The following is a 112,110-nucleotide window of genomic DNA, read 5'->3' on the forward strand; positions in this document are numbered from 1 at the left end:
GCGGCCTTCGCCCGCACGATCATCGGGTCGCCGAGCAGGGTGAGGTCGGCGACGTTGCGGCGCAGGAGGATGTCGGCGGCACGCAGGATCCGCTCCTCCTCCCCCTCCGGCAGCACGATGTGGCGGCGGTCGGCGATCGCGTCGTCGAGCACCTGGTGCTCGAACATCAGCGGCGTGACGACCGACGTGCGCGCCACCTCCAGCCCGCTCATCAGCTCCTCGCCGTCGACGTGGTCGGCGAACAGCGTCAGCGCGGTCGCGATCTTGCGCGGCGAGTCCTTGTCGAGCCGGCCGCGACGGTTGGTCAGCGCGGTCGAGGTGGCGTGCGTGCCGAGGTCGGTGGCCACGATCGGCAGCGCCACCTCGAGGCCGTCGAGCAGGCGGTCCACCTGCTCGGGCAGGTCCAGCCCGCCGTTGAGCACGATGCCCGAGATCTGCGGAAAGCTCGCGGACTGGTGGGCGGTGAGGACGCCCAGCACGATCTCGGGACGGTCACCCGGCGTCACCACGAGCGCACCGTCGAAGAGCCGGTCGAGGACGTTGGGGAGGGTCATGGCCGCGACGACGAGCCCGGGCACCTCGCGCGTCAGCTGGGCCTCGTCGCCCCGCACCAGGTGGCCGTCGCACGCCGCCATCAGGTCGGCGACGGAGGGCGCGCTGAGCAGGGGCTGCTCCGGCAGGGCGAAGGCCGGCACCCCGTCGCGGCGCAGCGCCGCGGCGGTGTGCTCGGTCGCCGAGGGCTCCACGCGGTTGGCGATGATCGCGAAGAGCGACGCGTGGTTGGCGGCGAGCTCCGCCTCGGCCATCGCGGCGGCCGTGCAGAGCTGGGCGACGTCGCGGCCGTTGCCGCTGAGGACCAGCAGGACCGGTGCTCCGAGGTTGGCGGCCACCCGGGCGTTGAAGGCGAACTCGGCCGGCGCCCCGACGTCGGTGTAGTCGCTGCCGACGATCACGACGGCGTCGCTCTTCTCGGCGACCTGGTGGTAGCGGGCGACGATGCGGTCCATCGCGGCGTCCGGGTCGGCGTGCACGTCGTCGTAGCTCACGCCCGCGCACTCGTCGTACGTCAGGTCGACGGCGTCGTGCGAGACGAGGAGGTCGAGCACGTAGTCGTGCTCGTCGTCCGTCGAGGCGTCCGTGCGGACCACGGGGCGGAACACCGCGACCCGCGCGACGCGCCGGGACAGCTGCTCGAGCACGCCGAGCGCCACGGCCGACTTGCCGGTGAACCCCTCGACCCCGGCGACGTACACGCTGCGTGCCATGGGCCGAGCGTAGCGACCTTGGTCCGGGTCCCCCTCGTCGGTAGCCGGTCGCCGTCAGGCGCGCCGACCGGGCAGCGACGAGGGCCGGTGCTCCGGCCCGGGCCCACCGTCGTCGCTCCAGCGATCGATCGAGTCGCCCTCGAGCATGGAGGCGGGCTCGGGCGGGGTCGCGGGAAGCAGGCTGTCGAGAGCCGCGAGCTGTCGGTAGCCGGCGTGGATCGCGTGCCGCGCGAAGAGTCGCGCCGCCCGGCTCGCACCGGAGACCATCTCGCCCCGTGCCCCGAGGATGGAGGCCTGGGCGCCGGCGACGAGGCGTACGACGAACGCGCGGTCCAGGGCGTCGCCCTCCAGGCCGTCGAGGGACTCCACCTCGGTCACCCGGCGGTCGGCGGTCTCGAGCCGGCCCCAGTCGTGCAGCACTGCCGAGATGGCGGAGCCTCGCACCGTCTGTTCCGCCAGCGCAGCACGGGCGAGGGCCCGCACGTCGGGACGCGAGCTCCGCGCTGCGGCCCCGCAGGCGGCGACGATCGGGCCGAGGGCCGTGAGGGCCTGCTCGAGGTAACGCAGGTCGGTGTCGTTGCCGTCGGGTCGTGCCGCCGCATCCGTTCCCGGGCGGCGTCCAGGTGACCAGACGATCATCACCGTCTCCTCGCCGACGCAGGTGCGGGGGCCCGGAACGACCTGGCCGGCACTGCCGTCAGGTCGCCACGATCGTGCGGACCCTCGACGGACGGGAGGGAGACGAGCTCCTCGAGCTCGCGGGCGACCTCCCACGGAGTCGGCACGTGTGGGGCCCGGAGGGCGTCCAGCAGGCCGTCGACCGAGTCGGCGACCGTGAAGTCGGCCGCCGCCCGCACCCGCGTCCCGCGGCCGACGGGCCCGAGACGACGAGCGGCGAGGATTCCTTGCGCCAGCGCCTCGGCGTCGTCGGGGCGCACCAGCAGCAGGGCGCCGCAGTCGGTCTCGGGCAGACCGCCGTCACGGGACGCGACCACCCGGCACCCGGCGTGCTGCGCCTCGATGGACAAGATCCCGAAGGTCTCGTGCCAGTACTGGGCGTTCGACGGCATCACGACCACGTCGTGCGCGGCGAGCAGATGGGCCATGTCGGCAGGGGTGCGCCGAGCCGGCACCAGGGTGACGCCGGGATGCGAGCGCACCAGGTGTTCGATGATCGCGCCCTGCGGCTTGTCGGCGCCGGCCGAGGTGACGGTGACCGTGACGGCACCGGGCTCGAACAGGTCGGTGTGCAGCATCGACAGCAGGGTGTAGATGCCCTTCTCCGGCGTCAGCCGGCCGGCGTACAGCACCCGGGTCACGTCGGGGTGGCCACCCGTCCGGGGCTCGTCGGCGAAGCCCGGCTCGGCGAAGGGGTAGACGACTCGGATGGTCTCGAGTGCGACGTCGAGGAAGTCGGCCCACAGCGCGGCCGCGTAGCGGCTGGTCGCGATGAGGGTGCGGTTCCGCGTGCCGTACGCCACGGACACCCGGTCGCGCTCGCGCAGCGGCGGCGGCACGTGGAGGATCTGGAAGGCGGGATGCATCGTTGCGACGGGCGGCGCCTCGCTGACGAAGACCAACGTGTCGTCGAGCAGGCCGAGGTCGTGGAGGGAGGCGACGCTGTGGAACGGTATGCCGTCGAACTCCTCGCGGCCGTCCGCCGTTCCCAGGCCCACCGTCACGACACGGGCGGCGACGGCGCGGCGGTTGAGCTCGCGCACCTGACCGGTCGTGAAGTTCTCCGACCCGCCCGTCCCGGAGGGCAGTCGCTCCCCGGGTGACCAGACGAACGAGATCATCGAGCACCCGGGCGGGAGGCGCGATCTTCGCTGCGATGGGAGGAACTGACCGTGCTGAGGTGCGAGGTCATCTCGCGACCGCCTGTCGTCGCTGCCTGCGTCAGTGCCCATGAGCCGCGGGAATCCCGCAGCCGGGCCTGCGCTCGCAGTCCACCGTCATCATACCGCTGCGACCCTGACGTCACCCCGTGCGCGGTTGCAGCACGGATCAGACGGCGCCGGCTGCGTCAGTGGGTGGGCACAGAGCCGCTGAGCCGCTCATGGCGTTCGGCGCTGGACGGGTTCAGCCCGACGATCTCGACGGTCGTGCCCCGGCGCTCGTACTTGGTGGTGATGGCATCGAGGGCGGCGACGGTGGAGGCGTCCCAGATGTGGGAGCCGGACAGGTCGATGACCACGCGGCCCGGGTCCTCGGCGTAGTCGAACTGCGTGTAGAGGTCGTTGCTCGAGGCGAAGAACAGCTCGCCGGTGACCCGGTAGACAGCCGTGGTGCCGCGCGCGTCCTCGACGAGCTCGCGGTGGGTCTCGGTCAGGTGCGCGACACGGCGCGCGAAGAGCGTCATCGCGACGAGGACCCCGACCACGACGCCGATCGCCAGGTTGTGGGTGAGGACGGTGACGAGCACGGTCGAGACCATCACGCTGGTCTCCGACTTCGGCATCCGCCGCAGCGTCCCGGGCCGGATCGAGTGCCAGTCGAAGGTGCCGACGGAGACCATGACCATCACCGCGACCAGCGCAGCCATCGGGATCAGCGCGACGACGTCGCCGAACCCGACGACCAGGATGAGCAGGAAGACACCGGCGAGGAAGGTCGAGATCCGCGTGCGAGCACCCGAGACCTTCACGTTGATCATGGTCTGGCCGATCATCGCGCAGCCGCCCATGCCACCGAAGAACCCGGTGATCACGTTGGCCGCGCCCTGCCCCAGCGCCTCGCGGGTCTTGTCGGAGCGGGTGTCGGTGATGTCGTCGACGAGCTTGGCGGTCAGCAGTGACTCGAGGATGCCGACCAGCGCCATGGCGAGCGCGTAGGGCGCGATCACCCGCAGGGTGTCGAGGTCCAGGGGTACGTCGGGCAGGAACCACGCCGGCAGGCTGTCCGGCAGCTCGCCCTCGTCACCGACGGTCGGGACGCCGACGGCGCCGACGACCGTGAACGCGGTCAGCGCCACGATCGCCACCAGCGGCGCGGGGATGACCCGGTTGACCCGCGGGAAGCCCACGATGACCGCGATCCCGACGGCGATCATCGGGTAGACCGCCCACGGCACGTCGACCATGTGGTCGAGCTGGGCCTCGAAGATCAAGATGGCGAGCGCGTTGACGAAGCCGACCATGACGGAGCGGGGGATGAACCGCATCAACCGTGCGACGCCGGCCGCGGCGAGCGCGACCTGGATCAGGCCGCCCAGGATGACGGTGGCGATCAGGTAGTCGTAGCCGTGGTCCCGCATCACCGGCGCGATCACCAGCGCGACGGCCCCGGTGGCTGCGGAGATCATCGCCGGGCGACCGCCGAGGAAGGAGATCGCGACCGCCATGGTGAAGGAGGCGAACAGGCCCACGCGCGGGTCGACGCCGGCGATGATCGAGAACGAGATCGCCTCGGGGATCAGGGCCAGCGCGACGACGAGGCCGGCCAGCACCTCGGTGCGCAGCAGTCTCGGCGAGCGCAGGGCGGCGCGCACCGACGGCTCGGGCGCGTGCGTCAGGGTGGTGCTCACGGGGGGCTCCGTTCGTGACAGCATCGATCAGCGGCCGACTGGGCGGGGCACGGCTGAACGGCTTGGATGGGGTGGGGAGGGCGCGCACCATCAGGGCGCATGCCGGGCTCGTCACCGGCTGACGTCTGCGCACCACCTTAACCTCACGTAGCGTGAGGGTTGAAATCCCACCGTCGCGAGAGAGCCGCCCGTGAGCACCGAGCCACCACCCGCCTCCACCCCCGACCAGAGCGTGGAGGTCATGCAGATCGGCGAGGTCGCCGCCCGCACCGAGCTGTCCTTGCGCAGCCTGCGGCACTGGGAGGACGTGGGACTGCTGCGGCCCTCGGGGCGCACGGACGGCGGCTTCCGGCTCTACACGGAGGCGGACGTGGAGAAGATCCTGGTGATCAGGCGGATGAAGCCGCTGGGCTTCACCCTCGAGCAGATGAGCGCTGCGATGCGCGACATCGAGACCATCCGCGACGCCGGGCCCGGCGAGGCCGAGGCCCGGTCGCGACTGGCGGTGATCCTGGCCGACGCCGAGGACCGGCGGGGCCGGCTGCAGGCACAGCTCGCCATGGCCGACGAGTTCCTCGACCAGCTCGGGCGCCAGCTGTCCTGAGCCCCGAGCCGGACCGCTGCGTCACGCCGAGCGGGGCGCGTACATGATCACGGCGACGCCAACCAGGCAGATCAGCGCTCCCGCGACGTCGTACCGGTCCGGGCGGAAGCCGTCGAGCGCCATCCCCCACGCCAGCGACCCGGCGACGAAGACACCGCCGTACGCCGCGAGGATGCGGCCGAAGTTCGCGTCCGGCTGCCACGTGGCCACGAAGCCGTAGAGGCCGAGCGCGATGACGCCGGCGCCGATCCAGAGCCAGCCGCGGTGCTCGCGCACGCCCTGCCACACCAGCCAGGCGCCGCCGATCTCGGCGACGGCCGCAGCGACGAACAGGGCGATCGACTTCAGCGTGTCCACGCAGCGATCCTGTCAGCCACGTGCTCCGCGCTCAGCGGGTACGTCGGCGGGGCGGGCCCCGATCGCCACGTCGACCGGCCCGTGGTCCACCTCCCGCGGGGCCCAGGCACGGGCCGCGGCACGCCGGCGGGCCCACACCGCGACGACGGAGGCGGCCAGCACGACGGCGCCGAAGGCGAGGCCTGCGAGGGCCAGCGTCGCCAGGGTCGCCGCCAGCCCGGCACCGGCGAGGCCCAGACCTGCCAGGAGCGGTGGCGCGCAGCAGACGGCGCAGGCCGCGGCCCCCGCACCGAGCAGGTGCCGGTCCTTGATCCCCTCGCTCATGCGCCGGCCCCCTCGGGTGCACTGCGGGTGGTGATCGAGAGGAAGGGCAGCGGGCAGCAGTCGCTCGTGGCGCACTGGTGGAGGTCGTCGCACCCCGCGTCCAGTGCCGCCCGCAGGTTGTCTCGGATCGCAGCGAGGTCCGCCATCCGCGCCTCCACCTCCTCCAGCTTCGCCTGCGCCCGGGCTTGCAGCCCGGAGTCCCGACGCCGCCGCCTGCGTCCCACCTCGATGAGCTCGGCGACCTCGTCGAGGGTGAACCCGAGCCGCTGGGCGGCCTTGATGATCCGGAGGGTCTGGACGGCTCGGTCGTCGTAGATCCGATGGCCGCCGGGGCTGCGGTCGGGCTGCTCGAGCAGCCCTCGCCGCTCGTAGTACCGCACGGTCTCCCGGTTGACGCCTGCGGCCTGCGCGACCTCGGTGATCCGCAGGCTCATGCCGACATCTCCTCGGCCACGCGCAGCGGACGCTCGGCGGTGGGCAGGGCGCAGGCATCAGTGGTGAGCAGGTCCATGCCCGCCACGGTAAACCCGTACCTGGGTACCGGTTGCAAGTCTGTGGGCAGACCGTGCCCGAGGCGCTCAGGCACCCACCCGCGGCCGGCGACGCGCCGGACGGCGGATCGGGGACCCGGGCCGGGACGCCAGGAGCGGGTCGAAGTCGTCGGTGACCGGCGTCAGCCGCGCCTCGTCCACGAAGACGGCACCGTCGCGCACCTCTCGGACGAGGTCGCGTCCGAGCACGGCGCCCGCGGTGCCCATGCCGCCCCAGATCGTGGCGTTGATGCCGAACATGTGCTCGGTGCTGCCTCCGGCGAGGAACAGGCCCGGGATGTGGGTCGTGACCCGCGGCCGGAACGGTCCCAGGTTCCTCACCAGCGGCGCGATGCCGTAGCAGGACCCGTCGGTGGTGAGGGTGAAGCGCTCCTGGGTGATCGGCGTGGACGCCTCGCAGAAGACCATCCGCTCGCGGATGTCCGGGATCATCAGCTCGGCGGTGTCGAGGACGCGCCGGGTCAGCTCCTCCTTGACCTGGAGGTAGCGCTCGTCCCGGCCGTAGCCGGCGCCGTCGACCTCGGCGGTCGCGACGTTCCAGAACGCGTGGTCCCTGGGTGCCCAGCTGACGAGCTCGAGGGTCGAGTAGCCGGGCGGTGCCGAGTGCGTGCCCTCGGGGTCCTTGGCGGTGGGGCAGCTGATGCCCACCGGCATCTGCTCCGGGCAGCGGCCCGCCGCCACCTCGCGGTAGTAGCCGTCGACGTCGTTCGTGGGCCACACCCAGGCCAGCGGAGGGGTGCCGCGCTCGCGGAGGTCCACGTCGAGGGCGACGTAGACCGCGAACATCGGCAGGGTCATCTCCAGGTCGGCGAGGCGGCGCCGCAGCCGTCGGGTGAGGTGCTCGTCGCCGACGAGGTCTGCCCAGGTCCGCTTGAAGTCGGCCGCCGACACGACCACCTCGGACCGGATCTCCTCACCGCCGCGGAGGCGGACCCCCACGGCCCGCCCGTCCTCGACCAGGATCTCCTCGACCCTCGCCTTGGTGCGCACCCGGCCGCCGTGCGTCTGGATGACGTCGGTGAGGTGGGCGCCGATGACCTGGCCGCCGCCGCGTGGGTAGTAGGCGCCGGCCTGGAGGTAGTGGTGGAGGAAGCCCGCGTGCATGGCGGTGGGAGTCCGGTGCGGGGGCCAGGTGTAGTCGCCGTTCTCCGCCAGGATCACTGCCTGCGCGTCGGCACTCAACCCGCAGGCGGCCATCAGCGTGGTGATCGGTCGCAGGCCCCAGCGCAGCAGCGCGAGGGGGCGCGCGAGCGGGCGCTCACCGGCGGCGATGGTGCGCATGATCCGCACGCACCGACGCAGGCCCGCCTCCTCCTCGGGGAAGGCCGCGACCAGACGCTCGAGATAGGTGTCCCACCCGGTGGGCGTCTGGAACGTCGTCCCGGGGACCATGATCTGGCAGTGGCCCTCGGGGCGCTGGCGCAGCCACTGGATCCGGTCGGTGAGAGCGAGCCCCGACAGCGCGGTCTGCATCCGACCGCCGGGTCCGCACTCGCCGACGTAGTGGGTGCCCACGTCGAACTCGAACTTGTTGCCGGCCCGACGGAACACCTGGGTGCTCCCCCCGACGACCTGGTTGGCCTCGAGCACCAGCACGCGTCTGCCGTTGGCCGCGAGGTACGCCGCGCACGTGAGGCCGCCGGGCCCGGCCCCGACGACGACGGCGTCCCAGGTCGCGTCGTCGGCCTCGGACGTCGGGGGCGCGGGCGTCGCGGTCTGCGTCATGGGCGGGTCGCTCTCGGTCGGACAGTTCTGGAGTGGGACTCCAGTCAAGCGTCCGCGGGGGTCCGTGCCAAGCCCGCCGCGCGCATCAGGACCGACCGGACGCCGGGAGCAGACCGTCCAGGAGGGCCAGCCCGGCCTCGATCACGGCCATCTCGACCCGCTCGGCCGACACCGCCAGGGCGTCGCGACGCAGGCCGAGCGCGGCGACCCCGTTCCACGCCCCGAAGAGGAAGTACGACATCAGCTCGGGGTCGACGGGTCGGATCGCCCCGGCCTCCACCGCCTCGCGGATGCTCTGCTCGAACTCGCGCCGCAGCTCGCTGAACCGCGAGACGACCGCGTCCTCGACGGGCGTGCGCGGACCGCGCTCCCCGGTGACGCTCAGGTACCTCACCACCACGGGGTGCTCGAGGAGCAGCCGCAGGTAGGCCGACCCGACACCGGCGAAGCGCTCCAGCGGCGGCGCGTCCGCGGCGTACGCGGCTCGCAGGGTCTGGCTGGCCACGGAGAGGACCCGCTCGGTGACCGCGGCCAGGAGCGCGTCCTTGGTCCCGAAGTGGACGTAGACGGATGCCGGCGAGATCCCGGCGCGGGCGGCGACGTCCTCGACCCTGATCTCCTCCGGCGCGCGCTGCGACGCCAGCAGCTCGGCCGCGTCGAGGACGAGGGTCCGGGTGCGCTCCTTGCGCCGCGAGCCGCGTGCCGCGGCGGGCGTGAGGACGGGCCCGGGCGCCTGGTCATCGTTCACGTCGTCAGCCTAGGCGGCACGCTCCGGTCAACCCGGCGCGTGCACGGACGCGAGGGAAAGGTCACGCGAGGGAGAGGAAGAGCTTCTCCATCTTCTTCACGTCCAGGTTGTCGACGTCCCCGTCGCCCTGGACCAGGCACTGCTGGAGGCCGCTGGCGACGATCGCGAACCCGGCCCGGTCCAAGGCCTTCGAGACGGCCGCGAGCTGCGTCACGACGTCCTCGCAGTCGCGGCCCTCCTCGAGCAGGCGCAGCACGCCGGCGAGCTGGCCCTGGGCGCGCTTGATGCGGTTGATGACCGGCTTCATCGAGGTGGGATCGAGCTCCATCACTTCTCCTGGCTGCTGGTGTCGTGCGACGTGAGTGCGGCGAGGGCGGCGGTCAGGCGCTGCTTGGCGTCGGCGGCCACCGAGGCGAGGGCCTCGCCCTCGGCGAGGCCCATCATGACGTCGGGGTCGAAGGCCTCGACGACGGTGGTGGCGTCGCCGGTCGAGCGCACGACGACGTTGCACGGCAGGACGGCGGCGATCGACGGGTCGACGCCGATCGCCTGGTGGGCCAGCTGCGGGCGACACGCACCGAGGATCACCTGGGGCGGCAGGTCGACGTCGAGCTTGGCCTTCATGGTGGCGGCGAGGTCGATCTCGGTGAGGATGCCGAATCCCTGGTCTGCCAAGGCGGCCCGCGTGGCCTCGACAGCCCGGTCGTAGGGAAGGTCGACCGTCGTGCTCAGCGTGTAGGTCATGCGCCCATCCTCTCGGACGTGGCGCCCGCGGCCGCCTCGGCGTCGCGCAGCGCGGCCTGGACGTCGAGGGAACGGAGCGATGAGATGAGCTCCTCGAGCGCGGCGGCCGGCAGCGCGCCGGGCTGGGAGAACACCAGGACGCCGTCCTTGAACGCCATCAGCGTGGGGATGGACGTGATGTGCGCCGCGGCTGCGAGCTGCTGCTCGGCCTCGGTGTCCACCTTGCCGAAGACGATGTCGGGGTGCGCGGCAGCTGCCGCGTCGTAGACGGGGGCGAACTGGCGGCACGGACCGCACCAGGACGCCCAGAAGTCCACGAGGACCATGTCGTGCTCGGTGACGGTCGTCTCGAAGTCTGCGGCGGTCAGGTCGTGAGTGGTCAAGGAACCTCTCCTCGTCGTGTGGGGGTGGTGACGTCGACCTCAACAACAATACCCCCTACCGTATGCCCGGAGCCCTCGTGAGCATCCTCACCTGGGCCTCTGTGGCGCCGCTTTTGCATACCCCCGGGGGTGTGTGTATCGTCGTGTCACGGATACCCCGCCGGGTATCCGGAAGCGCCAGAGAGGAACCGACATGTCCAGCCAGACGCCCGAGGTCGACGTCGACCGGCTCGCCGCCGCCATGGATGCCGGTGCCCAGCTCGTCGACGTCCGCGAGCGCGGCGAGTACGCCCAGGTCCACGTCCCCGGTGCCCGGCTGATCCCCATGGGACAGCTCGCCGCGCGCCTGGACGAGCTGGACAGGTCCGCGCCGGTCTACGTCATCTGTGCCACCGGAAACCGCTCGAAGGCCATGACCGACCTGCTGCGCGCGCAGGGCTTCGACGCCAGCTCCGTCGCCGGCGGCACGCAGGCATGGCTCTCGTCCGGCCGAGCGGCCGACTCCGGCCTCTGATCTCCGGCCCACCCACTCCGTCCCCACCGAACTCCCGTCGAAGGAGACATCGTGACCGACCACCGCACCGAGCTCACCATCGTTCCGATCGAGACCCCGTCGCTGGGTGACCGCAGCTATCTCGTCCACGACGGCGAGGTCGCCTTCGTCATCGACCCGCAGCGCGACATCGATCGCGTGCTGGACCTCCTCGAGGAGCACGGCGTGCGGCTGACCCACGTCTTCGAGACCCACATCCACAACGACTACCTCACCGGTGGCCTCGCGCTCGCGCAGCGCACCGGTGCCCAGTACCTCGTCAATGGCGAGGACGACGTGTCCTTCGTCCGCACCCCCGTGGCGGACGGACAGGTCGTCGAGGTGGGTGGACGTATGCGCGTCACTGCGCTGGCGACCCCCGGCCACACGTTCACCCACCTCTCCTACGCACTGACCGACGTGCCGACCGGCACGGACAGCGGCGAGCAGGTCGCGGTGTTCTCGGGCGGCTCGCTGCTCTACGGCGCCACCGGTCGCCCCGACCTCCTCGGTCCCGAGCACACTCACGACCTGGTCCGTCACCAGCACGCCTCCGCGCACAGGCTGGCCGAGCTGCTGCCCGACGACGCCGAGGTCTACCCGACCCATGGCTTCGGGTCCTTCTGCTCCGCCACCCAGTCGGATGCCACGTCGTCGACGATCGGGCAGGAGAAGAAGTCCAACCCGGTCCTCACCCAGGACGAGCAGACCTACATCGAGGAGCTCCTGGCCGGTCTCGGCCCGTGGCCGACGTACTACGCCCACATGGCACCGACCAACGCCGACGGGCCGTCCGAGCCCGACCTCTCACTGCCCTCGGTCGCCGACGCAGCCGAGCTGCGTCGCCGCATCGAGGCCGGCGAGTGGGTCGTCGACCTGCGCACCCGCACCGCGTTCGCCGCCGGCCACGCGCCGGGCACCCTCAACTTCGGCCTCGACGGCGGCTTCGCCACCTACCTCGGCTGGCTGATCACCTGGGGCACCCCGATAACCCTCCTCGGCGAGACCGCAGAGGACGTCGCCCAGGCGCAGCGCGAGCTGGTCCGCATCGGCATCGACCGCCCCGCCGCCCACGCCACCGGCGGCCCCGAGCAGTGGAGCGACGGCTCGCTGTCGTCGTTCCCCACCGCCACGTTCGCCGACCTCGCCCAGGTCCGCCACCACCGCGAGATCGTCATCCTCGACGTCCGCCGCGCCGACGAGCACGACCAGGCCCGCATCGACGGCGCCGTCAACATCCCCATCCACGAGCTCCCCCAGCGCCTGGCCGACGTCCCGGCCGGCGAGGTGTGGGTCCACTGCGCCGGCGGCTACCGCGCCTCGGTCGCCGCGTCCTTCCTCTCCGCCGCCGGCATCAAGCTCGTCGCCGTCGACGACAGCTTCGACAACGCCGAGAAGGTCGGGCTCCACCTCGTGGGACCCCAGGCGTGAGCCTCGCGCTCCTCGCCGCCGTCGTCGCCGGCGCGCTCATCGGGCTCAGCCTCGGAGCGCTCGGCGGCGGCGGCTCCATCCTCGCCGTCCCGGTGCTCCTCGCGCTCGGGCAGACCGCGTCCCAGGCCACGACCGGCTCCCTGGTCATCGTGGGCGTCACCTCCCTGGCAGGTGCCGTCACGGCCCACCGCGCCGGCAACGTCCTGCTCGCCCGTGGTGCCGCGTTCGGCGTGGTCGCCATCGGGGGCGCCGTCGTGGGTGCCCACGCGTCCGCGGCAGTGCCCGAGGCGGTGCTGCTGGGAGCCTTCGCCGTGCTCATGCTGGTCGTGGCCGCCCTGATGACGGCCCGGCAGCTGCGCAGCCGCCGCGGCGCCTCCGCGGGCTCGCACGTCGACCGGCCCCGGCTGGACGACCCCATCATCACCTTCAGCCCGACCTTCATGTGCCAGTGCCCCCGCGCGCTCAAGGTCCTCGTCACCGCCACCGCGGTCGGCCTGCTCACCGGGTTCCTCGGCGTCGGCGGCGGGTTCCTCGTCGTCCCCGCCCTGACCCTCGCCCTCGCGCTCCCCATGGGCTACGCCGCCGGCACCTCGCTGGTCGTCATCACCATCACCAGCACCGCCGCCCTCGCCACCCGCGCCGGCAACGGCATCGCACCCGACTGGTGGCTCGTCGCCGCCCTCACCGTGACCGCCGTCGCCGGATCCGTCGCCGGAGCCCGGCTCGCCGCACGCACCGACACCGCCAAGCTCTCTGCCGCCTTCACCGCCCTGGTGCTGCTGGTCGCCGCCTACACCGCCGCGACAGCAGTACCCGCCCTCATCTGACCCTCACCTGACCTCCTCCCCCCCGCACACCCCCCGACACAGAAACGAGTCCCGCTCATGACGTCGACGGCCACCCGCCGCCACGCCCAGCCCGCCCCGGACGACGCCGACCCCTACGGCATCGGCTACCGCCCCGGCCCCCTCGGCCGCCTCGGCCTGTGGGTCACCCACCACCGCAAGGCCACCGCCCTGGTCTGGCTGCTCCTCGTCATCGGCCTCGGCGCCTTCGCGCCCAAGGTCGAGGCCAACCTCTCCGGCGCCGGCTGGCAGGCCGACGGCTCCGAGTCCGTCGCCGTGCGCGAGCTCGCCACCGACAGCTTCGGCGGCAACGCCAGCTCCGCCATCCAGGTCGTCATCCACTCCACCGACGGCCCCGTCACCAAGGGCTCCGGCGCCGCCGTCATCGACGAGGTCACCACCATCCTCGAGGACGAGCCGCGCATCGCCGACGTCATCGCCCCCCAGCCCGGCGCCACCCTGAGCCAGGACGGCGAGACCGCCGTCATCCTCGCCGGCGCCGGAGCCGACCCCAACGAGATGGTCCGCGTCGCCGACGACCTCAAGGGCGAGCTCGAGGCCCTCTCCGGGAACGGCATCGAGGTCAACCCCACCGGCGCCTCCCTGCTGTGGTCGGACTTCAACGAAGCCAACCTCGACGCCATGCTCAAGTCCGAGATGATGTCATGGCCCGTCACCGTGGCCATCCTCGTCCTCGCCTTCGGCGCCCTCGTCGCCGCCGGCCTCCCGCTCATCCTCACCCTCGCCGGACTCGTCGCCTCCGCCGGCTCCCTGGTGCTCATCAACGAGCTCATCCCCGTCTCCATCTGGGCGATGAACTTCGCCATGATGTTCGCCCTCGCCCTCGGCATCGACTACGCGCTGTTCCTCGTCGTCCGCTTCCGCGCCGCCCGCATGGGCCACCACGAGACCCCACGCCAGGCCATCGCCGAGACCATGGACACCGCCGGCAAGGCCGTCCTGCTCTCCGGCGCCACCGTGCTCGTCTCCCTGACCGCCGTCATGCTCGTACCCTCACCCGCATTCCGGTCCATGGCCGGCGGCATCATGCTCGCCGTCGTCTTCGTCCTCGCCGCCACCCTCACCCTGCTGCCCCTCGTGCTGTTCAAGCTCGACGACCGCATCAACAAGGGAGCACTCAAGTGGGTCCACACCGGCGAGCACCGCTCCCCCAAGTTCGCCGCCTGGGGCGAGCGCCTGTGGAAGCGCCCCCTCGCGTTCGGCCTCGCCTCCCTGATCGTCCTCCTCGCCCTCGCCGCACCCGTCCTGGGCCTCAAGACCGCCATGCCGTCCATCCAGGTCCTCCCCGACGACGCCAGCGCCCGCGTCGGCTACAACCAGGTCAAGGACGCCTTCGGCGACGGCGCCCCCGGCACCCTGCAGATCATCGCCGACGCCTCCGACGCCGAGGCCACCACCGAGGTCCTCACCGACGACCCCGGCATCGCCGGCGCCATGCCCGCCCAGCCCGCCCAGCCCGCCACCGACGACACCGGAGCCGACACCGACCTGGTGCTCATCCAGGCCGTCCCGACCGTCGACCCCTCCGACCCCGAGCTCGCCGACACCGTCGACCGACTCCGCGCCGACCTCCCGGACTCCGCCATCGTCGGCGGCGCCGCCGTGGAGAACCTCGACCTCAAGACCCAGCTCGACGACTCCACCCCACTCGTCATCGGCGTCGTGCTCGGCCTCGGGTTCCTGCTCCTGCTCATCGCCCTGCAGGCCCCGCTCATCTCGCTCCTCGGCACCCTCGCCAGCCTGCTCTCCACGGCCGCCGCCTTCGGTGTCGCCCGCCTGGTCTTCCAAGACGGCATCGGCGCCGACCTGTTCGGCTTCGAGTCCCAAGGCTTCCTCGACGCGTGGGCACCGGTGTTCTTCTTCGCGATGATCTTCGCCATCGCCATGGACTACACCGTCTTCCTCCTCGCCTCCGCCAAGGAGCACTACGAGAAGTCCGGCGACCCCAAGGAAGCCATGGTCGGCTCCCTCGCCCACTCCGGACGCGTCATCTTCGCCGCCGGCGCCGTGATGGTCGCGGTGTTCTTCACCTTCGCGCTCTCCGGCCCCCTGCCGCCGAAGGAGATGGGCATCGTCCTCGGCGTCGCCGTCCTCCTCGACGCATTCCTCGTCCGCCTCGTCCTGCTGCCCGTGCTGCTCCGCCTCACCGGCAAGGCCGCCTGGTGGACCCCGCGATGGCTCACCCGGGTCCTGCCGAACATCACCTTCTCCCACGGCTGAGCGCCCAACTCCACCCCAACCCCGACAAGCACCCACACGAACCAGATCCTCCCCAAGACCCACAGAACGGAGTCACACCATGTGCCGACCGACCACCTGCAAGACCTGCAAGAAGACCACCTGGGCCGGCTGCGGCCAACACATCGGACAAGTCAAGGCCATGGTCCCCAGCAACCAGTGGTGCAACGGGCAGCACACCCCCGCCGAGGTCGCAGCCGCGAAGGCCGCCCGGTCGAGCCAGACCGGCAACGGCGGCTTCCTGTCACGGCTCCTCGGCCGCTGACCCCCTGACGGGGTGGGGGACGCACACCCCCGGCGTCCCCCACCCTCCCCCCGCACCGCCCACCTCGAACGGACCCCCTCCCGCATGAACCTCGACCGCGCCGTGCTCGCCCTCGCCGGCACCATGACCCTCATCAGCGCCCTGCTCGCCACCCTCGTCTCACCGTGGTGGCTCCTGCTCACCGCGTTCGCCGGCCTCAACCTCCTCCAGTCCGCCGTCACCGGCATCTGCCCGGCAGCGGCCGTCCTCCGCCGCTTCGGCATCACCTCGGGGTGCGCCTTCCGCTGACCGGCCGGGCGGTGCCGGCGCTGCGGGCCAGGAACCGCGCAAACCGACGACCTCGACGTACGCCCTACCGCCGGGCGAGCTCCGCCGCTGCTGCCCGGGCCGAGGGACCGACGCCCGCCAGCGTCGCGGATGCGGGGCCGGTCCAGTCGCCGTAGCCGACCAGGTGCAGGCGTGGCTCGGCCAGCGCCTGGGTCCCGGACGGTCCGCCGAGGGGGATGCGACCACCCGTGGTCAGCCCCAAGGGACGTAGGTGACGCAGGGCGGGGCGGAAGCCGGTGCACCAGATGATCGTGTCGCACTCCTGGGTGGTGCCGTCCGCCCAGGCGACGCCGTCGCTCGTGAGCCTGGTGAACATCGACTGGGCGTGCAGGACGCCGCGGTCGCGGGCGTCCCTGACGCTGGCGACCATGACGATGTCGCCCAGGCCGGCGACGCCGGCATGCTCACGCCCCTGCTCGAGCGCCTCGATGCGTGCGCGGGCGGTCGCGAACAGCACCCGCCCGTCCACGTCGTCGGGCAGGAACCGCGGCGGCCGGATGGTGACCCAGGTGGTCTCGGCGACCGTGGAGACCTCGGCGAGGATCTGTGCCGCCGAGTTTCCACCGCCCACGACGACGACGCGCTGACCGTCGAGCTCGTCCGGAGAGCGGTAGCTGGCCGCGTGCAGCTGCCGACCCGTGAACGTGCGCATCCCGGGATAGGTCGGCCAGAACGGCCGGTCCCAGGTCCCCGTCGCGGAGACGACAGCGCGGGCCGACAGGGCGAGCCCGGGCGCATCGACGACCAGCCGGCCGCCGCGTCGGTCGTCGGCTCGGCGCACGGACTCCACGCGGTGCGGTCGCACGACCCGCAGGTCGTAGCGGTACTCGTACGCGGCCAGGTACGCCACCACGTGGTCGCGGGGCGGGAAGCCGCGCGTGGCGTCGTCCCACGGCGGCATCATCCACCCGGGCAGCGACGAGAACCCGGCCGGGGAGAACAACCGCAACCCGTCCCACGTGCGCGGCCACGCCCCACCCGGCCGATCAGCTGCGTCAAGGACGACGAAGTCGCGGCCCGGCACCAGGCCGGCGCGCCGCAGGTAGAACCCGGTCGCCAAGCCGGCCTGTCCTCCGCCGATGACCACGACGTCGACCTCGGGCGTGGACCCGCTGCCTCTCGCGCGGGCCTCGGCCGCGATCCGGTCATGCTCGATCGGTTGCTCCTCCCACGTGCCTGGGTCGTCAGCATCCCACTCCCGCCTGCGAACGCTCCCGAGACCGGGTTCGCGACGCCTGCGACGCACGTGCCGTTCGGGTCAGGTGGGGAGGGACGGCGCGACCGGGCCGTGGACCCGGCGACCGGGCACGCAGCCGCAGGTCAGGGCCTGCATCCGTCTCATGCCATTGCGGGAGCCCCGCCGGCTGCGAGTGCCGTGACGTCCTCGGTGGTCATCGGCTGTCCGCCGATGCCCCAGTCACCGCTCGCCACCTCCTCGACGACGACCCAGGTGACCGCGCGCATGTTCTCTCCCTCGATCGACACCATTGCGTCGGTCAGGCGCCGGACGACCTCCTGCTTCTGCTCGGGGGTGAAGACGTTCTCGATGACCTTGACGTTGATGAAAGGCATGGTTGTCTCCAGTTCGTAGTGGGGCTCCTCCTGGCTCGGAGAAGACACCGACGGAACCCGCCGGCCGTGCAGCTCGGGCGTCCCGCCCTGCGCTTCCTCACTGACGCTAGGAGCCCGGCACATCAGCAGCAATACGAGAAGAGTCGTATTGCGGAAGGGCATCGGCGGGCCGCCGACCCGACCCTCGGTCGGCGGCCCGGAGCCCGAGGACATCACACTCGAGGACTTCGCCAGACCCATCGCGCAATGCGAGAGGCCCTCACAGTCAGACTGTGAGGGCCTCTCGAACTTTGTAGCGGGGGCAGGATTTGAACCTGCGACCTCTGGGTTATGAGCCCAGCGAGCTACCGAGCTGCTCCACCCCGCGTCGGTGAACAGAACATTACAGGGGTGGTCCGGGTGAACCCAAATCGGGGTCAGCCGGCGAGGCGTACGGCCTCCTCGATCAGCGCGCGTCCCTCCTCCACCAGCCGCGCCCACTTGACCGTGTTGCCGGCCTTCTGCGCGGCGTCGGCCTCGGTGAACTTCGCCTCCGCCTGCACCAGCAGCTGCCGGATCTGGGCCTGCGTGCCGCCGGGGGCGGGGGTCGTCGGGGTCTCGGTCGGCGTCTCCGACGGCGAGGCGCTGGGCGTCTCGGTCGGGGTGGGCGTCGTGGTGGGGGTGCTCGACGTGCCGTCGAGCGAGTCCTCGATCGCGTCGCGCAGCGTCTCGCCGATGCCGACGCGACCCTGGTAGGACACCAGCACGAACCGCAGGATCGGGTACGCCGACTCGTCGTCGCGCCGCGTGTAGAGCGGCTGGGCGTACATGAACGAGTCACCGATCGGCAACGTGAGCAGGTTGCCGAAGATCGGCTTCGCGTCACCCTGCGTGAAGCTCAGCAGCTCCTGGCGCACCTCCTCGTCCGTGCTGAGCGCCGCGGCGATCAGGCGTGGTCCGTCGGTGCGGGTGTCGGGCAGCTCGAGGACCGAGATCTTGCCGTAGTCGTCGCTCGTGGCATCGCTGTTGACGCTCATGAACGCGGCCAGGTTGTCCTTCTCGCGCGGCACGTAGACCGAGGTCAGCGACCACACGGGTTCACCGTTGGTCTCCGAGAACAGGCGGTACGGCGGCTGGAGCCGGCTCGCGGCCTGCGGGTCCTTCGGGACCTCCCAGCGGGTCGAGCCCTCGAACCAGTCGGCAGCCGAGGTCTCGTGGTAGCGCTGGAACTGGTAGCGCTGCGCCTTGAAGAGGTCCTCGGGGTAGCGCAGGTGGGACCGGAGCTCGTCGGGGATCTCGTCGCGCGCCTTGATCAGGCCGGGGAACACCTCGTCCCACACCTTGAGGATCGGGTCGGTGTCCTCCCAGGCGTAGAGGTTCACCGTGCCGTCGTAGGCGTCGACGGTGGCCTTGACCGAGTTGCGCATGTAGTTGATCTCGTCGGTCGGCAGCGTCTGGAAGCCGTTGTTCTGCTGCAGCGAGTCGTCGGTCATCGTCTCCAGCGACTCGCGCTGCGACAGCGGGAACTTGTCGGTGACGGTGTAGCCGTCGAGCACCCACTGGATCCGGCCGTCGACCACGACCGGGTAGGGGTCGGAGTCGACCGTCAGCCACGGCGCGACCTTCTCCACCATGGTGCGCGGGTTGCGGTCGTAGAGGACCTTGGAGTTCTCGTTGACACGGCTGGAGAGCAGGAAGTTGGGCTCGCTGAACTTCACCGCGTAGAGCAGCTTGTGGAACAGGTCGCCGACGGGGACGCCGCCCGTGCCGGTGTAGGTCGTCTCCTGGTTGGACTCGCTGCGCGCACCCTGGGGCAGGTCGAGCTCGACGTCGCCGCCGTTGCCGGTCTTGCCCACGATGCTGTACGACGGGCTCTTCTCGCCGTAGTAGACGCGGGTCTCGTAGCCGTCCGGGCTGAGCCGGGTCAGGGCGTCCTCGTTGGCCTCCTGGCCCTCCGCCCACTGGATGCTCAGCGACTGGCTCGAGTCGTCCTCGGGACGCTGGTTGGCGTACGCCGCGATGACGCCGTTGCCGTGCGTGTAGACCGTGTGGAGGTTCGACCAGTTGCGGTCGCCCTCCGCGATGCCGTTCTGGTCGAGCTCGCGGACACCGAGGACCACCGCGCGGTCGTTGCCGTCGATCTCGTAGCGGTCCACGTCGAGCACGTCGCTGACGGAGTAGTAGGCGCGGACCTGCTGCTGCTGCTCGAAGACGTCACTGACCACCTTGGGGTCGACCAGCGGCACGCTCGCCGTCATCCCGTCCAGCTCGTCGACCCGGCCGCCTCCGGTGATCGGGGTGCCGCTGACGGCACCGACATCGACCTGGTCGAGCGCGTAGGCCTTGCGCGTCGCGTCGATGTTCTCCTTGATGTAGGGGCCCTCGCGGTCGGGCACGTTGGGGTTCACCCGGATCGCCTGGACCAGCGTCGGCACGATCAGGCCGAGGATGATCGCCGACAATGCGAAGAGCGCGACGCCCACCGAGGGCAGCAGCCAGGTGCGGCGCCAGATGTTGGCGAGGAAGAGCACCGCGCACACGATCGCGATGCCGGCCAGGATCTCCTTGGCAGGCAGCACGGCCTTGTCGTCGGTGTAGCCCATGCCGGTGAAGATCGACCCGGAGTTGGTCACCAGGTCGAAGCGGTCGAGCCAGTAGTCGACGGCCTTGGCCAGCACGAACAACGCCAGGAACGCCGAGACCTGGATCTGGGCGGCGCTGGTCAGCCGCTCCCCCGGCCGGGCCGAGAGGCGGATGCCGCCGAAGAGGTAGTTCATCAGGATCGAGGCCAGCAGCCCGACGACCGCGAGCGCCATCACGAAGTCGACGACGTAGTGCCAGAACGGCAGGTCGAAGACGTAGAAGCCGACGTCCTTCTTGAAGTAGGGGTCGGTGCTGCCGAAGGACTGGCTGTGGCGCCACATCGAGTAGTTGCGCCACTGACCCGTGGCCGACGCGCCCGCGAACAGCCCCATCACCACGGCTGCGACGCCGATGACCCAGCCCATCCGGGGTGCCAGCAGCTGGCGGTAGCGGTCCATCCCGTCGTCGGGCATGCCGGGCATCCCCGGCCACAGCACCGGCCGGAACCGGTAGGCCATCGACATCGCCAGCGCCACCGTCGCGCCCATCAGGCCGGCGAAGACGAAGAACAGCCCCACGCGGGTGAGCAGGAGGGTGCTGAAGACCTCGCTGTAGCCGACCGAGCGGAACCACAGCCGCTCGGTCCAGAAGGACGCGAAGCCGCTGAGCAGCATGAACGCGAGGATCAGCACGATGGCGGTGATCACCAGCGCGCCGGGGCGCCGCGAGGTCGGCGCCGGTCGCGGCGGGGTCGGTCGGGGGTTGTCGAACGGAGTGCTCATGCCGGGTCCCTGCTCAGGTGTTCTCGGTCGGGGTGTCGTGCAGTGTCGCGTGAAGAAGCTCGAGGAGCCCGGGCACCAGCTCGGTGCCGTTGACCACCGACATCTCGTCGTCGTGGGCGCGGAGCCGGAGGGCGCAGTACGACGCCCCCGCGCGGGTCACGCCGGCCACCATCCGGACCTCCTGCCGGTCCGGGTGCTCGCGGGCGAACAGCTCGGCGGCCGCCGGGTCGTCGGGGATGTCGTCGTCGACGTCGGGGGGCAGCACCAGCCGCTCGATCACCGCGGCGCACCCGGCGACGGTCTCGGGCCAGGCGATCGAGTGGAGGGCGTCCTCCAGCTCCTGGCCGGGCGGCAGGCCGTCCTGCTCGATGGGGGTGAGCGACCCGTCGTCGCCCGGGCCGTCGATCGACATCATCGCGGCGAGCGCAGGCTCCTGCGCCACCAGCTCGGCGGTGTCGACGAGGGCGTACAACCGGGCCGGCTGGTCCCATCCGTCAGCAGCCACGTGCGCCTCGATCTCCAGCACGGCTGTCGCCAGCGCGGGGTCCTCGGGCAGGGCTTGGGTGGCGGTCGGGTCGTCGGTCATGACGCGGTGTCCTCGCAGGTCGGGAGCTCGGTGTCGTGGTCGGCGACCCAGTCGGCAAGTGTCTGGACCGCCTTGTGCATGGTCGTCGCCCTGGCCAGGCGCATGTCGCCGGTGTCGACGCCGCCGATCGCGTCGCAGTTGTCGGCGGGCACGAAGAACAGCTGCGCCCCGGCGTCGCGCGCGGCCGCGATCTTCTGCTGGATGCCGCCGATCGGCCCCACCTCCCCGGACGGGGTGATGGTGCCGGTGCCGGCGATCTCCTCGCCGCCGGTCATGGAGCCCGGCGTCAGCGTGTCGAAGATGGCCAGCGACATCATCAGGCCCGCGCTCGGGCCGCCGATGTTGTCGGAGATGTCGACGCTGACCCGGAACGGGAAGTCGAAGCCCACGCCCGGGGTGATGCCGATGCGCTTGTCGCCGTCGACCTCGCGCGGCGTCACCTCGACGGTCCGCTTCTCACCGTCACGGCGTACGACGAACGCGAGCGGCTTGCCCACCTCGGCCGCGTCGACCGCGTCGACGACGTCCTGCGCCTCCGTGATCGGCGTGCCGCCCACCTCGAGCAGCACGTCGCGCACCTCGAGCTTGCCGTCGGCGGGCAGCGAGGGGGTGACGTCCTGGACCTCGACGACCGGGTCGATCTTCTCGCCGAGCTCGGTGAGCGCGGCGGCCACGGCCGTGTCCTGGGAGGAGACCATGGCGACCGCGGACTCGCGGTCGCTGGACTCGTCGGTCTCGTCGGGGGCGTAGATCGAGGAGCGCGGCCAGACCGCGGCGTCGGGGTCGAAGTAGGCCCGCAGCAGCTCGGGCAACGAGACGTCGTCCTCGGGCTGGCTGACGTAGACCGTGGTCATCCGCAGCTCCCCGTCGTCGTAGTACGCCCGGTGGCCGGTGACCTTCACGGTCTCGGCACCGTCGGGTGCGGCGAGTATGTCGACGGTCGGGCCGGGGTAGTACGTGACGTAGGGCAGCGGCGCGAACGCAGCGGTCCCCCACAGCACGGCCAGCAGGCACAGCGCGAGCAGCCCCGCCCTGGTCCGCTGACTCATGGGCGCAACTCTCTCAAATGCCCACAACCGCGCGACCACCAGCCGACACCGGACGGCCTCTACGACGCGCGACGGTCGTCGCCGTGCCGCGCAGGGCCGGCGTTGCTCGGCCGCACCGCGATGCCCGTGCTGCGGTCGCGCGCCGGCGCCGCGGGCCGACGCGTGCCGGCCGGGAGCTCCTTGGCGAGCGCCTTGCCGAGCCGCTGGGCAGCCACGTCGCGGTCGACCTCGCGGCGTCCGTCGCGGCCGGCCCACCCCACCCACAGCATGGCCACGACCGTCACCACGGCGGCCGGCACGAGCCAGAGCAGGATCTCCACGCCCCGAGCCTAGGTGCGCAGCGGGCCTGCCGCCGGGACGCCCTACGGCGTGCCGACCCACTCCTCGGTCCGGTCGTCGAAGACCTGGTGCTTCCAGATCGGCACCTCGGCCTTGAGGGTGTCGATCAGGTCCCGCGAGGCCGCGAACGCGTCGCCGCGGTGCGCGGCCGTGGTCGCCACGACGACCGCGAGGTCGCCGATCCGCAGCTCGCCGACCCGGTGGACCGCGGCCACACCGCGTACGTCGTGGTCCTGCGCGACCCGGCGGCACACGTCCTCGAGCCGCGCGAGCGCCGTCGGGTGGGCGGAGTAGTCGAGCGCGGTCACGCCCTTGCCGCCGTCGTGGTCGCGCACCTGACCGATGAAGAGGGTCAACCCACCCGCACCCTCGTCGCCCAGGGCGTCGACGACCTCGGCCACGTCGAGCGGGGTGTCGCGGATGGCCACGAGTCGCACAGGGTCGGTCACGGGCCCGAGTCTAGGCCCGTACGCCCGTGCCGGGTCTGGGCCCGGTGGGTACCGTGGAGCCATGAGTGACACCCCCGGCGGCCCCGGTTCGTCTGGTCAGGGCCGCGACGACGACAACCCGTTCAAGGGCACGCCCTTCGAGCAGATCTTCTCGCAGATGGGCGGTTTCGGCGCCGGCGGCGGCATGCCCGACCTCAACGCGCTGATGGCGCAGATGCAGTCGCTGTTCGCTCCGCACGACGGCCCGGTCAACTGGGACACCGTCGTCGACATCGCGCGCAAGACCGCTGCCCAGGAGCCCGACCCGGCCGTGAGCCCGCTCCAGTCCGGCGCGGTCGCCGATGCCGTACGCCTCGCCGACCACTGGCTCGACACGACGACCGAGTTCCCGTCCGGCGTCTCCACCACCGCGGCCTGGTCGCGTGCGGAGTGGATCGTGGAGACCATCGACGTGTGGAAGGTGCTCGTCGAGCCGATCGCCGGCTCCGCCACCTCAGCCCTCGGACAGGCGATGCCCGAGGAGATGCGCCAGCTCGCCGGTCCCCTCATGGCGATGCTCGGCAAGGCGAGCGGCGCGATGGTGGCCTCCCAGGTGGGCGGCGGCCTCGGCGCTCTCGCCGGCGACGTGCTCAGCGCCTCCGACATCGGCCTGCCCCTCGGACCGATCGGCAAGGCGGCCCTGCTGCCGACCAACGTCGCGGCCTTCGCCGAGGAGCTGCCCGACGTGTCCACCGACGACGTGCTGCTCTACCTCGCGCTGCGCGAGGCCGCCCACCAGCGCCTGTTCGCGGGCGTGCCGTGGCTGCGTGACCACCTGATCAGTGCGGTGGCCGAGTACGGCGCGGGCATGGACTTCGACACCTCCGGCATGGAGGCCAAGCTCGCCGACATCGACATGACCAACCCGGCAGCCATGCAGGACGCGCTCGCGGGCGGGCTCTTCGACCCCGAGCCGTCCGCGGCCCAGAAGGCCGCGCTGGAGAAGCTCGAGGTCACCCTGGCGCTGGTCGAGGGCTGGGTCGACGAGGTCGTCAGCCAGGCCACGGCCGAGCGGATGCCGGCTGCCGCCAAGCTGCAGGAGACCGTACGCCGTCGCCGCGCCGCGGGCGGGCCGGCCGAGCAGACCTTCGCCACCCTCGTCGGACTCGAGCTGCGGCCCCGACGGCTGCGCGACGCCTCGACGCTGTGGGGCTCGCTGCGCACCCGTCAGGGCACCGAGGCCCGCGACGGCGTGTGGATGTCCCCCGCGCTGCTCCCCACCGCGGCCGACCTCGACGACCCGCTGGGCTTCCGCGAGGACTCGGTCGCCCCGGAGCAGCTCTCGGACGACGAGTTCGACGCCGGCCTGCGTGACCTGCTCGACGGCGGCGACGACGCGCGGCCCGCCGAGTGAGTGGTCTGCACGCCAGCGCCGTCGCGACCCTCACGATCTGGACCCCGCCGTCGCCCGAGCAGGCCGAGCACAAGGCTCGCTTCCTGGCCCACCTCGCGGCGCACGAGGACGGCCTGGCCAAGTCGTGCTTCCCCGAGCACCTCACGGCCGGCGCGATCGTGGTCTCCCCCGACGGTGACCGGGTGCTGCTCAACCACCACCGCAAGGCCGACGCGTGGCTGGCCTTCGGCGGTCACCTCGAGCCCGAGGACCACTCGCTGTCAGCGGGCGCGCGGCGCGAGCTGCTGGAGGAGTCCGGGCTGACCGACTTCCAGCTCGACCACGACCCGCTCTGCCTCGACGCGCACGCGGTGGAGTTCTGCTCCGAGCGCGGGACCGTCCAGCACCTCGACGTCCGGTTCCTGGCCGTCGCCGACCCTGCCGGCACCTACGTCGCCAGCGACGAGTCGATCGACGTGCGGTGGTGGCCGGTCGACGCCCTGCCCCCCACCTTCGACGACATGTACGCGCTCATCGACGCGGCGCTCGCCCGGGTGCGGGGCTAGACCTCGCCCTCGTCGCCGTCGACGTCTCCCCCGGGCGGGGGCTCGAGACGCGCCGCGGCCGAGTAGCCCTCGAGGTAGCCCTTGGCCTTGTCCGCGCGGGGATAGCGGTCGACCCAGGCCCAGAACGCCGGCGTGTGCCCGGCCTCGATCAGGTGGGCCAGCTCGTGCACGAGGACGTAGTCGACGACCCAGGCCGGCATCTGCTGCAGCCGGTCGCTCAGCCGGATGGTGCGGTCGCCGGGGGTGCACGAGCCCCAGCGGGCGTTCTGGTTGGTCACCCACCGCACGGACGACGGGACGGCCATCCCCCCGAGGTAGAGGTCGTTGAGCTTGCTGGCCCGTGCCACGAGGTCGTCGTCGGAGCGCACCTTGCGCCGCTCCTGCCGCTGGACCCGGGCCACCATGTCAGCCACCCAGGTCGCCTCGTCGCGCTTGCTCATCGTCGCCGGGATCAGCACCACGATCCGGTCACCGTCGCGGTAGGCCGAGACCGTGCGCCGGCGGCGGCGCGAACGGCGCACCTCCACCTCGGGCGCGGCCCCCGTGGACTGGCTCATGGCTCGAACCTAGCCGTCGCCACCCACGCCCGTACGTCGTACGCGCGGGGGCACGGGGCGGAGCAGCACGCTCAGAGCCGGGCGGACGCCCACGCGAGGAGCCGGTCGCGGGGCCAGGTGTTGACGATCCGGTCCGGATCGATGCCCGCCTCGGTGGCCCGGGCGGCGCCGTAGTCGAGCATGTCGAGCTGTCCCGGCGCGTGCGCGTCGGAGTCGATGGAGAACACGCAGCCCAGGTCGCGGGCGAGCTGGAGCAGCTTGGTCGGCGGGTCGCGCCGCTCGGGACGGGAGTTGATCTCCACCGCCACGCCCTCCTCGGCGCAGGCGGTGAACACGGCCTTCGCGTCGAACCGGCTCTGCGGGCGGACGCCGCGGTTGCCCGTCACGAGCCGTCCGGTGCAGTGCCCCAGGACGTTGGTGTGCGGGTTGCGCACCGCACCGACCATCCGTCGCGTCATCGGCTCGGGATCCATCTTGAGCTTGGAGTGCACCGACGCCACCCGGACGTCGAGCTGGCCCAGCATCTCGGGGGTCTGGTCCAGCGAGCCGTCGTCGAGGATGTCGACCTCGATGCCCTTGAGCAGCGTGAAGCGGCCGTCGAGGTGCTCGTTGACCGCGTCCACGACCCCGAGCTGGCGGGTGAGCCGTTCGGCGCTGAGTCCGTTGGCCACGCGCAGCCGGGGGCTGTGGTCGGTGAGCACGAGGTAGTCGTGCCCGAGCTCCATGGCCGTCATGGCCATCTCCTCGAGCGGCGACCCGCCGTCGGACCAGTCGGAGTGGGAGTGCAGGTCACCGCGCAGCCGGGCGCGCAGGTCCTCCCCACCGGTGGCCAGCGGTCCCGCGGTCTTCTCGAGGGCGACCAGCCGCTCGGGGACCACGCCGTGGCACGCGTCGGTGATCACCGCCGCGGTGCTCGGACCGATGCCCGGGAGCTCGGTGAGCGTGCCCGCCTCGGCACGCCGGCGTACGTCCTCCTCGGGCAGCGGCAGGATCGTGCGCGCGGCCTTGCGGAAGGCCTCGATCCGGCGGCTCTCCTCGCGCTGGCGCTCCATGAGGAACGCGATCCGGCGCAGCGTGGCCACCGGACCGCGGTCGGACTCGCCGTTCTGCGTCAACTTCTTCCCCTCCACAGGCCCGGGCCTGGCGAACGCGCAGGTCACCCGCACAGTACGGCGACCGCGCCGGGCGTGTCGCCCACAGGCCCCTCCCCTTCGACGGCCCCACCCTCCACCATCCCGGGGCCTCCGTGCACACGGCATCCACAGCCCTGTCCACAGGAGTGGACGTGGACCCGTTGACCGTGCGGCACCGGATCCCTAGCGTTGCGCCGCAGAAGGGCCCCGCGGCTCCTCGACGCCAGCTGGGGAAGGCAGACGTCGAAGGTCGCGGGGCCCTCCTTCCCTGGTGCTGCTCAGCGACCCCGGAACTGCGGCGCGCGCTTCTCCTTCGCAGCCGCGATCCCCTCCTGCAGGTCGGCGGTGGCGAGCGTCATCGGCTGGGCCAGCGCCTCCCACTGCAGTGCCGACTCGAAGTCGGCGTGGCCACCGTCGGCGAGCGCGATCTTGGTCAGCCGTGCCGCGATCGGAGCGGTCGCCGCCACCTCGGACGCGGTGGCGAGCACGTCGTCGAGGAAGGCGTCACCCTCCACGACGCGGGAGACCAGGCCGAGCCGCAACGCCTCGTCGGCCTCCACCACGCGACCGGTGAGCAGCAGGTCTCGGGCGTGGGCGGGTCCGACCACGTTGGGCAGCAGGTAGGTGCCCGCCATGCCCGCGTGCATCCCGAGCTTGTTGAACGGCAGGCCCAGCTTGGCGCCGGCCGCGGCGTAGCGGATGTCGCAGGCCAGGGCCAGGCACAGCCCGGCGCCGATCGCGTGCCCGTTGACCGCGGCGATGGTCGGCACCTCGAGGCGACGGATCGAGAGCCAGGCCCGGTAGAACGGCATCATCCGCGCGCGCAGGTGGTCGACGCTCGCGTCGGGCTCGCTGGCGATCCACGAGGTGTTGCCGCCCGAGCAGAACGCGCTGCCCGCGCCCGTCACCACCACGACCCGCACGGTGGGGTCGACGGCGAGCGCGTCGATCGCCCGGACCCACGACGAGGTCATCTCGTCGCTCATCGCGTTGCGCATGTCGGGGTTGTCGAGGGTCAGCAGGACGACGCCCTCGGAGGGGCGCTCGAGACGCAGGTGGGAGAGGTCGGACGGGGGCTCTGACAGGTGCTCGGACATGGCCTGAGGGTACTGATGCCGCTGAGCGTGGAATCAGGCGGTTTCACGCTCAGCGCGTGTGGTGCGTGAGCGTGGGCCACGCGTGGCGTAGTGTCGGCGACGGAGCACGGGCAGCCGCTCGAGCTCCCCGGCGGGCTTCCCCCACGAGCAACCCCGTCGCGACGACCAAGAGAAACAAGCAAGGAGGCCGTCATGGCGGAGACCTGGAGCGGTGAGTTCTACTGCGTCAAGTGCAAGGAGAAGCGCGAGGCGGAGGGCGAGATCAAGGTCAACGACAAGGGCACCAAGATGGCCAAGGGCGTGTGCCCGGTCTGCGGTACCAACCTGAACCGCATCCTCGGCAAGGCGTGACCCTTCACCCCTTGAGCTGACAGCGGCGGCGACACCTGCGGGTGGCGCCGCCGCTCTGCATTTCCGGCTGTGGAGGACGTCTCGGTCCGTGCCGGCCGGTGGCAGCGTGTGCGGCATGTACGACGTCCCGCTGCGCGCCCAGCTCGACTGCCCCGAGGAGTGGGCGGGGCCGGTGAGGGCCGCCCTCCTCGCGGCGGGCGTGTCCCCCGACGCCGGCGCTCCGGTCGGGATCGCCGTCGCGCCCGGGCGGCTGGTGTCGGCGACCGTCGACGACTGGACGGTCGCCTCGCTCCCCCACGTGCTCGTCGGAGTGCGCCCCCAGGCGGTCGAGGTGGGGCCGTGGGTGGCCCCGGGTGTCGGGCCGTGTGCCCGGTGCGTGGCCGCCGCCGTCCTCGACGACGGCAGCCGCAGCCCGGCGCCACCCCTCGTCCGTCCGCTGTTGGCGGTGGCAGCCGGGGTCGTGGCGCGCGAGCTCGGGGCCTGGGCACGCAGCGAGACGCCGAGCACGTGGCTCACCTCGTGGCGCCACGACCACGAGCCGCTGCCGCACCAGCGACGGTGGGAGCGCCACCCCTACTGCGGGTGCGCCTGGTTCGACACGGTGTGAGGCGGTGCCCCGCCGGTCACCACCACTCGCTGTCGAGCTTGCTCTCCATCGCGCGGAGGTGCTCGCGCGAGCAGGCGTCGCAGAACGCTCGGCGTCGCCCGTTCTCCACGGCGGTCGTCCAGGTGAGGGTCTCGCCCTCCGGGGCCTGGGTGCCGCAGAAGGCGCAGGTGACCAGCTCGACCATGTCACGAGCCTAGCCGGGACCGACGCAGGAGGTCACGGCGTGGCGAGGGAGATTGAGCAAGCCCGTCACCGAGCGTGCGAGGTGACGACGGCGCGTCGAAATCCAGACGAGCCTAGCCGGGACCGACGCAGGAGGTCACTGCGTGGTGAGGGAGACGGCGCGTCGAAATCGAGACGAGCCGGTACGACGTCACGGTGACGTCGTACCGGCTCGTGCGGTGCTCACCCGCGATCAGGGCGAGAGCGTTTCCGAGGAAACTTCGTCGTCAGATCGAGCGAGCGAGGGCGAGACGCGCCTGCTGCGCGGCCTGCTCGGCCTTGCGGCTCATGCGACGGGCCATGGTCAGGTGGTGACCACGCCGCAGTTCATGCGCCTCTCCCAGGCGCGCGGACATTTGCGCGCGTGCGAGTTCTTCATTCATGAGATTCATGTCGGTGCTTCCGTTTCGGTAGGTCTTCATTGAGGTGTATTTCCTGTGTTTCCTCGGAGGTGGTTGAGCGGTGGCGCCTGAGGCTGCCCCGTCCTTCTGGGAGCTGCCCGACCTAGGCGACCTGGAAGGTCTGGTCGGACTTGCGGGGCCGGCCTCGCGGCCGCTTGCGCGGGATCACCACGCCCTGGAGGAAGAGCTCGCCTCCCCAGACGCCCCACGGCTCACGCCGTTCGAGGGCTCCGTCGAGGCACAGCGCCTGCACGGGGCAGTCGGTGCAGAGGGCCTTGGCGTGCTCCACGTCCGCGGGGGACTCGGCAAACCACAGCTCTGCGTCGTTGACGCGGCAGGGCAGCAACTCCTCATCCACTCCGGCAGCTGCGTCGTGCAGGGCGCCGAGCGGGGCCTGGGGCTCCAGCTGGCGTGCGTCGGCAGCTCGATTGCGGTCGAGAACGCTGATGGTCATGTGTTCACCTCCTACTCGTTGACCTGATCGCGGGTTTGGGAAAACTCGGTGGGACAAACAGAAAGGCCGCGGATCCCTGGGTGGGTTCCGCGGCCTGGAGGCTGCCGGTGCGAGGTGATGACCTAGCTCGACGGACTCCAGGCGGGAGAACCCGGGAAATCGCCCTTGATGCGAACGATGGCGGCGTCGCCCTGGACGGCCACCACAGCAGCGCCGAAGGCGCGCAGGTGCGCGCAGGGGCGGCCGAGGGTGGACATGCCGAAGGACGGCGTCCAAGCCGTCATCGTCTTCGTGTAGTTCTCCATGGGGGCCACCTCCTTCAGGGCATCGGGCGCGGATCGTTGTCAGCGATCCCATGCGCGGGGTTGTTGTGAGAGGAACGCTAGACCCTGACCGTCGTCAGGGGCAAACGATTTAATGGGTATTACTCAGAATTTTCTTCGGACGTCGATCCGAGGGCTTCCTGGACGGGGGTCCCGGCCACCACGGCGAGCACCTGGTCGCCGTACTTGGTGAGCTTGCCGGGCCCCACGCCGCTGATCGCTCGCAGCCCCGCGCTGTCCTTCGGGACGTGCTCGGCGATGAGCTGGAGGGTGGCGTCGGTGAAGACCACGAAGGCCGGCACGCTGTCGGCCGAGGACCGGGCCAAGCGCCACTCCCGCAGCCGCTCGAACAGCGCCTCGTCGTAGGAGGCGGGGCAGTCCGCGCAGCGACCGGTCTTCTTCTCGTGCGCGGTGGACAGCGCCCGTCCGCACTCGCGGCAGTGCATCGCGGCGCGGTTGCGCCGGGTGCGCTCGCGCCGCTGCCCGGAGACGCCGGGCACGCCGTCGAGCAGGGGCGCCAGGAACGGCGAGCTCCCGCGCGTGGCGCGCCCGCCGGGCTCACGGGCGGTGGCCCACGAGACGGCGAGCTCGTCGCGGGCCCGCGTCATCGCGACGTAGAGCAGGCGCCGCTCCTCCTCGACCTCCGCGGGGGTCGACGCCTGGGCGATCGGCATCATCTTCTCGTGCATGCCGGCAACGAAGACGGCGTCCCACTCCAGGCCCTTGGCCGAGTGGATCGTGGAGACGGTGACCGCGTCGGCGACAGGGGCGTGCTGCTCACCGGCGCGCCGGTCGAGGTCGTCGACGAACGCGCCGAGGTCGGCGTCGGGACGCTCGCGGCCGAAGTCGGCGGCCAGGTCGACGAGGGCCTGCAGAGACTCCCAGCGGTTGCGGACCTCTCCCCTGCCCTCGGGCGGCTGCGTCGAGTGACCCATCTGGGAGAGCACCGCCAGCACGGCGTCGGCGACGGGACCGCCGGCACCGCCGCTGCGCGCGGCCCCCCGGACCAGGGTGATCGCCTGCCGGACCTCTCCCCGGTCGAAGAAGCGGGCGGCGCCGCGGATGACGTAGGGGATGCCGCGCGCGGCGAGCGCCTCCTCGAAGCGCTCGGACTGGGCGTTGATGCGGAGCAGCACGGCCATCCGGCTCGCCGGCGTGCCGGAGGCGCGGAGGCCTGCCACCCGGTCGGCCACCGCGTCGGCCTCCGCGACCTCGTCGGGCGACTCACGGAAGGTGATCGCCGGACCTGCCGGGCGCTGGGCGACGAGGTCGACGCCCTTGCTGGCCGTGCCCGCGAGCAACCTGTTGGCGGCGGCGACGACCTCGGGCGTGGAGCGGTAGTTGCGGACGAGCTCGACGCTGGTGGCGCCGGGGAACCGCTGGGTGAAGTCGCGGAGGTAGCGCGCGTCGGCACCGGCGAAGGAGTAGATCGTCTGCGACGGGTCGCCCACGACGCACAGCTCGTCACGGCCGCCGAGCCAGAGGTCGAGCAGGGCGTGCTGGAGGGGCGAGACGTCCTGGAACTCGTCGACGACGAACCACTTGTACTGCCGGCGGACCTGCGCGGCCACGGCCTCGTTGTCGGCGAGCAGGCCGGCTGCGAAGAGCAGCACGTCCTCCATGTCCATCCGGCCCTGGTTGCGCTTGACCTCCTCGTAGGAGTCGAAGGCCCGGGCGACCACGGCAGGGTCGAGGCCGGAGACGGCACGACCGCGGGAGGCGGCGACGGCGGCATAGGTGTCGGGGGCGACGTTGGAGACCTTGGCCCACTCGATCTCGCTCGCGAGGTCGCGCAGCGTCGCCTGGTCGACGCCGAGCCGCTGCCGGCGGGCGGCCAGCGCGAGCATCGCCAGCTTGGACTCGGTCAGCTCGGGCAGGTCGCGGTTGTGCACGCGGGGCCAGAAGAAGCGCAGCTGCCGCAGGGCCGCGGAGTGGAACGTGCGGGCCTGGACGCCGGGAGCGCCGAGCGCCCGCAGCCGCTCGCGCATCTCGCCCGCGGCGCGGGTGGTGAACGACAGGGCGAGCACCTCGGTCGGCGCATAGAGCCCCGTCGCGACGCCGTGCGCGATCCGGTGGGTGATCGCCCGGGTCTTGCCGGTGCCGGCACCGGCCAGGACCCGGACCGGGCCACGGAGCGCCTCGGCGACCTGTCGCTGCTCGGGATCGAGCGCTTCGAGCAACGTCGGCTCCTGCGGGACTTCGGGGGTGACTGGGCGGGCGAGCGCCACCCTAGACGCCGCTGCCGACAGCGGCCCCGGCCCGGTCGGCGTACCTGTGGAGAGGCCGGAGCGGGCGGCCGGTGTGAGGTCGGCGACCCCGGCGCCGGCGCGGGAATGCCCACGGGCGGGTCGTCGTTGTGCGGGACATGTCCGAGAGCAAGTTCACCATGTTCACCACGCCCTGGTGCGGTTACTGCCACCGCCTGAAGAGCCAGCTCGACCGCGAGGGCATCGCCTTCGACCTGGTCGACATCGAGCAGGTGCCGGACGCCGCGTTCACCGTCGAGCAGGCCAACGGCGGCAACCAGACGGTGCCGACGCTGCTGTTCGCCGACGGCAGCACGCTGACCAACCCCTCCGTGGCGCAGGTCAAGGACAGGCTCGCGGCCCTTTCATGAGGCTGGCCCGCGGCCGGACGCCGTCCGGGGATAACCTGACGTCGTGTCACTGCTGAACTCGATCGATCGAGACCACGTCCTGACCGCGCTGGACACGTGGGACGCAGCGGGCGGGGCCAACTACATGCTGGTCCGCGGTGGTGTGTCGACCCACGTGCTGCTCCACCACGGCAAGGAGTACGACGCCGCGGCGATCGCGGGCATCGCCCACGGCCTCGCCACCGGCCGCACGCTCGCCCCGCAGGACATCCCCGGCGGGGCGGCCGGCGCCAGCAAGGCCCTCGTGCGCCTGGGGTTCGACGTCCGCGACGACTCGCCGCCCAGCGAGCGCGTGCCGGGCACCCGTGCCCGCACCCCGCGCACGTCGTCGGGCTCGACGTCGTCCGGCTCGCGGTCGACGCGCAGCACGGGAACCCCGCGTCCGACCCGCGTCGCGGCCACGGACAAGCCGGTCAACCTCTGCCCCCGCTGCTACATCGCGCTGCCGGCCACCGGAATCTGCGACACCTGCGACTGACGGCGCGACCCGGCGGGCTCAGCCCCAGCCGGGTCCGTCGAGCGGGCGTCCGAACCAGCTCTCGATGAGCGAGGACGAGATCGAGACCCCGCGGGGCACGACCAGCTCGCCCGAGCGCGCGGCCTCCTCGAACTGCCGACGCGTCCACCAGCGCGCCTCCTCGATCTCCGCGCCGTCGACGTCGATCTCCGTGGTGAGCGCCCGCCCGGTGAAGCCGAGCATCAGGCTCGCCGGCAGCGGCCACGGCTGGCTGCCGAAGTAGGACACCTCGCCGACCGTCACGCCGACCTCCTCGTCCACCTCACGGCGTACGGCGTCCTCCAGGGTCTCCCCCGGCTCGCAGAAGCCCGCGAGCGTGGACCAGCGTCCGACGGGCCAGGCCCGGTTGCGGCCGAGCAGGATCGCCTCGTCGTCCCCCTCGCCGTGGGTGATCGCCATGATCACCGCCGGGTCCGTGCGCGGGAACTGCGGGCGGTCGCACTGCGTGCACCGCAGCTCGTGACCGGCGGCGCGGCTCTCGAGCGCCCCGCCGCACCGCGGGCAGTGGCGGGTGGCGTGGTGCCACTCGGCCAGCCCGATGGCGTGCATCAGCAACGGCGCCTGCTCGGCGGCGCCGTCGGCGAGCAGGCCGAGCACGTTGCGCAGCGGCACCCAGTCATCGGGGTCGCCGGGCGCGTCGTCCGGCGCCACGATCACCGCCAGGTGCACGACCTCGTCCCGGGAGCCGAGCAGCACGAGCCGGCCCTCCGGTGCCTCAGCGGGCGTCGTCCAGCGGATCTCCCCGTCGAGGGGACGCAGCCGGTTGCCTGCCACGACCAGGACACGCGTCGCGGGGTCGCGCTGCACCTCGGCGAGCCACGCGGCGTCGGTGCGCCGCAGGCCCATCCGGTTGTGGGCGTGCCGGGACAGGGCCACGTGCGGAAGGGTGCGGTCGTCGGTCACGCTGCCACGCTAGTCGGTGGCCCGACGACGGCCGGTCGGTAACCTCTGCCCCCGTGAGCACCCACATCGGCGCCCAGCCCGGCGACATCGCCCCGACCGTCCTCCTCCCCGGCGACCCATTGCGGGCCAGGTGGATCGCGGAGACCTTCCTCGACGACGCGCGCTGCTACAGCGAGGTGCGCGGGATGTACGGCTTCACCGGCACCTGGAACGGGCACCCGGTCTCCGTCCAGGGCTCCGGCATGGGACAGCCGTCGATGTCGATCTACGTCAACGAGCTCTTCACCGACTACGACGTGCAGTCGATCGTGCGCGTCGGCTCCTGCGGTGCGGTGACCGAGGACGTCGGGATCCGCGACGTCATCATCGCCTCGGGTGCCTGCACCGACTCCTCGATGAACCGGATCGCGTTCCACGGCATCGACTACGCACCCGTCGCCGACTTCGGCCTGCTCCGCGGCGCGGTCGAGGCCGCCGAGGCCCGCGAGGCGGGCTCGCCCTTCCACGTGGGCCTGATCTTCTCCAGCGACTCCTTCTACCCCGCCCGGCCCGAGCTGCTCGCCGAGATGGTGAAGTACGGCGTGCTGGGCGTGGAGATGGAGGCGAGCGCGCTCTACACGCTCGCCGCCAAGCACGGCCGCCGCGCGTTGGCGATCTGCACCGTCTCCGACCACATCGCCACCGGTGAGGAGACCACCTCGCAGGAGCGCGAGCAGACCTTCGGCGAGATGGTCGAGATCGCCCTCACCGCCGCCCTGCGCTGAGCCCTGCGCTGAGCCCTGCGCTGAGCCCTGCGCGAGTCAGGCGTCAGATCTCGAGGAGCCTCTCGAGGCCGGCGCGGTCGGGCAGGTCGTCGGGCGCGACCGTGCGCCCGGAGCGGACGTAGTGGAAGACCGCGCGCACCTGCTCCAGCGGAGCGCCCGTGAGCTCGGACCAGGCCACCCGGTAGAGGGCGAGCTGGAGCGGGTCGGAGGTCTCGTGGCGTCCGGTCTTCCAGTCGACGACGAGGTAGCCGCCCCCCGACTCAGCGGGCTCGGCGTAGACCGCGTCGATGCGCCCGCGGACCACCTGCCCGCCCAGCACCAGGGCGAAGGGCGCCTCCACGGCGTGCGGGACCCGGTCGGCGAAGGGGCCGTCCTCGAAGCGCTTCACGACGTCGCCGAGGTCGGCCTCGTCGTCGATGCCGGCATCCGCGCGGCCGGGCAGCTCGTCGGGCTCGATCAGCGCCTGCTGGCCGAAGCGCTCCTCGACCCAGGCGTGGAACGCCGTGCCGAAGCGGGCCGCCGGCGCCGGCGGGCGCGGCATCGGACGGGCCAGGTCGCGGGCGAAGCCCTCCGGGTCGTCGCGCAGGCGGGCCACGGACGTGGCGGACAGGCTGCTGGGCAGCGGCAGGTCGACCGAGGTGGCCCGCTCGGCCCGGGCCTCGGTGAGCAGCTGGACCAGGTCGTCGTCCCACTCCGCGACCCGCGCCGCCTCCACCATGTCGAGGCCCTCGTCGGGCGCCGTGCGGTCGACGGTGCGGACCAGCTCGGCGGCGGCCAGGCGCCGTCGCGCCTCCTCGCCGGGACCGGGCACCGGCCACGGTCGCGAGGGGTCGACGTCGTCGTTGGGGTTGGGGGTCTTGCCCTGCGGCCTCTCCAGCCAGCGCTCGACCGCCTGTCCCCACTCCTGGAGCTGGTCGCGCACGGTGCGTTGGTAGTCGGAGGGCCCGAAGGGCGTCGAGCGCTGGCCCCAGACGTAGGACGTCACGGCGAGGTGGTGGGCGGCGCGGGTGTAGGCGACGTAGCCCAGGCGCAGCTCCTCCTCCGCGTCGTGGGCACGGGTCGCCGCGCGGTAGGCGTCGAGGGCGGCCTTGTCGTGGCCGGCGAGCTGCGGCTGGTCGACGCGGTCGCCGCGCAGGGGCGCGGGCAGGACGGCCGGCGAGGACGTCCACAGGGTGCGCGAGCGGTTGCTGGGGAACCGGGTCTCCCCCACTCCCACGCAGAACACCGACGACCACTCCAGGCCCTTCGCGCGGTGGACGGTGAGCAGCTTGACCGAGTCGGCGGCGGTGGGCGTGGCGACGTCGAGCCCGTTGCCCTGGTCGTCCTCGGCGGTGAGGTAGGCCAGCAGCGCGGGCAGGGTGACGTCGCCGTCGACGCTCTGGAACTCCGCGACGGCCTTGACGAACAGGTCGAGGTTGTCGCGGCGCGCGGCGGCGGCCGGCGACGTGGCCGAGGCCAGCTCGACGTCGACGCCCGTGGTGTCGATGATCCGGCGGACCAGGTCGAGGAGCGGGTCGCCGACGTGGGTGCGGAGCCGGCGCAGCTCGGTGGCGAGGAGGGCGAACCGGTCGAGCGCCTCCGAGGAGTACGCCGCCTCACCCGGTGACTCGACGGCGTCGCTGAGCGCGGGCATCTCGGCCGCGTCGATGCCGTCGGCGATCTGGAGCAGCTGGTCGGCGATCGTCGCCGCCTCCGCCCGCGTGCGTACGCCGGCGACCTCCGCGGCACGCAGCGCGAGCAGCCGCAGGTCGCGGGGCCCGATCGCCCAGCGTGGCCCGGTGAGCAGGGTCAGCATCGAGGAGTTGGCGGTGACGTCGTGCAGCAGCGTGAGGGTGGCGACCACCTCGGCCACCTCGGGCAGCCGGATCAGGCCGGAGAGCCCGACGATCTCGACCGGGACGCCGGCAGCGGTGAGGGCGTCGTAGACCTCCTCGGCCTGCGCGTTGTCGCGGCTCAGCACGCCGATGTCGGACCAGTCGGTGCCGGCGGCGTGGACCGCGGTGACCTCCGCGGAGAGCCAGGCCAGCTCGTCGGCGGCCCGCTCGAAGACGTGGGTCTCGACGTGGCCGTCCGCGGCGATCTCGGCCGGACGCAGTCGCGCCACCTTGTCGCCGTAGGTCTCGAGCAGCGGCGCCGCCAGCAGGTTGGCGACGTCGAGGATCCTGCGGTCGGAGCGCCGGTTGACGGTGAGCGGCAGCCGGCCGGGCTCGCCGTCGGCGGCCGGGAAGGTCTCGGCGAAGTTGAGGATGTTGGACACCGAGGCCCCCCGCCAGCCGTAGATCGCCTGGTTGGGGTCGCCGACGGCCATCACCGGGTGGCCGAGCCCGTGGCCGGCGTCGGGACCGGAGAACAGGCGCGCCAGCATCGTCGCCTGGGCGACGGAGGTGTCCTGGTATTCATCCAGGAGGACGACCTTGAACCGCGACCGCTCGAGGACGCCGACCTCGGGCTGGTCCTCGACCAGGCGCGCGGCGAGCGCGATCTGGTCGCCGAAGTCCATCAGGCCCAGGTCGGCCTTGAGGCGGCGGTAGCCAGACACGAGCTGGAGCAGCTCGGCACGCCGGTCGATCGCGTGGATCGCCTTCGCCGGGGGCTCGAGGTAGGTCTTGCGGGCCTTGCCCGCCTGCTCCTCGTCGATGGCGCGTTGGAAGCCGCGCCGCGCCTCCGCGTCGACGCGGCGCACGTCGTCCTCGTCGACGAGGTGCTCGCTCATCGCGCCGTCGAGAGCGAGGAGGTTCTGGATGGCCGTGGCCGGGTGGTCGGTCAGCAGCTCGATGTGGCCGGTGAACCGGTCGATGACCCGCGCACCGAGCTGGTAGCGCGAGGCGTCGGAGACGACCCGGGTGTCGGGCTCGTGGCCGATCCGGAGGCCGTGGTCGGTCAGCAGGGTGGCGGCGTAGGCGTGGTAGGTGGCGACGGTGGGCTCGAGGACGTCCTCGCCCTCCACGACGACCGAGCGGTCGAGGAGCCCGGCGTTGCCCAGCGCCGAGGTGACCCGCTGGCGCAGCTCAGCGGCGGCCTTGGTGGTGAACGTCAGGCCGAGCACCTCCTCGGGGCGCACCTTGCCGGTCGCGACCAGCCAGACCACCCGCTGGGCCATGAGCGTGGTCTTGCCGCTGCCCGCGCCGGCGACGACGACGGTCGGGCGCAGCGGTGAGGTGATCGCGGCCCACTGCTCGTCGCTCGGGGCGTGGGTGGCACCCATGAGGGCGCGGAGGTCCTCGGGGGTCTCGAGGCGCACGGGCTCGCGGGGGTGCTCGCTCACTGGACGGTCACGCTCCCTGCGCCCCGGGCCGGGCAGATGGCCACGAACGCGCAGTCGCGGCAGTGCGGGCCCGCGGTCGCGGGGAAGGTCTCGGCGCGCACCAGCTCGGCCGCGCGGGCCAGGCCGGCACGTAGCACCGTGCGCTCGGGACCGTCCTCGCCGTGGGGCGGCTGCGCCTGCACCTTGGCGGTCGCGGAGTCGTCGTCGATGCCGAGCTGGACCAGCTCGGCGCCGCCGGAGACCACGGGCCGGCCCGCCTCCTCGTCGAGGGCGCCGGCGTCGACGGCGTACTGGTAGAGGGCGAGCTGGAGGTTGCCGGCCACAGCCGGTCCGGTCGGTGGGATGCGGGCGCTCTTGAAGTCGACCACCACGACCCGGCCGTCGTCGTCGATCTCGAGGCGGTCGGCATAGCCGGTGAGCGCCACCGGGCGGCCGTCGAGGTCGACGACGGAGCGGAAGCGGGTCTCCGCGCCCAGGACGGTGCGTGGGTTGGCGAGGTGCCACTGCACGAACCTCGCCACCGCCTTGCGGATCCGCGCCAGCTCGCGCTGCCGCGACCAGGGCGTGCGGAAGGCGAGACGGTCCCAGATCGCCTCGACCTCGGCCATCAGCGGCTCGACCTCGGGCGGGAGGTCGCCACGGACCACGCGCTCGGCGAGGGCGTGGAGCACCTGGCCGAGGTTGGCGGACTGGTGGACCGCCGAGACGCCACCCGCCTCGCGCTCGAAGAACCACTGGGCCGGACACAGCAAGATCGACTCGAGCATGCTCGCCGAGATCGGCACCGGCCCGTCGGGGTCGCGGATCGGGAGGACCGAGCGGGTCGCGCTGCGCGTGCCCCACCAGGTGGCGGGGTCCGCCGCCGGCACCAGCTGGCGCCCGTCGACCTCCTCGGCGGCCAGGGCGGCGAGCCGGCGCGCGGCCGCCTCGCGCAACGGCGTCGAGACGTCGGGGTCGGCGGCGGTGCGCCGCAGCTCGGCCACCAGTCCCCCGAGGGACAGCGGGCGCGGCGGGCGGCCGTCCTGGTGCTCGATCGTCACGCCGAGCTCCTCGAGGAAGCGCGAGGGCTGCTCGCCGTCGTCGTCGGGCGAGCGCACCGCGCACACCACCAGGCGACGTCGCGCGCGCGTGCAGGCGACGTAGAAGAGACGTCGCTCCTCCATCAGCAGCGCCCGGGACGAGACCGGCGGGACGAGGTCGGGCTGCCCGGAGGCGTCCACCCCGATGCGGTCGGCGCCCAGGAGCGTCGCCCGCCTGCGGAGGTCGGGCCAGCCCTCCTGCTGCACGTGGGCGACCACGACGAGGTCCCACTCCAGCCCCTTGGAGCGGTGGGCGGTGAGCAGCCGGACCGCGGAGCCGCGCACGCCCCGCTCGGCCAAGGTGTCGGCCGGCAGCTGCTGGGCGACGAGGCTGGCGAAGAAGGTGGCCACCCCGACGTGGTCGCGCTGATCGACGGCCCGGGCCGCCAGCTCGAAGAGGGCGACCACCGCGTCGAGGTCGCGGTGGGCGCGCCGGGCGGAGGCGCCGCCGGCGTCGACCTGGCGCCGGAGCCGGGTCGGCCACGAGGTGGTCGACCAGAGGTGCCAGAGCACGTCCTCGACGCCGGCACGGTCCGCCAGCATCGTGGCGCCGTCACGCAGGAGCGTGGCCAACGCGCGGGCACGCTCGACGTCGGGGCCCTCGAGGCCGTCGAGGAAGCCCGGGGAGACGACCGCGAGGCGCACCAGGTCGCGTGAGGTGCGGCGCGCTGCGGGGTCGGCCTGCTCCTTCTCGCGCTGGCGCAGGCGACGCACCAGGGCGCGCAGGTCGGAGGCGTCGAGGCCGCCGAGCGGCGACAGGAGCAGCGACTCGATCCGGCCTGCGTCGAGGAAGTCGGGAGAGTCGGGGTCGTCGTTGTCGAGGTTGACCACGGCCCGCAGCCCGTCGAGCAGCGGCGGGACCGCCGGGTCGCGGACCAGGGGCAGGTCGTCGGAGGCCACCTCGACCGGGACGCCGGCAGCGGCGAGCGCGCGTCGCAGCGGCGGGATGCTCGTGCGACCCGAGCGGACCAGGACGGCCATCCGGTCCCAGGCGATGCCGTCCTCGAGGTGCGCGCGACGCAGCAGGTCGGCGAGGCGCTCGGCCTCGGCGCGCTCGGTGTCGTAGGTGACGACCTCGACGCGGCCCGGGCCCTGAGGCCCGGGGACGGCCTCCGGCGCGAGGAACGCCTCGCGGGCACCGGCCTCGATGCTGCCGGTCAGGGTCAGGCGGGAGGCGACGCGGCCGGCGGCCAGCAGGATGCGTGGGCCGAAGCGCCGGGTGCGGCGCAGGACGACCACCGGGGCCGGAGCGCCGGTCGCGGCCGGGAAGCTGGCCGGGAAGTCGAGGATGCCGCGCACGTCGGCCCCGCGGAAGCCGTAGATCGACTGGTGCGGGTCGCCGACGACGGTGAGGTTGCGGCCGTCGCCGGCCAGCGCGCGGAGCAGGGCGACCTGGCCGGGGTCGGTGTCCTGGTATTCGTCCACGAAGACGTGGTCGTAACGGGCGCGCAGCTCGTCGCGGTGGGCCTCGGCCTCGATGACCGCGCGCCGGATCAGGTCGGCGTAGTCGGTGGCACCGAGGCTGTCGAGGACGGTGAGGTACTGCTCGAGGAACAGCCCGGCAGCGACCAGCTCGGGCAGGTCGTGCTCGATGCCCAGCCCCCGCAGGCCGGCGGGATCGAGCCCCTTCTCGCGAGCCCGCGAGAGCACCGCCTGCACCTCGCGGACGAACCCGCGGGTGCCGACCGCGCGCCGCAACGGCTCGGGCCACACCACCGACTCGGGGTTGTCGCGCAGCAGCTCCCGCAGCACCACGTCGGCCTCGGGGGCCGACAGCAGCCGGATGGCGCCCTCGTAGAGCTCGTGGGGTGCGTACTTGCGGACGAGTGCGTAGGCGAAGGAGTGGAAGGTCGAGCAGGCCGCGGCGGACGTCGTGCGCGCCACCCGCGCCGTCACGCGGTCGCGCAGCTGCTCGGCGGCCTTGCGGGAGAAGGTGAGCGCGAGGACCGAGTCGGGCGACGCGCCGCGGTGCTCGATGCGGTCGACGATGGCCTCGACGAGCGTCGTGGTCTTGCCGGTGCCGGGACCGGCCAGGACGAGCAGCGGACCGCCCTCGTGGTCGACCACGCGCTGCTGGTGCTCGTCGAGCTCGGGCACCGCGACCTCGCGGTCGGGGCGCACCAACCGGTAGCGCGTGGCCTCACTCATGGACACACCCCATCACGCGGGACCGACAATCGGGCGCCGGCCCCGCGGACGGGGTGTGGACAGAGCGGGCGGCCCCTCGGCGGGACCGTCCGAGGAGGTCAGGACAGGTCGACGATGGCGGCGACCGGGCCGCCGCCCTCGGGACCCTGGTGGGCCGCGGACACCGAGACGAAGACCGCCGGGTCGCCGGTCACGGCAGCGGTCACGCCGCCGACGGTGGCCTTGATCTGGCGGTGCCAGTGCACGTCGGAGTCGTCGAGCATGGCGTTGCGGCGGCCGCGGACCATGCCGTCCTGGCTGGCCTCGCACTTGAGGAACACGTTGACGAGCCGGCCGTCGAGGTCGCTCGTGCGCGGCCGCTCCGGCAGGTCGAGGCCGGCCGAGCGGATGGCCTCCCAGATGCCGTCGCTGTCGAGGGCGTCCTTCATCACCGAGTGGCCGATGCGGTACTTGCCGCCGACGCCGGTCGCGTTGCCGACCACCACGATCTGAGCCTGGTCGAGCTCGACGCCCGACGAGCACGAGGCCACCGAGGAGTAGAGCTCGCGGTTGTGCATCACGTCCGCGTCGGTCGGCATCTCGATCTCGCCGAGGGCGACGGCGATGCCGAGGCCGGTGGCGCCGTTGGAGAGGTCCATCGACTCGTGGGTGTGCTCGGTCCACACGGTCTTGCCGCGCGACTTGGCGTCACGGATGGTGTGGATCGTCAGCAGCGGGGTCTTGGTCTGCACGTAGTGCACGTCGGCGGGGTCGGTGATGCCCGCACGCTCCATGGCGACCTTCACGCCGGCGGCGACCTTCTCGATCATCGCGGTGTAGCCGATCTCCTCCGGCAGGAGCGGCTCGCTCATGGCGAAGCCGGCGGTGAGCCGCATCTCCTGGCGCGACGGGTCGTCCTCGGCGACGTCGGTGGTCGCGAAGATCGTCGCGTGGGGGCTGATCACGCCGTCGGTGCCGCCCGACCACACGATGGGGACGCCCTTGACCTGCTCGGGGTCGGCGCCCTTGGCGACCAGGGCCTCGCGGAAGGCGCGGTCGGCGATGATGCGCGTGTAGTCGTTGACACCGCCGTTGCCCTCGGTCTTGCCGATGATCGCGAAGACGCGGTCGGCCGCGATGACTCCCTCGTCGATCAGCTTGGTCAGCTCGGAGGCGTCGGCGACGGAGTGGATCGGGACCTTGCGGACTTCAATGGCGCTGGGCATGTCAGCACTTTCCTTTCGGGATGGGTTTCGAGGCTCGCTGCGCTCGCACCTCAACCACCGAGAGCGGTCGAGGACGAAGCGGGTACGACGACGGTGCCGGCGTCGCCGGCGACCGCTGCGGTGATCTGGTCGAGGCTGGTGATGACGCCCCGCTTGCCGGTGGTCTCGACGAAGCGGCAGACCGCGTCGACCTTGGGACCCATCGAGCCGGACGCGAAGTGGCCCTCGGCCGAGTAGGCCCGGAGCTCCTCGACGGTGAGGGTGCCGAGCGGCTCCGCCTCGGGCGTGCCCCACCGGACGACGGCGTTGGGCACGTCGGTGGCGATCACGAGCACGTCGGCGCCGGTGGTCCCGGCCAGCAGCGCGGCCCCGAGGTCCTTGTCGATGACGGCCTCGACGCCGGCGAGCGAGCCGTCCGGGCGGCGTACGTGCGGGATGCCCCCGCCGCCGTTGGCGACCACCACGAACCCGGCCTCGATGAGCGCGAGCACGGCGGGCGCGTCGAGGATCTCGCGCGGCTCGGGTGAGGCGACCACACGCCGCCAGCCCTTCTCGCCGCGGTCCTCCCACGTCTCGCCGTGGCCCATCAGGACCTTCGCCTCGGCCTCGGGCAGGTGGCGGCCGATCGGCTTGGTGGGGCGCGTGAAGCCCTCGTCGTCGGCGTCGACGAGGGTGCGGGTGACGAGCGCGGCGCTGCGGCGCTCGACGCCGCGGAGGGCGAGCTCGCGGTCGAGGGCGTCCATCAGCACGAAGCCCAGGGTCGCCTGCGTCTGCGCGCCGCACCAGTCGAGCGGGACCGGCGGCACGACGGCCGCGGCGAGCTCGTTCTTGACCAGGAGGTTGCCGACCTGCGGCCCGTTGCCGTGGGTGATCACGACCTCGTGGTCGTGCTCGAGCAGCCCGGCGACCGCGGCCATCGCGACCTCGGCCGCGGCGATCTGGTCCTCGGGACGGGCCCGGCCGTCGTCGTTCGTCATGGCGTTTCCGCCGAGTGCGAGCAGGACCCTCATGGACGCAACCGTAGTGATGCGCGACACGCGGCCCACCGGCAACAGTTGTCAGCAGCGCGTACGACGCTGGGCAGGTGTTGCCAAGGGACGCCTCAGGCGAGCGCGAAGTAGCGCAGGTAGACGTAGACCCACGCGACCAGCAGCGTCGCGACCGTCACCACGGCGCCGTACCTGGTGAAGCCCCAGAAGCTGATCGGCTCCCCCGCCTTCGCGGCGATGCCGAGGACCACCACGTTGGCCCCGGCCGCCACGGCGGTCGCGTTGCCACCGAGGTCGGCACCGAAGACGAACGCCCACCACAGCGGGCTGTCCGCACCGGTGGCGCCGGTGCCGGCCACCATCTCCTCGACGACCGGCACGGTGGCGGTCGTGTAGGGGATGTTGTCGACGAAGGCGCCCACGACGCCCGAGCCGAAGAGCAGGGCCGTCGCGCCGAGCAGCTCGCGGTCCCCCATCGCCTCGGCCGCCCACTCGCTGATCGCCCCGATGACACCGACCTGCACGAGCGCGCCGACGAGCACGAACAGGGCCATGAAGAACGCGAGGGTCCCCCACTCCACCTCCTCGAGGAACTCCTCGGGCTCGGTGCGGGAGACCAGCACGGTCGCGCCGGCACCCATCATCGCCACGACCGAGGGGTCGAGGTGCAGGACCGTGTGCAGGCTGAAGGCGACCATCACGAGGAACAGCACCACCAGCGAGCGGCGCAGCATCCGCACGTCGGTGATCGCGTCGGCGGGCCGCAGGTCGTCGAGGCCGTGCACGTCGCCCATCACCTGCATGTCCTCGCGGAACAGCCAGCGGGCCATCACCACGAAGAGCACGAGCAGGATCACGGTCAGCGGCAGCGAGTGGACGAGGAAGTCGTCGAAGCTCAGCCCGGCCCGGCTGCCGATGATGATGTTGGGAGGGTCGCCGATCAGGGTGGACATGCCGCCGATGTTGGAGGCGAGGATGAGCGAGATCAGGTAGGGCGCCGACGGCAGCGACAACCGGCGGCACACCGACAGGGTCACCGGGGCGACCAGGAGCACGCAGGTGACGTTGTCGAGGATCGGCGCGACGGCGGCGCCGACCAGCACCAGCAGCACGAGCAGCTTGTAGGGATGCCCGCCCGACTTCTTCGCCGCCCAGAGGGCCAGGAACTCGAAGAGCCCGGTCTGCTTGAGGACGCCGACGATGATCATCATCCCGAACAGCAGGAAGATGACGTTCCAGTCGATGCCGGTGCGCTCCTCGAAGAACGCGGTCTCCGCGTCGACGACGCCGAGGACGACCATGCCGGCGACCCCGCCGAGCGCGGCGGCCACGCGGTGCACCCGCTCGGTGGCGATGAGGGCATAGCTGACGATGAAGACGGCCAGCGCGGCCGAGGTGAGGATCACGGCGCCCCTGCCTTCGCACGACGCCGCACGCCGTACGCACGGGCGGAGCCGGACCACTCGTCCAGGTCCTCGGCCCAGCCGGCCAGGCGGCCGTAGCGGCTCACCGAGCGCAGCCGGTCCTCCACCTCGGCCACCTGCCCGCGCGCGGCGACGACGAGCACCTGGTCGCCGGTCCGCAGCACGCTGCGCGGCTCCGGCACGAGGACCTCGCTGCCGCGGGTGACGAGCGCGACCGCCGAGCCGCCGGGCAGCCGCAGCTCCCCGATCTCGACCCCGGACAGGCGCGAACCGGGCTCGACCTCGAAGCGGAGCAGCACCGCGTCGAGCCGGTCGAGGGTGGCGAAGCCGATCGACACCTTGTGCACGAAGCTGCCCTTCTCCTGCCACCGGGGCTGCCGGCCGCGGCCGACCGCCAGGCCGATCGCGAAGCCGATCGCCGACGCGAGGAGGGCCACCGACACGGCCACCTCGAGGACGTACGGCGGGTCGCTCATCGGGTGCCTCCGGTGAGCCGCGCCTCGACCTCGGTCACTGCGACGGCCGTGGCCACCGTCCCCGCCGGGAGCGCGCGGTTCACCTGCTCGGGCCACCGGTCCTGCAGCGCCTCCAGGTCGTCGACCAGGGTGCCCACCGCCAGCCGCCGGAGCGCGGTGCCGACCGTCTCCTCCGCGACGCGGACCACGTCGTCGGTCGGCACGAAGTCCTGCCCCGGCTGGACGCGCCGCACCTCCAGCGTCAGGTCGGCCAGTGCCACCACGTCGACCCCGTCGCGGGTGCGTGAGCGGACGACCAGCGGGAGGACCTGCGGCCCGGTGGGCAGCACCTCGAACTGCTCGAGGACCGGCCAGCGCGCGAGGAACCCGCTGCGCCGCGCGCGCACGACGCGGTCCTGCCGCACGACCAGCGCCAGCTCGCCGGGACCGACCCGGCGTACGCACGTGAAGGTCACGTACAGCAGTCCCGGGCCGACGATGACGAGCCAGACGACCCACGCGGCGCCCGTGGGGTCGACGGCGGTGTTCTCGTCCGGTGGGGGCATGCCGCCAGTCTTGGGACTGCGGACCGCGGAACCCATGGGGGCTGGACCCCATCTGGGAGGGTGACCGCATGCGCGTGCCCACCCACCTGCCGTTGTTCTGGACGGTCTGCCTGATCAACGGCGTGGTCTTCGTCGTCGGTGCGCTGGTGCTGGTGCTCTCCCCGGCGAGCGTGTCGGCCGACCCGGTGCCGTCGGAGATCGTGGTCATCGTCCTCGGGCTGACCGTGATGCTCCTGACCAACGCGCTGCTGATCCGGTGGGCCCTCGCTCCCCTGCAGCGGCTGATCACCCGGCTCGAGGGGATCGACGACCTCGCACCCACCCGGCTGCCCGAGGAGGGGTGGGGGCCGGTGCGCGGGATCGCGGAGGGCGTCAACGGGCTGATGGCCCGGCTCACCGAGGAGCGGCGTGCCGGTGACGCCCGCGCGCTCGCGGCCCAGGAGGCCGAACGGCACCGCATCGCCCAGGAGCTCCACGACGAGGTCGGGCAGAGCCTCACCGTCGTGCTCCTCGGGCTCAAGCAGCTCGAGCGGCTGGCGCCGGCCGAGCTGGTGCCAGAGCTCGGCGCGGTGCGGGAGAGCGCCCGCGCCGGCCTCGACGACGTACGCCGGGTGGCGCGGCGGCTGCGCCCCGGGGTGCTGGAGGACCTCGGGCTCGCCAGCGCGCTCGCCGCACTGGCCACGGACTTCGCCGACCACAGCGCGGCGTCGGTGCGGCGCACGTTCGCTCCCGGCCTGCCCGCGCTCAGCCCCGAGGCCGAGGTCGTCGTCTACCGGGTGGCGCAGGAGGCGCTGACCAACGCCGCCCGGCACGCCGACGCGCAGGCCGTCGAGCTGTCGCTGCAGAAGCTCGGCGACAGCGTCGTCCTGGAGGTCCGCGACGACGGGCGCGGCTTCGAGGGCCTCACCGACGGGTCGGGGCTGATGGGGATGCGCGAGCGGGCCGCGCTGGTCCGGGCCGAGCTGTCGGTGATCAGCCGGCCGCGGCACGGCACGACGGTGCGGCTCAAGGTCCCGGTGGGAGGCCCGGCGTGATCAGGATCCTGCTCGCCGACGACCACACCCTGGTGCGCCGCGGCGTTCGGCTGATCCTCGAGCAGGAGCCCGACCTCGCGGTCGTCGCCGAGGCTGCGGACGGCGCCGAGGCGGTGGAGCGGGTGCGCGACACCGAGGTCGACCTCGTCGTGCTCGACATCGCGATGCCGCGGATGACGGGCCTGCAGGCCGCCGCCGAGATCGCCCGGCGGCGGGAGCCGCCCAAGATCCTGATGCTCTCGATGCACGACAACGAGCAGTACTTCTTCGGTGCGCTCAAGGCCGGGGCGAGCGGCTACGTCCTGAAGTCGGTCGCCGACGAGGACCTCGTCGGCGCCTGCCGCGCGGCCATGCGCGGCGAGACCTTCCTCTACCCCGGCGCCGAGAGCACCCTGGTCCGCGACTACCTCGACCGGCTGCGCCGCGGCGAGCGCGTGCCCGCCTCCGTGCTCACCGCCCGCGAGGACCAGGTCATCAAGCTCATCGCCGAGGGCCGCTCGTCGCGCGAGATCGCCCGTGACCTGCACATCGCGCTCAAGACCGTCGAGGGCCACCGTGCCAACATCCTCGGCAAGCTCGGCATGCGCGACCGGGTCGAGCTGACGCGGTACGCCATCCGGGCGGGGCTCATCGAGCCCTGATCCGCGCCGGGGGCGCCCGGATCGCGCACGTGCGGCGCTTCTGGCCCTGCGGAACCGTTCCGGGGGGCCACTACCGCCGCACGTGCGAGCGGCGGTGTCAGGCAGGGTGGGGCTCGCCGCGCAGGACGCGGCTCATTGCGCCACCGGCTCCAGTGCCGAGGTCACCTCGACGACGTCCGCGCCGTACTCCTCGTCGACCCAGGCCTGGATGGAGCCGTCGTCGTGGACGACCGGCAGGTCGACACGGTTGCTGATCGTGCCGAACTGGGGCGTCAGGTTGCCTGGGAGGTCGCGCAGGTCCTCCACGACCTGCTTCAGCCTGGCCTCGGTGTTGGCGACCCGGGTGACGCAGAGCGGGCCGCCCCACACCTCGCGGAGGGCGGCCTCGGCGCGCTCCAGGTCGTCGGTGACACCGACGTTGAGGATCGTGTAGCGGGGGTCGTTCATGGCCATCTCGATCTCGAGCGAGGGCTCGCCGGAGTCCTCCCAGCCGGGCCATGCCGGGTTGATCGACTGGTCCCCCCAAGCGATGCCGTAGTCGGGCAGCGCCTCGGCGACCCGGTTCGCATCTCGCTGTGCCGACTCGGTCGTGATCGCGCGATCGACGACGGCCCAGCCGCCGGCAGGCTCGTCGCAGGGCGTGCTGAAGTCAGTGGTGTCGTCGGGCCAGTCATCCTCGGTCGCCGGGCGGGCCTCCGTCGCGGCGAGAGTCGTCCCGTCCCACGTGCCCTGCACGACGTACGAGCCCCACCGGGCGCCACCGGCGGACTCGGCCTCGGGGTGGTCGTCCCAGTCCCAAGCGCCAACCGCGGGACCGTCGCACTCCGGCGGCGTCGCCCACGCCGCACCGGCCAGGCACATCACCGGACCGTCGCCGTCGTCCAAGATCATCGTGACGGTCCGGACCGGGCCGTCCGCCGGCAACGCGGCTGTCGGCGAGGCAGCCGGGACGCCCGGTGCCCCCTGGCTGCTCGTCGCGTCACCGCAGCCCGTCAGCGCGGCGGCGAGCAGCAGCGCCAACACGATCCCCCGTCCCATGCCGGAAGCATCGGGTCGGCCACCGGGCCGCGCAAGCGCTGTTGCCCGATCGTGACGTGCGCCGCCCGGATCGCGCACGTGCGGCGCATCTGGCCCCTGCGTCGTCATTCCGAGGGTCACCACCGCCGCACGTGCGGAACGCCTCGGTCAGGACTGGGGCAGGTTCCACCAGGTGTCGAGGCGCGGCACGGCGGGCGTCGTACGCCCCTCGCGGAGCACGCGCGCGAGGCGCAGGAGGTACGCCGCGATGCCTGCGGTGCCCTGCATCCACCCGACGCCGGGAGGAAGCAGCGGGTCGTCGTTGCGGTGCTCGGTGAACCGCCAGCACGCCCGGTCGCGGTCCACCAGGGCGCGCTCGACGAGTGCGTCGCCGAGCACCTGCGCGAAGGCGAGGTCGTCCGCCACCCCGCGCCGCTGCCAGGCGTCGAGGACGACGTCACCGACCCCCGCCGTGCCGCAGCAGCGACCGTCGTTGTCCCAGAAGCCGGGGCGCAGGCGCCCGGGGATCCCGGACGTGCGGAGGCTGTGCAGGCACCGGCGCTGCCACTGGGCGGGGGTCTCCCCCGCAACCGCGTCGACGCCGGCGTGCTCGAGGGCCGTGAAGAGCAGGGAGGTGCCCGTCGGGCCGTGGCACCAGGTGTAGGTGACCTCGTCCATGTCGGGGTCGCGCGGGATGACGTGCGGCACGACGAAGCCGTCGTCGTGCGTGTCGCCGAGGGTGACGAGGTGCTCGGCGCCGCTGCGGGCGGCGTCGACCAGCTCCGGGCGGCCGAGCTCCGCGCCCGCGACGGCGAGCGCGGCGGCGATGCCGGCCAGTCCGTGGGACCAGTTGGGCATCTGCATGTCGCCCCGCTCGGCGCGCACCGCCTCCGTGAAGCGCGCCGGCACGAAGGGCCAGTTCGTGCCCGCCTCGGTGGGCTCGCCCTCGGCGAGCAACAGGTCGGCGGTGCGGTGGGCCAGCTCGGTGGCGTCCGGCACGCCGTGGCGGTGCGCCCACACCGCGCCGAGGAGGTTGCCCGCCGTGCCGAGGGTGGCGTCGTTGACCCGGGTGTGGGGCGGGAAGCGCGGCGGCTCCATCCACGGCTGCTCCCAGCCGTCGTCGCCGCGGAGCTCGGCCAGGCGGGCGATCGCCGCGTCCGAGCCGTCGGCACCGAGCGCGGAGAGCACGCCCAGGTGGCTGACCAGGCCGTCGAAGTACGAGTACCCCGTCTCTGCGGGCAGCCGCGAGCGGATCCGGGTCGCGATCGCGTCAGCCAGGCGCGACTCCTCCTCGGTCCATGCGCGGGCCTGCCGGACCTCGGCCAGCACGTGGGCGAGCCCGCCGATCCCGGAGTGCATGCCGTCGCGGTCCTCGGGCGGCCCGTCCTGGTGCGGCACGGACTCGGGGATCCACGGACCGGCGTCGTCCCACCGGACCTGGTCGAGGACCCAGCGCCAGGCGGCCTCACCCAGGTCGGCGTACTGCTCGGGAGTCGTCACCCGCCGATCATGGCACCGCGGCTATCGTGACCGCACACGACGCAGCGGGGGTTGCCATGGCCAGTCGACGACGGCTCGAGAAGTACGGCGAGCACTACGAACGCCCGAAGATCATCGACACGCAGGACGCGTTCCTGCTGCTGCCGGTGTTGCTGCTCCTGCTCGGCGTGGTCGCGCTGATCGCCTTCCTCGGCTAGCTCCGCCCGAGCAGCGCGTCGAGCACGCGGGTGCCGACGGGCAGGCCGTGGGCGTCGTAGTAGGCGAACATGGCCGTCAGCCAGGGATGGGTGCCGGGGTCAGGCACCCTGCGGACCTCCACGCCCGCCTCGGACGCCAGCTCCCGCACGGTCGCGACGCGCGTGGCGAGCTCGTACGTCGCGCCGACGTGGCCGGGCTCGGTGAGGACCACGGCGGCCGCGCGACCGAGGTCGGCGAGGTCGAGGAAGCCGAACGGCACGTCCGGGGAGTAGGGCAGGTCGAGTGCGCCGGTGAGGTCGAGGTTCTGCAGGTAGGCGCCGGGCTGCAGGACCGTCCAGTCGAGCCCGGAGCGGCGGACCAGGTCCTCGCTGACGGCCTTGCCCATGTGGTGCGGCATCGCGGGCGCGTAGGGCGAGGCGACCGAGTGGTGGACGACGCGGCGCACGCCCGCGACCGCCAGCGCGTCGAGAGCCGCGGCGACGTACGCCGGCTCGTCGGGGTGCAGGTTGGGCGCGATGACGTATGCCGCGTCGCAGCCGGACACCGCTGCCGCCAGGTCGGGCCAGTCGGCCCGGCCCAGCGGCAGCGTCCCCACGTTGAGGGTGGCGAGCGCGTCGCAGACGGCACGCCCGGTCTTGCCGTGCCCACCGATGACCGCGACGCGTGCCGTCATGGTCAGATCCGGTCGACCTCGGCGAAGGCGGCGCCGTCGGCGAGCGAGGAGAAGCCCGGTCCACGGTCGAAGAACGCGTCGTCCTCGCGGCTCCACGCGGCCCGCGACGAGCGCTCCGCGGAGGTCGCGGCCGCGTCGAAGCCGAGGTCGCCGGCGTCGGTCGAACCGGTGAGCACCACGCCGTAGTCGCTCAGCGCGGCCCCGGCCGACACCTTGCCCCACACCACGTCGCGGACGACGAGCTCGGGGTCGCGGGCCAGCGGGTCGCCCCAGCCGCCGCCACCCGTCGTACGGATCCGCACGACCTGGCCGGCCTTGACGACCTCGGCGTCGGCGAGGGCGTCGACCTCACGCTCGTCCGGGCCGCCCGGGTCGATCACGACCTGGAACGGCGAGCCGGCCTTGCCGCCGCGCACGCCCCAGCAGGCCAGGATCGAACGGTCGGCGATGGACATGAAGTGCGCGTCCTTGAGCATCCGGATGTGCTTCTCGTAGCCGAGCCCGCCGCGGTACTCCCCCGCGCCGCCGGAGTCCTGGGCCAGGCCGAGGCGCTCGACGATGAACGGGAAGCGGGACTCGGTGAACTCGGTCGGCAGGTTGCGCGAGTCGGGGACGACGTGGATGGTGTCCTCGCCGTCGGCGTAGTAGCGCCCGCCGGAGCCGCCGCCGAGCACCTCACGCATGAGGTAGTCGTTGCCGTCGAGGTCCTTGCCGTAGACGCCGGTGTAGCGGATCGTCTCCTGGTCGGCCGGCATCTTGCCGTCGACGGCCTTGGCCACCACGCCGGCGAGGACACCGAGCAGCCGCAGGATCACGAACGTGCGAGCGTTGGTCGGGCCCGGGTGGATCGGGGTGAGCAGCGTGCCCTTCTCCGGGAAGCGCATCTCGATCAGCGGCACGATGCCCTCGTTGACGTCGAGCTCGGCCATCCGCTCGGGGGTGTCGGCGAGGTTGCGCAGGATCGGGGCGAGCCACTTCTTGAGGAAGTTGCCGCCGACGTAGTCGCCGCAGTGGTTGATCGGGCCCTTGGCCTGCGCGCTGGTGCCGGTGAAGTCGATGATCAGGCGCGGACCGGCCGGGCGACCGTTCTCGGGGTCGGCCGGGGCGTCGCTGACCTTGGTCAGGGTGATCCGCTGCGTGTGCAGCTGCGGCTCGTCGACGCCGTCGTGCTCGGCGTAGTCCTCCCAGACGTAGGTGCCGTCCGGGATCTTGGACAGGATCTCGCGGCGGTAGGTCTCGGTCGTGGCGTCGAGGATCGCGTCGAACGACGCCTCGATCGCGTCGCGTCCGTAGCGCTCGAACAGCTCCCCGAGGCGACGCGCGCCCATCAGGCAGGCCGAGCACTCGGCGTCGAGGTCGGCCGCGAGGCTGTCGGGCATCCGCGAGTTGCGGGTCATGATCCGCAGCGCCGACTTGTTGGGCACGCCGGCGTCCCACAGCTTGATCGGGGGGACCGCCAGGCCCTCCTCGTAGACGGTGGTGGCGTTGCTGGGCATGGAGCCGGGGACCGCGCCGCCGATGTCGTCGTGGTGGCCGAAGGCCTGGACGAAGGCGACGACCTCGCCGTCGTGGAAGACCGGCACGGTGACGCACAGGTCGGGCAGGTGGCCGATGCCGCCCTCGGACTCGTAGACGTCGTTGTGGAAGAAGACGTCGCCCTCACGCATCTCCGCGATCGGGTAGTCGCGCACGATCGGGTGCACGAGCGCGCTGTAGGAGCGGCCGGTGAGCTTGCGCAGCTGGCGGTCGTGAATGCCGGCGCGGAAGTCGTGCGCGTCGCGGATCATCGGCGAGCGGCTGGTGCGACCGATGGCGGTCTCCACCTCCATCTCGACGCTGGCCAGCGTGCCCTGGACGATCTCGACCAGGATCGGGTCGACCGTCGTCCCCTCGGCCGTCAGGCGGCCGCCGTGCTCGTAGGCGGTCGGCAGGCCGGCCGGGTTGACGGGCTTGGCGGTGACGTACGCCGGGTCCACTGCGCGGGTGCTGAGGTCGGTCATCGGGCCGACTCCTTCCGGATCACGAGGTTGGCCCAGTCGTCGACCACGACCTCGAAGCCGGGATGGACGGGGATCGTCGAGCCGAACTCCTCGACGATGGCGGGGCCGCTGAAGCTGTCGCCGGCACCGAGGTCGGGGCGCCAGATGACGGGGGTGTCGACGTAGCCCTGCCCGGCGTCGAAGCAGACCGGGCGGCGGCCGCGGACGGCGTGTTGCGGCACAAGCTCCTCTTGCCGCAAGCGGCTGCGAGGCTGCACAAGCCCGCTCCGCCCCGACTCCGTCGGTGCGGAGGGTGCTCGTTTGATCTCGGGTCGGGTGATCGGGCCGATGCCGGTGACGCGGAGGTTGACCCACTCGACCTGCTGGTCGCTGTCGCCGCGGAAGTCGTAGCCGTAGAGCTGGCGGTGGTCGGCGTGGAAGGTCTCGGCGACCTGGGCGACGTAGGCCTCGTCCACGACGCCTTCCGGCGCGGCAACCCGCACCTCGAAGGCCTGGCCGACGTAGCGGACGTCGATGGTGCGCTGGAAGCGGTGCTCGGCCGCGGGGAAGCCCTCCTTCTCGAGCGCCTCGCGGGCCCGGTCGGTGAGGTCGTCGAGGACGGCCTGCACGGCCGCGTGGTCGAGCGCGGACTCCTTGGCGACGTGGGTCTGCACGTAGTCGTTCTTCACGTCGACGGTCAGCAGTCCGAAGGCGCTCACGTTGCCCGGGTTGGGAGGTACGACGACGCCCGCGAGGTCCAAGATGTCGACGAGCCGGCAGGCCAGCAGCGAGCCGGAGCCACCGAAGGTCGTCAGCATGAAGTCGCGCACGTCGAGACCGCGCTTGACGCTCACCTGGCGCAGCGCGTTGGCCTGGTTCCAGGCGGAGATCTCCAGGATCCCGGTCGCGCAGGTCTCGAAGTCGAGGCCGAGCTGCTCCGCGAGGTCGGCGATGCCGGTGCGGGCCGCGTCGACGTCGAGGGGGATCTCGCCGCCGAGCAGGTGGGGAGGGATCCGACCGAGCGTCACGTGGGCGTCGGTGATCGTCGGCTGCGTGCCGCCCTTGCCGTAGCAGAGCGGGCCGGGGTCGGCACCGGCCGAGTGCGGCCCGACCTTGAGCGTGCCCTCGGGCGAGAGCCAGGCGATGGAGCCACCACCGGCGCCGACGGTCACCACGTCGATCATCGGGATCTTGCTGGGGTAGGCGCCGACCGTGCCCTCGGTCGTGAGGGTCGGCTCCCCGTCGAGGACGACGGACACGTCGGTCGACGTGCCACCGCCGTCGCAGGTGAGGATCTTCGGGAAGCCGGCCACCTTGGCGATCAGCGCGGCACCGAGCGCGCCCGCCGCCGGACCGGACAGCACGGTCGTGATGGGCTGGTGGACGACCTCGTCGGCCGACAGCACGCCGCCGTTGGACTTCATCACGTAGAACGGGATCTCGTTGCCGGTGAAGTTGAGCAGGCGCTCGGAGATGTTGGTGACGTAGCGGCTGACGTTGGGCTTGACCGCCGCGTCGACCAGCGTGGTCATCGCGCGCTCGTACTCGCGGTACTCGCGCAGCACCTCGCTGGAGATCGACACCACCGCGTCGGGGTGCTCGCGGCGCAGGATCTCGCGCATCCGCAGCTCGTGGTCGTCGTTGGCGTAGGCGTGCAGGAAGCAGACACCGATCGTGGTGATGCCCTGGTCGCGGAACCAGCGAGCCGCAGCGACCGCGGCGTCCTCGTCGAAGGGCCGGATCTCGGTGCCGGTGAAGTCGAGGCGACCGCCCACGGTGCGGACCCGGTCGGCCGGCACGATGCGGTCGGGCTTGACCCAGAAGTAGGAGTTGCCGTAGCCGTCGGGCACGGACTGGCGCGCGATCTCGAGCATGAACTCGTAGCCCTCGGTGGTGATGAAGCCGAGCGCCTCGACCTTGCCCTCGAGGAGCTTGTTGGTCGCCACCGTGGTGCCGTGCGACACGGCGCTGATGTCGCTGCCCGTGGCCCCGACGATGTCGAGGATCTTCTCGATGCCGGCGATGAAGCCGTCGGCGGGGTTGCCCGGCGTGCTCGGGGTCTTGGTGGTGACCAGCTCCCCGGAGTCCTCGTCGAATGCCACCACGTCGGTGAACGTGCCACCGGTGTCGATGCCGATCCTGATCCGCCGCTGAGTGGAACCGGGCGTCGCGTCCTGCGTCATGGGGACGATTCAACTGGGGCGCCGTAGCGACCACCACGGCAGAGATTGCCGACGAACCGCTCGTTCTCCGGCAATCCTTGCCGTGGGTCGCGGGCGCGTCGCCACCGTTGCTGAGGGGCCGGTGCGGAGAAAGGTGAAGGGCCCTCGCCGGTATGAGCGGCAAGGGCCCTTCGGGCGATGTGCAGGTCGCCGAAGCGTCCAGCTCATCTGGTGACCGGTCGTGGTGATGCTCCCGGTCGATCACTCCCTCGGTCCGGCCCCAGCCACCGCATCACCCGGTGCCTGCGACGATCCCCGGCGAACCGGTTCCCGTCGTGCGGACCCTCCTTCCGGAGCCATCCCGCCTCCCCTTGCGGGGCTGCGTAGGGAGAGTTCTATGCCCGTCGTGGAGGGCTCCGCAAGGGGTTCGGCGACGCATTTCCCACATACTTCGGGTTCCGGCGTGTCGTCCCCAGCCGGACCCCCTTCATCCCCAGCGGTCAGGACTTCTCCACACCTTCCTGCACACCTCTCTGCACAGGCACGCGCACGTGCTCGTCATCGTCGAAGTCACCATGGAGGTCGCCGTGGAGGTCGCCGTGGAGGTCGCCGTCGAGGACCCGGGAGAGCACCTGGTCGAGGGTGAGCCGGGCGCCCTCGGCGCGCAGCTCCTCGAAGCGCTCGTCGCCGAGGCCCTCGCGCAGCGCGGCCACCACCCGGGCGTGCTCGGGGACGTCGCCGGGGTGGCGCCGCGCGCCGAGGACCCGCAGCGCCTCGTCGCCCGCGCCGACGAGGACCGCCCCGAGCTCGGAGCGCCCCAGCGCGTGCTCGGGTCCGGCGAGCTGGGAGATCGTCCAGGCCGCCATCAGCCGGCGGCCCTGCGACCAGCAGATGCGCAGGGCCTGGTGGGTGAGGCGGCGCGCCTCCTCGGGGTCGCCGCGGTGGTCGGCGAGGTAGCTGAGGTTGGACAGGAACACGCTGACGTACATCTCGTCGCCGAGGTCGCTGGAGATCTGCAGGCCCTCCTCGTAGGCCTCGCGGGCCAGCTCGTCACGACCGGCCACCCGGGTCAGCTCGCCGCGGATGTTGAGCACCTGGGCGACGAGCGCCGGGCTCCCGACGCCGCGACCGAGTGCCAGCGCCTCGTCGTTCATCCGCAGGGCGAGCTCGATGTGCCCCGCCTCGTCGATGTAGGTCGCCGAGGTGACCGCGAGCCCGTAGGCGACCAGCCGGGTCTCCCCCAGGCTGCGGAACAGCTCGGTCGCGCGCTCCCAGTGCACCCGCGCGTCGGGCCGGTGCGACGGGAACGCCATGAAGCCCGCGGCCAGGTGGATGCGCGCCGAGACGAGCGGCTCCAGCTCGTCCTCCACCGCGAGCATCTCGTCGATCCAGCGCAACCCCTCGGCGTGGTGCCCCTCGAGGAACCAGTAGGCGCCCAGCGCCGCGGTGATGCGCCCGGTCAGCGGCACGTCGCCCGCCCGCGCGGCCCAGGCGTGGGCAGCGCGGACCTCCTGGAGCATCTCGCTGATGTCGTCGAGCCAGCGGTCGGTCGCGTCGGTCCAGCGCCGCTCGTAGAGGTCGTCGAGGTAGCCGGAGAAGTACGCCGCGTGCGCCGCCCGCGCCGCCTCCCTGTCCCCGTCGGCCAGCCGGGCGGCGTGGTCGCGGACCAGCGCGAGCATCCCGAAGCGGGGCTCGTCGCGGTAGCCCGTCGTGCGCCGGACCAGGCTGTGGTCGACGAGCACGCTGAGCGGGTCGACCACGTCCCCGTCCGCCCAGACCGCCTCGACAGCCTCCAGCGGCACCGCGCCGTGGAACACCGAGAAGAGCGCGAACAGACGCTGCTCCGCCGGGCCCAGGAGCTGCAGGCTCCAGTCGATCGTCGCGGGGATGGTCTGCTGGCGGTCGGGCAGGTGCCGCCCGGCGCCGGCCGACGAACCGAGCCGGCTGGTCAGCCGCTCGCGCAGCAGCGAGGGCGACAGCGTGCGCAGGTGGCCGCCGGCGATCTCGATGGCGAGCGGGAGCCCGTCGACCGCCCGGCAGATGGCGGCGACGTCGTCGGCGTGCCGGGCCAGCTCGAAGTGGGGGTCGACCGCCGTCGCGACCTGGTCGAAGAGTGCCACCGCGTCGGAGAGGACGCCGGTGCCGCTGTCGCCGTCGAGGGCGAGCGGGTGCACCTCGTGGACGCGCTCCCCCGCCACCCGCAACCGGGCCCGGCTGGTGACCAGCACCCGGATGTCGGCCGACCACTGCAGCATCCGCGACACGAGGTCGGCGGCCTCGACGACGTGCTCGAAGTTGTCGAGCACCAGCAGCAGGGTCTGGCGTTGCAGCGCCTCCTCGAGCATCTGCACCACGTTGGCGTTGTCACCCGCGCGCACGCCGAGCTCGCTCACGGTCAGCTCTGCGACGAGGCCTGGATCGGCGATCTTGGTGAGGTCGACGTAGCAGGCCCGCTGCCCCGTCGCCTCGACCCATCCGTGCGACACCTCGGCCGCGAGCCGCGTCTTGCCGACGCCGCCGATGCCGAGCAGGGTCACCAGCCGGTGGTCCTCCAGCAGGGAGAGGACCGCGGCCACGTCGCGGTCGCGTCCCACGGTGGGGGTCGCGGGTCGGGGCACCCGGCTCGCGCCGGTGCCGTGGGCCAGGCTCGCCGGCTCGAGCGGTGGCATCGCCCGGGCCCGGACGTGCAGCGCCCGCGCCGCCGGTCCCGGCTCGGCACCGAGCTCGTCGCGCCACACGCGGGCCATGGCCTCGAGCCGCCGGAGCGCCTGGCTGCGGTTGCCGGCCTCGACGTGCTGCTGCACCAGTCGCAGGTGCGCCTCCTCGTCGAGCGGCTCGGCGGCGACCAGCTCGGCCCAGCGCCCGGCCGAGCGGAGCAGCTCGAGGTAGGCGACCCGCAGCCGCTCGCGCTCGGCGTCCGCCCACGGCTCGTAGAGGTCCTCGGGCAGCAGGTCCCCCCGGTAGAGGCCGATCGCCTCCTCCACCGAGGCGGGGTCCGCCGACACCCGGTCGAACCGCTCGACGTCCACGACGACGTCGGCCTCGGGCAGCAGGGCGACGACGTCGCCGGCCAGGACGACCGCCGAGGGCACCCCGACCGCCGTACGCGCGTAGTGCGCCGCCTTGTGCAGCCGCGGGGCGGCCTGCTCGAGCAGCAGATCGGGCCACAGCAGGTCGACCACCTGCTCGCGTGGCAGCTGCCGGCCCGGGCGGAGGGCGAGGAGCTTGACGAGCGTCGCCGCACTGCGGCGGGTCCAGGCGTGCGCGGCGACGGCGCGGCCGTCGACGACGACCGCGAATCCTCCGAGGAGGTTGATGTCGACGTGCACCGCACCCTCCCAGCCACGAGCGTTGCGACTCTACGCCCGGGCACGCCGCCGGCTCGACGCCATTTTCGGGGGATCGCCGCGCGTGGCCGCGGCCGGCGGGGTGCGCTCAGGGCGCCGCCCCGGCCGGTGCGAGCGCCTCGAGATGCTCGACCTCCTCGGCCATCGCGGCGCTCAGCCGGTGCAGCAGCGACCGGATGCCGGTGGCGTCCCAGTCGTAGGTCGCCACCCGCTCCGTCGTCGCGACCAGGTCGCGCGAGAGGCGGTCCCGGACCCGCTGGTAGTCCGCCAGGGCGACGTCGTCCGCGACGGCACCGCCGTGCGCGGCGAGCACCTGCCTGGCGAGCATCTCGGCGTCGCGCAGCGCACCGGTCATGCCGTGGGAGGTGATCGGGTCCTTGAAGAGGCCCGCGTCCCCGACCAGGGCCCACCCCGGGCCCCAGGGCCGGCGCACGAAGCCCGGCACGCCGCCCCACCCGCGGACCGTCGAGAGCGGTCGGAGCCCGTGTGCGCGCTCGACCGCGGCCGGGCCGGCGGCCGCCAGCAGCTCGGAGACGGCGCGGTCCACGCCGAGCCGGCGCAGGCGGCGCATCCGGGCCGGGGTGGTCGACACGAACAGGCAGGACGCGCCGGCGTTGGTCGGGATGAGCCCCGCCGCCGCACCGGCGCCGTAGGTCCACTCGTAGGCATCGGCGCCCGGGTCCTCGACGTAGCGGTAGAGCACGGCGCTCGCGGTCCGGCCGCTCCACGTCGTGGTGGCGCCGACCTGCTCGGCGACGCGGGAGCGGATCCCGTCGGCGCCGACGGTGAGCCGGGCCGCGATGTCGACCTGCGCGCCACTGCCGGTCCGGGCCACCACCCCGGCGACGCGCCCGGCGGGGTCGCGGCGCAGGGACGTCACCGTGGTCTCCTGCAGCACCTGCACGCCGGCGTCCTCGGCCGCCTCGACGAGGAGGCGGTCGAGGACGTGCCGGCGAGGTGCGTAGAGCGAGTCCACACCGGCGCGCGGCCTGATGGCCACGGACAGGTCCTCGCCGTCGGCATGGTGGAAGACGGTACGGCGGATCGCCGGGGTCCCTGCCGCCACCACGTCGCCGAGCACGCCCCAACGGGAGAGCTGCAGGACCCCCGCGCGCATCAGGGCGTGCGTCGACACCGTGCCGCTCCCCCGCCGCCCGCGGTCGAGCAGCGCGACCGAGAGGCCGGAGCGGGCCAGGAGGAGGGCCGTCGAGGCGCCGGCGACCCGGCCACCGACCACGACGACGTCGACGCCGTTCATGCCGCGGGCTCCTCGGCGTCGGACAGCGGGGTGCGCAACCCTCCGGCCCCACTGGAGGCGAGCAGGTGGGACACGACGGCAGCGGCGTCGTGCCGCGCACCGTCGATGTAGCCGGAGTCGCGACGGTGCTGGAACCGCTGGCCGACGACGTACACGCCCTCGGCGGGCGTGACGCCGCGGCGCTGGCGGATCGTCCCGTCGGCGTCGATGATCGGCAGGCGCAGCCAGGGGTGGTGCGGCCGGTAGCCGGCCGCCACCAGCACGGTGCCGATGCCCTCGGCGGCCAGGTCGAGTCGGGTCGGCGCGCTTGCGACGGCGACCGGTCGCGGGCGGGGGCTGTCCCACAGCTGACCGCCCAGGCCGACCCGGTCGACAAAGCGGTCGAGGCTGTCGAGGAAGCCGTCGAGGGCGGCGTCCGCGGCGCCGACGGTGGCGGCGAGGTCGTCACGCAGGCGGGCCGTGCGGCCCTCGACCGCCTCGATCCGTCCGACCAGGCGCACGCCGCGGGCCTGGAGGCCGCCGAGGTCGAGGTCCTGGGTGGCCCGCTCCGGGTCGGCGCGACCGACGAGCTGGAGCGAGGTCTCGGCCCGCGCAGCGACGGCGTCCGGGACGTCGTCGATGGTGCGCGCGAGCCGGCCGGTGTTCTCCAGCCACCAGAAGATGTCGAGGCCCCGGTAGCGGCGCGGCATCCGCGTGTGCCGGCCGACGGCGATCGTCACGTCGCGTCCGGTGCGGTTGAGCTCGTCGGCGATCTGCAGGCCGGACGCCGAGGCGCCCACGACGAGCACGCCGCCGGCGGCAAGGCCCGCGGGGTTGCGGTAGCGGTTCGAGGTGACCACGTCGACGCGGTCGGTGTCGGTGCCGGCGAGGCCCGCGGGCACGTACGGCGTCCCGTGCGGCCCCGTCGCGATGACGACGTGCCGCGCGTGCCAGGTGCCCCTGCTGGTGGTGACGCGGTAGGCGGCGCCGCGGCCGGGCGTCGGCGCGACCTCGTGGACGGTCGCCCGGTCGACGACCGGCGCGCCGAACGAGGCGGCGTACGCCTCGAGGAGTCGGATGAAGGAGCCGACGCCGAGGAAGCCGTCGGGGTCGGGACCGGTGTAGCTCCAGCCGGGGAGCCGGGTCATCCAGCTCGGCGTCAGCAGGTGCAGGGAGTCCCAGCGCTCGGTGCGCCAGCGGTCGCCGACGCGGCCGCGGTCGAGCACGACGTGCTCGCGACCGGCGTCCGTGAGCAGCCTGCTCACGGCCAGGCCGGCATGGCCGGCGCCGATCACGACGGTGTCGATGGTGGTCATGCAGGTGTTCCTCTCGAGCTTCTCCCGCGCGCAGCCGGCCGGTGCGGACCGGCCGGCTGCGCGCGGTGGGGTGGTCAGCCCGTCACGACCTCGATCGCGACGGGCGTGGGGTTGGTCAGCGCGTCGTAGACGGCCGAGCGGCGACGGGACTGCTCGACGATCTCGCGCAGCGTGGCGTCGTCGGCGTCGCCCTCGATGCGGAAGGTGACCTTGACCTGCTCGTAGCCGTTGCGGACCGAGCCGCCCGAGAGGCCGAGGATCCCGAGCAGGTCGATGTCACCGGTGACGGTCGACGAGACGTGGGTGAGCCGCACGCCGCGGGCCGCCGCGATGTTGGCGATGCCGGAGGTCAGGCAGGCAGCGATGGCGTGGAGCAGGTACTCCACGGGCGTCGGGCCGACGTCGGTGCCGACGAGGACGGCCGGGTGGTCGGACTCGACCACGGTCTCCTGCTCGTGCTGCAGCTCCTGCATCGCGCCGTGGAAGCCGGCGAAGGTGGAGCGGCTGTGCGTCCCGGACACCCAGCTGTTGGCGGCCCGGAACTGGAACCGGGCGATCTCGTTCGTCTGCTTGACCGCGTCGCGCGTGCCGAACAGCGTGGCGACGTCGACTCCGTTGAGCGGGGCCTGGTCGGTGGTGATGCTCATGCGTGGTTCTCCTGCTTCTCGTGGGTGGTGGCGGCGCAGACCGTGGGGTCGCGCCAGACGACGGCGGTGCCGTCGAGGACGACCACGTCGTCCTGGTTCGTGACGCTCGTGGCGAGCGTGGTGACCGGCTTGTCCTCGCGGGTCGCGAGGACGACCGCGGCGGCGGTGATGACGTCACCCGGGCGCACCGGCGCGAGGAAGCGCCACGCGACCTCGAGGAAGACGCTGCCCGGGCCGGGGAGCTGCTCGGCGACGAGCGCGTTGAGCAGCCCGGAGGTCACGCCGCCCTGCACCACGATCCCGCCGAACCGGGACCGTGCGGCGAGCGCGTCGTCGAAGTGGAGCGGGTTGCGGTCGCCGGTGATCTCGGCGAAGAGCTCGATGTCGTGCCGGGTGACGGTCCGGGTGAGCCGGGCCGAGGCGCCGACCTCGAGCGGGGTCTGGGTGGTGGCCTGGGTGGTGGTCATGGCGACGAGGTTGGCCGGACGACCTTCCGCAGGCCTTCCCCGTTCCTTCCCCCGCGGGGGCAGGTCGTCGGAAGGGCGCCGGAAGGTGCCCGCCCCACCCTCGGTGCGAACCCGAAGGAACCGATCAGGAGCACCTCATGCACCACGCACTCAACGTCACCCTGGCGAGCTCACGCGAACGTGAGCTCCGCACCGTCGTACGCCGTCCCGACCACGTGATGGCCCGGCTGCTCGAGCTGGAGAAGGAGGCGTCGTGACGCACCCACCGACCCATCACGTGCACGTCCACGTGCGCCTGCGCGACGGCGGGTCCGCCCTGCTCCGCCCGCTCGCGGGCGGAGAGGTCTCCGTCGTGGAGGCCGTGTTCGAGGGACTATCGTCGCAGTCGCGCCGCCGACGCTTCCTCGTTCCGATGCCGCGGCTGCCGGGCGGTCACCGACGCACCCTCGCGGACGTCGACGGAGATCGACACGTCGCCTGGGTGGCGCTGGTCCACGGCATCCCCGTCGGCCTGTGCCGCTTCGTGCGGACCTCCGCCGACTCCGCGGAGCTGGCCTTCGAGGTCGTCGACGAGCACCAGGGCCGGGGCATCGGCTCGGCCTTGGTGGACGCCGTCACCACGGTCGCCCGCGACCGCGGGATCACCTGGCTGGAGGCGACGGTCGAGCCCGGGAACGCGGCGTCGGAGGCCCTCCTGGCCCGCGCCGGCGTACGGCTCGTCGCCGCCGACGGCCTGCTCGAGGGCCGCGGCACGCCGCGTGCGGTCCGGTGGTCCTCACCGGTGAATCCGCGCGCCGTGCTGGCCCTGGCTGCTCAGCCGGCGAGCAGCTCCTCGACGGCCGCGGCGACCTCGAGCAGCTGGCGGTCCGAGCCGTGCCTGGCGACCAGCTGAACGCCCACGGGCAGCCCGTCGGGCGTGGTGCCGGCCGGTACCGAGATCGCGGGGCAGCCGGTCACGGTGATGAAGTACGCCGACCGCATCCACGCCAGGTAGTCCGGCATCTGCTGGCCGTTGATGGTCTCGGGGAACTCCTGCTCCACCGGGAACGGCGGGACCTGTGAGGTCGGCAGCAGCAGCACGTCGTGGTGCTCGAAGAAGACGCGCATCGTCTCCGCCAGCGCGGTGCGCTGGGTGTAGGCCCGCGCCACGTCCGCGCCGGTGAGCGACTCGCCGGCGCGGATATTGGCCTCCAGCGACGGCTTGAACGACGTCGGGTGCTGGGCCAGCAGGTCGGCGAACTTCGCCTGGAAGTGCCATGCCCGCAGGGTGCGGAACGTGTCGTCGGCGAGGGAGAGGTCGGGGTGTGCCTCGACGAGAGCGCTGCCGGCACCGGCGAGCCGCTCCGCCGTGGCGCGTACGACGTCTGCGACCGCGTGGTCGACCACCAGCGCGCCGCCGAGGTCCACCGAGCACGCCACCCGCAGCCCCCCGAGGGAGGCCGGGGTGAGCGGCGGCGCGAAGGCCGAGCCCGGGTCACCGAGCGCGTGCGGCGCGCGCGGGTCGGGACCGGCGAGCACCGACAGCAGCAGCGCCAGGTCGCCGACGTTGCGCGCCATCGGGCCACCGACCGAGGTGGTCTCCCACTGGTTGTAGAGCGGCCACTCGGGCACGCGTCCCCACGACGGCCGCATGCCGACCACACCGCAGAACGACGCCGGGTTGCGGAGCGAGCCGCCCATGTCGGAGCCGTCGGCCAGGGGCACCATGCCTGAGGCGAGCGCGGACGCCGCTCCCCCGCTCGATCCGCCGGCCGAGCGTGACGGGTCGACCGGGTTGCGGGTGACGCCGAAGACGGTGTTGAAGGTGTGCGACCCGGCCGCGAACTCCGGCACGTTGGTCTTGCCGACGAAGACCGCGCCCGCGCGCCGGACCCGCTCGACGAGGAGGTCGTCGTGGTCGGCGACCGCGTCGGCGAAGATCGGCGACCCGTAGGTCGTGCGCCAGCCTGCGAGTGCGTGGGTGTCCTTCACGGCGAACGGCAGCCCGTGCAGGGGGCCGACCTCCTCGCCGGAGGCCTGTGCCTGGTCGGCCACCGCAGCCGCCGACCGGGCGCGCTCGGCGTCGAGCGAGACGATCGCGTTGAGCTCGGGGTTGCGCTCCTCGATGCGGTCGAGGTGCAGCTCGAGCAGCTCGGCTGCGGAGATCTCCCCGGAGCGTACGGCGGCCGCCTGGGCGCGCGCGGTGGAGTCGACGGTCAGGTCGGTCATCGCCGACGACCGAAGATCCCGCCCACCACGACGCCGAGGACGACGAGGCCCGCACCGACGGCGACGCCGGTGAGGAAGTCCTGCTGGGAGCCGGCGGCGGAGACCTTGGCGGGGGCGGTGAAGACCGCCCCGGCCGGGGCGGGCGCGCCGGGCTCGACCGTCGCGCCCTCGGGCGCGGCGACCGCTGCGGCGGCCGGGCCGCCGGCGATCGCGGCGTCCACGTTGCCGAAGAACTCCCCGGCCATCCGGCGCGAGACGCTGGTCAGCATCCGCTGGCCGACGCCGCCGATCATCCCGCCGACGACGGCGTCGGCGTCGTAGGAGACCTTGGTCGAGGAGCCCTCGGGCGTGAAGCGCACGTTGACCGTGGCGCCGATGGTGCCCGGCGCACCGGCGCCGTCGAGCTTCATCACCAGCGACTCGTGCTCCACCAGGTCGGTGAGCACGCAGGAGCCGGCGTAGGTGCCCTTGATGGAGGCGACGCCGGCGGTCACGGTCATGGCGTAGGCGTTGTCGCCCGGCTTCGAGTCCAGTGCCTCGAGGCGCTCGCAGCCCGGGATCGTGCGGACCAGGACGGACGGGTCGAGCAGCGCGTCCCAGGCCTGCTCGACGGGGGCGGCCAGGACGTTCTCTCCGGTGAACTTCATGTGGTGGCTCCTTCTGGGGGTAGTTCGGGACGATCCGGTAGGTGGAGGAGGCCCTCGGCCTACCGTTTCGTCCCTAACTACCGAGGGCGGTGGCGTGGGTGTCGTCGGCGTGCTCGAGGCGCAGCGCGAAGAGCTCGGACGGGGAGATGGGCATCGCGGTGATCGGGAAGCCCTCGGCGTCCTCGATGGCGGCGGCGAAGACCGCTGCGGACGGGATCACGCCCGCCTCGCCGGCGCCCTTGATGCCGAGGGGGTTGAGCGGCGAGGGGGTCTCGAGGTGGTCGATGTCGATGCTGGTCGGGACCTCGGTGACGTAGGGCATCAGGAAGTCCATGAACGAGGCGTTGAGCAGCTGCCCCGAGTCGTCGTAGACCATCCGCTCGTAGAGCGCGCCGCCGACGCCCTGCGCGACGCCGCCGTGGATCTGGCCCTCGACGATCATCGGGTTGATCAGGTGGCCGCAGTCGTGGACGACTGCGTACTTGAGGATCGTGATCTCCGCGGTCTCCGGATCGGTCTCGACGATCACGGCGTGCATGCCGTTGGCGAAGGTCGAGCGCGGCGGGGAGTAGAAGTCCTTGCCCTCCAGCCCAGGCTCGTCGTCCTCGGCCACGGGCGGCTTGCCCGGGTCGCCGACGGTGAACTGGGTGGCGGCCTTGGACGCCTCGTCGAAGGCGTAGCGCAGCGGGTTGGAGAGCACCGCGACCGTGCCCAGGTCGATCGTGGCGTCGGTGCCGCGCACGGAGACGACGCCGTCGACGATGTCGAGGTCGTCCTCGGACGCCTCCAGCGCCTCGGCCGCGATGCGCAGGGCCTTCTCGCGGGCCCGCAGTGCGGCGAGGTGGATCGCCGACCCGCTCATCACGGCGGCGCGGGACGCGAACGTCCCCACGGCGTAGGGCATCTTGCGGGTGTCGCCGGTGGTGATCTCGACGTCCTCGAAGCGCACGCCGAGGGTGTCGGCGACGATCTGCGCGAACGCGGTCTGGTGGCCCTGGCCCTGGGTGGTCAGGCCGGTGGCGACCTTGACCTTGCCCGAGGTCTCGACGTGCACGTGGGCGCCCTCGTAGGGGCCGACCCCGGTGCCCTCGACGTAGCAGGCCAGGCCGATGCCGACGCGCCTGCCCTGGGCGGCCATCTCGGCGCGGAGGTCCTCGAACTCGTCCCAGCCGACCAGCTCCTTGAGCTTGGCGAGCGACGCCGGGTAGTCGCCGGAGTCGTAGGTGAGCTCGCGGCCGTCCTGGAAGACCAGGCCGTGCTCGTAGGGGAACTCGTCGGGCTGGATGAAGTTCGTCGAGCGGACCTCGGTGCGGTCCTTGCCGAGGTAGGCCGCGATCGCGTCCATGGTGCGCTCCATCACGAAGCAGCCCTGCGGCCGGCCGGCACCGCGGTAGGGCGTCACGATGACGGTGTTGGTGTAGAGCGACTCGAAGACGACGCGGTAGTTCTGCGGCTTGTAGGGGCCGAGCAGCTGCGTCGAGGTGATGATCGGGACGATCAGGCCGTACGGCGTGTACGCCCCGTGGTCGTGCCAGAACTCGACGTTGAGCCCGAGCACCCGGCCGTCGTCGTCGAAGCCGACGTCGACGACGTGCTGCTGGGCCCGCTCGTGGGCGGAGGAGATGAAGTGCTCGCGGCGGTCCTCGGTGAACTTCACCGGCCGGCCGAGGGTCATCGCGGCCAGCGGCACCAGCAGCTCCTCGGGCCACGGGTGCACGACCTTGACGCCGAAGCCGCCGCCGACGTCGGGGGTGATCACGTCGACCTTGGCCAGGTCGAGGCCGAGCTTGGCGGCCACGCAGCCGCGGACGCCGGTGGAGGTCTGGGTCGACGACCACACGGTGAGGCGGCTCGTGTCGGGGTCCCACCGGGCGACGGTGCCGCGGCCCTCCATCGGCGTGCAGGCGGAGCGCTCGACGTCGAGCTCGAGGTGCAGGGTGTGCGGGGCAGCTGCGATCGCGGCGCGCGCGTCGCCGTTCTCCTGCTCCATCCGGGCGCCGACGTTGCCGGGCACGTCGTCGTGCACGAGGCGCGTGGCGGCGCGTGCGGCCGCGATCCCGACGACCGGCTGGAGGTACTCGTAGTCGACGCGGATCCGGGAGACGGCGTCCTCGGCGACGTAGCGGTCGACGGCGACGACGAAGGCGATCGCCTCGCCGACGTAGTTCACCTCGTCCTTGGCGAGGGCGTACTGCGTGCGTCCCTCGGTCAGGGCCGGGTGCGGGATCAGCAGCGGCAGGGGCTCGGCCATCGGGCCGGTGAGGTCCTCCCACGTCCACACGGCCAGCACGCCGTCGAGGTCGAGTACGTCGGAGACGTCGATGTCGACGATCCGGGCGTGGGCGTGCGGCGAGCGCAGCACGGCAGCGTGCAGCAGCCGCGGGTCGTCGTGGAGCAGGTCGTCGACGTAGCGGCCCTGCCCGCGCAGGAAGCGCTGGTCCTCGACGCGCGGGACCTTGGCGCCGAACAGCTTGGTGGTCATGCCGTCCCACCTCGCTCGCGCTCGATCTCACGCTGGATCTCGCTGGCGCGCAGGACCGACTTCACGATGTTCTGGTAGCCGGTGCAGCGGCAGAGGTTGCCGGCGATCATCTCGCGCGCCTCGTCCTCGGACGGGTCGGGGTTGTCGCGCAGCCCGGCGGTGATCGTGGTGAGGAAGCCGGGCGTGCAGAAGCCGCACTGGAGGCCGTGGCAGTCGGAGAAACCTTGCTGCACGGGCGAGAGCGACCCGTCGGCCTCGGTCAGCCCCTCGACGGTGGTGATCTCGGCGTCGACCGCGGAGACCGCGAACATCAGGCACGAGCGCACCGGGGTGCCGTCGACGAGCACCGTGCACGCACCGCACACGCCGTGCTCGCACCCGACGTGGGTGCCGGTCAGGCCGCAGTCGTGGCGCAGCGCGTCGGACAGCAGGCGCCGGGCCGGCACCGCCACCTCGTGGACGGCGCCGTTGACGTGCAGTCGGACGTCGTGGATCTCCTCCGGAACAGCAGTGCTCATGCGTCCTTCCCCTGACGGGCGTGGTCGGTGGCCGCGGCCAGGACCTTGGGCACCAGCACCTTCACGAGGTGGGCGCGGTAGGCGGCGGTGGCGTGGATGTCGTCGGCGGGCTCGAGCTCGGCCAGGGCCCGCGCGGCCGGGTCACCGGCCGGGTCGCGGACGGCGTCGGTGACGTCGACGACGACGGGCACGTCGCTCACGGACACGAAGCCGAGCCGGACCCGGGTGACGTCGTCACCGTCGGTCTCGACGAGGGCGGCGACGCCGACGAGGGCGTAGTCGCCGTGGCGGCGCGCGATCTCCTGGAAGGCGACGCCGGCGCCGGCCGGCAGTGCCGGGAAGGACGCCTCGACGGCGATCTCGTCGTGGGCCAGCGTCGACTCCAGCGGCCCGGCGAACAGCTCGGCGGCGGGGATCGTACGTCGCCCGCGCACGGACGCGACGTCGACCGACCCGCCCAGCAGCTGCAGCACCATGGGCATCTCCGCCGCCGCGTCGGCGTGGACCAGGGAGCCGACGGTGGTGCCGCGGTTGCGGATGGTCGGGTGGGCCACGTGGCTCAGCGCCATCGCGAGCAGGGGCTGGACCTCGGCCGCCGCCACGGAGGCGAGGACCTCCGCGTGGCGGGCGAGCGCCCCGACCCGGACCCCGGAGGCGTCACAGGTGACGTCCCCGAGGCCCGGCAGGGCGTTGATGTCGACCAGCATCGACGGTGCGGCCAGTCGCATGGACAGCAGTGGGACCAGGGACTGGCCGCCGGCCAGCACCTTCGCCCCCTGCTCCCCCGCGAGCGCCGCGAGGGCTTCCTCGAGGGTGGACGGGCGCAGGTAGGCGAAGGGTGCAGGCTTCATCGCGGAGCGGAGCCCCCCGAGGCCACGTCGTCCACGCCACCGTCGTAGTCGGGGTGGCTCAGGTTGCGGGTCACGGTGCCGGCACCGTGGCCGCCCCGGCCCTTGACCATGTGGAAGAACACGATGACCAGGATCGTGCCGAGGGCGATGCCGCCGAGCTCGAAGTCGTCACCGAACGTGAGGGTGACGCCGCCGATGCCGGCGATCAGTCCGGCAGCGAGGCCGACCATGTTGACCGGGTTGCCGAAGTCGACGTTGTTCTCGACCCAGATCTTGGCACCCACGAGGCCGATCATTCCGTAGAGGACGACCGTGATGCCGCCGAGGACCCCGCCCGGGGTCGCGTTGACGATCGCACCGAACTTCGGGCACAGGCCCAGCAGGATCGCCACGGCTGCGGCCACGTAGTAGGCCGCGGTGGAGTAGACGCGCGTGGCACCCATGACGCCGATGTTCTCGGCGTACGTCGTGGTCGGCGAGCCACCGAAGGCGCTGGCGAACGCGGTCGCGATGCCGTCGGCACCGATGGCGCGGCCCATGTAGGGGTCGAGGTTCTCGCCGGTCATCTCGGCGACCGCCTTGACGTGGCCGGTGTTCTCGGCGACGAGGGCGATGACGCCGGGGAGGACGAGGAGGATCGCGGTCAGCGAGAAGGACGGGCCGTGGACCACGGAGACGCCGTCGGCGAGCGTGCCGCTCGGCAGGCCGATCCAGTCGGCGGCCTGGACGCCGGCCCAGGAGACGCGGTCGTGCTCGGTGGCCTCGGTCGCACCGCCCAGCACGGACGTGATCGGGCCGAAGACCTTGTCGGCGACGAAGGACAGCAGGTAGCCGAAGATCAACGCAAGGAACACCGCGATGCGCGACCAGAAGCCCGGGAGCGCGACGGCGGCGAACACCATGAACGCGGCGGTGAGCAGCGCGATCCACTGGTCCTGGGGCCAGTAGATGCCGGCCACGACGGGAGCGAGGTTGAAGCCGATCAGCATGACGACGGCGCCGGTCACGGCGGGCGGGAGGATCCGGTGGATCAGCTCACCGCCGGCGAAGTGGACGAGCACGCCGACTGCCGCCAGCACGAGTCCGCCGACCAGGATCGCACCCGTGACGTAGGAGGAGTCGTTGCCCTCGTCGAGGGCGCGGATCGCGGCGACCGAGGCCACGAAGGACGCGCTGGTGCCGAGGTAGCTGGGCACCCGGTTCTGGACGATGAGCAGGAACAGGATCGTGCAGAGACCCGAGAACATGATGGCGAGGTTGGGGTCGAGCCCCATCACCAGCGGGAACACGAAGGTGGCGCCGAACATGGCGACCACGTGCTGGGCGCCGAGGCCGATCGTCTTGCCCCACGGCAGTCGCTGGTGCGGGAGCACCGCCTCGCCGGGTGCGGGATCGACCACGTCCCACTTGAACATCGACATGAGCAGGCCTCCAGAATTCGCAGGGGTGTGTACCCGAGAAGCCACAAACTAGTGCGCCACATCACACACCCTCACTGGCGACATCTGCCGAAGGAACGCCGGGTGTGATGACAAGTTCTTCGGCGGTTCCAGCCGATGCCTGCCGTCCGCGTGGTGGCTCTCGTAGGCTCCGGCCATGCCGTCACCCACCACCGGCGGGCCCGTCGACGTGCGCCGGGCCGCGGCGGGCGACACCCTCGCCATGGCCGCCGTCGCCGAGGCGGCGTACTCCCCCTACGTCGAGCGGATGGGCGGGCTGCGCCCCGGTCCGATGGACACCGACTACGCCGCCGCGGTCACCGACACCGAGGCATGGGTCGCCACTGACGGCGGCGCCGTCGTCGGGTTCCTGCTCCTGGTCGCGGAGGACGACGCCCTGCTCCTCGAGAACGTCGCCGTCCTCCCCTCGCACCGCGGACGTGGGGTCGGGCGCTCCCTCCTCCAGCTCGCCGAGTCCCGCGCGCTCGCGCTCGGCCTCCCCCGGATCCGGCTCTACACCCACGTGACCATGGTCGAGAACCAGGCGCTCTACGAGCGGATCGGCTTCGTCGAGACCGCCCGCACCACCGAGCACGGCTTCACCCGGGTGTTCTACGAGAAGCGGCTGGGTGTCGCGGTCGTGCCGGACGAGGACTACGTCGCCACGCTGCTGGCCATCGTCACGAACCCCGCACCGACAGGCATCGACCCGGACGACCCCTACGGCCAGGCCGACGACGGCATCGACCGTTACGACGGGTTCGGGCGTGACGTGCGCGTCGTGAGCCTGCGGGTGGTCGACGGCCCGTACGGCGACGAGCTCGAGGTGTCGTTCGTCCTGGACCTGCCGACGGACGACCCCTCGTGGAACGGCGTACCGACCAGTGGCTCGACCCGGGTGCCCTTCGACGCGGAGTGGCGCCGGTTGAGCGAGCTCGACGATCCGGCGGCCTACGCACCGCAGGTCGCGGCGCGGGTGATGCGAGCAGCGGGGCACCACATCTCGAGGCACCGGGACGGCGGTCGCCGCGACCGGGAGCGCGCCGAGCGGCAGGCCCGGGTGCGAGCGGGGCTGCCGGACCGGGAGGCGCAGCGGCAGCTGCTGCTCCAGACGCTGTCCGGCGAGGGCGACGTCACCCAGGTGGCGGCGGACTGGTACGAGCTGCGCCTGCGGCGTGACCGCGACGACGAGCCGTCGGCTCTCGGTGGGCCACCGGAGACGATCACGTTCGTGCTCACTCCCGAGGAGTGGGAGGAGGTGCTGGTCGACCACCAGGACGACCTGACGCTCCACCTCGCAGAGGCGATCGCCGACCCGGACCCCGACGAACGGTTCATGGTGTTCCACGACGGGTCGCTGCACCGCTCGACCCGGGCCGAGCTGCCGCCGGTCCGGGGCAGGGCCCGGGAGCGCGCGCTCGCCCGGCTGCGGGCCGAGCGCCCACTGGGCCCGGGTGACGGCTGGTTCGCCTTCACGCCGCCCCGGGAGTGACTCAGCCGCCGGTGGCCTCGGCGCACAGGTCCCGGGCCCGGGCGACCAACCACGGCAGCCAGACGCCGTCGATCTCGTCCAGGCACGACTCGAGGGTGTCGGACGGCGTGAACTCCTGGACGTTGCGCTCCAGGTCGGCCGTCGCCCACGCGTTGTACTGCTGGACCAGGACCGCGCCCACCACCACGAGCACGACGACTCCCGTTGCGACGATGGCCAGGATCTTCTTCACGCCGAGCATCCTCTCGCGCCGCTGACCAGCTCGGCCACGAGGCCCAGCGGCCGTCCGAGGTCCCGAGGTGGGTGGTGGGCACGCTGCCACGCGTCCACGTCGTGCGGCAGACCCCGGTCACACCGCCCGGTGGTCGAGCAGGGACGGAGTCACGAGACCCCTCGTCCCGTCCCCCTCGGTGGTTGAGGTGCGAGCGCCAGCGAGCCTCGAAACCACGCCCGCCCCCATCCCGTCCCCCTCGGTGGTTGAGGTGCGAGCGCCAGCGAGCCTCGAAACCACGCCCAGCCTCGAAACCACGCTCACCCCCATCCCGTCCCCCTCGGTGGTTGAGGTGCGAGCGCCAGCGAGCCTCGAAACCACGCCCGCCCCCTCCTGCTCAACCCTCGGTGGTTGAGGTGAGCGCCAGCGAGCCTCGAAACCACGCTCACCCCCCGCTGGTCGAGGAGGGACGCAGTCCCGTCACGAGACCCCTCAACAACCAAAGTGGTGAGTAGCCGAGCGAGGAACGGGCGAGGCGCATCGAGACCCAGTTCGCGGGACGTCTCCACAGATCCACTTCGTCGCCGTGAGTGTCGGTGGCCCGCAGTAAACTCGAACACATGATCGAAGCCTTGGAGCACCGAGTCGGGAAGGTCGACGACGACCTCTCCGCCTCCGACGTGCTCGCCTCGATCCGCTCCGAACGCGCCACGGAGAACGCCGCCGCAGCCAGGCAGCTGGTCCTTGCCGCGCGCTGGGCAGACCTCCACCCGCCCGAGTCGATCCACCACGCCGCGACCTTCACCGTCCCCGGCTGCGAGCACGAGGAACCCATCGCCGGAGAAGGCGCGCCGCTGGTGGCGGAGTTCTGCATCGCCGAGCTCGGAGCCGTCCTCGGCATGTCGACCACATCGGCGAAGAAGCTCATCGGCCACGCCCTCGAGCTGCGCCACCGCCTCCCGCGCCTGTGGGCCCAGGTCCAGTCCGGTGCCGTCCCCGCGTGGAAGGCGCGGTCCGTCGCGGAGACGACGATCCACACCGTCCCCACCCTGACGGTCGAAGCGGCCGCGCACGTGGACGCGCAGGTCGCCGCAGTCGCCGGACGCATCGGCCCCGCACAGCTCGACCGCCTCGTGGCGGAGACCATCAAGCGGTTCGAGCTCGCGGCACCCGACCCGCCTGAGGATCCGGAGGACGGGCACCTGCACGTCGACCCGCGCCATGCCACGTTGAACGACGAGGACGTCGACTTCGGCGGCACGATGCACTTCGACGCCGTGCTCGGCATCGCCGACGCCCTCGACCTCGGCCACGCCATCGCCCAGGACGCCGCGGTCCAGAAGGCCCTCGGCTCCACCGAGTCCCTCGACGTGCGCCGGTCCAAGGCGCTCGGCAACCTCGCCCGCGCCCAGACGGCACTCGACCTGGCCGGCGCCGGCGCGGAGCCCACCAAGCAGCCGCCCGCCCGGGAGGTCGTCGTCCACACCCACTTCGACGCCACCGCAGTCGGTGAGACCACGGTGTTCGGCCCCACCGGTCGGATGGAGAACCTCCAGCGGCTCGTCCTCCTCGAGCAGCTCCAGGGCTGGTGCGCCGACACCCGNCGTCGGTGAGACCACGGTGTTCGGCCCCACCGGTCGGATGGAGAACCTCCAGCGGCTCGTCCTCCTCGAGCAGCTCCAGGGCTGGTGCGCCGACACCCGCACCAAGGTCACCATCAAGCCGGTCATCGACCTCACCACCGAGCTGAGTGCACCCGGCTACGACATCCCCCAGTGGCTGCGCGAGCAGATCGCCCTGCGCGACGGCACGTGTGTGTACCCGTGGTGCACGCGGCCCGCCCGCCGCGCGGACGTCGACCACATCGTCGAGTACGACCACGAGGCTGAAGCCGAAGGTCGCCCACAACCCGGCCCCACCACCACGTCGAACCTCGCCGCGCTCTGCCGCTCCCACCACAGGCTCAAGACCCACTCCGCCTGGACCTACGCGATGGTCGCGCCAGGCGTGTTCGAGTGGACCAGCCCACACGGACACCGCTACCTCCGCGACAGGAATGGCACGGTCGCATTCGACCAGCCGGGTCTCGTGACGGGCGCCAGGGCGCCCTCCTCGACCAACGGGACTGTCGATCCACCCGAGCGACCATGACCCCGCCCCGCACCCCGCCACTCACCACGGTGGCGGGGCCATCGGCGCGTCCAGGGAGCAGCCCTATCGGTGGACCGGGTCTCGTGACGGGCGCCAGGGCGCCCTCCTCGACCAACGAGCACGCTGATCCACCCGAGCGGGCGCCCTCCTCGACCACCGGGGAAGCGGCCGGGTGCCCGAAGCCGGCCACGAAGCGCGCTGAAGCTGGTCGGGCGATCAGCTCGGGGCGGGCTCGGTGATGTCGACCGGCGCCTGCGGGAGTCCGTGTCGCAGCAGTGCGGACAGGAGCTCCCCGAGCCTCGGCGGGAAGACGGTGTCGGTCGTCCGCGACAAGTCGTCGGCTCTCCACCAACGGAAGCCCGAGATCGTCCGGGCCTCGAAGTCGCTCAGCGCCGCAGGTCTCGGCTCGAAGTGCCCCACCCTGTGCAGCAGCCAGTCCTCGTGGACCTCGACGGTTCGACCGTCGTACCGATACGTGTGGTCGCGGGTCCAGACGGGCGACCCGACTGGCAAGGTCGACAAGCCGGTCTCCTCGTGAGCCTCGCGGCTGGCTGCCTGCTGCAGCGACTCGCCGGTCTCGACACCTCCTCCGACGGGATACCAGCACTGTGTCCCCGAGGCGGGATCAGCCGAGCGGATCAGGAGGACGCGATCGTCCTGGTCCAGCAGCAGCAGCTTGACGGTCATGCGAGGCACGTGCGGAGTGTAGGAGCCGAGGTCAGTGCGGTGATCGTGACGCAACAGGTACGTCACAGCCACCGCACCAGCCGAATGGCCGATGGGACCGCGCCGATCGGCCGGCGAGCTGCGGCCGCCGAGCCGAGGCGCGCGCTGTCGGGCACAGCGATCGTGGATCCACCGATCCTCACAGCAACGGAGCCCATGATGACCACACCGTCACCCGCCATCGCCACGCTGGACGACCAGCCCCTCTCGGTGCGAGCCAAGCTCGCTGCAGCCTGGACGAGCTTCATGCTGCTCTACGCCTACGTGGACATCCTCGGCTTCTACACGCCGGGCAACGTCGCGGACATCCTCGACGGCAAGGTCTACGAGTTCGACCTGTCCCAGACCTTCTCGACCACCGTGCTGAGCGTCCTCGCGGTCCCCATGTTCATGGTCGTGCTGTCGACGTCGCTGCCCGCCCGGGCGAACCGCGCCACCAACCTCGTCGTGGCCGCACTCTTCGTCCCCTTCACGGTGTTCAACGTGGCGGGTGGGTTCTACCTCTACTTCTACGGCCTCGGTGTCGTCCTCGAGCTGGTCGTCCTGGCCCTCATCGTGAGGTGGGCCTGGACCTGGCCCCGCACCACAGCGTCGGTGACCTCCGCGACCGGCCGCGACCGCGAGACGGCCGGCGCGCACCAGCGCTAGGTCCGTGTCAGCCGCTGCCGTCGTACCCGCCGGTGCGGCGGTGGCGATCGCCCCGGGCCTCGGGGCCCGAGGTCCTGTCACGCGACCGGTTCTGCCAGCCCGCCCACACGAAGACGAGCACGATCAGGGCGAGGATGATCCACCAGACGGACATCGACACCACCTCCCGAGCCACGGTACGTCTGCGCGTCGGTCCCGGAGCGATGGTCTGGACAACCGACGCTGGCCGGCAACGACGTCGGGGCCGCCGGCAGGACGCGTGGTGCGTCCCGCCGGCGGCCCCGCCGAGGATGGTGCGTCAGCCGTTGACGGCGTTCTTGAACGCAGCAGCCGGCTTGAAGGCCGGGGCCTTGCTGGCCGCGATCTCCATCGTCTCGCCGGTCTGCGGGTTGCGGCCCGTGCGGGCCGAACGCTCGCGGGACTCGAAGGTTCCGAAGCCCGGAACGGTCACCTTGTCGCCGCCCGCGACAGCGGAGGTGATGGAGGTGATGACAGCCTCGAGGGCCTTGTCGGCCTGGGCGTTGGTCAGCTCGGCGTGCGACGCAATGGCGTCGCGCAGTTCAGTCTTGTTCACGTAGAGCTCCTGCTCGTCGGTTGTGTTCAACCGTCATTCAACATCCCCGCCCCGCTGCGGCGCTGCGGGGGCCAACCCGCAGGGGTGAGGCGGCCCTTCGCGGCCGGTCCCGGCGCACCACGTACGACGTCACCCAGGCGCGGTCGTCAGGCACCGCTCGGCGGCGGTGCGGGCCGGCACCTCACCCAGCCTCGGGTGATGTCGCGGTGCCACTCCCGGCCTACCGTCCGAAGGTGCTGATGAGTCTCAGCGCAGGCGCTTGACGGTCCCGACGAGGGCCGACCGGGCCTGCAGGTGCAGGGCGGGCGGACGCAGCACCTCGCGCTCGACCGTGCGGGGCGAGTCGCCGTGCCGAATGCTGTAGCGCGGCTGGAGCCAGCGGTCGGAGCGTGCCCAACGACGGTCGCTGGTCTGCACCGAGCGGTAGCCCAGGGGCCGCAGTGCCTCGAGCACGCCGCGGTCGTAGCGCCCGAGCGGGAGCGCGGCGTCGTGGACCCGGCTGCCGGTCACGTCCTCGAGCACCTCGCGTGAGATGACCAGCTCCTCCTGCCGCCTCGCCGCGTCGAGGCCGCGCCACGGCCGGTGCGTCATGCCGTGGTTGCCGATCGTCATGCCCGCGTCGCGGAGGCGGCGTACGTCGTCGGCGCCGAGGCTGCCGGGCTGGTCGAGCCGGCCCGCCACCACGAAGAACGTCGCGGTCAGTCCCCGCTCGAGCAGCTCCGGGAGCGCGATGTCCACGTCGGAGGCGTTGCCGTCGTCGAAGCTCAGCCGGACGTCGTCCCGGCCCACCACCCGGTCGAGCACGCCCCGGAAGACGTCACGGCTGATCCAGTAGGAGTCCTCGCCCGGCTCGAGCACGCGTTGCGGTGTGCCGATGCCGTGGAAGCACACATTCACCACACGCATGCCGGAAAGGTAGGCGACGCAGTGACCGCTCCAGCCGGTCCGACGACCGATGCTCCCCAAATGGAGGTATGTGCCCCGCCGGGCGCCGGTCTGCCCCGGCCGTGCTTCCTACGGTGAGGACCATGGGGGAGTCCGTGGGGGTGGACGACAGGGTCGAGCTCGCGCCGATCACCGGCGCCGACGTCGGTGACGTCGCCGACTTCCTGCACCAGCACCTCAACAGCAGGCTGAGTGCGGCGCAGTGGGCGAGCAGCGCCGTTCCGCCGTGGAGCGTGGACGCGCCCAACCACGGGTTCCTGCTCCGGCAGGGCGGCGCCGTCGTGGGCGCCTACCTTGCCTTCTACTCCGAGCGCGAGGTCGACGGGCAGGTACGCCGGATCTGCAACCTGGCGGCCTGGTGCGTGCTCGATGAGCACCGTGCCCACGGCGTACGGCTCGCACGGGCGATGCTGCGCCAGCGCGGCTACGACTTCGTGGACCTCTCGCCCAGCGGCAACGTCGTACGTCTCAACGAGCGGCTCGGCTTCCACTCGCTCGACACCTCGACGGCCCTCGTGCCCAACCTGCCGCTGCCTTCGAGGCGGGGCGTGCGGGTCCTGACCGCTCCCGCCCAGATCGAGGCAGCCCTGTCGGGGCGCGACCTGCAGGTCTATCGCGACCACCGGTCCGCGGCGGCCGCGCTGCACTTCGTGGTCCGCGTGGGCGAGGACTCCTGCTACGTGATCGCGCGACGCGAGCGGCGCAAGGGGCTGCCGCTCTTCGCCTCGCTGCTGCACGTCTCGGACCCGGCCGTGCTGGCGCGCGCCGGGCACGCGCCCTACCGCCACCTGCTGGTGCGGCACCGCGCGCTCGTGACGCTCGCCGAGGGGCGCGTCGCGGGCCGGCCGCCGCGGCTCTCCCGCCAGCAGGCTGCTCCGCGGCCCCGGATGTTCCGCGGCGACGGCCTGTCGCCGCGGTCGGTCGACTACCTGTACAGCGAGCTGATGTGCGTGCCGTGGTGAGCGGCGCGCCGACGACGAGGGGAACACGATGACGGAGAACCGTGGGGTCGCGGCACGGCTCAGGCACAAGCTGGTGGACGCACCCGGCTCCGCAGGCGCACGCACGCGCGCGGCGCGGTGGGCGCTGGTCGAGGAGGCGTTCCCCGACCTGGCGACCATGTCCGTGCTGGACCTCGGCGGCACCGTCGAGTGGTGGCGCCGCGCGCCGGTCCGCCCGAAGGAGGTCACCGTGCTCAACCTCTTCGAGCCCGGAGACTCCGACGACCCGGCGATGGTGCCGGTGACCGGCGACGCCTGCCGTGCCCGCGAGGCACTGGGGGCGGCGGGCGCGCCCGGGTCGTACGACGTCGTCTTCTCCAACTCGCTGCTCGAGCACGTCGGTGGGCACGCCCAGCGGGCCGCCCTCGCGCGCGAGGTGCACGCGCTCGCACCCCGGCACTGGGTGCAGACGCCCTACCGCTACTTCCCGCTCGAGCCGCACTGGCTCTTCCCGGGCCTGCAGTTCATGCCGATGGCCGCGCGCGCCCGGCTGGCCGCGCGGTGGCCGCTGGCCCACAGCAGCCCGGACTCGCGCGAGGACGCGATGTCGGAGGTGCAGTGGACCGAGCTCGTCGGGATCGCCGAGCTGAAGTCGTACTTCCCGGGCTCCACCATCCACCACGAGCGCGTGGCCGGGCTGACCAAGTCGCTCGTGGCGGTCGGCGGGGGAGCCCTCTAGCCGCGGCCTCGGGAGCCGCGGCCAGAGGAGTCCGGCACAGGAGTCCGGCGGACCTGCTGGTCGGGTCGCGCCTACGGGTTGAGGGCCTCGCCGCTGTCCCAGACGTTGCCGGACCACACGTTGCCGACCGCGCCCTTCTCGAACGACGTCACCGGCCCGTAGACGCCGCACTTGCGGTTGGCGCCACGCTCGAAGACGTTGTTGATGAACCGGATGTTGGTCGCGCCGTAGGGCTTCGAGCCCTTCTGCCCGCCGTAGGCGCAGTAGGAGATCGAGGAGTTGTTGGCGCGGAGGAAGTTGTTCTCGATCAGCACGTCGTCGATCGGGTCGAAGTCACCGAAGAGGGAGACGTCGGCCGTGCACCCACCGTCGGTGCTGTTGAGGATCGCCGTGCAGTGCAGCGTGTTGTGACGCACCACCATGGTGTGCCCACCGTTGGAGATGAACGCATTGTTGTGGGTGCTGCCGCCGTCGGGGTTGTACTGGTCGTGCAGCCAGGAGTCGCTCAGCTCGCAGAAGTTGTTGCACTGGAAGCTGTGCTGGCCACCGGTGATGTCCACCCGGCTGGCCTTGATGTTGTAGCCCCAGAGCCCGGCGGTCGAGACGGAGCCGGCGCGCACGTCGGAGTCGGTGATGGTGACCGAGCTGTCGCCGTCGCCGTAGATCGACCACACGCCCGGGACCGAGGACTTGTCGATGACGACGCCCTTGGTCTGGATGACGAGCGCGTCCTTGCACTTCGCGAGCACGTCGGCACCGGTGATGGTGACCGGGGAGCTGATCGTGCACGGCCCGGTGTAGGGGGTCAGCGTGGTGCCGGCGGGGACACCGGTGTTGTCCGGGCCCGGCCAGCCGCCGACGGGGGTGGGCGTGGGCGTCGGGGTGGGCGTCGGCGTCGGGTCCTGCGTCGAGGTGCCCGGCTTGAAGCGGACGTCGACCCAGAAGTTGGCGTCGCCGCGGGCCTCGCTGCGCGGGAAGGCCGGGCGGTCGGACACGGTCGTCCAGCCGTTGCGCTTGCCGGGCACGCGCAGCTGCGCGGTGGAGTGGCCCTTGGCGAAGCCGCGCGGCGTGGCGGCGTGGATGCCCTTGGTGCGCGTGTGCACGGACACGACGTAGCGGGTGCCCTTCGTCAGGGCGACCTTCGACCGGAACTTCACCGACTGCCAGCCGGTGCCCGCGACCGGAGCGATCGAGGTGCGGGCGAGGCGCTTGCCGCTGCCCGACCACAGCGTGGCGGAGCGCGGCGTCGCGGCCTTCCAGGCGAGCGGCTTGTAGTAGCGCACGCCGACGACCTTGCCGTCGACCTTGGGGGAGAAGCGCATGCCGACCTCGCGGGAGGGCCCCCGGCGTACGATGACGCCGGAGGGCTCGCCCTTGCCGAAGGCGCCGACGGTGGCGGCGGCGCGCTGCGGGTCGGCCGTCGGTGCCGCGGGAGCGGGACCGGTCAGCACGACCGCGGACAGGCCGACGGCCAGGAGGGCGACGGGCACGAGCCGCCGGAGGCGGCGTGGAGTAGGAGTGTGCGTGGGGGGCACGGGGGAATGCATCGATGGACCTCGCTGTCACCCGGGGGGTCGGGAACGGGGTAGGGGAACGGTACTGCGGTGGGGGCGCAGTCCGAGGCATCCTCCACAAGCCGTCAGCACGACCACAAGCCGGTGCAGGAACTTCCCCAAACGGTGCCGACACGGCCCGGTCAGCGCACGACGGTGGCCGACCAGGCCTGCTCGACGAGGAGCTGTGGAGCGGCGTCAGCCGTGGTGTCGAGCGACCACACGTCGGTCACGCCGGGCTCGTCGGCGCGCGGCATCCCGTAGAGCAGGGTGTCGTCGTCGAGCCACTCCACCTGGTCGTCGACCCCTCGCGGACCCTGCTCGAGCAGCGTGCGCTCACCCGTCGCGAGGTCCTGGACCGTGATCTGCCACACGACCTTGCGCCCCGGGTCGACGTCGACCTTGAAGGCCACCTGCGAGCCGTCCGGCGACACGGCCGGGCACTCGGCGTCGGCGGAGACCGAGGTGAGGGTGCGCTCGGTCAGGTCGCCCTCGACCAGCCAGGTGCGGCCGCCCTCGGCGACGGTGGCGTAGAACGTCTCGTCGTCGACGAAGGTGACGCCCCAGATGTTGCGGTCGGTCGGGCGCACCTGCGTGCCCTCGATGACGAGGTCGAACTTCTCGAGGTTCCCCCACGTCCTGCTGCCGTCGAAGGCGTGGATCTCCGTCGCGGTGGAGAAGCCGGCCGTCATGTAGGAGTGCCCCGACACGAAGGACGTCGTCCCGACCAGCGTGCCGTCCGGCGAGAGACGGGTGCGGCTGGGGATGCCGGGCAGGGGCGAGGAGTCGACCTCCTGCCAGTCGGCGTCGTAGGAGTGCGCCTCGTAGGTCGTGACCACCCCGCGGTCGATGGTCAGGCACGAGGCGCCGTCGGGCCCGGCCGCGACGCGGTCGCACGAGACGCCCGTGAAGGCGCGGGCGCCGCCGGGGTCGTCGAGCGGCACCATCGCGACCACGCCGAGCTCGTTGTCGAGGCCCGTGTGCCGGAACACGATGCGCGGGCCGTCCACGACCTCGGCGACTGGTGTCCGGACCGCCTCGGGCTCGGCGTCGCGCTGGGCACGTACCTCGCGGCCCTGGGCGAGGACGTAGACCCCTGCGGTCGCGACGAGGGCGACGACGATGGCGACGAACACCAGCACCCGGGCGCGCGGACCGACGTTCATGGCAGGTCAGGCGGCGGTGGTCACGGCGCCGTCGAGGCGCCCCACCCGGGTCGCCGCGAGGAGGATCGCGAGCACCAGCAGCGCCGCCACCGACACCATCGCCGTCGCGGGGCCCAGGAGCAGCCACAGCAGGCCGAAACCGGCCGAGGCGAGCATCCGGGCCAGGGCCACCACGGTCTGGGCGGCGGCGATGCCGCTCGAACGTGCCTGCACGGGCACGAGCCTACCGGCGACGGCGGCGATCACGCCGTCCGTCGCGGCGTAGAAGCTGCCGAGCAGGACCAGCGTGCCGACGGTCGCGGCGACCGTCGAGGTGGGCAGCACCGAGCAGAGGTAGGCGCCGACGAGGGCGAGGTGACCCAGGACCAGCACCCGGGCGCGACCGACGCGGTCGGCCAGCCGTCCGACCGGGACGGCGAGCGCCAGGTAGGCGACGTTGGTGCCGACGTAGAACAGCGGGAACCACGTGACGGTGACGTCGGCGTGGTCGAGGAGCGCGAGGTAGATGAAGCCGTCGCCGACCGTGAGCAGGCCGAGTGCCCCGGCCACGGCGAGCAGGGGCCGGAGGCGCCGGTCGCCCAGGTCGCGCCACCGGAACGGCGGCGGCGTCGGACCGACGTGCTCACGCTTCACCCGGACGTCGGGGCCGAGCAGGCCGAGCAGGGCCACGCCCGCGAGCGCGAAGGCGAGCGAGACGACCATGACGACGGTGTAGTCGTCGGGCACCGCCCACAGCAGGCCGAAGGCGATCAGCGGGCCGAGGGCCGCGCCGATGGTGTCGAGCATGCGGTGCACGCCGAACGCCCGACCGAGGTGCTCGGTCGGGGTCGAGGTGCTGATCATCGAGTCGCGCGGCGCGGTGCGGATCCCCTTGCCGATCCGGTCGGCGGTGACGACCGCCGCGATGCCGGCGGCCCCGGTGGCGAAGAGCAGGAAGACGCGCGCGATCGCGGAGACGCCGTAGCCGAGGAACGCCACCCACTTCGGGCGGTCGGCGGCGTCGGCCAGCCAGCCGCCGCCGAGGCGGACCAGTGCGCTCACGCCCTGGTAGAGCCCGTCGATGAGGCCGTACGCCACCGGGGTGAGGCCGACGACGGCCGTCAGGTAGAGCGGGAGGATGGCGGCGACCGACTCCGAGGAGATGTCCGTGAGCATGGAGACCACGCCCAGCACGACCACCACACGACCGACCGGCGGCCTCGCCGCGCGGTCGGCGGGTGCCAGGGCCCTGTCGGTGGTGGGGCGGTCGCGAACTGAGATGTACATCCGTCTCACTCGGGTCCGGTGTGCAGCGAGGCCATCACGGAGTAGCTGGTCCGCGAACCCTGCCGCGTGACGGTGATGGTGACCACGCTGCGCCCGCGCTGCAGCGCGGCGGCCTGCGAACCGGGAGCTGTCTGCGGGGCCGTCGCCTGCTCGACCATCCCGCGACGCCCGAGACGGGTGCGGTAGGCGAGCAGCACCCGGCCGGGTGCCATCGCGGTGGATCCGACCAGCGCCACCTGGAGGCGGTCGTCGGCAGGGGAGACGCTGCTGGTCTCGACCCGCGAGCCGGGGGCCGGACGCAGCGCGGCCGGGAAGCCGCCGACCAGCCGTCCCCGGGCGCTCGCCGCCCGTGGGAGAGGCGACGTCACCAGTGGCCGGTCAGCGTCGCCGAGGAGGTCGCCGAGGCCGTCGACGCTCGGCGCCGCGGCGACGGGCACCTCCAGCACGGCGCCGGACGGGTCGGACCCGCCGCCGTTGTCCGGCTGCGGGTCGGGCGACGGGTCTGAGGTGTCGTCGGACGACGGGTCCGACCCCGGACCCGGGTCGGGGGACGAGGAGGCCCCCGCCGCGGCCGAGGCTCCGCCGGACTTCTTGCCCGACTTCGTGCCCGGCTTCGTGCCCGACCGCTGGTCAGTCTGCCCGGCCGAGCCCGCACCGGAGCCGCCGTGCGTGGACCGGGCGGATGCGGCCGAGGAGCCGTCAGGCTCACCGCCGCCCGCGCACCCGCCGAGCAGCAGGGCCGCGGCGAGGCTGGCGGCGAGGACCGGACGACGTGGGTCAGTAGGCACCGCGGTGCCCCAGCACGGCCCGGACGGTGCGGACCAGGATGGACGCGTCGAGGCGCAGCGACCAGTTGTCGACGTACTTGAGGTCGAGGCGCACCGACTCGGTCCAGGAGAGGTCCGAACGGCCGGAGACCTGCCACAGGCCGGTCAGTCCGGGCTTGACGGCCAGCCGGCGGCGCGGGTCGACGTCGTAGTTCTCGACCTCGCCGGGCAGTGCCGGGCGAGGGCCGACGAGCGACATGTCGCCGCGTACGACGTTCCAGAGCTGTGGGAGCTCGTCGAGGGAGTAGCGGCGCAGCTTGCGGCCCAGCGGGGTCACGCGGGGGTCGCACTTGATCTTGAACATCACGCCGTCGAGCTCGTTCGAGAGCGTCAGGGTGTTGCGCTCCTCCTCGGCAGCGGTGCCCATCGTGCGCAGCTTGATCATGGTGAAGAGGGCGCCGTTGCGGCCGACCCGCTCCTGGCGGAAGAAGGCCGGGCCGGGGCTCTGGCGGCGGATCAGCACGCACAGCACACCGAGCAGCGGCAGGAAGACCAGGAGGGCGAGCAGCGCCAGGGTGCGCTCGACGACGTCCTTGACGATGCGGCGCGGGCTGTCGAGGGCGGCCGGCGCGACGTGCAGGACGTCGAGGCCGGCGGTGGACACCACGCGGGCACGCTGCGGCTCGACGTCGAGGAGCCCGGTCCCGAGGTAGATCTCGCTGCCGACGGACGCGACCTCCCACTGGAGCCGGCGCAGCGCCACCGGCGCGGTGTGGCGCCCGGGCAGCACGACCAGGGCGTCAGCGCTCTCGGCGACGAGGGCGGGCACCGCCTCGGTCAGGCCGAGGTAGGTCGGGATGTCGAGGAACGGCAGGTTGCTCCGACGCGTGAGGCACACCGCGACCACGTCGTCGCGGTTGACGGTGCGCAGCTCCACGAGGGCGTCGCGGATGTCGCGCGGGTGGCCGGCCAGGACGATGCGGGACCGGGGTCGGGCCGCGCCCAGCACGAACAGGACGTGGGTCAGGACGAGAGCGATGACGAGCACCGACAGGGCGGCGGGGGCGGCCGCGCCTGTCGACAGGGGGGTGCCCGCCACCGCGACCAGGAGGGCGATCGCGCCTGTCTTCGCGATGCGCAGCAACGCTGCTGCCCGAGTGTCACCCAGCGTGGTCCGCCGGTAGTGACCCACAGCGGCCAGTGCCAGCACCCAGCTGGTGGCCGCGAGCGGCGCGATCCAGAGGGGCAGCCCGACCTGGAGGGCGAGCGTGACGGCAACGGCCGTGAGAGCCGCCCACTCCGTCGCCACGCGGAGCCGCGAGTCCCAGCCGGTGCGGCGACGTGCAGGAGGTGCCTCGATGAGGGGCGCGCGCTCCGTGCGCGGCCGCGGCACGGCGATGATGCGGCTGCGTCGCGCCGGCGAGTCCGTCAGCGCGTCCGTGATCGTCGTCTGCACCGTGACTGCTTCGGTCATGTGATGCCCCCCATGTGGTGCCAGCTGGCATGTGTGCCTCCCCAGGCACCGCATGCAACGACACTAGGAATTGGATCGCCCCACGGCATGCCGTAAATGCGGCAAAGCCACGCAGGGTCCGGCGGGCAGGACGCGCTCAGGCGCCCTGCCGCCACCCGATCTGGTTGGCCATCCCGACGGCGGCCAGCTGCGAGGAGACCTCGAGCTTGTTGAGGATCGACTTCACCTGGGTGCGCACGGTCGCCTCGGACACGACGCTGTCCTGGGAGATGGTGCGCACGGTGCGGCCGTCGATCAGGGCGCCGAGCACCTGCCGCTCCCGAGGTGTCAGCAGGTCGAGGCGGCGACGGATGTCGTCGTGGGCCTGGCGGTCGCGTGCCCAGGCATCCAGCAGCGACTCCAGCTCCTCGCGCCCGATCACCGGCAGCCCCTGGTGGAGCCGTCGCACGGTGGCGAGGGCCGACTGGAGGGCCCCGCTCTTGGGCAGGACCTTGCGCGCGCCCATCCGCATGCAGCCGCCCCAGCGTCCGACGTCCTCCGACGCGGTCAGCACGACGACGTTGACGTGGGCGCGCGCCAGCGGCGCGATGAGGTTCATCCCGTCGCCGAAACGCCCGAGGTCGAGGTCGAGCATCACGGTGCGTGGGTTGGCCCGCAGGGCCAGCGAGCGCAGCGTCGCCATCGATCCGCCCTCGGCCGGCAGCTCGAGCCGGCGTACGTCGTAGCCCTCCAGGGAGAGCGCCAGCTCGAGGGACTCGGCAAAGAGGAGGTGGTCGTCGATGATCAGCACACGGTGGTCAGCCCGAGCGGAGCCATGCATGGCTGTCCTCCACGATCCTGCTCTCGGTCCCGTTCTCGGTGGAGCGCCGCGCGGCGGGCAGCGAGATGACGAAGGACGAGCCGACGCCCTGGTCCTCAGCGAGCCGCAGCGACCCGCCGTCCTCGCTCATCAGGCGCTGGGCCAGGTGCAGGCCGATGCCCTCACCCGGCGACTCGCTGCCCTTCTCGCCCCATTCGAAGATCTCCGTACGGCGGTCCTCCGGGATGCCACGACCGAAGTCGGTGACCCGGATGTCGACGGTCTCGTCGTCGCGCTCGACCACCTCGACCACGCTGCTGTCGCTGCCACCGTGGGTGACCGCGTTGTCCATGAGGATGTTGACGGTCTCCGCGAGCGCGTCGTAGCGGGCACGCACCTTGGTCCCGGCGCTCCGGAACTCGACCCGGCGCCCCTTGAGGTGCTGCAGGTCGAGGATGTGGCCGAGGGCCTCGTCGAGGTCCATCTCGGCAGCCGGCTGGTCGCGCTTGCTGAGCAGGCGCTCCATCCGGTCCAGCTCGCGTCGCACGGACGCCCACAGGTGCTCCCGGGTCTCGGCCGGGATGTCGGGGTTGTCGAGCAGCGCCGAGCCGCTCACCAGTCCGGCGACCGTGCTCCGCAGCTCGTGGAGCTGCTCACGCTGGTCGCGGGAGCTGGCGGCCAGGACCTGGTCGACCTCCTCCGCACGACGCTGCTCCAGGGCGGTGGCGCGGCGCGCCGCGACGAGCGCCCCCATCACCAGGGCCACGCCGAGCACGGCGACGGCCAGCTGAAGCGCCAGGTCGACGACGTCGCGCGACGAGCCGGAGCCGAACGTCAGCAGCGACAGGAGCAGGGCCTGCCCCGCCACCAGCGCTGCCGCGGCCAGCACCCACTTGGTCAGGAGCACCCCTGTCCTGGTGCCCGGCCTCGTCTGACGGGGCCCCCCGTGCCCCGTCCCCAGCACCGCCAGCCGGCGGTGCGTTCCCCCACTTGAATCCCCACGCATGTTGCTTCCCCCCATGTGATGACGCTGACTTCTCGAACTTCTTGGTCTGGCTCCGGCGCCGCTGCTCTGGGAGCTCTTCCGAGAGGCTCTGGATGCCGGTTGTGGGGGTGTCATGGATTGTGCTGGCCTACCGAAAACGTGGCAAAAGCGGTCTGGTCCGGCGTCTTCAGGCCTTCCGAAGTCTTCGTCAAGGCTTCCTTGAGGCAGGACCAAGCAGATCGGCAGGGGACTTCAAGACCTGCACGCGTGGGCGGTGTCCTGCCTCTCCCCAAAACGGTGCACGTTGCGCGGCTGGCCGGCACGGGTGCGGACTCCGCCCCCAAGGTGGAGGCATTCGTCTTGCGCGAGGGAGAAGTGATGGGCGTATCGGGACGCGACCGCGACGACGCGCCGACGCCGGCGAGCGTCGGCGTGCCGCCCTGGGTCGTGTCGCCGCACCTGCTGGTGTCGCAGGCCGTGGGCGCTGCCCTCGGCGCCGAGGGGGTCCCCGTGGTGGTCCATGCGTGGGAGGCCTTCGTCCACGAGGCCCAGGTCGCGATCTCGCAGGGTGCGACGCTCCATGTCGTGGTCATCCTCGACGCCCTCGACAGCCGCGGGGTCCGCGAGAAGATCACCCGCCTGCTGGCCCTCGGTGAGGTACGGATCGCGGTGGTGACCGCGGGGCCGCCGGCGCCCTGGTGGGGTGGCCTGCTCGAGGGGGAGGACGTCGAGGTGGTGTCGATGGCGACCTCGGTCCTCCAGCTCGCCCGGGTGGTCCAGCGGTTCGCCTCGGGCGAGCACTTGATGGATCTTGAGAAACGAGCAGAAATGCGGGATGCCTGGGCGAAGGCGCTTGACAGGCGCCAGCACCTCGTGCACACGGTGCGCACGCTCACGCCGCAGCAGCTGCGGGTCCTCGAGCTCCTCTCGTCGGGGCGTCGTGTGCGCGAGGTCGCCGAGATCCTGGGCGTGACCAGCGGCACCGTGCGCAGCCACGTGAAGACCTTGCGCGGCAAGCTCGGCGCGAAGACCCAGCTGGAGGCGGTCGCCATGCTCCGCCAGGTGCACGAGGTCGGCGACGGCGTCGACCTCGTCCCCCGGCCCCGCGCGGTCCCGGCTGCCTCCGAGGCGGCCACGGCGCGTCGCTAGGCTGCGGCTCATGATGGATCCCACGACCCTCGACGACCACGCCTTCGCCGTCTGGGCGGCCGAGCGCGCCGGCACCGTGCTGCTCGACGTACGTGCCCGAGCAGCGGACGAGGGGCTGGAGGGCAAGGCGCTCAAGGACGCCGGCGACGCCGCCGCTCAGGCCGAGCTCGACCGCATCCTGACCGAGCACCGGCCCGGTGACAGCGTGCTCTCCGAGGAGGCGGCCGACGACAAGTCGCGGCTGACCGCGCGCCGCGTCTGGATCATCGACCCGCTCGACGGCACCCGTGAGTTCTCCGAGCCGCCCCGCGACGACTGGGCGGTCCACGTGGCCCTCTGGGAGGACGGCGACCTCGTCGCCGGGGCGGTCGCCCAGCCGGCGCTGGGGGAGACCTTCGCCACCGGTCGGCCTGCAGTGGTGCCGCCGCGCACGTCCGAGCGGCCGCGGATCGCGGTCTCGCGCAGCCGCCCGCCGGCCTTCGTCGAGGCGCTGGCCGCCGAGCTCGACGCCGAGCTGGTGCCGATGGGCAGCGCCGGCGTCAAGGTGATGAGCGTGGTGCGCGACGTCGCCGACGCCTACGTCCACGCGGGCGGGCAGTACCAGTGGGACAACGCCGCGCCGGTCGTGGTGGCGCGGGCCGCCGGGCTGCACTGCAGCCGCGTCGACGGCTCGCCCCTCGTCTACAACGAGGCCGACACCTCGCTCCCCGACCTGATCGTGTGCCGGCCCGAGCTGGCCGAGCAGATCGTCGACTTCGTCAGGCGCCACGGCACGGAGTGACGCCCCCGGAAAGGCGCTTGCGGGTCGGCGCCGGCCTTGCCAGCGTGGGCCCATGACCTCCTTCGTCTCGCACACGACCGTCGACTGCCACAACGCCTACGAGCTCTCCGAGTGGTGGAAGCGGGTGCTCGGCTACGTCGACGTGGAGGGCGACCCCAACGAGCCGGGGCACGAGGAGTGCGAGATCCGCGACCCCGACACCGGGCACGCGATCCTCTTCATCGAGGTGCCTGACGCCGAGCTGCCCGCCAAGCGCATCCACTTCGACCTGCGCCCGCGCGAGGGCAGCCGCGACGCGGAGATCGAGCGGGTGCGGGGCCTCGGTGCCGTCGAGGTCGCCGACCAGCGCGGGCAGTACGGTCCCGGCACCGGCTGGGTGGTCTTCGCCGACCCCGAGGGCAACCAGTTCTGCATCCTGCGCTCGCAGGCCGAGGTGGACGCGGGCCCGCCGGTCGACTGAGGCGTCAGGGCAGCCGCTCGGGATGCGCGGCGACGTACGACCGCACCGGGACCGGGCGGCGGTGAGCGTAGCCCTCCGGCAGCCAGACGCTGCCGGCCCGCGTCAGGTAGTAGACCTGCCAGGCCAGGTAGCCGCGCAGCTGGCGCGGGTCGCGGCGCATCGCCTCCGCGTGCAGGGTGACGCCACGGACGTAGGCCCAGGAGTTGTTGTAGCGCCACAGCGCCGCGCCCTTGTCGCGCGCGAAGCCGTTGGCGCGCAGCAACCGTCCGGCGGCGAGGATCGCGTCGTGGGCGTCGTCGATGTCGCCGCCCGCGCCGTAGATGTCCCAGGTCGTCGGGATGAACTGCATCGGACCCTGCGCGCCCGCCACCGAGGTGCCCCGGATCCGCCCGAACTGCGTCTCGACGAGGTTGATCGCGGCGAGGTACTCCCAGTCGACGCCGAAGCGACGCTCGGCCTCGCGATAGCTGCGCAGGAGCGTGCGCGCAGGGGCCGGGGGCACGATCCGCCACGCGGGCAGCTCGTCGGCGAGGTCCCGGTTCGCGGTCGGGTGCATCGAGCGGAACTCCCGGCGGGCGGCCACGTTGGCGCGCACCCAGCGGCGGTCCGAGGGCCGCAGGCCGTCGAGCACCCGGGGGAGCCACGAACGGCGGACCGCGGTCTCGCGGACCGCTAGCTGGGCAGTGTGGCCGGCCGCGGCCAGGAGGCCGGGCGCGGGGTCGGCGGAGCGGATCACGCGCTGCGCGGCCGCGACCATCGCCGCCGCCTCGGCGGGGCTGGCCGGGCGGTGCGGAGTGCCGGCCAGCGCCGCCTCGAGCTCAGGGGGTACGACGCCCGCATCGGGGTCGGCGCGCTCGGACACCACTGCGTCGGCCGGGCGCAGGTCGTCCCCGCCAGAGGCCGACGGCCGGGCGGCGCCACCGCAGCCGGTCACCGCCAGCAGGAGTGCGGCGAGCAGCGGCGTACGGGTCATGCGTCCCACTGTCACACAGCCCGAGGTGCGGCCGACGAAATGCGAGCGACCCGGCAGAGCGTGCTCTGCCGGGTCGGTCGGGGTGATCGGTCGACGATGGTCGGCCGGTCGTGGGCTGGATCAGAAGACGGTGGTCTTCCAGACGAAGCCGTTGGCGGCGAAGCGGGAGTCCGCCTTGACGGTGAAGCTCCAGTACCAGGTGCCGCCGCGCTTGGGCAGGGTCACCTTGTACTTGCCGTTGGCCTTGGTCTTGATCTTCTTGAACTTCTTGAAGCCCTTGTTCTGCTTCTTGCTGACCTGGATGAGGATCTTCTTCTTGCCGTACTCGGGCGTGACCTTGCCCTTGATCACGAAGCCCGAGCTCGGGTAGGTGATCTTGCGGGCCACGCTGACGGTGAAGGGAGCCGACTCGCTGGGCGCGTAGTTGTCCTCGCTGGACGTGGTCGCGGTGTAGCCGCTGTAGACGACCTTGTAGGTCGTGGTGGCCAGGGGCTTCACGTCGTAGAAGGAGCTCGTCGCGGAGGTGCCGGTGGCGACGGGGGCCCAGGCGGTGGTGCCGGCCTCCATGGCGTAGAGCGTCGAGGTGCCCCTGTAGGCGCTCGAGCCGTTGGAGGCGTCGACGTCGACGCTGACGTAGAGGTCGTCGCCGTACTGCAGCTGGGTCTCGCTGGGCGTGGCGGCGGTGGTCGTGGTCAGGTTGACGGTGGCCTGGCTGGGCGCGGCGACGGCGATCGGCGCGAGGCCGAGCAGCCCGGCGGTGACCGTTCCTGCGACGAGACGAGTGATGCGCATGTTCCCCGTTGTTCCTCTCGGTGGAAGTTCTGGTTCGACCCGCGCTCGGGCGCCGGTCGCTGTGGGTGGTGCTACCCCTGTGACGCCCGGGACAAACCCGGAGTTGTCGACCGGACCGAGCCCCCATCCCGAACACGTCGCTGTCGGGCACCACCCGTAGACTTTCACGATCCCCCCTTCGTGCATCGAACGGGGGTCGTTCGCGTGCTCTCGAAGGGATCCCCGGTGCCGTCCACACCACTCCTCGCCCTCGCCCACCGCCTCGTCTCCGCGCCCACCCTCGGCGGCGCGCTCGCCGACGCGGCCGTGCAGTCCAGCCTCGACCTGACCGGCCCGGGGGCGGTCAGGCCGGTCGTGGTGCACGGGCTGGTCGAGCGCGGTCGCACGGTGCTGGCGGTGACCGCGACCTCGCGCGAGGCCGAGGACCTGGTCGAGGAGCTCGGCGACCTCGTCGACCCCGACACGGTCGCCTACTACCCCAGCTGGGAGACGCTGCCGCACGAGCGGCTCAGCCCCCGCAGCGACACGGTCGGTCGCCGCCTCGCGGTCCTGCGCCGGCTCCGCCACCCCGGCACCGACGCCGCCAACGGTCCGCTCAAGGTGGTCGTCGCGCCGATCCGCAGCCTGCTCCAGCCGCAGGTCCCCGGCCTGGCCGACATCGAGCCCGTGGAGCTGGCGCCGGGGGACTCGCGGCCGATGGAGGACGTGGTGCGCGGCCTGGCCGACGCGGCGTACTCCCGGGTCGACATGGTGGAGCGGCGCGGGGAGTTCGCGGTGCGCGGCGGCATCGTCGACGTCTTCCCGCCGACGGAGGAGCACCCGCTGCGCGTGGAGTTCTGGGGCGACGACGTCGAGGAGATCCGGGCGTTCGCCGTCGCCGACCAGCGCACCCTGGAGAAGGTCGAGCGGCTCTGGGCGCCGCCGTGCCGCGAGCTGCTGCTGACCGACGACGTACGCCGTCGCGCCGCCGAGCTCGGCCAGGCGCACCCGCAGCTGCTCGAGCTCACCGACAAGATGGCCGCCGGCATCGCGGTCGAGGGCATGGAGTCGCTGGCCCCGGTGCTCGTCGACACGATGGAGCTGCTCGTCGACCTGATGCCCGCCGGCACGACCGTGCTGGTGCTCGACCCCGAGCGCGCCCGCACCCGCGCCCACGACCTGGTGGCCACGAGCGAGGAGTTCCTCGGCGCGTCCTGGGCCGCCGCTGCCGGCGGTGGCACGGCGCCCATCGACCTCGGCGCCGCCTCCTACCGCGAGATCGCCGACGTGCGCCTGCGCGCGCTCGGCCTGGGCCACGCGTGGTGGACGGTCAGCCCCTTCGGAATCGGGCAGAGCGGCATCGACACCGACGACGCACCGGTCGACGCCCCCGTGGACGGCCAGACCGTCGGCATCCCCAGCCGGACGCTGCCGACCAACCCCGCCGAGGCCTACCGCGGCGACCTGCAGAAGGCCGTCGACGACATCCGCGGGTGGGTGAGCGAGGGCCTCGAGGTGGCGGTCGTGCACGCCGGCCACGGCCCGGCCCAGCGCTTCGTCGAGCTGCTCGGCGAGAACGACATCGCCGCCCGGCTCGTCGAGGAGGGCGAGCCCGCCGGCGCCAACGTCGTCACCGTCACCTGCGGCCACCTCGTGCACGGCCTGGTCGACGACGAGGCGCGGGTCGCGATCGTCACCGGCGACGACCTGTCAGGCCAGAAGGCCTCGACCCGCGACATGCGCCGGATGCCCACGCGCCGCAAGCGGCAGATCGACCCGCTCGAGCTCAAGGCCGGCGACTACGTCGTGCACGAGCAGCACGGCGTGGGCCGCTTCGTGGAGATGAAGCAGCGTGAGATCAGCGGCGCGGTCCGCGAGTACCTCGTCCTGGAGTACGGCCCCAGCAAGCGCGGCGGACCCAACGACATGCTCTACGTCCCGGCCGACACCCTCGACCAGGTCACCCGCTACGTCGGCGGCGAGAACCCCAGCCTCGACCGGCTCGGCGGCGGCGACTGGACCAAGCGCAAGAACAAGGCGCGTCGCGCGGTCCGCGAGATCGCGGCCGAGCTGATCAAGCTCTACGCCGCCCGCCAGGCCACCAAGGGCCACGCCTACGGGCCGGACACCCCGTGGCAGCGCGAGCTCGAGGACGCCTTCCCGTTCAACGAGACCGTCGACCAGCTGACCACCGTCGAGGAGGTCAAGGCCGACATGCGCCGCGTGGTCCCGATGGACCGCCTGGTGTGCGGCGACGTGGGCTACGGCAAGACCGAGATCGCGGTGCGCGCGGCGTTCAAGGCGGTGCAGGACGGCAAGCAGGTCGCCGTCCTGGTGCCGACGACGCTGCTCGTCACCCAGCACATGTCGACCTTCGCCGAGCGGATGTCGGGCTTCCCCGTCGTCATCAAGGGGCTCTCGCGGTTCCAGACCGACAAGGAGGCCAAGGAGGTCATCGCCGGCCTCACCGACGGCTCGGTGGACATCGTGGTCGGCACGCACCGCCTGCTCAACCCCGAGATCAAGATGAAGGACCTCGGCCTGATCATCGTCGACGAGGAGCAGCGCTTCGGTGTCGAGCACAAGGAGCAGATGAAGCGGATGCGGACGTCCGTCGACGTGCTGTCGATGAGCGCGACCCCGATCCCGCGCACGCTCGAGATGGCGGTCACCGGCATCCGCGAGATGTCCACGATCACCACACCGCCGGAGGAGCGGCACCCGGTGCTGACCTACGTCGGCGCCTACGAGGACCGCCAGGTCATCGCCGCGGTGCGCCGCGAGCTGCTGCGCGAGGGACAGGTCTTCTACATCCACAACCGGGTGCAGTCGATCGAGAAGGCGGCCGCGCACATCCGCGAGCTGGTGCCCGAGGCGCGGGTCGCCACGGCGCACGGCCAGATGGGCGAGCACGCGCTCGAGCAGGTGATGCTCGACTTCTGGGAGAAGCGCTTCGACGTGCTGGTGTGCACCACCATCGTGGAGAGCGGCCTCGACGTGTCCAACGCGAACACGATGATCATCGAGCGCTCCGACACCCTCGGCCTCTCGCAGCTGCACCAGCTGCGCGGTCGCGTCGGCCGCTCCCGCGAGCGCGCCTACGCCTACTTCCTCTACCCGGCCGAGAAGCCGCTCACCGAGACCGCCCACGAGCGGCTCGCCACCCTGGCCCAGCACTCCGACCTCGGCGGCGGCATGGCGATCGCGATGAAGGACCTCGAGATCCGCGGCGCCGGCAACCTGCTCGGCGGGGAGCAGTCCGGCCACATCGCCGACGTCGGCTTCGACCTCTACGTCCGGCTCGTCGGCGAGGCCGTCGCCGACTTCAAGGGCGGCGGCGAGGAGGAGGTCGCCGAGGTCCGCATCGAGCTGCCGGTCGACGCCCACCTGCCGCACGACTACATCCCGAGCGAGCGGCTGCGCCTGGAGATCTACAAGCGGCTCGCCGAGGTGCGCGTGGACGGCGACGTGGACGAGATCCGCGAGGAGCTCGTGGACCGCTACGGCGCACCGCCGGAGGTCGTGGAGTCGCTGCTGGTGGTCGCGCGCTTCCGCGCCCGGTGCCGCCAGGCCGGGGTCCGTGAGGTCACGGTGGCCGGCAAGTACGTCCGGTTCGCGCCGGTCGACCTGCCCGACTCCCGCGTCGTACGCCTCCAGCGGCTGCATCCGCGCAGCGTCGTCAAGGCGCCGGTCAGTACGATCCTCGTGCCGCGGCCGCAGACTGCCGGGTTCCCCGTGCAGCCGGTGGCCGGGGTGGCTTTGCTTGAATGGGCGCGCGGCGTGATCGACGAGGTGGTCGTCCCGCCCGCACCGGCGACCCCCGCAGCACCGACCAAGGAGTAGCTCGTGAGCAAGACCCGCCTGATGACGGCCGCGACGACGCTCGTCGCCGGCCTGCTGCTGACCGGGTGCGGCAGTGCCTCGCCCGGCGTGGCGGTCAAGATCGGCGACGAGGAGCTCTCGGTGCGCGACGTCGACACGGCGGCGCGCGAGATGTGCACCGCGCTCGGCGACCAGTTCGAGGCGCAGAGCACCGTGCTCCCGATGAGCTTCGTGCGCCAGGGCACCGTGCAGCTGCTGACGCTGCGCGCGCAGGCGCTGCAGGTCGCCGACGACTACGGCCTCGAGCCCGGCTCGGCCTACCACAACGACGTCGCCCAGCGCCGTCGTACGGCAGCCTCCATGCCGGCCGACGTGCAGGACACCTACGTCGAGCTCACCTCGGCCAACGCGCTCGCCAGCGACATCGTCGACCAGGTCGGCAAGATCGTGCTCGACGAGCGCGGCGTCACCGACGCCACGACCGAGCAGGTCACCCAGGCCGGCATCGACGTCTTCAACCAGTGGCCCGACGCCAACGGCGTGGACATCGACCCGCGCTACGGCCTCGAGAGCGTCGACGGCGTGCTGACCCCGATCGACACCAACACCTCGGTCGCCGTGGGCAAGACCGCCAAGGACGGGCTCAAGACCGAGCCCGACGCGGCGTTCGCCAAGACGCTGCCGCTGACCCACCGCTGCGGCTGAGCGCGATGCCTGACGGGGCCGACGAGCGGGGTGCGGACGGCTCGGCCCTCGAGGCGTTCGCCGACCAGATGCGGGTGCTCCAGCGCGAGTGCCCGTGGAAGAGGGAGCAGACCCACACCTCGCTGATCCCCTACGTCCGCGAGGAGGCCGAGGAGGTCGTCGAGGCGATCGAGTCGGGCGACCCGGCCGCGCTGTGTGACGAGCTGGGCGACCTGCTGCTGCAGGTGGTCATCCACGCCGTCATGGCCGAGGAGGCGGGCGAGTTCACGCTCGACGACGTGGCCCGCGGGGTGATGGCCAAGATGGAGCGCCGCAACCCGCACGTCTTCGGCGACGCGGTCGCCACCGACGTCGCAGAGGTGATGCGGCTCTACAACGCCGCCAAGGCCGCCGAGAGGGCGCAGGCGTAGTCGCGCGGGGTCAACGCGAGACCGCGACCCACCGTCCGACGAGCCCGACGGCGAGGACCGCCAGACCGGCCACCACGGAGCCGGTCGGCAGGGCAGCTGCCATCGTGACGCAGCCGAGGAGTCCGAGCACCTGGAGCCCGCGTGGCCAGCGCCGCTGCTCCGCCGGCTGGCGCAGCGCCGACAGGTTGGCGACGGCGTAGTAGACGAGCACGCCGAACGACGAGAACCCGATCGCGCCGCGCAGGTCGGCGGCCAGCACCAGCACCACCACCGCGACGCCGATGACGACCTGCGCCCGGTCCGGGACCTGGTGGCGCGGGTCGACGGAGGCGAGCCGTGCAGGCAGGTCGCGCTCGCGTGCCATCGCCAGCGTCGTACGTCCCACGCCGGCGAGCAGCGCGAGCAGCGCGCCGAGGGCGGCCGCCGCCGCCCCGATGCGGACGATGGGGACGGCCCAGTCCGCGCCGACGGCCGCGGTGGCAGCGGCGACCGGCGTCGGCGTCGTCGGCAACGCGTCGCCGAGGACGTGCACGAGCGCGAGGCCGACGAGGAGGTAGAGGGCGACGGCCGTGCCGAGGGCGATGAGGATCGCGCGACCGAGCAGCTCGGGCTTGCGCACCTCCTCGGCGAGGGTCGCGATGCGGGCGTAGCCGGCGAAGGCGAAGAAGAGCAGGCCGGCCGCCTGCAGCACGCCCCACACCCCGCGCGTGGCCGCCAGGGGCTCGACGGGCGCGGCGTCGCCCGTCCCGACGACGGCGAGGAAGCCCACGAGCACGACCAGGGTGGCGGCGAGCAGGACCCGGGCGGCGGTCGCGGTGCGGGTGACGCCCCTGAGGTTGAGCACGGTGAAGGCCGCGACCACCAGCGCGGCCAGCGCGCGCTGCCACCAGCCGGCGGCGGGGGAGGTGCCCGGCAGTGCGTAGGCGGCGAAGGTCATCGCCATCGCCGCGCACGACGCGGTCTTGCCGACCACGAAGCCCCAGCCGGCGAGGAAGCCCCACCACGGCCCGAGCACCTCGCGGCCGAAGAGGTAGGTCCCGCCCGAGGAGGGGTACGACGACGCGAGCTGGGCCGAGGCGACCGCGTTGCAGAAGGCGATGACCGCGGCGATGCCCAGCCCCACCAGCAGTCCCCGGCCAGCGGCCTCCGCGGCCGGGGTGAACGCGACGAAGACTCCCGCGCCGAGCATCGCGCTCAGGCCGACGACGACGGCGTCGCCCGTGCCGAGGCGGCGCGCGAGGGCGGGCCGGCCGCTCATGCCGTGGTCACCCCTGCGAGGCGGCGCCGGGCGGTGCGCAGCAGGTCGCCGGCGTCGGTGACCGCACCCGTCACCATCGCGCCGAGGGTCACCACCGAGGGGTCGGGCGAGAAGGCGTCGACCACGGCCTCGTCGAAGCGTCCCTGCGTGCCGAGCACCGCGACCGCGGAGACGAAGTCCGCGCCGACGAGGTCGAACCGCGCGCGCAGCCCTCCCCCCGAGGAGTACGACGTCTCGTGCACGAGCGAGGCCAGCCGCTCCATCCGGCCGACCACCTCCGCGAGCGCCGGGCCGGCGCCCGAGCTGTCGGGCTCGGGAAGGGCGGCGACGAGGTCGCCGACCTCGCCCACGTGCTGCTCCGCCATGGCGACGACGAGGTCCACGGACCCCATCCTGTCGCGCGACGGCAGCCGGATGCCATCCGGTGGCGCGAGATGGACGTCGCCCGGTGCGTCGATCGCCCACGACGTCGGCTCCGCGCGCCAGTCCGAGGGCCGGGCGCCGAGCTCGCGGCGGAAGGCCCGGACGAAGACGTCGTAGCCTCCGAAGCCGCAGTCCACCGCGATGTCCTGCAGGGTGCGGTCGGTCTCGCGCGCCAGCCAGGCGGCCCGCTCGAGCAGCAGCCGGTCGCGGAACCTCGCCGCCGACTCGCCCGCCATGGCCCGGCGGACCCGGGCGGCCACGTCGTCGTCGCCGTGCGTCACGCGGTCGACGTAGGCGCGGAGGTGGTCGGCGGGACCGGGCACGTCGCTGGGCACCCGGCGCACGCTAGCCGCGCCCACCGACGGGCCCGCGGCCGCCAGGCGCTGGCCAGGGCCCGGCCAGGGGACGTGGTCGCGGACGTCCCGGCGACGTGGGCGCCGGACGTGGCTAGGCTGGCGACCGACCCACGACGTACCGACCCAGGAGCCCACAACATGTCGATCATCGCTGCAGTCGGCGCCCGCGAGATCCTCGATTCGCGCGGCAACCCCACCATCGAGGTGGAGGTGCTTCTCGAGGACGGCGCGTTCGGCCGGGCCGCCGTGCCCAGCGGTGCCTCCACCGGTGCCTTCGAGGCCGTCGAGCTGCGCGACGGCGGCAAGCGCTACAACGGAAAGGGCGTGCAGAACGCCGTCACCGGTGTCCTCGACACCATCGCCGGCGCGATCGTGGGCCTCGACGCCGACGACCAGCGCCTCATCGACCAGGTGATGCTCGACCTCGACGCCACCCCCAACAAGGCCAAGCTGGGCGCCAACGCGATCCTCGGCGTCTCGCTCGCCACCGCGAAGGCCGCCGCCGAGTCGGCCGGCCTGCCGCTGTTCCGCTACGTCGGCGGCCCCAACGCCCACCTGCTCCCCGTGCCGATGATGAACATCCTCAACGGCGGCTCGCACGCCGACTCCAACGTGGACGTCCAGGAGTTCATGATCGCCCCGATCGGCGCCGCGACGTTCCGCGAGGCCCTGCAGCACGGCGCGGAGGTCTACCACGCGCTCAAGTCGGTCCTGAAGAAGAAGGGCCTCTCCACGGGCCTCGGCGACGAGGGCGGCTTCGCCCCCGACCTGGAGTCCAACCGCGCCGCCCTCGACCTGATCGCCGAGGCGGTCAAGGCCGCCGGTTTCACGCTCGGCAAGGACATCGCGCTGGCGATGGACGTCGCGGCCAGCGAGTTCCACGACAAGGGGAAGTACACCTTCGAGGGCAAGAAGCAGGGCAGCGACGAGATGGTCGCCTACTACGCCGACCTCGTCTCCTCCTACCCGATCGTCTCCCTCGAGGACCCGCTCGACGAGGAGGACTGGGCCGGCTGGAAGGCCATCACCGACGAGCTCGGCGACAAGACCCAGATCGTGGGCGACGACCTCTTCGTGACCAACGTCGAGCGGCTGCAGCGCGGCATCGACGGCGGCCAGGCCAACGCCATGCTGGTGAAGGTCAACCAGATCGGCTCGCTCTCCGAGACCCTCGACGCGGTCGACCTGGCCCACCGTGCCGGCTTCCGCAACATGATGAGCCACCGCTCCGGCGAGACCGAGGACACCACGATCGCCGACCTCGCGGTCGCCACCAACTGCGGCCAGATCAAGACCGGTGCGCCGGCCCGCTCCGACCGCGTCGCGAAGTACAACCAGCTGCTCCGCATCGAGGACGAGCTCGGCGACGCAGCGCGCTACGCAGGCAGGGGCGCCTTCCCGCGGTTCAAGGGCTGACGCAGGCAGCCGATCTGCACCGCGCCGCTGCGGGCTACCGCGAATCACGGCGTGGACGAGGCAGACTGACCCGCATGCCTTCCCAGCGTCGTACTCCTCGGGGTGGGCCCGGCGGTGGCGGCTCGCGCGGACCGAGGCAGGGCAGCTCGCACCCCGGCTCCCGTGGCTCCCGGCCACGGACGCCGGGGATGCGCACGCCGCTCTCCTCGCCCGCCGACACCGGCACCGTCGTGACACGTCCCGTCGCCCCGAGGAGTGCCGCGCGTCGCCCCAGGTTCACCGGCCGGGCGGCGGTCCTGGTGCTCGTGCTCGCCGTGCTCACGGTGTCCTACGCGTCGTCGCTGCGGGCCTACCTCCAGCAGCGCTCGCACATCGGCGAGCTCAAGGCGACCATCGCCGAGCGCGAGGCCAACATCGACGACCTCGAGCGCGAGAAGAAGCGCTGGGACGACCCGGCCTACGTCAAGGCGCAGGCGCGGGCCCGCTTCGGCTACCTGATGCCCGGCGAGTCCGGCTTCGAGGTGATCGGCCCCGACGGCAAGCCGTTGGAGGCGCAGGCCTCGCTCAACGACCCGTCCGAGGTGATCAAGACCGTGCCCAAGGCGTGGTGGAGCGCGGCGTGGGAGTCGATGGAGCTCGCCGGCAACCCCCCTCCGCCCGAGGAGCAGCCCGCAGACCTGATCGACGGGACCCAGCAGTGAGCAGCCACACGTGAGCAACAAGAAGGACGACCACGCCGGGGAGCAGCGGATCGACCCGGCCGACGAGGCCGCCATCCGCGCCCAGCTCGGCCGCAAGCCCCGCGGCATCGACTCGGTCGGGCACCGCTGCCCGTGCGGCAACCCCGACGTGGTGACCACGGAGCCGCGCCTGCCCAACGGCACGCCGTTCCCGACCACGTTCTACCTCACGTGCCCGCGCGCCGCCTCGCGCATCGGCACCCTCGAGGGCTCCGGCCTGATGAAGGAGATGCAGGCGCGGCTGGGGGAGGACGAGGAGCTGGCCGCGGCCTACCGTGCGGCCCACGAGAAGTACCTCGCCTACCGCGCCGAGGTCGGCGCGCGCGCCGGGCTCGACGTCCCCGAGATCGAGGGCATCACCGCCGGCGGCATGCCCGACCGGGTGAAGTGCCTCCACGTGCTCGCCGGCCAGTCCCTGGCCATGGGCGGCGGCGTGAACCCGCTCGGCGACGAGGTGCTCGACGCGCTCGGCGACTGGTGGGCCGCAGGCCCCTGCGTCGAGCGCCCCGCAGAATGACCCCATGACCGACTCCAGCACCGTGGCGGCCATCGACTGCGGGACCAACTCGATCAAGCTGCTCATCGGTGCCGTGCGGCCCGACGGCACCCTCGACGTGCACGTCCGCGACTCGCGCGTCGTCCGCCTGGGGCAGGGCGTCGACGAGACCGGGGTGCTCGCCGAGGAGGCGCTGGAGCGCACCTTCGCCGCGATCGACGAGCTCGCGGGGATGATCCGTGACCACGGCGTGCCGCCCGAGCGGCTGCGCTTCTGCGCCACGTCGGCCACGCGCGACTCGAGCAACGCCGCGGTCTTCGCCGAGGGCGTACGACGACGCCTCGCCGTCGAGCCGGAGGTGCTGTCCGGCGACGAGGAGGCCGCCCTGGTCTACGCCGGCGCGATCGCGGCCCAGGACCCGGCTCCCGCCGACCCGGTGCTGGTGGTCGACATCGGCGGAGGGTCGACGGAGCTGGTGCTCGGGGAGGGCGCCGAGCGCTGGGCGGTGTCGATGGACATCGGGTCGGTCCGCCTGCACGAGCGGCACCTGCACAGCGACCCGCCCGCCGCCGACGAGCTCGCCGCCTGCCTCGCCGACATCGAGCAGCACCTCGACACCTCCGGCGTACCCCTCGAGCGGACCCGCAGCGCCATCGGCACCTCCGGCACCATCAAGACGCTGGCCTGCGGCGTGCTCGGCCTCGACACCTACGACCGCGCGGCCTTCGACGGCGCGGTGCTCTCCAACGCCGACACCTCCTCGTTCGTGGACCGCCTCGTGGCGATGCGCGTCGAGGAGCGCCGCGCACTGCCCTACATGCACCCCGGCCGTGCCGACGTGATCGATGCCGGCGCCCTGATCTGGAGCCGGATCCTGGCGCGGGTCCCGGTGCCCGAGCACGTCGTCTCCGAGGCCGACATCCTGCACGGCATCGCCGCGGCCATCGCGCGATGACCGCGCCCCAGGACCTGCCGCACCCGCTCGTGGGCGGGCGGTTCAGCAGCCCCGTCGCGCCCGGCACCGGGTGGCCCGACGATCCCGCGGCGCCCGACACCCCGGTCGCCCGCGATGCCGACGACGTACGACGTCTCGCGCAGGCGGGCGACCTCGCCGAGCTCGACGCGCGGGTCAGCGTCTGCTCGGCCTGCCCGCGCCTGGTGGCGTGGCGTGAGGGTGTCGCGGTGGAGAAGCGCGCGTCGTTCGCCGACCAGCCCTACTGGGGCCGGCCGATCCCCGGTTGGGGCGACCCGGAGCCGTCGCTGCTGATCGTCGGGCTCGCGCCCGCGGCCAACGGGGGCAACCGGACCGGGCGGATCTTCACCGGCGACCCGAGCGCGGACTGGCTCTTCGCCAGCCTGCACCGCACCGGCTGGGCGGTGCAGGAGACGAGCACGCACTCCGGCGACGGCCAGCGGCTGGTCGACGCGCGGATGATCGCCACGGTCCGCTGCGCGCCGCCGGAGAACAAGCCGACCCCCGCCGAGCGCGACACCTGCGCGCCGTGGATCGCGGCCGAGCTGGCGCTGCTGCCCACCGTCCGGGTGGTCGTCGCGCTGGGGGCGTTCGGGTGGGACGGCGCGATCCGCTCGCTCGTCGCGGCCGGTGCGACGGCCCCGGTCCGCAAGCCGAAGTTCGGGCACGCCATCGAGCTCGAGCTCGGTGGCGTCACGCTGGTCGGCTGCTTCCACCCCTCGCCGCACAACACCTACACGGGTCGGCTGACCAGGGAGATGACGGACGCCGTCTTCCAGCGAGCACGGGCGCTGACAGACTGAGCCCACGCCACGCCCCGGTATCCCAACCGGTAGAGGAAGCCGCCTTAAAAGCGGTCAAGTCTGGGTTCGAACCCCAGCCGGGGCACTCACGTCCGGGCGGGGGCGCGCGCGCCTCACCCGTGCCGCGTCGGCGCCTCTCCCCGCACCGCCTGGTAGCCGTCGAACCTCGCTTCCAGCACGCCCTCGCCTCCGGTGAGGTCGGGCAGCTGGTGCTGGAGGTCGTGCAACCGCGCTGCCAGGAGCCGCGCCTCCAGCCGGGTGAGGTCGGCGTTCGCGGTCTGGCCGGTCACCTCCGAGCCCCACCGGCCGAGCAGGCGGAGCAGCTGCGGCGCGTCGGAGGTGGGCACCTCGAGCCCGACGTGCAGCACCGGTTCGCAGACCTGGGTCGTGGCGCGGGCCAGCGCCTGGCGTACGACGACGGGGGCGAGGCTGCGGTAGTCCAGCGCCGTCGGGAGGGTGCCGCGCTGCGAGGGCGGACCGTCGCCCGAGCGGTAGCCCGCCTCGACCAGCGCGACCCGGCAGTCGGTGACCTCCCAGCCTGAGAGGCCGCACGCGAGTGCGCGGGCGACGTGGTCCCGCAGCACGCCGGAGAAGTGCTCGACGGTCTTGAAGAGGAAGAGCGGGAGGTCGCGCATCGGCACGTCGATGTCGAGGACGACCCCGGAACCGGGCTCGGCGGGCGACAACCGGAAGCCGAGGGTGGCGGCCCAGGGGTTGCTGGGCGTGTTGAACCGCTCCACCGCCTCGCCGACCCGGCGCAGCCGCTCGACGTGCAGCACGCTCGCCTCGGAGAACTCGACCTCGATCCCGTGCTCGTCGGCCAGCGTCGAGGCGATGACCTCCTGCTGGACCCGGCCGTAGAGCGACACGGTGGGCCGACCGTCCGTGCCGGTGCGCGCCGCGATCAGGGGGTCCTGGTCGGCGAGCTGGGCCAGGGCGACGCGGAGTGCCGATCCCTGCCCGGGGTCGCACGCCTCCAGCGACGCCTCGAGCGTCGGGGGCGGGAAGTGATGTGCCTCCGCGCGGACCGAGTCGCCGAACCCGTCGCCGACGCGGACCGCGGCGATCCCGAGGAGCCGCGCGACCTGGCCGGCACCTGCCGCGTCGGCGCGCACCCACTGCCCGTCACCGAAGACCTCGATGCCCGCGACCTTGCCGGACCGGCCGTCCGGCAGGTCGAGGCGCTGCCGCGGGGCCAGGGTCCCCGAGAACATCCGGACGTAGGCGACCTTCTCGCCCGCCCCGCCCCGTTCGACCTTGAACACCCGCCCCGAGGCCGGACCGCCGGTGTCGGACTCCGTGCCCGGCAGGAACGTGGCGATGGCCTCCATCAGGTCGGGCACCCCGGCGCCGGTGACGGCCGACCCGGCGAGGACGGGGTGCAGCTCCGCCGCCCGGGTCTGCGCGGCGGCCAGCGCCCGGAGCTGCTCGGGGGTGCGGTCCCGCCCCTCGACGTACGCCGCCAGCAGCACGTCGTCGTGCTCGGCCAGCGCCACGGTCTCGCGCTCGCGGAACGCGCGGTCGTCGGGGGAGTAGGCCGCGAACGTCGCGGTCCGCGAACCGAGCCCCGACGCCGCACCCATCGGCAGCACGTCAGGCGTCAGCCGGCTGCGGATCGCGTCGAGGACCGCGTCGACGTCCGCTCCGACGCGGTCGATCTTGTTGACGAACAGCAGCGTCGGCACGCGCAGCCGCTGCAGCGCGCGCATGAGGATGCGGGTCTGCGGCTGCACGCCCTCGACGGCGGAGAGGACGAGGACGGCGCCGTCGAGCACGCCGAGGACGCGCTCGACCTCGGCGATGAAGTCCGGGTGACCCGGAGTGTCGATGACGTTGACGACGGCGTCGCCGAGCGGGAAGCCGACGACCGCGGCCTTGATGGTGATCCCGCGCCTGCGCTCGAGCGCGAGGCTGTCGGTGCGGGTGGTGCCGGCGTCGACGGAGCCGGGCTCGTCGATGACTCCGGCGAGGTGGAGCAGGCGCTCGGTGAGAGTGGTCTTACCGGCGTCGACGTGGGCGAGGATGCCCAGGTTGAGCGAGCGCGAGGATGGGCGTGGCGACACGCGAGGTCCCTTCGAGGAGGTGGATGCGGACGGGAGCGTGTGCAGCTCGCATCTCGATACCTCCTGGGACGTCGCGTGCGCGGTGGCCGGCCTCTCCGGCACTCGTCACGGTAGGCAGCGCCGCGACGGGTCGCAACGGGTTAACCGGCCTCCGGCCGCACCAGCACCTCGAAGCTCCGCCCGTCGGGGAACCCTGTCCGCCGACTTCCTGAGAAGTTGCTGTGAGGGGAACAGTGACCAGGCCGCGCACGTTTGAAGAGATGTCACCCCGGCTAGAGTGGTGTGACGTGACAGGCGCCGTCACCGCGACGGCGTCGGGACCTCCGGATGCTCCGGGGGAGGCCTCCAAGGAGAGACCATGAAGAGCAACAACCCCGTTTTCGCCCGTTCCGAGGAGTTCAACCGCGCCTCGACGAACGCCTACGGCAACCAGACCTACGCCGGCGGGGGCTCCGCCTACCCCGGCTACGGCGACACCAGCACCGACCCCTCCACCTGGGGCACCGGCACGCCCGGCCAGGTCGACCAGGGGCGGATGACGATCGACTCGGTCGTGCAGAAGACGGCCATCTCGGTCGCGGTGATCTTCGCGACCGCCATCGTCACCTGGTGGTGGATCGGCGACGTCGGCACGACCGACGCCTTCGGCCGGACGGTCGTCGACTCCGACGCCATGACCCGCGCCTCGACCGGCGCCCTGCTCGGCGCCGGCGGTGCCTTCCTGCTGTCGATGGTCAACTCGTTCAAGCGCGTGATCAGCCCGGCCCTCGTGCTGGCCTTCGCCGCCCTCGAGGGTGTCGCCCTCGGTGCCGTCAGCAAGCTCTTCGAGGTGCAGTTCGACGGCGTCGTGATGAGTGCCGTCATCGGCACGTTCGGTGCCCTCGCCGGCACCCTGGCCGCCTACAAGTTCCTCAACATCAAGGTGGGCGACAAGTTCCGCCGCGGTGTCGTGGCGGCCATGTTCGGCATGGTGGGCCTGGGCCTGCTGTCGCTGGTGCTGAGCTTCTTCGGCATCAACACCGGCCTCTACGGCATGGGCGGCCTCGGCTTCGTCTTCGCCCTCGCCGGCCTCGTGCTCGGTGTCCTCATGCTGATCCTCGACTTCGACTTCGTCGAGCAGGGCGTCGCGGCCGGCCTCCCGGACCGTGAGTCGTGGCGGGCCGCCTTCGGCCTGACCGTCAGCCTGGTCTGGATCTACACCAACCTGCTGCGCATCCTCGCCATCCTGCGTGGCGACTGATCGTCCGGCTCCACCCCACCGGCCCGCCCGAGTCCGCTCGGGCGGGCCGGCGGCATTTCGGAGGGCTGCCCGCCGCCTCCGCCCCGGGTAGTGAGGGACGTTCTGGGCGTTCGGAGGCCCCGATCGCCTACCAGAACGTCCCTGACTACCCCCGGCGGACGGGCCGGCGGCATGTGCGAGCGGGAGTGGTCAGCCGGTGGTGTCGGTGGCCTCGTCCGCCGACGCAGTCCCCTCGGGCTCCTCGTGCTCCTCGCTCTCCGGCGACTCCGCGTCGGTGGAGGGACGCCGGCGGCGGTGGCGCAGCTCCACCCAGCGCCCGCGCAGGCCGCGTTGGGTGCCGCCGACCTCGGTGCCGTCGACCTCGGTGCCGGGCGTACGCGCGGCACGGACCGCCGCTGCCGCGACCGGGAGGATGCCCTCGCGGCGCAACGGCTCGGGCAACGACTCGTCGTCGGGCAGCAGGTCCAGGGCGGCCAGGCACGACGGGATGAGCACCGAGGCCAGCTGCTGGTAGCCGTCGGCCGACGGGTGGAAGCGGTCGGGACCGAAGAGCACGGCGGGCGCGGCGTCGAACTCGGGGCCGAGGATGTCGCCGAGCGACACCGAACGGCCGCCGTTCTCCACGACCGTGATGGTCTGCGCGGCCGCGAGCCGGCGCGACCACTCGCGTGCCACCTGCTTGAGCGGCGGCGGGATCGGGCGGATGGTGCCGAGGTCGGGGCAGGTGCCGACCAGCACCGCGATGCCGGCCTCGCGCAGGCGGCGTACGCCCTCGGCGAGGTGGCGCACCGACGCGGACGGCAGCACGGAGTGGGTGACGTCGTTGGCCCCGATCAGCACGACGGCGAGGTCGGGGTGCGTGCCGATCGCGGCGTCGGCCTGCTCGGCCAGTGCGCTCGACTGCGCGCCCACGACGGCGAAGGACCGGAGGTGCACGCGGCGGTCGGCCTGGGCGGCGACGCCGGTGGCCAGCTGCGCGCCGGTCGTCTCCTCGACGCGCTGCACGCCGTAGCCGGCTGCGCTCGAGTCGCCCAGGAGCGCGATCCGGATGGCTGGCGCGGGACGCCCGCGGCCGTACCACCCGGTGGCGTCGGGCGGGGTGTCGGTGGCGTTGCCGATCATCCGTCGGGCGAACTTCGCCTCCGCCACCAGCACGCCGTAGAGCCCGGCGCCGAGCACGGAGAGACCGCCGCCGCCCAGCGCCGCGGCCGATGCCAGCTTGCGTGCTGCTCCAGTTGCGCCCACGACTTCATGCTACGGACCAGTAGGTCGGTAGATTGACCGGGTGCAGTACGTGAACTCCCTCCTCGACCTCATCGGCAACACTCCGCTCGTCCGGCTGGGCCGGACCCTCGACCTGCCGAGCAGCGAGGCCGACGGCCCTCTGGTGCTCGCCAAGGTCGAGTACCTCAACCCCGGTGGCTCGGTGAAGGACCGCATCGCCAGCCGGATGATCGAGGCCGCGGAGGCCTCCGGCGCCCTCCAGCCCGGCGGCACGATCGTGGAGCCGACCTCGGGCAACACCGGCGTCGGGCTGGCGATGGTGGCCCAGCAGAAGGGCTACACGTGCATCTTCGTGTGCCCCGACAAGGTCAGCGAGGACAAGCGCAACGTGCTCAAGGCCTACGGCGCCGAGGTCGTGGTCTGCCCGACCGCCGTCGCGCCGGAGCACCCGGACTCCTACTACAACGTCAGCGACCGGCTCTCCAAGGAGCCCGGCGCCTGGAAGCCCGACCAGTACTCCAACCCCCACAACCCGCGCTCCCACTACGAGACCACCGGCCCGGAGATCTGGGAGCAGACGGACGGGAAGATCACCCACTTCGTCACGGGGATGGGCACGGGCGGCACCATCAGCGGCGTCGGCCGCTACCTCAAGGAGCAGAACCCCGACATCCAGGTCATCGGCGCCGACCCGGCCGGCTCGGTCTACTCCGGCGGCACCGGGCGCCCCTACCTCGTCGAGGGCGTCGGCGAGGACTTCTGGCCCGAGACCTACGACCGCACCGTCGCCGACCGCGTCATCGAGGTCTCCGACGCCGACTCCTTCGCCTTCACCCGCCGCCTCGCCCGCGAGGAGGCGATGCTGGTCGGAGGCTCCGCCGGCATGGCGGCCTTCGCCGCGCGCCAGCTCGCCCACGAGCTCGTCGCCGAGGGCCGCACCGACGCGGTGGTCGTGGTGCTGCTGCCCGACTCGGGGCGCGGCTACCTCACCAAGGTCTTCAACGACGACTGGCTCGGCCAGTACGGCTTCGCGACCGGCGCGCAGGACGACCACCGCACCGTCGGCGAGGTGCTGCGCGGCAAGTCCGGCCAGCTGCCCGACCTGGTGCACACCCACCCCGCCGAGACCATCGCCGAGGCCGTGCACATCCTCCAGGAGTACGGCGTCAGCCAGATGCCCGTCGTCCGCGCCGAGCCGCCGATCGTGGCCGCCGAGGTCGCAGGGTCGGTGTCGGAGCGCACCCTGCTCGACGCGCTGTTCACCGGGCACGCCAAGCTGACCGACCGGGTCGAGGACCACATGTCCGGGGCGCTGCCGACCATCGGCTCCACCGAGCCGGCGACCGACGCGGTGACCCTGCTCGAGAAGGCCGACGCGGTGCTGGTGCACGAGGACGGCAAGCCGATCGGCGTGCTGACCCGCCAGGACCTGCTCGCCTTCGTGGCCGCCTCGTGACCCGTCGTACGCGCCTGGCCGGCGCGCTCGCGGCGCTCGCCTGCCTCGGCTCGCTGTCCGCGTGCGGTGGCGACGACGTCAACACCAGCACCGAGCCCGTCGAGGTGGAGGTCGGCAAGGCCTTCACGTGGAACGGCTTCGCCGTCGACGACGGCTGGACGCTCGAGGGGGTCGAGCGCTCGGTCAACGCCGAGACGGTGACCACCCCGCAGGTGGAGGGGACCATCACGAACAAGGCCGACGAGACGCGCGCGCCGATCTTCCAGATGGTCTTCTCGCAGGACGGTGACGCGGTCGCCACGGTGAGCTGCTCGGCCGCGAAGATGCAGACCGACCAGTCGATGGCGTTCGAGTGCCCGGGCCTGAGCGCCGTGATGCCGAAGGACTACGACGCCGTGGTCGTCCAGGAGCTCCGCCGAGACACCAGCTCCTCCTGACGTGGGCGACCTGTCCCTCGAGGTCACCGGCTTCCTGCTCCTCGCGGCCCTGGTCGCGGGCTTCGTCGACGCCGTCGTCGGCGGCGGGGGACTGGTGCAGCTGCCTGCGCTGCTGATCGGCCTCCCCGGTGCGTCGGTGGTGCAGATCGCGGCGACCAACAAGCTCGCCTCGTTCTGCGGCACGTCGATCAGCGCGGCGACCTACGTCAGGCGCATCCGGCCCGACCCGCGCACCTTCCTGCCGTTGATGCTCGCGGCGTTCGTGGGTTCGGCCGGGGGTGCGCTGGTCGCCTCGCTGCTGCCGCGCAGCGCGTTCGACCCGATCATCCTGGCGGTGCTGGTGCTGGTCGGTGGCTACGTCTGGTTCAAGCCGAGTGTCGGTGAGCTGACCAGCCTGCGCTTCCAGGGCGGCGGGCACCTCACCGCGGTGGTTCTCACCGGTCTCACCATCGGCTTCTACGACGGTGCGATCGGCCCGGGGACCGGGTCGTTCCTCGTCTTCGCCCTCGTCGGCCTGCTGGGCTACAACTTCCTCGAGGCCTCGGCCAAGGCCAAGCTCGCCAACTGGGCCACCAACCTCGCCGCGCTCATCGTCTTCGTGCCCCAGGGCGCGGTGATCTGGCAGCTCGCGCTGCCGATGGCGGCGGCCAACATCACGGGGGGCTACCTCGGGGCGCGGCTGGCGATGGCACGGGGTGCCCGGTTCGTCCGCGCCTTCTTCCTGGTCGTCGTGACCGGGTTCGTCGTCCGGCTCGGTGGCGGGCTGCTCGGCTGGTGGTGACGGGGCTCGTGGGGTCAGGCCGGTAGCCTCCACCCCGTGCGAGCGGTCTCGGCAGTCGACGGGTTCCAGCGCCGTCATCCCGTGCTCGGCTTCCCGCTCGCGGTGGTCTACAAGTACTTCGACGACCAGGGCCCCTACCTCGCCTCGGCACTGACCTACTACGCCTTCATCGCGATCTTCCCGCTGATGCTTCTCGGCACGTCGATCCTCGGCCTGATCCTGCGCGGCGAGCCCCAGTGGCAGGAGCAGATCCTCAACTCCGCGCTCTCGCAGTTCCCGATCATCGGCGACGAGCTCGGCCGTCCGGAGGGCCTGCAGGGATCGGTGGCCGGTGTCGCCATCGGTGCGATCGCGGCGCTCTACGGCGCGATGGGCCTCGGGCAGGCGTTGCAGAACACCCAGCACGTCGCCTGGTCCGTGCCGCGCAACAGCCGGCCCAACCCGATCTACGCGCGCGTCAAGACCCTCGTCCTGCTGGTCACCGCCGGCTTCTCCCTGCTCGCGGTCTCGATCGTCTCCACCGTGGCGAGCACCACCGACGTGTTCACCGAGGTGCTCGGCTCCGGCATCCAGTACCTCCTGCCTCTGCTGACCATCGCCGTGGTGGGCACCTTCCTCACGTTCCTCTTCCGCTTCGCCGCGACCGACCAGCACTCGTTCCGGCGGGCGGCGCCGGGCGGCTACACGCTCGCGGTGATGTGGCAGCTGCTGCAGCTGGCCGGAGCGGCCTACGTCGACAACGTGCTGGTCGACACGAGCTCGATGACCAAGACCTTCGGCCTCGTCCTCGGACTGATCGGCTTCCTCTGGATCGGTGCCGTGATGGCGGTGCTGGCCATGGAGATCAACGTCGTCAACGCGCGCCGGCTGTGGCCGCGCGCCCTGCTGACGCCCTTCACCGACAACGTCGAGCTCACCGACGCCGACCGCCGGGCCTACGCCGCCTACGCGCGCATGCAGCGCCACAAGGGCTTCGAGAAGGTGCACGTGGTCTGGGAGCCGGGACCGGCCGAGCTCCGGCACCAGGGTGGGCACGTCGACGCGGAGCAGGAGCGGCCCGTCGAGGACGACCGGGCGTGACGTCCTACCTCACCGTCGCCGGTCCTGCCGACGCCGAGGTGGAGGACCGTGGGTCCCGCTTCCTGTGCACGCTGCGCCGGGTCGCCGACGAGGACGAGGCACGCGCCCTGGTCGCCGCGCTGAGGCGCGAGCACGCCGACGCACGCCACCACTGCTCGGCGTTCGTGCTCGGACCTCGCGGGGACGTGCAGCGCTCGTCCGACGACGGCGAGCCCGCGGGCACGGCCGGTGCACCGATGCTCGACGTGCTGCGGGGTGCCGGCGTCAGCGACGTGGCGGCGGTGGTGACGCGTTGGTTCGGCGGCACCCTGCTCGGTGCGGGCGGCCTGGTCCGCGCTTACGGCGACGCCGTGCGCGCCGCGCTCGCCGAGGCCGGCACGGTGCGCCGCTCGCTGGTCACCGAGCTCGCGCTCGACCTCGACCACGCGGACGCCGGGCGGGTGGAGGGGGAGCTGCGCGCGCGTGGGGTGAGCGTCCTCGAGGTGGCGTACGACGCCCGGGTGCGGCTGCTGCTCGCCGCGCCGCCCGCGGAGCTCGAGCGCGTCGCCGAGGTGGTGGCGGCGGCCACCGCCGGGCGCGAGCGGCCGGTCGCGGTGGGGGAGCGCTGGGTCGACGGCCTCAGCTGAGGTCGCCGTCGACGTAGAACCACCGGCCGGCACGCTGCTCGAAGCGGCTGACCTCGTGCATCCGGCCGCCGTCCCACGACGCGACGAACTCGACGGTGTCGCCCTCGGTCGCGAGGACCTGCAGACCGGTCCACCGGGTGCTCCGGTCGGGGGTGGTGTCCTCGGGTCGCGTGCGCGGGTGCCAGGTGCGGAAGAGGTGGTCGGCGTCGCCCACGACGTAGGCGGTGTAGCGCGATCGCATGAGCTGCTCGGGCGTGACCGCCTGCTCCCGGTTGGCCAGGAGCGGTCCGCAGCAGGCGTCGTACGTCGCTCCGGACCCGCACGGACAGGACGACGTCGGCATGCCGGCGAGGGTATCCGGAGACGTTCCGGTGCGCGTGTCCCGTCGGAGGGGAACAACCTCCTTGGCACATGGGTTGTAAGGATGTAATCATGTAAACACTGCAAGAAGGAGAACACCCATGATGACCCGGGACGACAACGACGAAGGCCGCGGACGACGCGGTCGGGGCCGCGGCGAACGCGGCGAACGCGGCGCCCGCCGCGGTGGCTGGCAGGTCGCCGACCTGCCCTCCGCGGACGACGCCG

Annotated in this window: 110 protein-coding genes and 2 tRNA genes (2 of these 112 running past the window's edge); 41 read left to right on the forward strand and 71 right to left on the reverse strand. The window is 72.5% G+C overall.

What is annotated here, in order from left to right; translation table 11 throughout:
• From pta to ASC64_RS14180, 4 genes are all read right to left on the reverse strand, one after another.
• A protein-coding gene (gene pta / locus ASC64_RS14165; RefSeq protein WP_056908179.1) for a phosphate acetyltransferase crosses the window boundary here: on the reverse strand, positions 1 to 1,265 show its 5' portion. The gene continues 811 nt to the left of window position 1, outside the view; only the first 1,265 of its 2,076 coding nucleotides appear in the window; the start codon lies at positions 1,263 to 1,265; its stop codon lies off the left edge, out of view.
• Between the two features lie 54 nt (positions 1,266 to 1,319).
• On the reverse strand, positions 1,320 to 1,904 hold the full coding sequence (locus tag ASC64_RS14170) for a hypothetical protein (RefSeq protein WP_056908180.1): 585 nt from the start codon (positions 1,902 to 1,904) through the stop codon (positions 1,320 to 1,322).
• On the reverse strand, positions 1,904 to 3,064 hold the full coding sequence (locus ASC64_RS14175) for a glycosyltransferase family 4 protein (protein ID WP_056908181.1): 1,161 nt from the start codon (positions 3,062 to 3,064) through the stop codon (positions 1,904 to 1,906). Before ASC64_RS14175 ends, ASC64_RS14170 begins: the two co-directional genes overlap by 1 nt.
• A 227-nt stretch (positions 3,065 to 3,291) precedes the next feature.
• On the reverse strand, positions 3,292 to 4,791 hold the full coding sequence (locus ASC64_RS14180; RefSeq protein ID WP_235563754.1) for a SulP family inorganic anion transporter: 1,500 nt from the start codon (positions 4,789 to 4,791) through the stop codon (positions 3,292 to 3,294).
• A 190-nt stretch (positions 4,792 to 4,981) separates the two neighbouring features.
• On the opposite strand from ASC64_RS14180, the gene ASC64_RS14185 reads away from it, so the two are divergent.
• Positions 4,982 to 5,395, forward strand: coding sequence for a MerR family transcriptional regulator (locus tag ASC64_RS14185; protein WP_200937769.1), 414 nt, complete (start codon positions 4,982 to 4,984; stop codon positions 5,393 to 5,395).
• Between the two features lie 21 nt (positions 5,396 to 5,416).
• On the opposite strand, the gene ASC64_RS14190 is transcribed toward ASC64_RS14185, so the two are convergent.
• From ASC64_RS14190 to trxA, 8 genes are all read right to left on the reverse strand, one after another.
• Positions 5,417 to 5,752 (reverse strand): YnfA family protein, encoded by a 336-nt coding sequence (locus tag ASC64_RS14190; protein ID WP_056908183.1) that lies wholly within the window; start codon positions 5,750 to 5,752, stop codon positions 5,417 to 5,419.
• A gap of 12 nt (positions 5,753 to 5,764) precedes the next feature.
• Entirely contained in the window at positions 5,765 to 6,076 is a 312-nt protein-coding gene (locus ASC64_RS14195) for a hypothetical protein (RefSeq protein WP_056908184.1), read from the reverse strand.
• Positions 6,073 to 6,510, reverse strand: coding sequence for a MerR family transcriptional regulator (locus tag ASC64_RS14200; RefSeq protein WP_056908185.1), 438 nt, complete (start codon positions 6,508 to 6,510; stop codon positions 6,073 to 6,075). Before ASC64_RS14200 ends, ASC64_RS14195 begins: the two co-directional genes overlap by 4 nt.
• Positions 6,511 to 6,654: 144 nt before the next feature.
• On the reverse strand, positions 6,655 to 8,352 hold the full coding sequence (locus ASC64_RS14205) for a phytoene desaturase family protein (RefSeq protein WP_056908186.1): 1,698 nt from the start codon (positions 8,350 to 8,352) through the stop codon (positions 6,655 to 6,657).
• A gap of 85 nt (positions 8,353 to 8,437) precedes the next feature.
• Positions 8,438 to 9,100, reverse strand: coding sequence for a TetR/AcrR family transcriptional regulator (locus ASC64_RS14210; protein ID WP_056908187.1), 663 nt, complete (start codon positions 9,098 to 9,100; stop codon positions 8,438 to 8,440).
• A 61-nt stretch (positions 9,101 to 9,161) separates the two neighbouring features.
• Entirely contained in the window at positions 9,162 to 9,428 is a 267-nt protein-coding gene (locus ASC64_RS14215; protein ID WP_056908188.1) for a metal-sensitive transcriptional regulator, read from the reverse strand.
• Positions 9,428 to 9,844, reverse strand: coding sequence for a DUF302 domain-containing protein (locus tag ASC64_RS14220; protein ID WP_056908189.1), 417 nt, complete (start codon positions 9,842 to 9,844; stop codon positions 9,428 to 9,430). Before ASC64_RS14220 ends, ASC64_RS14215 begins: the two co-directional genes overlap by 1 nt.
• Positions 9,841 to 10,227 carry a thioredoxin gene (gene trxA / locus ASC64_RS14225; RefSeq protein ID WP_056908190.1) on the reverse strand — a complete coding sequence of 129 codons (387 nt, stop codon included), beginning with the start codon at positions 10,225 to 10,227 and terminating at the stop codon, positions 9,841 to 9,843. Before trxA ends, ASC64_RS14220 begins: the two co-directional genes overlap by 4 nt.
• A gap of 193 nt (positions 10,228 to 10,420) precedes the next feature.
• On the opposite strand from trxA, the gene ASC64_RS14230 reads away from it, so the two are divergent.
• The 6 genes from ASC64_RS14230 to ASC64_RS14255 all read left to right on the forward strand — a co-directional run bounded on the left by ASC64_RS14230 (position 10,421) and on the right by ASC64_RS14255 (position 15,847).
• A complete protein-coding gene (locus tag ASC64_RS14230) occupies positions 10,421 to 10,741 on the forward strand; it encodes a rhodanese-like domain-containing protein (protein ID WP_056908191.1) in 321 nt (106 codons plus the stop codon).
• A 51-nt stretch (positions 10,742 to 10,792) separates the two neighbouring features.
• Positions 10,793 to 12,190, forward strand: coding sequence for an MBL fold metallo-hydrolase (locus tag ASC64_RS14235; protein WP_056908192.1), 1,398 nt, complete (start codon positions 10,793 to 10,795; stop codon positions 12,188 to 12,190).
• A complete protein-coding gene (locus ASC64_RS14240) occupies positions 12,187 to 13,017 on the forward strand; it encodes a sulfite exporter TauE/SafE family protein (protein WP_056908193.1) in 831 nt (276 codons plus the stop codon). Before ASC64_RS14235 ends, ASC64_RS14240 begins: the two co-directional genes overlap by 4 nt.
• A gap of 57 nt (positions 13,018 to 13,074) precedes the next feature.
• The gene (locus ASC64_RS14245) at positions 13,075 to 15,276 is read left to right on the forward strand and encodes an MMPL family transporter (RefSeq protein WP_056908194.1); all 2,202 of its coding nucleotides are present in this window, start codon (positions 13,075 to 13,077) and stop codon (positions 15,274 to 15,276) included.
• A gap of 79 nt (positions 15,277 to 15,355) precedes the next feature.
• Positions 15,356 to 15,559: a hypothetical protein gene (locus tag ASC64_RS14250; protein WP_056908195.1), complete on the forward strand. Its 204-nt coding sequence runs from the start codon at positions 15,356 to 15,358 to the stop codon at positions 15,557 to 15,559.
• Between the two features lie 84 nt (positions 15,560 to 15,643).
• Positions 15,644 to 15,847 (forward strand): YgaP family membrane protein, encoded by a 204-nt coding sequence (locus ASC64_RS14255; protein WP_056908196.1) that lies wholly within the window; start codon positions 15,644 to 15,646, stop codon positions 15,845 to 15,847.
• Positions 15,848 to 15,911: 64 nt separating this feature from the next.
• Here the strand turns inward: ASC64_RS14255 and ASC64_RS14260 are convergent, their stop codons facing one another.
• From ASC64_RS14260 to ASC64_RS14295, 8 genes are all read right to left on the reverse strand, one after another.
• Positions 15,912 to 17,132 (reverse strand): ArsO family NAD(P)H-dependent flavin-containing monooxygenase, encoded by a 1,221-nt coding sequence (locus ASC64_RS14260; RefSeq protein WP_308195195.1) that lies wholly within the window; start codon positions 17,130 to 17,132, stop codon positions 15,912 to 15,914.
• 92 nt (positions 17,133 to 17,224) lie between these two features.
• Positions 17,225 to 17,458, reverse strand: a complete 234-nt coding sequence (locus tag ASC64_RS22365; protein ID WP_056908197.1) for a tautomerase family protein — start codon at positions 17,456 to 17,458, stop codon at positions 17,225 to 17,227.
• A 293-nt stretch (positions 17,459 to 17,751) separates the two neighbouring features.
• Positions 17,752 to 17,825: transfer RNA gene (locus ASC64_RS14270), tRNA-Met, on the reverse strand.
• 49 nt (positions 17,826 to 17,874) lie between these two features.
• Positions 17,875 to 20,802: a UPF0182 family membrane protein gene (locus tag ASC64_RS14275; protein ID WP_056908198.1), complete on the reverse strand. Its 2,928-nt coding sequence runs from the start codon at positions 20,800 to 20,802 to the stop codon at positions 17,875 to 17,877.
• Between the two features lie 13 nt (positions 20,803 to 20,815).
• Positions 20,816 to 21,388 (reverse strand): PPA1309 family protein, encoded by a 573-nt coding sequence (locus ASC64_RS14280; protein WP_056908199.1) that lies wholly within the window; start codon positions 21,386 to 21,388, stop codon positions 20,816 to 20,818.
• Positions 21,385 to 22,437 carry a YlbL family protein gene (locus ASC64_RS14285; protein ID WP_056908200.1) on the reverse strand — a complete coding sequence of 351 codons (1,053 nt, stop codon included), beginning with the start codon at positions 22,435 to 22,437 and terminating at the stop codon, positions 21,385 to 21,387. Before ASC64_RS14285 ends, ASC64_RS14280 begins: the two co-directional genes overlap by 4 nt.
• Positions 22,438 to 22,496: 59 nt before the next feature.
• On the reverse strand, positions 22,497 to 22,757 hold the full coding sequence (locus tag ASC64_RS14290; RefSeq protein WP_056908201.1) for a hypothetical protein: 261 nt from the start codon (positions 22,755 to 22,757) through the stop codon (positions 22,497 to 22,499).
• A gap of 42 nt (positions 22,758 to 22,799) precedes the next feature.
• Entirely contained in the window at positions 22,800 to 23,225 is a 426-nt protein-coding gene (locus ASC64_RS14295) for a molybdenum cofactor biosynthesis protein MoaE (RefSeq protein WP_056908202.1), read from the reverse strand.
• Positions 23,226 to 23,286: 61 nt separating this feature from the next.
• Here ASC64_RS14295 and ASC64_RS14300 point away from each other — a divergent pair, with 61 nt between their 5' ends.
• Together ASC64_RS14300 and ASC64_RS14305 are read left to right on the forward strand one after the other, a co-directional pair.
• Positions 23,287 to 24,618 carry a zinc-dependent metalloprotease gene (locus ASC64_RS14300; RefSeq protein WP_056908203.1) on the forward strand — a complete coding sequence of 444 codons (1,332 nt, stop codon included), beginning with the start codon at positions 23,287 to 23,289 and terminating at the stop codon, positions 24,616 to 24,618.
• On the forward strand, positions 24,615 to 25,163 hold the full coding sequence (locus ASC64_RS14305) for an NUDIX hydrolase (RefSeq protein ID WP_056908204.1): 549 nt from the start codon (positions 24,615 to 24,617) through the stop codon (positions 25,161 to 25,163). Before ASC64_RS14300 ends, ASC64_RS14305 begins: the two co-directional genes overlap by 4 nt.
• Here ASC64_RS14305 and ASC64_RS14310 read toward each other — a convergent pair.
• The 3 genes from ASC64_RS14310 to ASC64_RS14320 all read right to left on the reverse strand — a co-directional run bounded on the left by ASC64_RS14310 (position 25,160) and on the right by ASC64_RS14320 (position 27,950).
• Entirely contained in the window at positions 25,160 to 25,720 is a 561-nt protein-coding gene (locus ASC64_RS14310) for a M48 metallopeptidase family protein (RefSeq protein ID WP_056908205.1), read from the reverse strand. The two genes, ASC64_RS14305 and ASC64_RS14310, sit on opposite strands and share 4 nt — an antisense overlap.
• A gap of 71 nt (positions 25,721 to 25,791) precedes the next feature.
• Positions 25,792 to 26,835: a PHP domain-containing protein gene (locus ASC64_RS14315; RefSeq protein WP_056908420.1), complete on the reverse strand. Its 1,044-nt coding sequence runs from the start codon at positions 26,833 to 26,835 to the stop codon at positions 25,792 to 25,794.
• Between the two features lie 296 nt (positions 26,836 to 27,131).
• Complete coding sequence (locus tag ASC64_RS14320) at positions 27,132 to 27,950, reverse strand: enoyl-CoA hydratase/isomerase family protein (RefSeq protein ID WP_056908206.1); 819 nt, start codon at positions 27,948 to 27,950, stop codon at positions 27,132 to 27,134.
• Positions 27,951 to 28,142: 192 nt separating this feature from the next.
• Here ASC64_RS14320 and ASC64_RS22540 point away from each other — a divergent pair, with 192 nt between their 5' ends.
• Together ASC64_RS22540 and ASC64_RS14325 are read left to right on the forward strand one after the other, a co-directional pair.
• Positions 28,143 to 28,301 carry a DUF5679 domain-containing protein gene (locus tag ASC64_RS22540; protein WP_090969683.1) on the forward strand — a complete coding sequence of 53 codons (159 nt, stop codon included), beginning with the start codon at positions 28,143 to 28,145 and terminating at the stop codon, positions 28,299 to 28,301.
• Positions 28,302 to 28,416: 115 nt separating this feature from the next.
• Positions 28,417 to 28,908, forward strand: coding sequence for a hypothetical protein (locus ASC64_RS14325; RefSeq protein WP_056908207.1), 492 nt, complete (start codon positions 28,417 to 28,419; stop codon positions 28,906 to 28,908).
• Between the two features lie 16 nt (positions 28,909 to 28,924).
• On the opposite strand, the gene ASC64_RS22545 is transcribed toward ASC64_RS14325, so the two are convergent.
• From ASC64_RS22545 to ASC64_RS14345, 5 genes are all read right to left on the reverse strand, one after another.
• Positions 28,925 to 29,092 carry a hypothetical protein gene (locus tag ASC64_RS22545; RefSeq protein WP_200937770.1) on the reverse strand — a complete coding sequence of 56 codons (168 nt, stop codon included), beginning with the start codon at positions 29,090 to 29,092 and terminating at the stop codon, positions 28,925 to 28,927.
• Positions 29,093 to 29,357: 265 nt separating this feature from the next.
• Positions 29,358 to 29,552, reverse strand: coding sequence for a hypothetical protein (locus ASC64_RS14330; RefSeq protein ID WP_056908208.1), 195 nt, complete (start codon positions 29,550 to 29,552; stop codon positions 29,358 to 29,360).
• An 82-nt stretch (positions 29,553 to 29,634) separates the two neighbouring features.
• The gene (locus tag ASC64_RS14335) at positions 29,635 to 29,985 is read right to left on the reverse strand and encodes a WhiB family transcriptional regulator (protein ID WP_082550490.1); all 351 of its coding nucleotides are present in this window, start codon (positions 29,983 to 29,985) and stop codon (positions 29,635 to 29,637) included.
• 122 nt (positions 29,986 to 30,107) lie between these two features.
• Positions 30,108 to 30,290, reverse strand: coding sequence for a hypothetical protein (locus ASC64_RS14340; protein WP_056908209.1), 183 nt, complete (start codon positions 30,288 to 30,290; stop codon positions 30,108 to 30,110).
• A 119-nt stretch (positions 30,291 to 30,409) separates the two neighbouring features.
• Positions 30,410 to 32,488, reverse strand: a complete 2,079-nt coding sequence (locus tag ASC64_RS14345; protein WP_235563756.1) for an ATP-dependent DNA helicase UvrD2 — start codon at positions 32,486 to 32,488, stop codon at positions 30,410 to 30,412.
• 185 nt (positions 32,489 to 32,673) lie between these two features.
• Here ASC64_RS14345 and ASC64_RS14350 point away from each other — a divergent pair, with 185 nt between their 5' ends.
• Together ASC64_RS14350 and ASC64_RS14355 are read left to right on the forward strand one after the other, a co-directional pair.
• Positions 32,674 to 32,925, forward strand: coding sequence for a mycoredoxin (locus tag ASC64_RS14350; RefSeq protein WP_056908211.1), 252 nt, complete (start codon positions 32,674 to 32,676; stop codon positions 32,923 to 32,925).
• 43 nt (positions 32,926 to 32,968) lie between these two features.
• Entirely contained in the window at positions 32,969 to 33,442 is a 474-nt protein-coding gene (locus tag ASC64_RS14355) for a hypothetical protein (RefSeq protein WP_056908212.1), read from the forward strand.
• A gap of 18 nt (positions 33,443 to 33,460) precedes the next feature.
• On the opposite strand, the gene nudC is transcribed toward ASC64_RS14355, so the two are convergent.
• Entirely contained in the window at positions 33,461 to 34,384 is a 924-nt protein-coding gene (gene nudC, locus ASC64_RS14360; RefSeq protein WP_235563757.1) for an NAD(+) diphosphatase, read from the reverse strand.
• A 53-nt stretch (positions 34,385 to 34,437) separates the two neighbouring features.
• Here nudC and deoD point away from each other — a divergent pair, with 53 nt between their 5' ends.
• On the forward strand, positions 34,438 to 35,148 hold the full coding sequence (gene deoD, locus ASC64_RS14365) for a purine-nucleoside phosphorylase (RefSeq protein WP_056908213.1): 711 nt from the start codon (positions 34,438 to 34,440) through the stop codon (positions 35,146 to 35,148).
• A 43-nt stretch (positions 35,149 to 35,191) separates the two neighbouring features.
• Here the strand turns inward: deoD and ASC64_RS14370 are convergent, their stop codons facing one another.
• From ASC64_RS14370 to ASC64_RS22120, 7 genes are all read right to left on the reverse strand, one after another.
• A complete protein-coding gene (locus tag ASC64_RS14370) occupies positions 35,192 to 38,413 on the reverse strand; it encodes a UvrD-helicase domain-containing protein (RefSeq protein WP_235563758.1) in 3,222 nt (1,073 codons plus the stop codon).
• On the reverse strand, positions 38,410 to 41,640 hold the full coding sequence (locus ASC64_RS14375) for an ATP-dependent helicase (RefSeq protein ID WP_056908214.1): 3,231 nt from the start codon (positions 41,638 to 41,640) through the stop codon (positions 38,410 to 38,412). The genes ASC64_RS14370 and ASC64_RS14375 overlap by 4 nt, the downstream gene beginning before the upstream one ends.
• A 98-nt stretch (positions 41,641 to 41,738) precedes the next feature.
• Complete coding sequence (locus tag ASC64_RS14380; RefSeq protein ID WP_056908215.1) at positions 41,739 to 42,845, reverse strand: ring-opening amidohydrolase; 1,107 nt, start codon at positions 42,843 to 42,845, stop codon at positions 41,739 to 41,741.
• Positions 42,846 to 42,895: 50 nt separating this feature from the next.
• Positions 42,896 to 43,855 (reverse strand): carbamate kinase, encoded by a 960-nt coding sequence (locus ASC64_RS14385; protein WP_056908216.1) that lies wholly within the window; start codon positions 43,853 to 43,855, stop codon positions 42,896 to 42,898.
• Positions 43,856 to 43,947: 92 nt separating this feature from the next.
• Positions 43,948 to 45,240: an SLC13 family permease gene (locus ASC64_RS14390; RefSeq protein WP_056908217.1), complete on the reverse strand. Its 1,293-nt coding sequence runs from the start codon at positions 45,238 to 45,240 to the stop codon at positions 43,948 to 43,950.
• On the reverse strand, positions 45,237 to 45,734 hold the full coding sequence (locus tag ASC64_RS22115) for a TrkA C-terminal domain-containing protein (RefSeq protein ID WP_056908218.1): 498 nt from the start codon (positions 45,732 to 45,734) through the stop codon (positions 45,237 to 45,239). The genes ASC64_RS14390 and ASC64_RS22115 overlap by 4 nt, the downstream gene beginning before the upstream one ends.
• The gene (locus tag ASC64_RS22120; protein ID WP_056908219.1) at positions 45,731 to 46,279 is read right to left on the reverse strand and encodes an SPFH domain-containing protein; all 549 of its coding nucleotides are present in this window, start codon (positions 46,277 to 46,279) and stop codon (positions 45,731 to 45,733) included. The genes ASC64_RS22115 and ASC64_RS22120 overlap by 4 nt, the downstream gene beginning before the upstream one ends.
• A 68-nt stretch (positions 46,280 to 46,347) precedes the next feature.
• Here ASC64_RS22120 and ASC64_RS14405 point away from each other — a divergent pair, with 68 nt between their 5' ends.
• Positions 46,348 to 47,313, forward strand: a complete 966-nt coding sequence (locus tag ASC64_RS14405) for a sensor histidine kinase (protein WP_200937771.1) — start codon at positions 46,348 to 46,350, stop codon at positions 47,311 to 47,313.
• Positions 47,310 to 47,954, forward strand: coding sequence for a response regulator (locus tag ASC64_RS14410; protein WP_200937772.1), 645 nt, complete (start codon positions 47,310 to 47,312; stop codon positions 47,952 to 47,954). Before ASC64_RS14405 ends, ASC64_RS14410 begins: the two co-directional genes overlap by 4 nt.
• A 132-nt stretch (positions 47,955 to 48,086) precedes the next feature.
• Here the strand turns inward: ASC64_RS14410 and ASC64_RS14415 are convergent, their stop codons facing one another.
• Together ASC64_RS14415 and ASC64_RS14420 are read right to left on the reverse strand one after the other, a co-directional pair.
• Entirely contained in the window at positions 48,087 to 48,992 is a 906-nt protein-coding gene (locus ASC64_RS14415) for a hypothetical protein (protein WP_056908220.1), read from the reverse strand.
• A gap of 147 nt (positions 48,993 to 49,139) precedes the next feature.
• Complete coding sequence (locus ASC64_RS14420) at positions 49,140 to 50,471, reverse strand: lanthionine synthetase LanC family protein (RefSeq protein WP_056908221.1); 1,332 nt, start codon at positions 50,469 to 50,471, stop codon at positions 49,140 to 49,142.
• A gap of 56 nt (positions 50,472 to 50,527) precedes the next feature.
• Between ASC64_RS14420 and ASC64_RS22125 the strand changes: the two genes are divergently transcribed.
• Positions 50,528 to 50,668, forward strand: a complete 141-nt coding sequence (locus ASC64_RS22125) for a hypothetical protein (protein WP_156385209.1) — start codon at positions 50,528 to 50,530, stop codon at positions 50,666 to 50,668.
• Here the strand turns inward: ASC64_RS22125 and ASC64_RS14425 are convergent.
• The 8 genes from ASC64_RS14425 to ASC64_RS14460 form a co-directional block, all read right to left on the reverse strand.
• A complete protein-coding gene (locus ASC64_RS14425; protein WP_056908222.1) occupies positions 50,665 to 51,342 on the reverse strand; it encodes an SDR family oxidoreductase in 678 nt (225 codons plus the stop codon). The genes ASC64_RS22125 and ASC64_RS14425 overlap by 4 nt on opposite strands.
• A 2-nt stretch (positions 51,343 to 51,344) precedes the next feature.
• Positions 51,345 to 53,342: a hydantoinase B/oxoprolinase family protein gene (locus tag ASC64_RS14430; protein WP_082550492.1), complete on the reverse strand. Its 1,998-nt coding sequence runs from the start codon at positions 53,340 to 53,342 to the stop codon at positions 51,345 to 51,347.
• Positions 53,339 to 55,504, reverse strand: a complete 2,166-nt coding sequence (locus tag ASC64_RS14435; RefSeq protein ID WP_056908223.1) for a hydantoinase/oxoprolinase family protein — start codon at positions 55,502 to 55,504, stop codon at positions 53,339 to 53,341. Before ASC64_RS14435 ends, ASC64_RS14430 begins: the two co-directional genes overlap by 4 nt.
• Positions 55,505 to 55,983: 479 nt before the next feature.
• Positions 55,984 to 58,812 (reverse strand): ATP-binding protein, encoded by a 2,829-nt coding sequence (locus tag ASC64_RS14440; RefSeq protein ID WP_056908224.1) that lies wholly within the window; start codon positions 58,810 to 58,812, stop codon positions 55,984 to 55,986.
• A gap of 106 nt (positions 58,813 to 58,918) precedes the next feature.
• The gene (locus tag ASC64_RS14445; RefSeq protein ID WP_056908225.1) at positions 58,919 to 60,088 is read right to left on the reverse strand and encodes an NAD(P)/FAD-dependent oxidoreductase; all 1,170 of its coding nucleotides are present in this window, start codon (positions 60,086 to 60,088) and stop codon (positions 58,919 to 58,921) included.
• Positions 60,085 to 61,383 (reverse strand): flavin-containing monooxygenase, encoded by a 1,299-nt coding sequence (locus ASC64_RS14450; protein WP_056908226.1) that lies wholly within the window; start codon positions 61,381 to 61,383, stop codon positions 60,085 to 60,087. Before ASC64_RS14450 ends, ASC64_RS14445 begins: the two co-directional genes overlap by 4 nt.
• 74 nt (positions 61,384 to 61,457) lie before the next feature.
• Positions 61,458 to 62,030, reverse strand: coding sequence for an OsmC family protein (locus ASC64_RS14455; protein WP_056908227.1), 573 nt, complete (start codon positions 62,028 to 62,030; stop codon positions 61,458 to 61,460).
• Entirely contained in the window at positions 62,027 to 62,497 is a 471-nt protein-coding gene (locus ASC64_RS14460; protein ID WP_056908228.1) for a MaoC family dehydratase, read from the reverse strand. The genes ASC64_RS14455 and ASC64_RS14460 overlap by 4 nt, the downstream gene beginning before the upstream one ends.
• 253 nt (positions 62,498 to 62,750) lie before the next feature.
• Here ASC64_RS14460 and ASC64_RS14465 point away from each other — a divergent pair, with 253 nt between their 5' ends.
• Complete coding sequence (locus ASC64_RS14465) at positions 62,751 to 63,389, forward strand: GNAT family N-acetyltransferase (protein WP_082550493.1); 639 nt, start codon at positions 62,751 to 62,753, stop codon at positions 63,387 to 63,389.
• Here the strand turns inward: ASC64_RS14465 and ASC64_RS14470 are convergent.
• The 6 genes from ASC64_RS14470 to ASC64_RS14495 form a co-directional block, all read right to left on the reverse strand.
• On the reverse strand, positions 63,311 to 64,705 hold the full coding sequence (locus ASC64_RS14470; RefSeq protein WP_056908230.1) for an amidase: 1,395 nt from the start codon (positions 64,703 to 64,705) through the stop codon (positions 63,311 to 63,313). The two genes, ASC64_RS14465 and ASC64_RS14470, sit on opposite strands and share 79 nt — an antisense overlap.
• The gene (locus tag ASC64_RS14475; RefSeq protein WP_056908231.1) at positions 64,702 to 65,352 is read right to left on the reverse strand and encodes an SRPBCC family protein; all 651 of its coding nucleotides are present in this window, start codon (positions 65,350 to 65,352) and stop codon (positions 64,702 to 64,704) included. The genes ASC64_RS14470 and ASC64_RS14475 overlap by 4 nt, the downstream gene beginning before the upstream one ends.
• A gap of 73 nt (positions 65,353 to 65,425) precedes the next feature.
• Positions 65,426 to 67,834: an aerobic carbon-monoxide dehydrogenase large subunit gene (gene cutA, locus ASC64_RS14480; RefSeq protein WP_056908232.1), complete on the reverse strand. Its 2,409-nt coding sequence runs from the start codon at positions 67,832 to 67,834 to the stop codon at positions 65,426 to 65,428.
• Positions 67,831 to 68,352: a (2Fe-2S)-binding protein gene (locus tag ASC64_RS14485; protein ID WP_056908233.1), complete on the reverse strand. Its 522-nt coding sequence runs from the start codon at positions 68,350 to 68,352 to the stop codon at positions 67,831 to 67,833. The genes cutA and ASC64_RS14485 overlap by 4 nt, the downstream gene beginning before the upstream one ends.
• On the reverse strand, positions 68,349 to 69,203 hold the full coding sequence (locus ASC64_RS14490; RefSeq protein WP_056908234.1) for an FAD binding domain-containing protein: 855 nt from the start codon (positions 69,201 to 69,203) through the stop codon (positions 68,349 to 68,351). The genes ASC64_RS14485 and ASC64_RS14490 overlap by 4 nt, the downstream gene beginning before the upstream one ends.
• Entirely contained in the window at positions 69,200 to 70,624 is a 1,425-nt protein-coding gene (locus ASC64_RS14495; protein ID WP_200937773.1) for a uracil-xanthine permease family protein, read from the reverse strand. The genes ASC64_RS14490 and ASC64_RS14495 overlap by 4 nt, the downstream gene beginning before the upstream one ends.
• A 175-nt stretch (positions 70,625 to 70,799) precedes the next feature.
• Here ASC64_RS14495 and ASC64_RS22130 point away from each other — a divergent pair, with 175 nt between their 5' ends.
• The gene (locus ASC64_RS22130) at positions 70,800 to 72,134 is read left to right on the forward strand and encodes a GNAT family N-acetyltransferase (protein WP_156385210.1); all 1,335 of its coding nucleotides are present in this window, start codon (positions 70,800 to 70,802) and stop codon (positions 72,132 to 72,134) included.
• Between the two features lies 1 nt (position 72,135).
• Here the strand turns inward: ASC64_RS22130 and ASC64_RS14505 are convergent, their stop codons facing one another.
• Together ASC64_RS14505 and ASC64_RS14525 are read right to left on the reverse strand one after the other, a co-directional pair.
• Positions 72,136 to 72,366: a hypothetical protein gene (locus ASC64_RS14505; protein WP_156385211.1), complete on the reverse strand. Its 231-nt coding sequence runs from the start codon at positions 72,364 to 72,366 to the stop codon at positions 72,136 to 72,138.
• A 2,346-nt stretch (positions 72,367 to 74,712) separates the two neighbouring features.
• Positions 74,713 to 75,183, reverse strand: coding sequence for an NUDIX hydrolase (locus tag ASC64_RS14525; protein WP_235563776.1), 471 nt, complete (start codon positions 75,181 to 75,183; stop codon positions 74,713 to 74,715).
• Between the two features lie 195 nt (positions 75,184 to 75,378).
• Here ASC64_RS14525 and ASC64_RS14530 point away from each other — a divergent pair, with 195 nt between their 5' ends.
• A complete protein-coding gene (locus ASC64_RS14530) occupies positions 75,379 to 75,870 on the forward strand; it encodes a DUF6326 family protein (RefSeq protein ID WP_156385213.1) in 492 nt (163 codons plus the stop codon).
• Positions 75,871 to 75,877: 7 nt separating this feature from the next.
• On the opposite strand, the gene ASC64_RS22135 is transcribed toward ASC64_RS14530, so the two are convergent.
• The 3 genes from ASC64_RS22135 to ASC64_RS14540 form a co-directional block, all read right to left on the reverse strand.
• The gene (locus ASC64_RS22135) at positions 75,878 to 76,024 is read right to left on the reverse strand and encodes a hypothetical protein (RefSeq protein WP_156385214.1); all 147 of its coding nucleotides are present in this window, start codon (positions 76,022 to 76,024) and stop codon (positions 75,878 to 75,880) included.
• A gap of 144 nt (positions 76,025 to 76,168) precedes the next feature.
• Entirely contained in the window at positions 76,169 to 76,444 is a 276-nt protein-coding gene (locus ASC64_RS14535) for an HU family DNA-binding protein (protein ID WP_056908428.1), read from the reverse strand.
• A 246-nt stretch (positions 76,445 to 76,690) separates the two neighbouring features.
• A complete protein-coding gene (locus ASC64_RS14540) occupies positions 76,691 to 77,350 on the reverse strand; it encodes a polysaccharide deacetylase family protein (protein WP_056908240.1) in 660 nt (219 codons plus the stop codon).
• Positions 77,351 to 77,472: 122 nt separating this feature from the next.
• Here ASC64_RS14540 and ASC64_RS14545 point away from each other — a divergent pair, with 122 nt between their 5' ends.
• Positions 77,473 to 78,351, forward strand: coding sequence for a hypothetical protein (locus tag ASC64_RS14545; RefSeq protein ID WP_156385215.1), 879 nt, complete (start codon positions 77,473 to 77,475; stop codon positions 78,349 to 78,351).
• Positions 78,352 to 78,379: 28 nt separating this feature from the next.
• Positions 78,380 to 79,069 carry a class I SAM-dependent methyltransferase gene (locus ASC64_RS14550; protein WP_056908241.1) on the forward strand — a complete coding sequence of 230 codons (690 nt, stop codon included), beginning with the start codon at positions 78,380 to 78,382 and terminating at the stop codon, positions 79,067 to 79,069.
• Positions 79,070 to 79,140: 71 nt separating this feature from the next.
• Here ASC64_RS14550 and ASC64_RS14555 read toward each other — a convergent pair whose 3' ends face one another.
• From ASC64_RS14555 to ASC64_RS14585, 7 genes are all read right to left on the reverse strand, one after another.
• Entirely contained in the window at positions 79,141 to 80,604 is a 1,464-nt protein-coding gene (locus ASC64_RS14555) for a DUF4082 domain-containing protein (protein WP_235563759.1), read from the reverse strand.
• Between the two features lie 161 nt (positions 80,605 to 80,765).
• Positions 80,766 to 81,788 (reverse strand): hypothetical protein, encoded by a 1,023-nt coding sequence (locus tag ASC64_RS14560; protein WP_056908243.1) that lies wholly within the window; start codon positions 81,786 to 81,788, stop codon positions 80,766 to 80,768.
• A gap of 6 nt (positions 81,789 to 81,794) precedes the next feature.
• Positions 81,795 to 83,054 carry an MFS transporter gene (locus ASC64_RS14565; RefSeq protein WP_082550494.1) on the reverse strand — a complete coding sequence of 420 codons (1,260 nt, stop codon included), beginning with the start codon at positions 83,052 to 83,054 and terminating at the stop codon, positions 81,795 to 81,797.
• Positions 83,055 to 83,059: 5 nt separating this feature from the next.
• Positions 83,060 to 83,842 (reverse strand): hypothetical protein, encoded by a 783-nt coding sequence (locus ASC64_RS14570; RefSeq protein ID WP_056908244.1) that lies wholly within the window; start codon positions 83,840 to 83,842, stop codon positions 83,060 to 83,062.
• Positions 83,832 to 85,295, reverse strand: a complete 1,464-nt coding sequence (locus ASC64_RS14575) for an exopolysaccharide biosynthesis polyprenyl glycosylphosphotransferase (protein ID WP_156385217.1) — start codon at positions 85,293 to 85,295, stop codon at positions 83,832 to 83,834. Before ASC64_RS14575 ends, ASC64_RS14570 begins: the two co-directional genes overlap by 11 nt.
• A 136-nt stretch (positions 85,296 to 85,431) precedes the next feature.
• A complete protein-coding gene (locus tag ASC64_RS14580; RefSeq protein ID WP_056908246.1) occupies positions 85,432 to 86,115 on the reverse strand; it encodes a LuxR C-terminal-related transcriptional regulator in 684 nt (227 codons plus the stop codon).
• Positions 86,093 to 87,001 (reverse strand): sensor histidine kinase, encoded by a 909-nt coding sequence (locus ASC64_RS14585; protein ID WP_056908247.1) that lies wholly within the window; start codon positions 86,999 to 87,001, stop codon positions 86,093 to 86,095. The genes ASC64_RS14580 and ASC64_RS14585 overlap by 23 nt, the downstream gene beginning before the upstream one ends.
• A gap of 456 nt (positions 87,002 to 87,457) precedes the next feature.
• On the opposite strand from ASC64_RS14585, the gene ASC64_RS14590 reads away from it, so the two are divergent.
• The 3 genes from ASC64_RS14590 to ASC64_RS14600 are packed head-to-tail and all read left to right on the forward strand — an operon-like array spanning position 87,458 to position 89,469.
• Positions 87,458 to 88,228, forward strand: a complete 771-nt coding sequence (locus tag ASC64_RS14590; RefSeq protein ID WP_056908248.1) for a response regulator transcription factor — start codon at positions 87,458 to 87,460, stop codon at positions 88,226 to 88,228.
• Positions 88,229 to 88,238: 10 nt separating this feature from the next.
• Entirely contained in the window at positions 88,239 to 89,009 is a 771-nt protein-coding gene (locus ASC64_RS14595; RefSeq protein ID WP_200937774.1) for a 3'(2'),5'-bisphosphate nucleotidase CysQ, read from the forward strand.
• 52 nt (positions 89,010 to 89,061) lie between these two features.
• Positions 89,062 to 89,469, forward strand: a complete 408-nt coding sequence (locus tag ASC64_RS14600) for a VOC family protein (RefSeq protein WP_056908249.1) — start codon at positions 89,062 to 89,064, stop codon at positions 89,467 to 89,469.
• A gap of 4 nt (positions 89,470 to 89,473) precedes the next feature.
• Here the strand turns inward: ASC64_RS14600 and ASC64_RS14605 are convergent, their stop codons facing one another.
• Positions 89,474 to 90,442, reverse strand: a complete 969-nt coding sequence (locus tag ASC64_RS14605; RefSeq protein ID WP_056908250.1) for a lytic transglycosylase domain-containing protein — start codon at positions 90,440 to 90,442, stop codon at positions 89,474 to 89,476.
• Between the two features lie 120 nt (positions 90,443 to 90,562).
• Positions 90,563 to 91,234: a hypothetical protein gene (locus tag ASC64_RS14610; protein ID WP_056908251.1), complete on the reverse strand. Its 672-nt coding sequence runs from the start codon at positions 91,232 to 91,234 to the stop codon at positions 90,563 to 90,565.
• 225 nt (positions 91,235 to 91,459) lie between these two features.
• Here ASC64_RS14610 and mfd point away from each other — a divergent pair, with 225 nt between their 5' ends.
• The 3 genes from mfd to ASC64_RS14625 are packed head-to-tail and all read left to right on the forward strand — an operon-like array spanning position 91,460 to position 96,150.
• Complete coding sequence (mfd, locus tag ASC64_RS14615; RefSeq protein ID WP_056908432.1) at positions 91,460 to 95,056, forward strand: transcription-repair coupling factor; 3,597 nt, start codon at positions 91,460 to 91,462, stop codon at positions 95,054 to 95,056.
• Between the two features lie 3 nt (positions 95,057 to 95,059).
• Complete coding sequence (locus ASC64_RS14620; protein ID WP_056908252.1) at positions 95,060 to 95,740, forward strand: hypothetical protein; 681 nt, start codon at positions 95,060 to 95,062, stop codon at positions 95,738 to 95,740.
• A 5-nt stretch (positions 95,741 to 95,745) separates the two neighbouring features.
• On the forward strand, positions 95,746 to 96,150 hold the full coding sequence (locus ASC64_RS14625; protein ID WP_056908253.1) for a MazG nucleotide pyrophosphohydrolase domain-containing protein: 405 nt from the start codon (positions 95,746 to 95,748) through the stop codon (positions 96,148 to 96,150).
• A 10-nt stretch (positions 96,151 to 96,160) separates the two neighbouring features.
• Here ASC64_RS14625 and ASC64_RS14630 read toward each other — a convergent pair whose 3' ends face one another.
• Positions 96,161 to 97,408: an APC family permease gene (locus ASC64_RS14630; RefSeq protein WP_056908254.1), complete on the reverse strand. Its 1,248-nt coding sequence runs from the start codon at positions 97,406 to 97,408 to the stop codon at positions 96,161 to 96,163.
• Positions 97,405 to 98,166: a helix-turn-helix domain-containing protein gene (locus tag ASC64_RS14635; protein ID WP_056908255.1), complete on the reverse strand. Its 762-nt coding sequence runs from the start codon at positions 98,164 to 98,166 to the stop codon at positions 97,405 to 97,407. Before ASC64_RS14635 ends, ASC64_RS14630 begins: the two co-directional genes overlap by 4 nt.
• 159 nt (positions 98,167 to 98,325) lie before the next feature.
• Between ASC64_RS14635 and eno the strand changes: the two genes are divergently transcribed.
• From eno to ASC64_RS14665, 6 genes are all read left to right on the forward strand, one after another.
• Positions 98,326 to 99,603 carry a phosphopyruvate hydratase gene (gene eno / locus ASC64_RS14640; RefSeq protein ID WP_056908256.1) on the forward strand — a complete coding sequence of 426 codons (1,278 nt, stop codon included), beginning with the start codon at positions 98,326 to 98,328 and terminating at the stop codon, positions 99,601 to 99,603.
• Between the two features lie 188 nt (positions 99,604 to 99,791).
• Positions 99,792 to 100,304: an FtsB family cell division protein gene (locus ASC64_RS14645; RefSeq protein ID WP_156385219.1), complete on the forward strand. Its 513-nt coding sequence runs from the start codon at positions 99,792 to 99,794 to the stop codon at positions 100,302 to 100,304.
• Between the two features lie 10 nt (positions 100,305 to 100,314).
• A complete protein-coding gene (locus tag ASC64_RS14650) occupies positions 100,315 to 100,860 on the forward strand; it encodes a DUF501 domain-containing protein (protein ID WP_056908258.1) in 546 nt (181 codons plus the stop codon).
• Between the two features lie 4 nt (positions 100,861 to 100,864).
• Positions 100,865 to 101,794 carry a Ppx/GppA phosphatase family protein gene (locus ASC64_RS14655; protein WP_056908259.1) on the forward strand — a complete coding sequence of 310 codons (930 nt, stop codon included), beginning with the start codon at positions 100,865 to 100,867 and terminating at the stop codon, positions 101,792 to 101,794.
• Positions 101,791 to 102,615: a uracil-DNA glycosylase gene (locus ASC64_RS14660; RefSeq protein WP_056908260.1), complete on the forward strand. Its 825-nt coding sequence runs from the start codon at positions 101,791 to 101,793 to the stop codon at positions 102,613 to 102,615. Before ASC64_RS14655 ends, ASC64_RS14660 begins: the two co-directional genes overlap by 4 nt.
• A gap of 11 nt (positions 102,616 to 102,626) precedes the next feature.
• Positions 102,627 to 102,700, forward strand: a tRNA-Leu gene (locus tag ASC64_RS14665).
• A gap of 28 nt (positions 102,701 to 102,728) precedes the next feature.
• Here the strand turns inward: ASC64_RS14665 and ASC64_RS14670 are convergent.
• Entirely contained in the window at positions 102,729 to 104,678 is a 1,950-nt protein-coding gene (locus ASC64_RS14670) for an elongation factor G (RefSeq protein WP_056908261.1), read from the reverse strand.
• 358 nt (positions 104,679 to 105,036) lie between these two features.
• On the opposite strand from ASC64_RS14670, the gene ASC64_RS14675 reads away from it, so the two are divergent.
• Positions 105,037 to 105,918: a Bax inhibitor-1/YccA family protein gene (locus ASC64_RS14675; protein ID WP_056908262.1), complete on the forward strand. Its 882-nt coding sequence runs from the start codon at positions 105,037 to 105,039 to the stop codon at positions 105,916 to 105,918.
• A gap of 189 nt (positions 105,919 to 106,107) precedes the next feature.
• Here the strand turns inward: ASC64_RS14675 and ASC64_RS14680 are convergent, their stop codons facing one another.
• Positions 106,108 to 107,163 carry an SGNH/GDSL hydrolase family protein gene (locus ASC64_RS14680; RefSeq protein WP_056908263.1) on the reverse strand — a complete coding sequence of 352 codons (1,056 nt, stop codon included), beginning with the start codon at positions 107,161 to 107,163 and terminating at the stop codon, positions 106,108 to 106,110.
• Between the two features lie 40 nt (positions 107,164 to 107,203).
• Here ASC64_RS14680 and ASC64_RS14685 point away from each other — a divergent pair, with 40 nt between their 5' ends.
• The 5 genes from ASC64_RS14685 to ASC64_RS14705 are packed head-to-tail and all read left to right on the forward strand — an operon-like array spanning position 107,204 to position 111,522.
• Positions 107,204 to 108,598 (forward strand): cystathionine beta-synthase, encoded by a 1,395-nt coding sequence (locus ASC64_RS14685; RefSeq protein ID WP_056908264.1) that lies wholly within the window; start codon positions 107,204 to 107,206, stop codon positions 108,596 to 108,598.
• Entirely contained in the window at positions 108,595 to 109,035 is a 441-nt protein-coding gene (locus tag ASC64_RS14690; RefSeq protein ID WP_056908265.1) for a hypothetical protein, read from the forward strand. The genes ASC64_RS14685 and ASC64_RS14690 overlap by 4 nt, the downstream gene beginning before the upstream one ends.
• Position 109,036: 1 nt before the next feature.
• Positions 109,037 to 109,816: a TSUP family transporter gene (locus ASC64_RS14695; RefSeq protein WP_056908266.1), complete on the forward strand. Its 780-nt coding sequence runs from the start codon at positions 109,037 to 109,039 to the stop codon at positions 109,814 to 109,816.
• Between the two features lie 36 nt (positions 109,817 to 109,852).
• A complete protein-coding gene (locus ASC64_RS14700) occupies positions 109,853 to 110,896 on the forward strand; it encodes a YihY/virulence factor BrkB family protein (protein ID WP_082550496.1) in 1,044 nt (347 codons plus the stop codon).
• The gene (locus ASC64_RS14705) at positions 110,893 to 111,522 is read left to right on the forward strand and encodes a YigZ family protein (protein WP_056908268.1); all 630 of its coding nucleotides are present in this window, start codon (positions 110,893 to 110,895) and stop codon (positions 111,520 to 111,522) included. Before ASC64_RS14700 ends, ASC64_RS14705 begins: the two co-directional genes overlap by 4 nt.
• Here ASC64_RS14705 and ASC64_RS14710 read toward each other — a convergent pair.
• Positions 111,515 to 111,865, reverse strand: coding sequence for a YchJ family protein (locus tag ASC64_RS14710; protein ID WP_056908269.1), 351 nt, complete (start codon positions 111,863 to 111,865; stop codon positions 111,515 to 111,517). The two genes, ASC64_RS14705 and ASC64_RS14710, sit on opposite strands and share 8 nt — an antisense overlap.
• A gap of 118 nt (positions 111,866 to 111,983) precedes the next feature.
• Here ASC64_RS14710 and ASC64_RS14715 point away from each other — a divergent pair, with 118 nt between their 5' ends.
• Positions 111,984 to 112,110, forward strand: partial view of a hypothetical protein gene (locus ASC64_RS14715; protein WP_283100241.1) — the 5' end (the start) only. The gene runs 473 nt beyond the window's last position; 127 of the gene's 600 nt are visible here — the first part of the coding sequence; the start codon lies at positions 111,984 to 111,986; the stop codon falls past the right edge of the window.

Origin of the sequence: Nocardioides sp. Root122 (genome assembly GCF_001425025.1) — a bacterium.
Lineage (GTDB): Bacteria > Actinomycetota > Actinomycetes > Propionibacteriales > Nocardioidaceae > Nocardioides.

Coding starts and splice junctions, on each gene's coding strand:
- ASC64_RS14645 (WP_156385219.1), top strand. CDS start 99,792: ATGCGCACGCCGCTCTCCTCGCCCGCCGACACCGGCACCGTCGTGACA.
- ASC64_RS14350 (WP_056908211.1), top strand. CDS start 32,674: ATGTCCGAGAGCAAGTTCACCATGTTCACCACGCCCTGGTGCGGTTAC.
- ASC64_RS14575 (WP_156385217.1), bottom strand. CDS start 85,295: ATGACCGAAGCAGTCACGGTGCAGACGACGATCACGGACGCGCTGACG.
- ASC64_RS14710 (WP_056908269.1), bottom strand. CDS start 111,865: ATGCCGACGTCGTCCTGTCCGTGCGGGTCCGGAGCGACGTACGACGCC.
- ASC64_RS14540 (WP_056908240.1), bottom strand. CDS start 77,350: ATGCGTGTGGTGAATGTGTGCTTCCACGGCATCGGCACACCGCAACGC.
- ASC64_RS14335 (WP_082550490.1), bottom strand. CDS start 29,985: ATGACCATCAGCGTTCTCGACCGCAATCGAGCTGCCGACGCACGCCAG.
- ASC64_RS14415 (WP_056908220.1), bottom strand. CDS start 48,992: ATGGGACGGGGGATCGTGTTGGCGCTGCTGCTCGCCGCCGCGCTGACG.
- ASC64_RS14435 (WP_056908223.1), bottom strand. CDS start 55,504: ATGACGCAGGACGCGACGCCCGGTTCCACTCAGCGGCGGATCAGGATC.
- ASC64_RS22130 (WP_156385210.1), top strand. CDS start 70,800: ATGCCGTCACCCACCACCGGCGGGCCCGTCGACGTGCGCCGGGCCGCG.
- ASC64_RS14655 (WP_056908259.1), top strand. CDS start 100,865: ATGACCGACTCCAGCACCGTGGCGGCCATCGACTGCGGGACCAACTCG.
- ASC64_RS14565 (WP_082550494.1), bottom strand. CDS start 83,054: ATGTACATCTCAGTTCGCGACCGCCCCACCACCGACAGGGCCCTGGCA.
- ASC64_RS14215 (WP_056908188.1), bottom strand. CDS start 9,428: ATGGAGCTCGATCCCACCTCGATGAAGCCGGTCATCAACCGCATCAAG.
- ASC64_RS14310 (WP_056908205.1), bottom strand. CDS start 25,720: ATGAGCCAGTCCACGGGGGCCGCGCCCGAGGTGGAGGTGCGCCGTTCG.
- ASC64_RS14530 (WP_156385213.1), top strand. CDS start 75,379: ATGATGACCACACCGTCACCCGCCATCGCCACGCTGGACGACCAGCCC.
- ASC64_RS22115 (WP_056908218.1), bottom strand. CDS start 45,734: ATGAGCGACCCGCCGTACGTCCTCGAGGTGGCCGTGTCGGTGGCCCTC.
- ASC64_RS14170 (WP_056908180.1), bottom strand. CDS start 1,904: ATGATCGTCTGGTCACCTGGACGCCGCCCGGGAACGGATGCGGCGGCA.
- ASC64_RS14220 (WP_056908189.1), bottom strand. CDS start 9,844: ATGACCTACACGCTGAGCACGACGGTCGACCTTCCCTACGACCGGGCT.
- ASC64_RS14445 (WP_056908225.1), bottom strand. CDS start 60,088: ATGAACGGCGTCGACGTCGTCGTGGTCGGTGGCCGGGTCGCCGGCGCC.
- ASC64_RS14495 (WP_200937773.1), bottom strand. CDS start 70,624: ATGTCGATGTTCAAGTGGGACGTGGTCGATCCCGCACCCGGCGAGGCG.
- ASC64_RS22120 (WP_056908219.1), bottom strand. CDS start 46,279: ATGCCCCCACCGGACGAGAACACCGCCGTCGACCCCACGGGCGCCGCG.
- ASC64_RS14385 (WP_056908216.1), bottom strand. CDS start 43,855: ATGAGGGTCCTGCTCGCACTCGGCGGAAACGCCATGACGAACGACGAC.
- ASC64_RS14200 (WP_056908185.1), bottom strand. CDS start 6,510: ATGAGCCTGCGGATCACCGAGGTCGCGCAGGCCGCAGGCGTCAACCGG.
- ASC64_RS14280 (WP_056908199.1), bottom strand. CDS start 21,388: ATGACCGACGACCCGACCGCCACCCAAGCCCTGCCCGAGGACCCCGCG.
- ASC64_RS22545 (WP_200937770.1), bottom strand. CDS start 29,092: ATGGTCGAGCTGGTCACCTGCGCCTTCTGCGGCACCCAGGCCCCGGAG.
- ASC64_RS14460 (WP_056908228.1), bottom strand. CDS start 62,497: ATGACCACCACCCAGGCCACCACCCAGACCCCGCTCGAGGTCGGCGCC.
- ASC64_RS14605 (WP_056908250.1), bottom strand. CDS start 90,442: ATGACCCGTACGCCGCTGCTCGCCGCACTCCTGCTGGCGGTGACCGGC.
- ASC64_RS22125 (WP_156385209.1), top strand. CDS start 50,528: ATGGCCAGTCGACGACGGCTCGAGAAGTACGGCGAGCACTACGAACGC.
- ASC64_RS14340 (WP_056908209.1), bottom strand. CDS start 30,290: ATGGAGAACTACACGAAGACGATGACGGCTTGGACGCCGTCCTTCGGC.
- ASC64_RS14175 (WP_056908181.1), bottom strand. CDS start 3,064: ATGATCTCGTTCGTCTGGTCACCCGGGGAGCGACTGCCCTCCGGGACG.
- ASC64_RS14405 (WP_200937771.1), top strand. CDS start 46,348: ATGCGCGTGCCCACCCACCTGCCGTTGTTCTGGACGGTCTGCCTGATC.
- ASC64_RS14525 (WP_235563776.1), bottom strand. CDS start 75,183: ATGACCGTCAAGCTGCTGCTGCTGGACCAGGACGATCGCGTCCTCCTG.
- ASC64_RS14380 (WP_056908215.1), bottom strand. CDS start 42,845: ATGCCCAGCGCCATTGAAGTCCGCAAGGTCCCGATCCACTCCGTCGCC.
- ASC64_RS14595 (WP_200937774.1), top strand. CDS start 88,239: ATGATGGATCCCACGACCCTCGACGACCACGCCTTCGCCGTCTGGGCG.
- ASC64_RS14470 (WP_056908230.1), bottom strand. CDS start 64,705: ATGACCGACCTGACCGTCGACTCCACCGCGCGCGCCCAGGCGGCCGCC.
- ASC64_RS22135 (WP_156385214.1), bottom strand. CDS start 76,024: ATGTCCGTCTGGTGGATCATCCTCGCCCTGATCGTGCTCGTCTTCGTG.
- ASC64_RS14195 (WP_056908184.1), bottom strand. CDS start 6,076: ATGAGCGAGGGGATCAAGGACCGGCACCTGCTCGGTGCGGGGGCCGCG.
- ASC64_RS14330 (WP_056908208.1), bottom strand. CDS start 29,552: ATGAAGACCTACCGAAACGGAAGCACCGACATGAATCTCATGAATGAA.
- ASC64_RS14285 (WP_056908200.1), bottom strand. CDS start 22,437: ATGAGTCAGCGGACCAGGGCGGGGCTGCTCGCGCTGTGCCTGCTGGCC.
- ASC64_RS14275 (WP_056908198.1), bottom strand. CDS start 20,802: ATGAGCACTCCGTTCGACAACCCCCGACCGACCCCGCCGCGACCGGCG.
- cutA (WP_056908232.1), bottom strand. CDS start 67,834: ATGACCACCAAGCTGTTCGGCGCCAAGGTCCCGCGCGTCGAGGACCAG.
- ASC64_RS14450 (WP_056908226.1), bottom strand. CDS start 61,383: ATGACCACCATCGACACCGTCGTGATCGGCGCCGGCCATGCCGGCCTG.
- ASC64_RS14300 (WP_056908203.1), top strand. CDS start 23,287: ATGAGTGACACCCCCGGCGGCCCCGGTTCGTCTGGTCAGGGCCGCGAC.
- ASC64_RS14675 (WP_056908262.1), top strand. CDS start 105,037: ATGAAGAGCAACAACCCCGTTTTCGCCCGTTCCGAGGAGTTCAACCGC.
- ASC64_RS14560 (WP_056908243.1), bottom strand. CDS start 81,788: ATGAACGTCGGTCCGCGCGCCCGGGTGCTGGTGTTCGTCGCCATCGTC.
- ASC64_RS14425 (WP_056908222.1), bottom strand. CDS start 51,342: ATGACGGCACGCGTCGCGGTCATCGGTGGGCACGGCAAGACCGGGCGT.
- ASC64_RS14545 (WP_156385215.1), top strand. CDS start 77,473: ATGGGGGAGTCCGTGGGGGTGGACGACAGGGTCGAGCTCGCGCCGATC.
- ASC64_RS14590 (WP_056908248.1), top strand. CDS start 87,458: ATGGGCGTATCGGGACGCGACCGCGACGACGCGCCGACGCCGGCGAGC.
- ASC64_RS14205 (WP_056908186.1), bottom strand. CDS start 8,352: ATGACGCAGACCGCGACGCCCGCGCCCCCGACGTCCGAGGCCGACGAC.
- ASC64_RS14610 (WP_056908251.1), bottom strand. CDS start 91,234: ATGCGCATCACTCGTCTCGTCGCAGGAACGGTCACCGCCGGGCTGCTC.
- ASC64_RS22540 (WP_090969683.1), top strand. CDS start 28,143: ATGGCGGAGACCTGGAGCGGTGAGTTCTACTGCGTCAAGTGCAAGGAG.
- ASC64_RS14320 (WP_056908206.1), bottom strand. CDS start 27,950: ATGTCCGAGCACCTGTCAGAGCCCCCGTCCGACCTCTCCCACCTGCGT.
- ASC64_RS14230 (WP_056908191.1), top strand. CDS start 10,421: ATGTCCAGCCAGACGCCCGAGGTCGACGTCGACCGGCTCGCCGCCGCC.
- ASC64_RS14630 (WP_056908254.1), bottom strand. CDS start 97,408: ATGAGCGGCCGGCCCGCCCTCGCGCGCCGCCTCGGCACGGGCGACGCC.
- ASC64_RS14600 (WP_056908249.1), top strand. CDS start 89,062: ATGACCTCCTTCGTCTCGCACACGACCGTCGACTGCCACAACGCCTAC.
- ASC64_RS14490 (WP_056908234.1), bottom strand. CDS start 69,203: ATGAAGCCTGCACCCTTCGCCTACCTGCGCCCGTCCACCCTCGAGGAA.
- ASC64_RS14430 (WP_082550492.1), bottom strand. CDS start 53,342: ATGACCGACCTCAGCACCCGCGCAGTGGACCCGGCGTACGTCACCGCC.
- ASC64_RS14255 (WP_056908196.1), top strand. CDS start 15,644: ATGAACCTCGACCGCGCCGTGCTCGCCCTCGCCGGCACCATGACCCTC.
- ASC64_RS14550 (WP_056908241.1), top strand. CDS start 78,380: ATGACGGAGAACCGTGGGGTCGCGGCACGGCTCAGGCACAAGCTGGTG.
- ASC64_RS14325 (WP_056908207.1), top strand. CDS start 28,417: ATGTACGACGTCCCGCTGCGCGCCCAGCTCGACTGCCCCGAGGAGTGG.
- ASC64_RS14455 (WP_056908227.1), bottom strand. CDS start 62,030: ATGAGCATCACCACCGACCAGGCCCCGCTCAACGGAGTCGACGTCGCC.
- ASC64_RS14580 (WP_056908246.1), bottom strand. CDS start 86,115: ATGCATGGCTCCGCTCGGGCTGACCACCGTGTGCTGATCATCGACGAC.
- ASC64_RS14245 (WP_056908194.1), top strand. CDS start 13,075: ATGACGTCGACGGCCACCCGCCGCCACGCCCAGCCCGCCCCGGACGAC.
- ASC64_RS14250 (WP_056908195.1), top strand. CDS start 15,356: ATGTGCCGACCGACCACCTGCAAGACCTGCAAGAAGACCACCTGGGCC.
- ASC64_RS14375 (WP_056908214.1), bottom strand. CDS start 41,640: ATGAGTGAGGCCACGCGCTACCGGTTGGTGCGCCCCGACCGCGAGGTC.
- ASC64_RS14485 (WP_056908233.1), bottom strand. CDS start 68,352: ATGAGCACTGCTGTTCCGGAGGAGATCCACGACGTCCGACTGCACGTC.
- ASC64_RS14660 (WP_056908260.1), top strand. CDS start 101,791: ATGACCGCGCCCCAGGACCTGCCGCACCCGCTCGTGGGCGGGCGGTTC.
- ASC64_RS14475 (WP_056908231.1), bottom strand. CDS start 65,352: ATGAAGTTCACCGGAGAGAACGTCCTGGCCGCCCCCGTCGAGCAGGCC.
- ASC64_RS22365 (WP_056908197.1), bottom strand. CDS start 17,458: ATGCCTTTCATCAACGTCAAGGTCATCGAGAACGTCTTCACCCCCGAG.
- eno (WP_056908256.1), top strand. CDS start 98,326: ATGTCGATCATCGCTGCAGTCGGCGCCCGCGAGATCCTCGATTCGCGC.
- ASC64_RS14625 (WP_056908253.1), top strand. CDS start 95,746: ATGCCTGACGGGGCCGACGAGCGGGGTGCGGACGGCTCGGCCCTCGAG.